The sequence below is a fragment of the Pseudomonas sp. PDM09 genome (assembly GCF_014852305.1).
Classification (GTDB): domain Bacteria; phylum Pseudomonadota; class Gammaproteobacteria; order Pseudomonadales; family Pseudomonadaceae; genus Aquipseudomonas.
The window spans coordinates 1-115,343 of sequence record NZ_JACVBI010000003.1; the positions used below are offsets into that span (position 1 = coordinate 1).

General features: G+C 59.6%; 101 protein-coding genes, 1 tRNA gene and 1 pseudogene (1 of these 103 running past the window's edge). 54 read left to right on the forward strand and 49 right to left on the reverse strand.

The window, feature by feature from the left end:
- Window positions 1-76 precede the first annotated feature (76 nt).
- Window positions 77-820 (reverse strand): phosphatase PAP2 family protein, encoded by a 744-nt coding sequence (locus IB250_RS08750; protein WP_192343816.1) that lies wholly within the window; start codon window positions 818-820, stop codon window positions 77-79.
- Between the two features lie 217 nt (window positions 821-1,037).
- Between IB250_RS08750 and colR the strand changes: the two genes are divergently transcribed.
- The 5 genes from colR (at window position 1,038) to IB250_RS08775 (ending at window position 4,756) form a co-directional block, all read left to right on the forward strand.
- Window positions 1,038-1,721: a two-component system response regulator ColR gene (gene colR, locus IB250_RS08755; RefSeq protein ID WP_008069526.1), complete on the forward strand. Its 684-nt coding sequence runs from the start codon at window positions 1,038-1,040 to the stop codon at window positions 1,719-1,721.
- Window positions 1,711-2,991, forward strand: a complete 1,281-nt coding sequence (locus tag IB250_RS08760; protein ID WP_192343817.1) for a sensor histidine kinase — start codon at window positions 1,711-1,713, stop codon at window positions 2,989-2,991. Before colR ends, IB250_RS08760 begins: the two co-directional genes overlap by 11 nt.
- A gap of 148 nt (window positions 2,992-3,139) precedes the next feature.
- Complete coding sequence (locus IB250_RS08765; protein WP_192344144.1) at window positions 3,140-3,808, forward strand: class I SAM-dependent methyltransferase; 669 nt, start codon at window positions 3,140-3,142, stop codon at window positions 3,806-3,808.
- Between the two features lie 4 nt (window positions 3,809-3,812).
- Window positions 3,813-4,526 carry a lipopolysaccharide kinase InaA family protein gene (locus IB250_RS08770; RefSeq protein ID WP_123500735.1) on the forward strand — a complete coding sequence of 238 codons (714 nt, stop codon included), beginning with the start codon at window positions 3,813-3,815 and terminating at the stop codon, window positions 4,524-4,526.
- Between the two features lie 2 nt (window positions 4,527-4,528).
- Entirely contained in the window at window positions 4,529-4,756 is a 228-nt protein-coding gene (locus IB250_RS08775; protein ID WP_026331876.1) for a hypothetical protein, read from the forward strand.
- A 177-nt stretch (window positions 4,757-4,933) separates the two neighbouring features.
- On the opposite strand, the gene IB250_RS08780 is transcribed toward IB250_RS08775, so the two are convergent.
- The 10 genes from IB250_RS08780 to IB250_RS08825 all read right to left on the reverse strand — a co-directional run bounded on the left by IB250_RS08780 (window position 4,934) and on the right by IB250_RS08825 (window position 19,060).
- Window positions 4,934-7,972, reverse strand: coding sequence for a multidrug efflux RND transporter permease subunit (locus tag IB250_RS08780; protein WP_192343818.1), 3,039 nt, complete (start codon window positions 7,970-7,972; stop codon window positions 4,934-4,936).
- 13 nt (window positions 7,973-7,985) lie between these two features.
- On the reverse strand, window positions 7,986-9,134 hold the full coding sequence (locus tag IB250_RS08785) for an efflux RND transporter periplasmic adaptor subunit (RefSeq protein WP_192343819.1): 1,149 nt from the start codon (window positions 9,132-9,134) through the stop codon (window positions 7,986-7,988).
- A gap of 225 nt (window positions 9,135-9,359) precedes the next feature.
- Complete coding sequence (locus IB250_RS08790) at window positions 9,360-10,460, reverse strand: DUF1513 domain-containing protein (protein WP_192343820.1); 1,101 nt, start codon at window positions 10,458-10,460, stop codon at window positions 9,360-9,362.
- 14 nt (window positions 10,461-10,474) lie between these two features.
- Entirely contained in the window at window positions 10,475-11,539 is a 1,065-nt protein-coding gene (locus IB250_RS08795; protein ID WP_192343821.1) for an imelysin family protein, read from the reverse strand.
- 27 nt (window positions 11,540-11,566) lie between these two features.
- Entirely contained in the window at window positions 11,567-12,994 is a 1,428-nt protein-coding gene (locus tag IB250_RS08800) for a di-heme oxidoredictase family protein (RefSeq protein ID WP_192343822.1), read from the reverse strand.
- A gap of 270 nt (window positions 12,995-13,264) precedes the next feature.
- Window positions 13,265-14,608 (reverse strand): imelysin family protein, encoded by a 1,344-nt coding sequence (locus IB250_RS08805; RefSeq protein ID WP_123500723.1) that lies wholly within the window; start codon window positions 14,606-14,608, stop codon window positions 13,265-13,267.
- A 236-nt stretch (window positions 14,609-14,844) separates the two neighbouring features.
- Window positions 14,845-16,893 carry a putative bifunctional diguanylate cyclase/phosphodiesterase gene (locus IB250_RS08810; RefSeq protein ID WP_008069547.1) on the reverse strand — a complete coding sequence of 683 codons (2,049 nt, stop codon included), beginning with the start codon at window positions 16,891-16,893 and terminating at the stop codon, window positions 14,845-14,847.
- Between the two features lie 383 nt (window positions 16,894-17,276).
- Window positions 17,277-17,873 (reverse strand): superoxide dismutase, encoded by a 597-nt coding sequence (locus tag IB250_RS08815; RefSeq protein WP_007898423.1) that lies wholly within the window; start codon window positions 17,871-17,873, stop codon window positions 17,277-17,279.
- Window positions 17,874-18,049: 176 nt separating this feature from the next.
- Window positions 18,050-18,652, reverse strand: coding sequence for a LysE/ArgO family amino acid transporter (locus tag IB250_RS08820; protein ID WP_192343823.1), 603 nt, complete (start codon window positions 18,650-18,652; stop codon window positions 18,050-18,052).
- A 6-nt stretch (window positions 18,653-18,658) separates the two neighbouring features.
- Window positions 18,659-19,060, reverse strand: a complete 402-nt coding sequence (locus IB250_RS08825; protein ID WP_192343824.1) for an ACT domain-containing protein — start codon at window positions 19,058-19,060, stop codon at window positions 18,659-18,661.
- Between the two features lie 96 nt (window positions 19,061-19,156).
- On the opposite strand from IB250_RS08825, the gene IB250_RS08830 reads away from it, so the two are divergent.
- From IB250_RS08830 to IB250_RS08840, 3 genes are all read left to right on the forward strand, one after another.
- Entirely contained in the window at window positions 19,157-20,050 is an 894-nt protein-coding gene (locus IB250_RS08830) for a LysR family transcriptional regulator ArgP (protein ID WP_192343825.1), read from the forward strand.
- Window positions 20,051-20,153: 103 nt separating this feature from the next.
- Window positions 20,154-21,146 carry an NAD-dependent epimerase/dehydratase family protein gene (locus tag IB250_RS08835; RefSeq protein WP_192343826.1) on the forward strand — a complete coding sequence of 331 codons (993 nt, stop codon included), beginning with the start codon at window positions 20,154-20,156 and terminating at the stop codon, window positions 21,144-21,146.
- Window positions 21,147-21,263: 117 nt separating this feature from the next.
- Window positions 21,264-22,130 (forward strand): ATPase, encoded by an 867-nt coding sequence (locus tag IB250_RS08840; RefSeq protein ID WP_192343827.1) that lies wholly within the window; start codon window positions 21,264-21,266, stop codon window positions 22,128-22,130.
- 214 nt (window positions 22,131-22,344) lie between these two features.
- Here IB250_RS08840 and IB250_RS08845 read toward each other — a convergent pair whose 3' ends face one another.
- Window positions 22,345-23,862 (reverse strand): MDR family MFS transporter, encoded by a 1,518-nt coding sequence (locus IB250_RS08845; protein ID WP_192343828.1) that lies wholly within the window; start codon window positions 23,860-23,862, stop codon window positions 22,345-22,347.
- A gap of 78 nt (window positions 23,863-23,940) precedes the next feature.
- Entirely contained in the window at window positions 23,941-25,125 is a 1,185-nt protein-coding gene (gene pobA, locus IB250_RS08850) for a 4-hydroxybenzoate 3-monooxygenase (protein WP_412548338.1), read from the reverse strand.
- A gap of 188 nt (window positions 25,126-25,313) precedes the next feature.
- Here pobA and IB250_RS08855 point away from each other — a divergent pair, with 188 nt between their 5' ends.
- On the forward strand, window positions 25,314-26,225 hold the full coding sequence (locus tag IB250_RS08855) for a helix-turn-helix domain-containing protein (protein ID WP_008069566.1): 912 nt from the start codon (window positions 25,314-25,316) through the stop codon (window positions 26,223-26,225).
- A 304-nt stretch (window positions 26,226-26,529) separates the two neighbouring features.
- On the opposite strand, the pseudogene IB250_RS28905 reads toward IB250_RS08855, so the two are convergent.
- Together IB250_RS28905 and IB250_RS08860 are read right to left on the reverse strand one after the other, a co-directional pair.
- Window positions 26,530-26,658, reverse strand: a pseudogene (locus IB250_RS28905) (metal ABC transporter ATP-binding protein); the annotation flags it as partial.
- Between the two features lie 8 nt (window positions 26,659-26,666).
- Window positions 26,667-27,572, reverse strand: coding sequence for a LysR family transcriptional regulator (locus tag IB250_RS08860; protein ID WP_225603389.1), 906 nt, complete (start codon window positions 27,570-27,572; stop codon window positions 26,667-26,669).
- Between the two features lie 114 nt (window positions 27,573-27,686).
- Between IB250_RS08860 and IB250_RS08865 the strand changes: the two genes are divergently transcribed.
- Together IB250_RS08865 and IB250_RS08870 are read left to right on the forward strand one after the other, a co-directional pair.
- Entirely contained in the window at window positions 27,687-28,568 is an 882-nt protein-coding gene (locus IB250_RS08865; protein ID WP_063341351.1) for an MBL fold metallo-hydrolase, read from the forward strand.
- A gap of 159 nt (window positions 28,569-28,727) precedes the next feature.
- Window positions 28,728-29,342 (forward strand): NAD(P)-dependent oxidoreductase, encoded by a 615-nt coding sequence (locus IB250_RS08870; RefSeq protein WP_192343830.1) that lies wholly within the window; start codon window positions 28,728-28,730, stop codon window positions 29,340-29,342.
- Window positions 29,343-29,457: 115 nt separating this feature from the next.
- Here the strand turns inward: IB250_RS08870 and IB250_RS08875 are convergent, their stop codons facing one another.
- A complete protein-coding gene (locus IB250_RS08875) occupies window positions 29,458-30,339 on the reverse strand; it encodes a LysR substrate-binding domain-containing protein (protein WP_192343831.1) in 882 nt (293 codons plus the stop codon).
- A gap of 159 nt (window positions 30,340-30,498) precedes the next feature.
- Here IB250_RS08875 and IB250_RS08880 point away from each other — a divergent pair, with 159 nt between their 5' ends.
- From IB250_RS08880 to IB250_RS08905, 6 genes are all read left to right on the forward strand, one after another.
- Window positions 30,499-32,136, forward strand: a complete 1,638-nt coding sequence (locus IB250_RS08880) for a 5-guanidino-2-oxopentanoate decarboxylase (protein WP_192343832.1) — start codon at window positions 30,499-30,501, stop codon at window positions 32,134-32,136.
- Window positions 32,133-33,581: an aldehyde dehydrogenase family protein gene (locus IB250_RS08885; protein WP_192343833.1), complete on the forward strand. Its 1,449-nt coding sequence runs from the start codon at window positions 32,133-32,135 to the stop codon at window positions 33,579-33,581. The genes IB250_RS08880 and IB250_RS08885 overlap by 4 nt, the downstream gene beginning before the upstream one ends.
- Before the next feature lie 218 nt (window positions 33,582-33,799).
- Window positions 33,800-34,903, forward strand: coding sequence for an ABC transporter substrate-binding protein (locus IB250_RS08890; RefSeq protein WP_008010017.1), 1,104 nt, complete (start codon window positions 33,800-33,802; stop codon window positions 34,901-34,903).
- 195 nt (window positions 34,904-35,098) lie between these two features.
- A complete protein-coding gene (locus tag IB250_RS08895; RefSeq protein WP_008069586.1) occupies window positions 35,099-36,007 on the forward strand; it encodes an ABC transporter permease in 909 nt (302 codons plus the stop codon).
- Entirely contained in the window at window positions 36,004-36,852 is an 849-nt protein-coding gene (locus tag IB250_RS08900) for an ABC transporter permease (protein WP_095632222.1), read from the forward strand. Before IB250_RS08895 ends, IB250_RS08900 begins: the two co-directional genes overlap by 4 nt.
- A 15-nt stretch (window positions 36,853-36,867) precedes the next feature.
- Window positions 36,868-37,923, forward strand: coding sequence for an ABC transporter ATP-binding protein (locus IB250_RS08905; protein ID WP_008069588.1), 1,056 nt, complete (start codon window positions 36,868-36,870; stop codon window positions 37,921-37,923).
- A 153-nt stretch (window positions 37,924-38,076) separates the two neighbouring features.
- Here IB250_RS08905 and IB250_RS08910 read toward each other — a convergent pair whose 3' ends face one another.
- A complete protein-coding gene (locus IB250_RS08910) occupies window positions 38,077-39,006 on the reverse strand; it encodes an AraC family transcriptional regulator (RefSeq protein ID WP_192343834.1) in 930 nt (309 codons plus the stop codon).
- Window positions 39,007-39,434: 428 nt separating this feature from the next.
- On the opposite strand from IB250_RS08910, the gene IB250_RS08915 reads away from it, so the two are divergent.
- Entirely contained in the window at window positions 39,435-39,788 is a 354-nt protein-coding gene (locus tag IB250_RS08915; RefSeq protein WP_192343835.1) for an antibiotic biosynthesis monooxygenase family protein, read from the forward strand.
- A 41-nt stretch (window positions 39,789-39,829) separates the two neighbouring features.
- A complete protein-coding gene (locus IB250_RS08920) occupies window positions 39,830-40,060 on the forward strand; it encodes a hypothetical protein (protein WP_008010028.1) in 231 nt (76 codons plus the stop codon).
- Here the strand turns inward: IB250_RS08920 and IB250_RS08925 are convergent, their stop codons facing one another.
- The 7 genes from IB250_RS08925 to IB250_RS08955 form a co-directional block, all read right to left on the reverse strand.
- Window positions 40,061-40,690: a flavin reductase family protein gene (locus IB250_RS08925; protein ID WP_123500694.1), complete on the reverse strand. Its 630-nt coding sequence runs from the start codon at window positions 40,688-40,690 to the stop codon at window positions 40,061-40,063.
- A 260-nt stretch (window positions 40,691-40,950) separates the two neighbouring features.
- Window positions 40,951-42,270, reverse strand: coding sequence for an MFS transporter (locus IB250_RS08930; RefSeq protein WP_192343836.1), 1,320 nt, complete (start codon window positions 42,268-42,270; stop codon window positions 40,951-40,953).
- A gap of 280 nt (window positions 42,271-42,550) precedes the next feature.
- The gene (locus IB250_RS08935; protein WP_192343837.1) at window positions 42,551-43,885 is read right to left on the reverse strand and encodes a sigma-54-dependent transcriptional regulator; all 1,335 of its coding nucleotides are present in this window, start codon (window positions 43,883-43,885) and stop codon (window positions 42,551-42,553) included.
- A complete protein-coding gene (locus tag IB250_RS08940) occupies window positions 43,885-45,645 on the reverse strand; it encodes a sensor histidine kinase (RefSeq protein ID WP_192343838.1) in 1,761 nt (586 codons plus the stop codon). The genes IB250_RS08935 and IB250_RS08940 overlap by 1 nt, the downstream gene beginning before the upstream one ends.
- A gap of 85 nt (window positions 45,646-45,730) precedes the next feature.
- Window positions 45,731-48,571: an RHS repeat domain-containing protein gene (locus IB250_RS08945; protein ID WP_192343839.1), complete on the reverse strand. Its 2,841-nt coding sequence runs from the start codon at window positions 48,569-48,571 to the stop codon at window positions 45,731-45,733.
- Window positions 48,568-53,100, reverse strand: a complete 4,533-nt coding sequence (locus IB250_RS08950; RefSeq protein WP_192343840.1) for a SpvB/TcaC N-terminal domain-containing protein — start codon at window positions 53,098-53,100, stop codon at window positions 48,568-48,570. Before IB250_RS08950 ends, IB250_RS08945 begins: the two co-directional genes overlap by 4 nt.
- A gap of 295 nt (window positions 53,101-53,395) precedes the next feature.
- Window positions 53,396-54,919, reverse strand: a complete 1,524-nt coding sequence (locus tag IB250_RS08955; RefSeq protein WP_095632211.1) for a fumarate hydratase — start codon at window positions 54,917-54,919, stop codon at window positions 53,396-53,398.
- Window positions 54,920-55,476: 557 nt separating this feature from the next.
- On the opposite strand from IB250_RS08955, the gene IB250_RS08960 reads away from it, so the two are divergent.
- From IB250_RS08960 to IB250_RS08970, 3 genes are all read left to right on the forward strand, one after another.
- The gene (locus IB250_RS08960; RefSeq protein ID WP_192343841.1) at window positions 55,477-56,583 is read left to right on the forward strand and encodes a sensor domain-containing diguanylate cyclase; all 1,107 of its coding nucleotides are present in this window, start codon (window positions 55,477-55,479) and stop codon (window positions 56,581-56,583) included.
- Window positions 56,576-57,511 carry an iron-sulfur-binding ferredoxin reductase gene (locus IB250_RS08965; protein WP_192343842.1) on the forward strand — a complete coding sequence of 312 codons (936 nt, stop codon included), beginning with the start codon at window positions 56,576-56,578 and terminating at the stop codon, window positions 57,509-57,511. Before IB250_RS08960 ends, IB250_RS08965 begins: the two co-directional genes overlap by 8 nt.
- A 134-nt stretch (window positions 57,512-57,645) precedes the next feature.
- On the forward strand, window positions 57,646-58,395 hold the full coding sequence (locus tag IB250_RS08970) for an enoyl-CoA hydratase-related protein (protein ID WP_192343843.1): 750 nt from the start codon (window positions 57,646-57,648) through the stop codon (window positions 58,393-58,395).
- A gap of 206 nt (window positions 58,396-58,601) precedes the next feature.
- On the opposite strand, the gene pyk is transcribed toward IB250_RS08970, so the two are convergent.
- Window positions 58,602-60,053 carry a pyruvate kinase gene (gene pyk / locus IB250_RS08975; RefSeq protein WP_123501356.1) on the reverse strand — a complete coding sequence of 484 codons (1,452 nt, stop codon included), beginning with the start codon at window positions 60,051-60,053 and terminating at the stop codon, window positions 58,602-58,604.
- 188 nt (window positions 60,054-60,241) lie between these two features.
- Here pyk and IB250_RS08980 point away from each other — a divergent pair, with 188 nt between their 5' ends.
- Both IB250_RS08980 and IB250_RS08985 read left to right on the forward strand, forming a co-directional pair.
- Window positions 60,242-60,625 carry a tetratricopeptide repeat protein gene (locus IB250_RS08980; protein WP_192343844.1) on the forward strand — a complete coding sequence of 128 codons (384 nt, stop codon included), beginning with the start codon at window positions 60,242-60,244 and terminating at the stop codon, window positions 60,623-60,625.
- A gap of 222 nt (window positions 60,626-60,847) precedes the next feature.
- Window positions 60,848-61,207: a PilZ domain-containing protein gene (locus IB250_RS08985; protein WP_192343845.1), complete on the forward strand. Its 360-nt coding sequence runs from the start codon at window positions 60,848-60,850 to the stop codon at window positions 61,205-61,207.
- A 146-nt stretch (window positions 61,208-61,353) separates the two neighbouring features.
- Here the strand turns inward: IB250_RS08985 and IB250_RS08990 are convergent, their stop codons facing one another.
- The 8 genes from IB250_RS08990 to IB250_RS09025 all read right to left on the reverse strand — a co-directional run bounded on the left by IB250_RS08990 (window position 61,354) and on the right by IB250_RS09025 (window position 69,316).
- Window positions 61,354-61,740: a DUF6124 family protein gene (locus tag IB250_RS08990; protein ID WP_123501359.1), complete on the reverse strand. Its 387-nt coding sequence runs from the start codon at window positions 61,738-61,740 to the stop codon at window positions 61,354-61,356.
- A gap of 300 nt (window positions 61,741-62,040) precedes the next feature.
- Window positions 62,041-62,289 (reverse strand): hypothetical protein, encoded by a 249-nt coding sequence (locus IB250_RS08995; RefSeq protein WP_192343846.1) that lies wholly within the window; start codon window positions 62,287-62,289, stop codon window positions 62,041-62,043.
- 137 nt (window positions 62,290-62,426) lie between these two features.
- Window positions 62,427-63,758 (reverse strand): DUF58 domain-containing protein, encoded by a 1,332-nt coding sequence (locus tag IB250_RS09000; protein ID WP_192343847.1) that lies wholly within the window; start codon window positions 63,756-63,758, stop codon window positions 62,427-62,429.
- Window positions 63,759-63,927: 169 nt separating this feature from the next.
- The gene (locus IB250_RS09005; protein WP_192343848.1) at window positions 63,928-64,929 is read right to left on the reverse strand and encodes an AAA family ATPase; all 1,002 of its coding nucleotides are present in this window, start codon (window positions 64,927-64,929) and stop codon (window positions 63,928-63,930) included.
- Window positions 64,926-66,089, reverse strand: a complete 1,164-nt coding sequence (locus IB250_RS09010; RefSeq protein WP_192343849.1) for a DUF4350 domain-containing protein — start codon at window positions 66,087-66,089, stop codon at window positions 64,926-64,928. The genes IB250_RS09005 and IB250_RS09010 overlap by 4 nt, the downstream gene beginning before the upstream one ends.
- On the reverse strand, window positions 66,086-67,630 hold the full coding sequence (locus IB250_RS09015) for a DUF4129 domain-containing protein (RefSeq protein WP_192343850.1): 1,545 nt from the start codon (window positions 67,628-67,630) through the stop codon (window positions 66,086-66,088). The genes IB250_RS09010 and IB250_RS09015 overlap by 4 nt, the downstream gene beginning before the upstream one ends.
- Window positions 67,617-68,594 (reverse strand): stage II sporulation protein M, encoded by a 978-nt coding sequence (locus tag IB250_RS09020; RefSeq protein ID WP_192343851.1) that lies wholly within the window; start codon window positions 68,592-68,594, stop codon window positions 67,617-67,619. The genes IB250_RS09015 and IB250_RS09020 overlap by 14 nt, the downstream gene beginning before the upstream one ends.
- Complete coding sequence (locus tag IB250_RS09025) at window positions 68,591-69,316, reverse strand: RDD family protein (protein ID WP_192343852.1); 726 nt, start codon at window positions 69,314-69,316, stop codon at window positions 68,591-68,593. The genes IB250_RS09020 and IB250_RS09025 overlap by 4 nt, the downstream gene beginning before the upstream one ends.
- A 169-nt stretch (window positions 69,317-69,485) precedes the next feature.
- On the opposite strand from IB250_RS09025, the gene sbcB reads away from it, so the two are divergent.
- Window positions 69,486-70,913 (forward strand): exodeoxyribonuclease I, encoded by a 1,428-nt coding sequence (gene sbcB / locus IB250_RS09030; protein ID WP_192343853.1) that lies wholly within the window; start codon window positions 69,486-69,488, stop codon window positions 70,911-70,913.
- 98 nt (window positions 70,914-71,011) lie between these two features.
- Here the strand turns inward: sbcB and mvaT are convergent, their stop codons facing one another.
- Entirely contained in the window at window positions 71,012-71,389 is a 378-nt protein-coding gene (mvaT, locus tag IB250_RS09035) for a histone-like nucleoid-structuring protein MvaT (protein ID WP_007933316.1), read from the reverse strand.
- Window positions 71,390-71,716: 327 nt separating this feature from the next.
- Here mvaT and purU point away from each other — a divergent pair, with 327 nt between their 5' ends.
- Entirely contained in the window at window positions 71,717-72,565 is an 849-nt protein-coding gene (gene purU / locus IB250_RS09040; RefSeq protein ID WP_008072448.1) for a formyltetrahydrofolate deformylase, read from the forward strand.
- An 82-nt stretch (window positions 72,566-72,647) separates the two neighbouring features.
- Entirely contained in the window at window positions 72,648-72,824 is a 177-nt protein-coding gene (locus tag IB250_RS09045; protein ID WP_192343854.1) for a hypothetical protein, read from the forward strand.
- A 74-nt stretch (window positions 72,825-72,898) separates the two neighbouring features.
- Here the strand turns inward: IB250_RS09045 and IB250_RS09050 are convergent, their stop codons facing one another.
- From IB250_RS09050 to IB250_RS09065, 4 genes are all read right to left on the reverse strand, one after another.
- Window positions 72,899-73,894, reverse strand: a complete 996-nt coding sequence (locus IB250_RS09050; protein ID WP_123501371.1) for a lysylphosphatidylglycerol synthase transmembrane domain-containing protein — start codon at window positions 73,892-73,894, stop codon at window positions 72,899-72,901.
- On the reverse strand, window positions 73,891-74,667 hold the full coding sequence (locus IB250_RS09055; protein ID WP_192343855.1) for a DUF2334 domain-containing protein: 777 nt from the start codon (window positions 74,665-74,667) through the stop codon (window positions 73,891-73,893). The genes IB250_RS09050 and IB250_RS09055 overlap by 4 nt, the downstream gene beginning before the upstream one ends.
- Complete coding sequence (locus IB250_RS09060) at window positions 74,660-75,781, reverse strand: glycosyltransferase family 4 protein (RefSeq protein WP_192343856.1); 1,122 nt, start codon at window positions 75,779-75,781, stop codon at window positions 74,660-74,662. Before IB250_RS09060 ends, IB250_RS09055 begins: the two co-directional genes overlap by 8 nt.
- Before the next feature lie 196 nt (window positions 75,782-75,977).
- On the reverse strand, window positions 75,978-77,867 hold the full coding sequence (locus IB250_RS09065) for a methyl-accepting chemotaxis protein (RefSeq protein WP_192343857.1): 1,890 nt from the start codon (window positions 77,865-77,867) through the stop codon (window positions 75,978-75,980).
- Between the two features lie 184 nt (window positions 77,868-78,051).
- Between IB250_RS09065 and IB250_RS09070 the strand changes: the two genes are divergently transcribed.
- The gene (locus IB250_RS09070) at window positions 78,052-79,539 is read left to right on the forward strand and encodes a helicase HerA-like domain-containing protein (protein ID WP_192343858.1); all 1,488 of its coding nucleotides are present in this window, start codon (window positions 78,052-78,054) and stop codon (window positions 79,537-79,539) included.
- 93 nt (window positions 79,540-79,632) lie between these two features.
- Here IB250_RS09070 and IB250_RS09075 read toward each other — a convergent pair whose 3' ends face one another.
- Window positions 79,633-80,088, reverse strand: a complete 456-nt coding sequence (locus IB250_RS09075; RefSeq protein ID WP_123357942.1) for a DUF721 domain-containing protein — start codon at window positions 80,086-80,088, stop codon at window positions 79,633-79,635.
- A 307-nt stretch (window positions 80,089-80,395) separates the two neighbouring features.
- Here IB250_RS09075 and secA point away from each other — a divergent pair, with 307 nt between their 5' ends.
- The 4 genes from secA (at window position 80,396) to IB250_RS09095 (ending at window position 86,208) form a co-directional block, all read left to right on the forward strand.
- A complete protein-coding gene (secA, locus tag IB250_RS09080) occupies window positions 80,396-83,131 on the forward strand; it encodes a preprotein translocase subunit SecA (RefSeq protein WP_192343859.1) in 2,736 nt (911 codons plus the stop codon).
- A 120-nt stretch (window positions 83,132-83,251) separates the two neighbouring features.
- Window positions 83,252-84,469 (forward strand): bifunctional glutamate N-acetyltransferase/amino-acid acetyltransferase ArgJ, encoded by a 1,218-nt coding sequence (gene argJ / locus IB250_RS09085; protein WP_192343860.1) that lies wholly within the window; start codon window positions 83,252-83,254, stop codon window positions 84,467-84,469.
- A gap of 165 nt (window positions 84,470-84,634) precedes the next feature.
- Complete coding sequence (locus tag IB250_RS09090) at window positions 84,635-85,267, forward strand: glutathione S-transferase family protein (protein WP_192343861.1); 633 nt, start codon at window positions 84,635-84,637, stop codon at window positions 85,265-85,267.
- The gene (locus IB250_RS09095) at window positions 85,264-86,208 is read left to right on the forward strand and encodes a Nudix family hydrolase (RefSeq protein ID WP_192343862.1); all 945 of its coding nucleotides are present in this window, start codon (window positions 85,264-85,266) and stop codon (window positions 86,206-86,208) included. Before IB250_RS09090 ends, IB250_RS09095 begins: the two co-directional genes overlap by 4 nt.
- Before the next feature lie 121 nt (window positions 86,209-86,329).
- Here the strand turns inward: IB250_RS09095 and IB250_RS09100 are convergent, their stop codons facing one another.
- Genes IB250_RS09100 through IB250_RS09110 form a run of 3 tightly spaced genes read right to left on the reverse strand, consistent with a single transcriptional unit; the run spans window position 86,330 to window position 89,913 of the window.
- Window positions 86,330-86,911, reverse strand: coding sequence for a cob(I)yrinic acid a,c-diamide adenosyltransferase (locus IB250_RS09100; RefSeq protein WP_192343863.1), 582 nt, complete (start codon window positions 86,909-86,911; stop codon window positions 86,330-86,332).
- 2 nt (window positions 86,912-86,913) lie between these two features.
- Window positions 86,914-88,950 carry an ATP-binding protein gene (locus IB250_RS09105; protein WP_192343864.1) on the reverse strand — a complete coding sequence of 679 codons (2,037 nt, stop codon included), beginning with the start codon at window positions 88,948-88,950 and terminating at the stop codon, window positions 86,914-86,916.
- A gap of 45 nt (window positions 88,951-88,995) precedes the next feature.
- Window positions 88,996-89,913: a putative 2-dehydropantoate 2-reductase gene (locus IB250_RS09110; RefSeq protein WP_192343865.1), complete on the reverse strand. Its 918-nt coding sequence runs from the start codon at window positions 89,911-89,913 to the stop codon at window positions 88,996-88,998.
- A gap of 140 nt (window positions 89,914-90,053) precedes the next feature.
- On the opposite strand from IB250_RS09110, the gene IB250_RS09115 reads away from it, so the two are divergent.
- Both IB250_RS09115 and IB250_RS09120 read left to right on the forward strand, forming a co-directional pair.
- Window positions 90,054-90,539 carry a YajQ family cyclic di-GMP-binding protein gene (locus IB250_RS09115; RefSeq protein WP_007906601.1) on the forward strand — a complete coding sequence of 162 codons (486 nt, stop codon included), beginning with the start codon at window positions 90,054-90,056 and terminating at the stop codon, window positions 90,537-90,539.
- A 137-nt stretch (window positions 90,540-90,676) separates the two neighbouring features.
- Window positions 90,677-91,519 (forward strand): mechanosensitive ion channel family protein, encoded by an 843-nt coding sequence (locus IB250_RS09120; protein ID WP_192343866.1) that lies wholly within the window; start codon window positions 90,677-90,679, stop codon window positions 91,517-91,519.
- Window positions 91,520-91,663: 144 nt separating this feature from the next.
- Here IB250_RS09120 and IB250_RS09125 read toward each other — a convergent pair whose 3' ends face one another.
- Window positions 91,664-93,016, reverse strand: coding sequence for an OprD family porin (locus tag IB250_RS09125; RefSeq protein ID WP_192343867.1), 1,353 nt, complete (start codon window positions 93,014-93,016; stop codon window positions 91,664-91,666).
- 897 nt (window positions 93,017-93,913) lie between these two features.
- On the opposite strand from IB250_RS09125, the gene IB250_RS09130 reads away from it, so the two are divergent.
- Both IB250_RS09130 and IB250_RS09135 read left to right on the forward strand, forming a co-directional pair.
- Complete coding sequence (locus IB250_RS09130) at window positions 93,914-94,339, forward strand: HIT family protein (protein WP_192343868.1); 426 nt, start codon at window positions 93,914-93,916, stop codon at window positions 94,337-94,339.
- A gap of 3 nt (window positions 94,340-94,342) precedes the next feature.
- Complete coding sequence (locus tag IB250_RS09135) at window positions 94,343-94,549, forward strand: SlyX family protein (protein ID WP_050683199.1); 207 nt, start codon at window positions 94,343-94,345, stop codon at window positions 94,547-94,549.
- A 76-nt stretch (window positions 94,550-94,625) separates the two neighbouring features.
- Here IB250_RS09135 and IB250_RS28915 read toward each other — a convergent pair whose 3' ends face one another.
- Window positions 94,626-95,228 (reverse strand): cold-shock protein, encoded by a 603-nt coding sequence (locus IB250_RS28915; protein WP_007897045.1) that lies wholly within the window; start codon window positions 95,226-95,228, stop codon window positions 94,626-94,628.
- A 464-nt stretch (window positions 95,229-95,692) separates the two neighbouring features.
- On the opposite strand from IB250_RS28915, the gene IB250_RS09145 reads away from it, so the two are divergent.
- The 18 genes from IB250_RS09145 (at window position 95,693) to nadA (ending at window position 110,120) form a co-directional block, all read left to right on the forward strand.
- Window positions 95,693-96,031 (forward strand): ribbon-helix-helix domain-containing protein, encoded by a 339-nt coding sequence (locus IB250_RS09145; protein WP_192343869.1) that lies wholly within the window; start codon window positions 95,693-95,695, stop codon window positions 96,029-96,031.
- A gap of 136 nt (window positions 96,032-96,167) precedes the next feature.
- The gene (locus tag IB250_RS09150; RefSeq protein ID WP_010457489.1) at window positions 96,168-96,389 is read left to right on the forward strand and encodes an FmdB family zinc ribbon protein; all 222 of its coding nucleotides are present in this window, start codon (window positions 96,168-96,170) and stop codon (window positions 96,387-96,389) included.
- 122 nt (window positions 96,390-96,511) lie between these two features.
- Window positions 96,512-98,287, forward strand: coding sequence for an aspartate--tRNA ligase (gene aspS, locus IB250_RS09155; protein WP_008072428.1), 1,776 nt, complete (start codon window positions 96,512-96,514; stop codon window positions 98,285-98,287).
- A gap of 123 nt (window positions 98,288-98,410) precedes the next feature.
- The gene (locus IB250_RS09160) at window positions 98,411-99,157 is read left to right on the forward strand and encodes a YebC/PmpR family DNA-binding transcriptional regulator (protein WP_149657889.1); all 747 of its coding nucleotides are present in this window, start codon (window positions 98,411-98,413) and stop codon (window positions 99,155-99,157) included.
- A 155-nt stretch (window positions 99,158-99,312) separates the two neighbouring features.
- Window positions 99,313-99,837 (forward strand): crossover junction endodeoxyribonuclease RuvC, encoded by a 525-nt coding sequence (ruvC, locus tag IB250_RS09165; RefSeq protein ID WP_007897036.1) that lies wholly within the window; start codon window positions 99,313-99,315, stop codon window positions 99,835-99,837.
- 114 nt (window positions 99,838-99,951) lie between these two features.
- A complete protein-coding gene (gene ruvA / locus IB250_RS09170) occupies window positions 99,952-100,560 on the forward strand; it encodes a Holliday junction branch migration protein RuvA (RefSeq protein ID WP_192343870.1) in 609 nt (202 codons plus the stop codon).
- Complete coding sequence (gene ruvB / locus IB250_RS09175; RefSeq protein ID WP_008006678.1) at window positions 100,561-101,622, forward strand: Holliday junction branch migration DNA helicase RuvB; 1,062 nt, start codon at window positions 100,561-100,563, stop codon at window positions 101,620-101,622.
- Window positions 101,623-101,749: 127 nt separating this feature from the next.
- Window positions 101,750-102,217 carry a tol-pal system-associated acyl-CoA thioesterase gene (gene ybgC / locus IB250_RS09180; RefSeq protein WP_007933231.1) on the forward strand — a complete coding sequence of 156 codons (468 nt, stop codon included), beginning with the start codon at window positions 101,750-101,752 and terminating at the stop codon, window positions 102,215-102,217.
- The gene (tolQ, locus tag IB250_RS09185) at window positions 102,207-102,902 is read left to right on the forward strand and encodes a protein TolQ (protein ID WP_007897030.1); all 696 of its coding nucleotides are present in this window, start codon (window positions 102,207-102,209) and stop codon (window positions 102,900-102,902) included. The genes ybgC and tolQ overlap by 11 nt, the downstream gene beginning before the upstream one ends.
- Before the next feature lie 23 nt (window positions 102,903-102,925).
- Complete coding sequence (tolR, locus tag IB250_RS09190) at window positions 102,926-103,378, forward strand: protein TolR (protein ID WP_162556275.1); 453 nt, start codon at window positions 102,926-102,928, stop codon at window positions 103,376-103,378.
- Window positions 103,378-104,457 carry a cell envelope integrity protein TolA gene (tolA, locus tag IB250_RS09195; protein WP_192343871.1) on the forward strand — a complete coding sequence of 360 codons (1,080 nt, stop codon included), beginning with the start codon at window positions 103,378-103,380 and terminating at the stop codon, window positions 104,455-104,457. The genes tolR and tolA overlap by 1 nt, the downstream gene beginning before the upstream one ends.
- 17 nt (window positions 104,458-104,474) lie before the next feature.
- Complete coding sequence (gene tolB, locus IB250_RS09200; protein ID WP_185022094.1) at window positions 104,475-105,755, forward strand: Tol-Pal system beta propeller repeat protein TolB; 1,281 nt, start codon at window positions 104,475-104,477, stop codon at window positions 105,753-105,755.
- A 52-nt stretch (window positions 105,756-105,807) separates the two neighbouring features.
- Window positions 105,808-106,305: a peptidoglycan-associated lipoprotein Pal gene (pal, locus tag IB250_RS09205; protein ID WP_003178634.1), complete on the forward strand. Its 498-nt coding sequence runs from the start codon at window positions 105,808-105,810 to the stop codon at window positions 106,303-106,305.
- A gap of 6 nt (window positions 106,306-106,311) precedes the next feature.
- The gene (gene ybgF, locus IB250_RS09210; RefSeq protein WP_192343872.1) at window positions 106,312-107,163 is read left to right on the forward strand and encodes a tol-pal system protein YbgF; all 852 of its coding nucleotides are present in this window, start codon (window positions 106,312-106,314) and stop codon (window positions 107,161-107,163) included.
- A gap of 166 nt (window positions 107,164-107,329) precedes the next feature.
- A complete protein-coding gene (gene queE, locus IB250_RS09215; protein ID WP_008072914.1) occupies window positions 107,330-107,977 on the forward strand; it encodes a 7-carboxy-7-deazaguanine synthase QueE in 648 nt (215 codons plus the stop codon).
- A gap of 1 nt (window position 107,978) precedes the next feature.
- Entirely contained in the window at window positions 107,979-108,671 is a 693-nt protein-coding gene (queC, locus tag IB250_RS09220; RefSeq protein WP_123495496.1) for a 7-cyano-7-deazaguanine synthase QueC, read from the forward strand.
- A gap of 63 nt (window positions 108,672-108,734) precedes the next feature.
- Window positions 108,735-108,810 (forward strand) — tRNA-Lys (locus IB250_RS09225).
- Window positions 108,811-109,061: 251 nt separating this feature from the next.
- Entirely contained in the window at window positions 109,062-110,120 is a 1,059-nt protein-coding gene (gene nadA, locus IB250_RS09230; RefSeq protein ID WP_048395651.1) for a quinolinate synthase NadA, read from the forward strand.
- Window positions 110,121-110,255: 135 nt separating this feature from the next.
- On the opposite strand, the gene IB250_RS09235 is transcribed toward nadA, so the two are convergent.
- The 5 genes from IB250_RS09235 to gcvP all read right to left on the reverse strand — a co-directional run.
- Complete coding sequence (locus IB250_RS09235) at window positions 110,256-110,744, reverse strand: RDD family protein (protein WP_192343873.1); 489 nt, start codon at window positions 110,742-110,744, stop codon at window positions 110,256-110,258.
- Window positions 110,745-110,839: 95 nt separating this feature from the next.
- On the reverse strand, window positions 110,840-111,052 hold the full coding sequence (locus tag IB250_RS09240) for a cold-shock protein (protein WP_003175786.1): 213 nt from the start codon (window positions 111,050-111,052) through the stop codon (window positions 110,840-110,842).
- Window positions 111,053-111,431: 379 nt separating this feature from the next.
- The gene (gcvT, locus tag IB250_RS09245) at window positions 111,432-112,556 is read right to left on the reverse strand and encodes a glycine cleavage system aminomethyltransferase GcvT (protein ID WP_192343874.1); all 1,125 of its coding nucleotides are present in this window, start codon (window positions 112,554-112,556) and stop codon (window positions 111,432-111,434) included.
- A 33-nt stretch (window positions 112,557-112,589) separates the two neighbouring features.
- Window positions 112,590-113,966: an L-serine ammonia-lyase gene (locus tag IB250_RS09250; protein ID WP_192343875.1), complete on the reverse strand. Its 1,377-nt coding sequence runs from the start codon at window positions 113,964-113,966 to the stop codon at window positions 112,590-112,592.
- 206 nt (window positions 113,967-114,172) lie between these two features.
- On the reverse strand, window positions 114,173-115,343 hold the end of the coding sequence (gcvP, locus tag IB250_RS09255; RefSeq protein ID WP_192343876.1) for an aminomethyl-transferring glycine dehydrogenase. The gene runs 1,697 nt beyond the window's last position; the window shows 1,171 of its 2,868 coding nt (coding positions 1,698-2,868); its start codon lies beyond the right edge, outside the window; the stop codon is at window positions 114,173-114,175.

Below are 115,343 nucleotides of genomic sequence, written 5' to 3' on the forward strand. Positions count from 1 at the left end.
GTGTGTCAGTCACCATCAATACTGACTGACACACCGCCTTCGCGAGCAAGCCCGCTCCCACATTTAGATCTGTGTATCAGGCGCTGACGGGTTGTGCCTTGGTGACTAGCTCAGCTTTGGAAGCTGGTTGATAAAGAATGTAGTAATACGCCCCCAAACAAATCAACCAGCAGAAAATCGCCGTCCACACGTTGTGCGAAAAGAAGTGCGCCCCCTGCATCATCCGGCTGATGGAAAACACCGAACCCAACGTGAAGGCAAAGACGAATGCCTTGCGCGCCAGCCTCGGACGACGGTCGCGCAATACAAAGAACAGCGCAAACAATGTGAAGCCAGTCGCCGCATGACCACCCGGCCAGCAGCGGCCCGGCTTGTCGGTGTGTGGACGAGGGCTGAGCAGTTCGCTGTAGGTTTCGTGCCCGCCGAATTGCTCCAGGCTCCATGGGCATTGCACCGCCGTCACCGCTTTGACCGGGGTGACAAACGAGGTTGCCAGTGCCAGAGACAACACCAGGCAACCCAGCTCACGTTTGAATGGTTTGAGCCTGTCCATGAAAAAGGAACCGATGAAGCCCAGAATGGCGAACACCGAAAAGGCGATGACCACTTGCTTGGCCCGGTCATGCAGGATGTTTTCCAGGAAGTAACTGTGCCGCCCGATGAACTCGCCGGCGACCGGGTCATAAAACAGCCGGGCAAGGTCCATGTCCAGGGAGGTCAGTTCGAGCAACAGCAGGGTGATCGCCGCAATGGCGGGCACTCCCAGGCATAGCCAGGCATTCAGTGGCCTGGAAGCGGGGCGGGCAGCGGTCGAAGCCATGGCAATTCCTTGGTGAGTGAAATGTTCTGAAGAGCGCAACCGCGGGAGTCTGAACACGCCTCTGTCGTCAGCCTGTGAATCGATGGTGAAAAACTTGTTAAGGCCGTTTCAGGTTTTTTTTGTCGGATTTACCCCTGCACGCCACCCTATCCCTGAGCCACACTTGGCCTTAAGCTGCGCGCCAAGACAGCCGTTACTGTGTACGGAGGAGGTGCCGATGCGAATTCTATTGGTTGAAGACAACCGCGATATCCTGGCCAATCTGGCCGATTATCTGGGGCTCAAGGGTTACACCGTGGATTGCGCGCAGGACGGTTTGTCGGGCCTGCACCTGGCGGCCACCGAGCATTACGATTTGATCGTGCTCGACATCATGCTGCCCGGCATCGACGGCTACACCCTGTGCAAACGTCTGCGCGAGGACGCCCGCCGCGACACGCCAGTGATCATGCTCACTGCCCGCGATCAACTGGATGACCGTTTGCAAGGCTTCAAATCCGGTGCAGACGACTATTTGATCAAACCCTTTGCCCTGTCCGAACTCGCCGCACGGATCGAGGCGGTCATGCGCCGTGCCCAAGGGGGCGGTCGCCGTGCCTTGCAGGTAGGCGATCTGAGCTACGACCTCGATACCCTGGAAGTGACGCGCGAAGGCCGCCTGTTGAAACTCAACCCGGTGGGCCTGAAGCTGCTGGCTGTGTTGATGCAGAAAAGCCCCCATGTGTTACGCCGCGAGGTCCTCGAAGAAGCCCTGTGGGGCGATGACTGCCCGGACAGCGACAGCCTGCGCAGCCACGTCCATCAACTGCGTCAGGTGATCGACAAGCCGTTCGACAAGCCCTTGCTGCACACGGTGCATGGCGTCGGTTATCGCTTGGCCGAGGGCCGTGATGGAGTTTAAACAGAGCCTTGCGCAACGGATCATCATCGCCTTTGCGTTGATGAGCGCGCTGGTGGCGGGAGCCTTCGCCATGGGCATTGTGGCGACCGTGCACCTGGTGGAAGAGAAACTGATTTCGGCAGGTCTGGGCGGCGATTTGCAACGCCTGCTGCTGATGGACAGCGTGTCGGACTGGAGCCACCGTCCCGAGCCGGACCAGCTGTTCTATTTCAGCGGCGGCCCGGGCGACTTCGAATTACCCAAGGATTTGCGGCACCTGGACTCAGGCTTTCATGAAGTCTTTCGCGAGCAGCTGTCATATCACGCGATGGTCGAAATCGTTGACGGTCGGCGTTACGTGCTGATGCAGGACCAGAGCGATTTCGAAGAGCGTGAGCGGGTGCTGTTTGCCGTGGTGCTGGTGGGTTTCGTACTGAGCCTGGCATTGGCGGTATTTCTGGGCTGGGTGCTGGCACGCAAGGTCATGGCGCCAGTGGTGCGTCTGGCCCGTCAGGTGCGTCATCGCGATCAACTGCTAGGGCTGGCGCCGCCACTGGCGCCGGACTATGCCGCCGATGAAGTGGGCGAGCTGGCCGTGGCCTTCGACGCCACCCTTGGGCGCTTGCGTCAAGCATTGACCCGTGAGCGATTGTTCACCAGTGACGTCAGCCACGAGCTGCGCACGCCGTTGATGGTGTTGGCCAGTTCCTGTGAACTGTTGCTGGAAAACCCTGGCATCGATCAGCGCGGCCGTGCTCAGGTGGAGCGAATTGCCCGTGCGTGTGCCGAGATGCGCGAGCTGGTGCAAACCTTCCTCATGCTGGCTCGCGCTCAACATGAAGACGCCAGCATGGCTCCCCAGCAGACCCTGAGCCAAGTGGCCGACGGGCTACTTTCTCAATGGCGCGATCCGATCGAAGCCAAGGGCCTGACGCTGAACTTTGAGCCGGGCAATCCGCCGGACACCCGCTATAACGCGACCCTTTTGCATGCGGTGATGGGCAACCTGTTGCGTAATGCGCTGCATTACACCGAGCACGGTTACATTCGCCTCGCCCTGACGGATACAGGGTTCGTGGTCGAGGACAGTGGAGTCGGCATTCCCGAGGAAAAACGCGAGGCGATGTTCGAGCCTTTCGTACGCGGCAACGAGAAACGCGGCGAGGGCCTGGGGTTAGGGCTATCGCTGGTGCAACGGATTTGCGAGAACCAGGGCTGGAACGTCAGCCTGACCAACATGGAACCCAATGGTTGCCGCTTTCAGGTGGATTTGAGTCCGTCTTTGATCTGAAGGAAAAACGAAAAGATCCTGAATTGGCCCTGTAAAACCCTGAAATAATTCCGGGTTTTACATGACAATTTTTTCACAAAGGCACGACCTGACACTGACACGACGCTACCTAAGGTGGTGGTCATCAGAAGTTCAGGAGACTGCAGTGATGGCTGGTCCGATCAAACTCGATTTTTCCGAAAAGTACGACGATCAACACGCCCAGAAATATTTGCGCAAGCATCAGGAGGAGCTCGGCCGCCGACTGTCCCACTGGCGTGACGAACAATTGGCGCGAAAAGCGCTGACGCTGGCCGGTGAGCCAGGATTGGTTCTCGATTTACCGTGCGGCGCGGGGCGTTTCTGGCCGCTGCTGGCGGAAAAACACAACCGCGTCATCATCGGGGCCGACAACTCGGAGTCCATGTTGAAGACTGCCATGCAGGCGCAACCCGCCGACGTGGTGAAACGGGTACAACCCTTGCACACTTCTGCATTCGACATTGCCTTGCCCGATAACGCCGTCGACAGCATTTTCTGCATGCGCTTGCTTCATCACATCGGTGAAGCTGAGCATCGACTGGCCATCCTGCGCGAATTCGAGCGCGTCACCCGCGACAGCGTGATTGTTTCGTTGTGGGTAGACGGCAATTTCAAGGCCTGGAAACGCAAGCGCGCGGAGAAACGACGTAGTCAGGAGGGTTACCAGAATCGATTTGTGTTACCGGCCGCCACGGTTGAAAAGGAATTCGAGCAGGCGGGTTTTCGGATCCAGGAACATTTGGATTTTTTACCGCTCTACGCCATGTGGCGGGTATACGTATTACGCAAGAGGTAACAAGATGGCAATGCAATGGGCAGCACAAACAGAAGTGGCTTCTCAGGACCGCTTCGACTACTTCTGGAACCTGCGCGGTGAATGGGTAGAAGAACCCAACGTCCGTCGCGGTGGCGAAAGTGGCGTGCAGCGCGTTAGGGGCAGTGATGGACAGTTGCTCTACACCAAGCGTCAAACCGGGCATATCTATCGCAGTGCGTTACACCCGTTCGGCCGACCGACGGTGTTGCGCGAACGCGATGCGCTCATTGGCCTGCGTCTGCTCAACGTTCGTGTTCCGGAAATCGTTTTTTGCGGGGCGCAGCGCGATCCCATGCACAAATGGCGCGCACTGCTGGTTACCAAGGCCCTGGATGGCTTCGGGGAAATCCAACACTGGTACGCGGGTGGCGGTCGCGAGCGTTACGGTGAGGCGGTGCACGATCGCGTGTTGAAGGATCTGGCCGACAACCTGGCCCGCATGCACAAGGGCCGTTGGCAACACAGCTGTATCTACATCAAGCATGTATTCGTGAGGGTCACCGGCGAAGGCGAGTCAGCCAAGGTCGAGGTGGCGTTGATCGATCTGGAAAAATGTCGGCAGCGCTTGACCCCCCATCAAGCGGCGGCCCATGACCTGAAGCAACTGCGTCGCCACTCGTCGTTCAGCGATACGGACTGGAAAAAACTCGTCTATTTTTATGAGACGGCGTTTGGCAGCGCTATCAAAGGCTTATAACAATGAAACTCGAAATTGCACGAGGTTTGTTTTTAGCCGGAGCCTTGGCAGTTGCTTCATTGGCGGTGGCGGCCTGGGAGCAACCCCGCACGCAAGTCCTCAGCTCCGTGCACGGTGACGCGCATTGTCCGTTGCCCCGGGTTGCCAAGGCACCCGTGGCCACTCAACCCGATCATGACTTGTTACTGTTCATGTTCGGACTTTCTCAGGGACTGAGGCCACAGAGTTGAACAGATTGAAGCCCAAATAAAAGGCCTCGCAGTTGCGAGGCCTTTTTTGTATCCGATCGTTCAATGTGGGAGCGGGCTTGCTCGCGAATACGGTCTGACATTCACTAGTGATGACGACTGACACACCGCCTTCGCGAGCAAGCCCGCTCCCACTTTGGTTCTGCATCGCCCACAGGGTTATGGGTGTTTTTCAGGTTTATCGGGCTTGGCCAGCAACGTGTAGATGCACGGCAACACAAACAACGTGAACAGCGTCCCGATCGACATCCCCGTCGCGATCACCGTGCCGATGTCGAACCGGCTGACCGCACCCGCGCCCGTGGCGATGATCAACGGCACCATGCCGAACACCATCGCCGCCGTGGTCATCAATACCGGACGCAGACGAATGGCCGCCGCTTCCTCCACCGCTTCGCGAGGCGACAGGCCCTTCTCCTTGCGTAGCTGGTTGGCGAACTCGACGATCAGGATTCCGTGCTTGCTGATCAGCCCGATCAACGTCACCAATCCCACCTGGGTATAGATGTTCATGCTCGACCAGCCAAGGAACAGCGGGATCAACGCGCCACAGATCGACAGCGGCACGGTGACCAGAATCACCAGTGGGTCGCGGAAGCTTTCGAACTGGGCTGCCAGCACCAGGAAGATGATCGCCAGCGCCAGGGCGAAGGTGACCCACAGCGCGCTGCCTTCCTGAACGTATTGCCGTGATGCGCCGGCATAGTCGACGGCGTAACCCGCCGGAGCTTCTTCTCGAGCGATCTGGCGCACGGTATCGATGGCTTCACCCATGCTGACCAGCGGGACCCCGGAAAGAATTGCCGAGTTGAGTTGCTGGAACTGGTTCAACTGACGCGGTCGCGCCCGGTCGGTCACGGTGATCAGGGTCGACAGGGGCAGCAATTCGCCCTTGGTGTTCTTGACGTAATAATGGTTCAGCCAGTCGGGGTTATCCCGGAAGGGCCGTTCCACCTGCGCAATGACTTTATAGCTGCGACCTTCGATGGTGAAACGGTTGATCTCCGCTTCACCCAGCAACGTTGCGAGGGTGCCGCCCAGGTCCTGCATCGACACACCCATTTGTGCAGCCTTGGCGCGATCGATATCCACCACGACTTCGGGTTTGTCGAAGGCCAGGTCGACGTCGACGAAGGCGAATTTGCCGGACTCCATCGCCCTTTTTTTCACCCGGTCCGTCACTTCCAGCAATGACTCGTAGGTGTTGGCCGAGTTGATCACGAATTGAAACGGCAAGCCTTCGCCGGTACCCGGCAGGGAAGGCAGGTTGAAGCCGAAGATTTGTAACCCGGGGATGCTCTCCAGCTTGCTTTGGACCTCGGGGAGGATCTGCATCTGGGTCCGGTCGCGTTCGTTCCAGGGTTTGAGCAGGAAGCCGCCGATCCCCGATTGCACGCCGTTGAAGCCGTTGATCTGGAACGAGGAGTAGTACTCGGGGAACTCCTTGAAAATCGCGAGGAACTCGTCGGTGTAGGTGTTCAAGTAGTCGAGGTTGGCCGGCTGCGGGGCACTGGCCATCATGAAGATGACGCCCTGGTCCTCGTCCGGCGCCAGTTCCGATTGGGTGAATTTGAGCAGGACCGGAATCAGGCAGAGCACGATCACCGCGAACACCAGCACCACCGGCCGGGTATTGAGGGTGCCATGAAGCACACTCTGGTAGCGGCGCTTGAGGCCTTCGAAGATCACGTCCAGGCGATGGGCCAGGCCGGTAGGGTTTTCATCGTGGCGCAGCAGCAGGGCGCACATCATCGGCGACAGCGTCAGGGCAACGACGCCGGAGATCACCACCGCCCCGGCCAGGGTCAGGGCGAACTCCTTGAACAGCGCTCCCGTCAGGCCGGTCAGGAAGCCGATCGGCGCATAGACCGCCGCCAGGGTAATGGTCATCGACACCACCGGCATGGCGATTTCCGCAGCGCCTTCAAGCGCGGCATCCAGCGGTGTCTTGCCTTCTTCAATGTGCCGATGGATGTTCTCCACCACCACGATGGCATCGTCCACCACCAGCCCGATGGCCAATACCATCGCCAGCAAGGTCAGCAGGTTGATCGAGTAGCCCATCATCTGCATGAAGAACATCACGCCGATCATCGACAGCGGAATGGTGACCACCGGGATCACCACCGAGCGCAGGGCGCCGAGGAACAGGAACACCACCACGATCACGATCAGCACCGCTTCGAACAGGGTTTTCACCACTTCGTCGATAGACGCTTGAATGAACAGCGTGGCGTCGTAGGCGATTTCACCTTTCAGGTTCGGCGGCAACTGGGCTTCCAGCTCCGGCATGATCTTGCGCACTTCCCTGATCACATCCAGCGGGTTGGCGCCTGGCGTAGCCTTGATACCGATGTACACCGAGGGCGTGCCGCCAAAAGAGCTGATGGTGTTGTAGTTCTCCGCGCCCATCTCGACCCGCGCCACGTCCCGTAACAGCACGCGGCTGTCGCCATCGACCTTGAGCGGAATCGCGCCGAAAGCTTCGGCGGATTTGAGTTCGGTGTTGGCGTTGATGCTGGTGACCACATACTCGCCTTTCACTTCGCCGGCGGCGGAGAGGAAGTTGTACTGGCGCACGGCGTTGGTCACATCGCTGGCGCTCAGGCCGTAACCGGCGAGTTTCACCGGGTCCAGCCAGAGGCGCATGGCGAATACCTGGTTGCCAAGAATCTCGGCTTCGGCCATGCCCGGCAGGGTCGCCAGTTTCGGCTGGATGACCCGTGACAGGTAATCGGTGATCTGCGGATTGCTCAGTTCGTCGCTGAAGAAGCTGATGTACATCAACGCCGAAGCGTCGGCGGCTTCCTTGCTCAGCACCGGGTCTTCGGCGTCCTGGGGCAGCTGGTTCTTCACCTCGTTGGCCTTGGCCAGCAGTTCGGTGAACAAGCGGTCGCTATTGGAACCGATGCGCGCGTAGATCGAGATCACCGAGAAGTTCTGGCGACTGACCGAGGTCATGTAGTCGATGCCTTCGGCGCTGGCCAGGCTCTGCTGCATCGGTTGGGTGATGTAACCCTGGATGGTTTCGGCGTTTGCCCCGGGGTAAGCGGTGGTCACCGTGATCAGGGCGTTTTCCATTTGCGGGTATTGGCGCAGTGGTAACTTGCTCCAGGCCTGGAAGCCCAGCAGCACAATCAACAGGCTGACCACGGTGGCGAGCACCGGGCGGCGGATGAACGGGTCGGTAAAAGCCATGGGGATTCCTTGATCAGTCAGCGTGCGGCTGACTGCTCTTCTCGGCTAGGGTCTTGTCGTCGCTGATGGCAATGTGTGCGCCGTGGTCCAGTTTGATCTGGCCCCCCGTGACCACTTTTTCGCCGTTCTGCACGCCTTTGGTGATCATGACCATCCCGTCGCGGCGCTCGCCGGTTTCGATGAAGCGCCGCTCGGCGATCAAAATCGGCTCGCCCTTGTCGTCTTTTTCGAGGCTGCCGTCTTCGGCCTTTTTCTGCGCGACGACGTACAGCGAGTTGCCATAAAGGGTGTAGGTGATTGCGCTTTCCGGCACGACGATGCGTGGTTGCGGATCGGGCAACATCACCTGCAGGCTGGCGAACATCCCCGGTAGCAGTTTGTCATCGGGGTTGGCCAGGGTTGCGCGCACCAGCACGTTGCGGGTACTGCTCTCGACCTTCGGGTTGATCGCGCTGATAGTGCCGGGGAAACTCTCTGTCGGGTAGGCTGAGACAATGACTTGTACCGGTTGGCCGAGGGCTATTTTCGGCACCGATTGTTCGGGCACAAAGAAATCGACGTAGAGGCTGCTGATGTCTTGCAGGGTGGCGATCATCGTGCCGCTGGCCACGTAGTCGCCGACGTCTACCTGACGAATGCCGATGGTGCCGCTGAACGGGGCGAGGATGCGTTTTCTCTCCAGTGCCGCCTTGAGCTGATTGACGGTGGCACGGCTCTTTTGCAACACCGCCGAGAGTCGGTCGAACTCGCCTTTGGAAATGGCCTGGCTGCCCACCAATTGGCTACCGCGACCGTAATCCAGTTGCGCCAGTCCCAGGTCGGCTTGAGCGGTTGCCAGCAAGGCCGTTTCAACGGCAGTGTCGAGTTGCAGGATCGGCTGACCGGCCTTGACCTTCTGCCCCGACTCGAACTGCACCTCCTTGACGGTGCCGGCGATCTCCAGGCTCAGGTCGACCCCTTGCAGCGCCGTGAGGGTGCCGACCGTTGGCAAACGGCTTTGCCACGGACGTTCGGTGGCGGTGGCCACGGCGACACTTATCGGCGGTTTCGGCGCGGAGAAGCCTTGCATCATCGTGTAGATGGAGAAGGCTTTGTAACCGGCCAGGGCCAGCACGATTAGCAGGACAACACCCAACATGATCAGCATGCGGCGACGCAGCATATTTCCATTTCCTTGGAGAAAATCAGGTGAGACAGGCGGGAACATTACTCCCACTGCGAAGGGGATTCCAACTGTAGCAGCTGCCGAAGGCTGCGTTCGGCTGCGAAGCAGACGCAAATTCTGACGCCTTGGTGTTCCTGACACACCGCGGTGCTGATTTCACGACTGCTTCGCAGCCGAACGCAGCCTTCGGCAGCTGCTACAAGGCTGCGATCTTTCAGGTGTTTACGCCATCAGATGCAGATGGTTGTCCCAGAGCCCCGCAGGTAACTCCAGAGGTTTTGCGACAAGGGTTGTCTGGCGGCAATCGTAGTACCGGCAGCGTCCTTGACCAGAGGTCACGACAAAACCATCAGCCACGGCCCCGACACCGGCGCAGTCGGGAAGTGGCGCATCCAGGCGCACTTCACCACTGTCCAGGTCCCAGATAAAAAAGCGGTTGCCCCGCGGCGCGGTCAGGGCGACCAGACGCAGTTCGCTGTGTACGGCGACGCTGGCGGTGTAATGCCCCATGGCCTGCAACTGATGCTCGGGGACCGGGAACGCCACGAACGGTTGGCCGGGCCGCTTGATCGCCAGCAGCTCCGATGACTCGTGGGCATCGCCCATGAACTGCTGGCCGGCGACGATGGTGCCGTCACTGGCGACGCCCAAGTGCCGCACGCTGTTCATCTGCTGGGCCAGTGTTTCCTTGCTCAACAAAGTGCCATCGCGCTGCATCAACACCAGGCTCGGCTCCATCGCGTTGAGGTTCATCTCGACCCGGCTTTCGGCCTCGGTGCGAATGCCGCCGTTGGCCACAATCAGCGTCTCGCCATCGGGCATCCACGACACCTGATGCGGGCCCACGCCATGGGTGGAAAGCTCGCCACTGTGCACCAGCCGCTCACCTTCGAATTTATACACACCGAGCAGGCCTCGGCCCGGATCGGAGGTGTCGTTCTCGGTGGCGTACAGCCAGTCGCCGCTCTGGTGAATCACTGCGTGACCGTAAAAGTGCCGGTTTGGCTGCGAGACCACGGTTTGCAGCAGCGTGCCGTCGCGCAGGTCGATCAGGTAACTCTCGGTGCCCGGACGCCGAGCGACGAACAGCGCTATCGGCCGCGTCGGGTGGTTGATGATGTCGTGGCAACGCTGGCCGACCTGGGTGGCAAACACCCGGGTGCCATCCAGCCGATAACCGACGGCGTAATGCTTGCCGTCAACGTCGTCCCGCGCCGAGAGCAACAGCGGGCTTTTGTCCTTTTGCTTGAACAGCGTCCAGCCGCCCAGTGTCACCGCACCCAGCAGCAAACTCCCTAACGTCAGAGCCTGGCGTCGCAGCATGGCACTTGCCCTCATCAGTCACCGTCGTTGGCGTTGAAGCCCAGTTGGATGCCCAGCGCCTTGGCCAGTTCGCCTTCGTGCAGGCGATGGACAACGTTGAGGCTGTCGTAGATGGCGTTGAGCTGCTGGCGCCCGGCATCGTCGGTGAGCATGTCGGTGAGCGAGCGTTGGTTGCTGGCGAACAGTTTCAGGGACGTTGCATAGGCTGCGTCGATCTTGTCGGCCAAGGGTTTCTGCTCGCTCGGCAACAGACCGCGCAGGCCTTTGTTGTCGACACCGACCCAAACGTTTTGCGCCGCGCTCAGGCTTGCTTGCAGGCCTTGCAGCGACGATTGGCTACGCCAGGCATCGGCCTGGAACGGCTGTGGCGTGCCCTTGCTCTGGCGACCCATCGGCGTGCCGAGTTTTTTCTTCAGGGTGTCCAGCGCGGTGACCTGCACGCGCAGCAGATCGGCGATCGCTTCGTGGGAGTCGGCGTAGCGCTGGTTCGGGAATTTGCTCATCTGCGCGAGCATGCCGTCGTTGGTGTTCCAGCGCGACAGGATCTCTTCGGCCAGTTGCTTCTGACGTTCGCCAATGGCGGTCAACAGCGGGCAGTATCTGGCTTTCTGAGCGCTGTCGGCCATGTCGATCTTGCTGTCGAACAGAATGTATTCATAGGCCGAGAGCCCCTGAACCACAACGCTGGACTTGGTCAGGGCGGCGGCATCGATCTGTGGCTGCGCGGTGACCAGTTGCTCGACCTGACGGCCCACGAGGTTCTTTTTGTCCGGCCAGAACTGCACCTGCCACGAACGGTTGCCCTCGGCCAACGGCCCGATCAGCAGCGGTTGCAACTCGGCCCAGGCTTTCTGCGCGTGCAGGAAGTCGGCGCGGGCGGTTTCGAGGTTTTCCTTGCCTTGGCAGAACGCCAGGGCGCTGACCGCCAATTGACGGTCGGCTTCGACCCAGCGGCTGTAGGTTGGCAGGATCACTTGCTTGGCGATGGCCGCTGACGTGACCGCTTGCGGGTCCTGAGGCGAACAGGCGCCCAAGGCGAGGGCGGCAAGGCTGGTGAACAACAATTTGGGACGGAACATGTCGGGCTCCCGCTGAAGGAAAACGTATTAAAGGGAATTCAAAAACGCCAGCAATGCAGCGCGCTGCTCGGCATTGAAAGACAAAACCTGTTGCTGCGCCGCCTGTGCCTCGCCGCCATGCCAGAGCACGGCTTCGAGCAGGTTGCGGGCGCGACCGTCATGCAAAAATTGGCTGTGGCCGCTGACCGCTTGTGTCAGGCCTATGCCCCACAACGGCGGGGTGCGCCAGTCGCGGCCGCTGGCCTGGAACTCGGTGCGGTTGTCGGCCAGGCCGTCGCCCATGTCATGCAGCAGCAGGTCGCTGTAAGGGCGAATCACTTGATTGGCCAATTCAGGTTCCGCGGCGTTGGCGGCGGTGGTGTATTTCGGGGTGTGGCAGGACTGGCATCCCGCCTGGAAAAACAGATTCTTGCCGGCCAGCACTTGCGGCGCGCCGACATCGCGACGGGCCGGTACCGCGAGGTTACGGCTGTAGAACAGCACCAGACGCAGGATGTTATCGCTGACTTCCGGCTCGCCATCCGGGCCATTGCCGTTGGGCGCCTGCTTGCAAGCGGTTTGCGGGTCGGTGCAGTCATCAACGGATCTCAGGCTAGTCGTGAGGCCCATATCACCAGAGAACGCGTGAACGTTTTGTTGATTGAGGTTCGGTTGCCCGGCCTTCCAGCCAAATCGCCCGAGGACGGTTTTCTGCTGCGCGTCGTCCCAGACCCGGTTCGGTCGTCCGGCGATGCCGTTCTTCTCCCGAGCCTGGGCCTCGGCGTTAGCCAGGATGGCCTCGTCGGGAATCGCCTCAAGCAAGCCCAGGCCAATCATCGGCGGTGCGATGCGCGCCGAGAAACGCGTGTCGGGGTGCATCGGGCCGTAGCCGAGTTGCGTGATCTGCAGGGTCGGCTTACGCAACTCGATTTCGCTGCCGTCCTTGAACCGCACCGGGACCGCTATGTAATCGACGCGCACCTTGCCTTCCGGGACGACGCCGGGCACCGACATGTCCTGGAACTGCCCGCCGTAGACCGGCTCCGGAACCACACCCAGTTGTTCGATGACTTTGGCATAAGCCGGCGCATCAGGGATCGACAGACGCACCAGCATCGACACCGCATTCGGTGCATCGGGCGCGGGCGGGTGACCGCGCCCGTCCTTGATGTGGCAGTTCTGGCAGGCGTTGGTATTGAACAACGGGCCAAGGCCATCGCGGGCGGTGGTGGTCGACGGCGCGATCACCCAAGGGCTGCGAAAGAAACTGTTACCGACGCTGAAATCGACGCGCCGTGACGGCGGCAGATTGGCGGACGGCAGGGAGAATGCGTTCTGATCGGTCTTGCGCACCGTTGCGCTGCCGCCGGAGCGGGCTTCACCGGGTTCGGCCTGGGTGAAACGCGGGGCGTCATCGCAGGCACTCAGGCCCAGGGCCAGCAACAGAGCGGACAAGCGAAGAGGCAGCGAGGGCATCGGACATCCTGCAAGACGAGCAAAACAAGGGCGCAAAGTCTAACAGGGCAGGGGAGTTTGAATAAGAGGAATTATCGTTTGGTTGATGTGGGGCAATAACTCTCAGCGCAATCCAATGTGGGAGCGGGCTTGCTCGCGAAGGCGGTGTGTCAGGCAACATTGACGTCGACTGATACTCCCTCTTCGCGAGCAAGCCCGCTCCCACATTTTGATCTGCGTCTGGGCTAACAAAAAAGGCGACCCGAAGGTCGCCTTTGTAGCCAGCGTTGATCAGAACTCGTGATCAGCGTTGTCCGGGTTCAGGTCGCTGATGCCCAGTTTGCCGGCGGCCGCTTCGATCGAACCGGTCTGCTTGACCAGCGAGGCGATGGCGTCACGCACGATCTGGTTGCCAGCAGTGTTACCGGCAGCGATCAGTTGGTCGTAGTGCTCACCCTTGTTGGCGTGATCGACCATGACCTGAAGCTTGGCTTCGGTGGTAGCCAGGTCGGCTTTCAGGGCGGTGTCGGCTGCCGGGTCGGCTTTGGCGACCAGCGACGACAGGCTGGCGCCGGTCATTTTGCTGCCATCGACGCGGGTGTATTCGCCCAGGTACACGTTACGCACGCCTTTGGCGTCGTAGAAGTGCGAGTTGTGGGTGTTGTCGCTGAAGCAATCTTGTTCGTCTTCCGGGGAGTTGGCTTCCAGGGAAACCTTCATGCGCTCGCCCGCCAGTTCGCCCAAGGACAGGCTGCCCATGCCGAACAGCATTTTGCGCAGGCCGGTTTCAGCCGGTTCCGCTTCCAGGGTGGCGCGGTAGTTGTCGGCCACGTTCGGCTTCCAGTTACCGACCATTTCTTGCAGGTCGTTGACCAGCAGTTGGGTCACGGACTTCAGGTAAGCGCGACGACGATCGTTGTGACCGCCGGTAGCGCCTTTGCCTTCCAGGTAGTCGGTAGCCGGACGGTTGCCGGCGCCAGGGCCGGTGCCGTTCAGGTCCTGACCCCAGAGCAGGAATTCGATGGCGTGGTAGCCGGTGGCGACGTTGGCCTCGGAACCGCCCAGCTCGTTCAGGCTGGCGAGTTTTTCCGGGGTGATGTCTTTCACGTCGACCTTGTCTTCGCCGACCTGAACTTTAGTGTTGGCGATGATGTTGGCGGTGGCGCCCGGGTTACCCAGTGCGTGTTCGTAGGATTTGTCGACGTAGTCGATCAGGCCTTCGTCCAGTGGCCAGGCGTTCACCTGACCTTCCCAGTCGTCGATGATGGTGTTGCCGAAGCGGAACACTTCGCTCTGCAGGTAAGGCACGCGGGCCGCGACCCAGGCAGCCTTGGCGGCTTTCAGGGTGTCGGCGTTCGGTTTGGCGAGGAATGCGTCGACGGCGGTTTGCAGGGTTTTCGCAGTGGATTCGGCATCGCTGTAAACGGCGAAGACGATGTCGGCGTAGTGCGCAACCACAGCCTTGGCGGCGGCTTCATCGACTTTACCGGTAGCAGCAGGCGCAGCCGGGGCAGCGGTGCTGGCGGCCGGGGTCGGCGCTTGTGGAGCGGCAGCCTTGTCTTTGCCTTCGCCGCAACCGGCGAGGGAAATAGCGATGGCCAGCAGACTGGCGGTGGCCAGAGGCATACGAATCATGGCGAACATCCTGCTTCGGTGATTGATGGACGCGCGAGGGGCGCGCAAAACTGCGACATAATGCAAATCTTTCGCATTCTGTGTAAAGGGTTGTTCCTGTAAATATTTCTTATTCACGCAAAGATGTGGGGCGCATTAAAAGATCGCAGCCTCGTTTCACTCGACAGCTCCTACAGAGGAACGCGGTCCACGTAGGAGCTGCCGAAGACTGCGATCTTTTCGCTATAAAGAAGAACTTACAAGATAGCCGCGTTACTGCGTTGGGCTTGCTTGAGGTAGGCGCTCAATTCCCGTGCCGGCAGCGGTTTGCTGTAGTGATAACCCTGACCTTCGTGGCAGCCTTCGGAGATGATGTAGGCCTCTTGCTCGGCGGTTTCCACGCCTTCGGCAATCACCTGCATGCCCAGGCTCTTGCCCAGCTGGATGATGGCCCGAACGATGGTCGCATCGTCGTCGTCATCGAGCAGGTCCTGAACGAAGCTCTTGTCGATCTTGATCTTGTCCAGCGGCAGGCTTTTCAGATAACTCAGTGATGAATAACCGGTGCCGAAGTCGTCGATGGCGATCAGTGCGCCGGAGCGACGCAGGCTCAACAAGTGCTGGGCGGCGGTGCTGATGTCTTCCATCAGGCCGGTTTCGGTGACTTCCAGTTCCAGGCTGCGCGGTGGCAGGCGGTACATCTGCAGCAGGTTATTGACCACCCGCGGCAACTCGGCGTGGTGCAATTGCACGGTGGACAGGTTCACCGCCATGCGCAGGTCGAACCCCTGATCGTGCCATTCGCGCAATTGTTTGCAGGCCTGATCCAGCACCCATTCGCCGATAGCGATGATGGTGCCGTTCTGCTCGGCCAGCGGAATGAACAGGTCCGGCGGCACCAGCCCGTGTTCGGGATGTTGCCAGCGAATCAACGCCTCGACGCCCACCACGCGATGATCGCGGTAGCTGATCTGCGGTTGATAAACCAGGTAGAACTGGTCGCGGATCAAGGCATCGCGCAAGTCTTTTTCCAGCTCGCGACGCCGCCGCATTTCCGTGTCGACGCTGGCGATATAGAACTGATAGCGGTTGCGCGAGCGAGTCTTGGCCAGGGTCATGGTCTGCTCGGCTTTTTGCAGCAACTTCTCGGTGCTGTCACCGTCCTCGGGGAACAGGGTGATGCCAATGGTGGCGCGCAGACGAATTTGCTGATGATCGAGGGCGAATGCCGCTTCCAGATCGTCAAGAATGCTTTGGGCCAGTTCGGCGGCTTCGTAGGGTTGTTCGATGTCGGCCTGGACCAGTGCGAACTGGTCGCCCCCCAAACGGGCGAGGGCGCCGAGGCGGCCGCTGTGGGCTCGCAGGCGATCGGCCAGGGCCAGCAGCAATTGGTCGCCGGCCTGATAGCTGAACTGTTCGTTGATGCCTTTGAAATCATCGAGCCCGACACACAGCACCGCGACCCGACGCTGCAATTTACCGGCGTCGACGAGGATCTTGTCCAGTTGTTGCTGCAATTGCTGGCGGTTCGGCAAACCGGTGAGGAAGTCGTACTGGGCCATGCGCAGCAGGCTGTTTTCCGCTTCGTGGCGCAGGTGGGTGTTGCGCTCGATGGATTCGAGCAACTGGTTGGCGGTGTTGATCCACACGCCCAACTCGTTCTTTTCATGACCCTTGAGCTGGGGAATCTTGTGGGCGCTGGGCCGGTCCGGGTTGATTTCGGTCAGGTGTTCGATAATCCGCGACAGCGGTTTGGTCAGCAGCCAGTGATAGACCAGATACAGCACCAGGGCCATGGCCATGGCGCGCAATACGCCAGAGATGAAGATGATCACGGAACTGACAATGAAGCCCTTGCCGTAGGTGGCGGTGTCGAGGGTAATGCTCAGGTCGCCGTAATACTCGCTGTAGGGCCCGCGGCCCACCAGTTGGGTGGTGAAGGTGCGTTCCTGGCCGAGGATCAGATCGGTAAGCCAGCGGCTGTTGGAGTGCTGCAATTCACGGGTTTTTTGCGCGAGCATGGCTTCGTGAGGGTGGCCGATGGAGGCCATGCGCACGGCGTCGTCCTGAAACAGGCCCTCGATCACCTGCATGCCCATTTCCCGGTCCAGACTGTAGACGGCCTGGGTCGAAGGGTCACGGAACATATCGAGGATGCGCTGGGCATCGCTGGCTACGGCCTGACGTGTTTTGTAGGCATCGAAAACGATCTGCGCGCAGCTCAAGACCACGCCGACGATCAATGCCGACAGGAGCACGACCCGGAGCAACTTCACCGACAAGCTGTTCTTGAGTTCCAGCTTCAAAGGGGTATTCCTTGTTCCGTGCGGGTAGCGTCAAGTTGCCATGAGTATTGGCAATCCCGTGAGGTCAGTCAAAGGGACAATCCAACCCAGGGGATTTTGCCGGTAGCTTGGCCGATAGGCTGTTGTTTGGAGTATTTGCCCTATTAGCACTGTGTCGGTTGTTGAGGCCCTCAACTTGAGGGGAGCGGGACAATTTTTCCTTGTGGTTGATGTTAGACGGCTGTGATGTGAGGGCAAGAGGGCGAATGCCACTCGTGTTGTGGGAATGTTCCCTCCAACTGTGGGAGCGAGGCTTGCCCGCGAAGGCGGCTGGAGGAATGTACCCATTTCCCCAGCCCATAAAAAAACCCGGCAGCAGCCGGGTTTTTTGACTGGCGCGAAGCTTAAGCGGTGAAGGTTTTGCCTTCGAACTGCTCAGCCACGAACTTCCAGTTGACCAGGTTCCAGAACGCTTCGACGTACTTCGGACGAAGGTTGCGGTAGTCGATGTAGTAAGCGTGTTCCCAGACGTCGCAGGTCAGCAGCGGGGTGTCGCCGCTGGTCAGCGGGTTGCCGGCGCCGATGGTGCTGGCCAGGGCCAGGGAACCGTCAGCCTTTTTCACCAGCCAGCCCCAACCGGAACCGAAGGTGCCGATGGAGGTTTTGCTGAACTCTTCCTTGAACTTGTCGAACGAACCGAACGCAGCGTTGATGGCATCAGCCAGCGCGCCGGTTGGTTGACCGCCGGCGTTTGGCGCCAGGCAGTTCCAGTAGAACGTGTGGTTCCAGACCTGAGCGGCGTTGTTGAAGATACCGCCCGAGGAAGTCTTGACGATTTCTTCCAGGGTCTTGCCTTCGAACTCGGTGCCTGGCACCAGGTTGTTCAGGTTCACGACATAGGTGTTGTGGTGCTTGTCGTGGTGGTACTGCAGAGTTTCCTCTGAGATGTGCGGCTGCAGGGCATCGTGTGCGTAAGGCAGCGGCGGCAATTCGAAAGCCATGATGATTCTCCTAATCAGGTCAGTTGCGGTGAGCGCAAGGCCGATCACGGGCGGCCAGACATGCGCCGGGGAGTTTGTACTCTTTGCGGCGCAGGGATCGGATCATAGCACCGGGGGTGCGGCATAACCACGCAACAACTGTGTGGAATAGAGGTTCCAGAGCCTTTTGGAATAAATCATGAAGCGATGATTAACTGGAACGCTACGGTGAACATCATGACGGCGACCAGCAGGTCGAGGATTCGCCAGGTGCTTGGCCTTGCCAGCCACGGCGCCAGCCATGCCGCGCCAAGGGCTAAAGTGAAAAACCACAGCAATGACGCACTGGCCGCGCCCACCACATAAGCACCCGGCTCGGTTTGTTGAGCGCCGAGGGAGCCGATCAGCAACACGGTGTCCAGATAAACGTGCGGGTTGAGCAACGTCACCGCCAACGCACTGAGCAGCACCGCCCGCAGTGAGCGTACCGCCTGATTTTCACCCTGTTGCAGGCTTTGTTTCGAGCAGGCCCGACGCAATGCCAGGCTGCCGTACCACAGCAAAAACGCCGCGCCTCCCCAGCGGGAGATGGCCAGCAGGGTCGGGTTTTGCGCCAGCACCGTCGCCAGGCCGAACACCCCGGCGGCCACCAGCAACGCATCGCAGGTCACGCAAAGTGCCGCCACCGGCAGGTGATGTTCACGACGAAGGCTCTGCGCCAGCACAAACGCATTCTGGGTGCCGATCGCCATGATCAGCCCCGCGGCCACCAACAGGCCGTTCACATAGCTTTGCCACATACGTTTTTACTCCGCGTTGGACGCCAGATCCCGCAGTACCTGCAGGGCGCGTTCGGCATCGGCCTGGCCGACGAACAAATGGTCGTGGTAATACCCGGCGATCACGTTGCAACTGATGCCGGCCTTGCCCAGTGCCGTGGCGAACGCGGCGGTCAGGCCGACGGCTTCTAGGGCCGAGTGCACGTTCAAGGTGATCCACGCGACGATGTAGTCGAAACTGAAACCGGCCTTCTCGGCGTGGGAACGTTCCAGAATCACCGTCAGGCCTTCCCGTTCTCGAAAGCTGCCGACAATCTCAAGGCCGGCGGGCAACTTGCCGTCGCGCAACGTGCAGAACACGTATTCGCCATCGTTGAGTTGCGGGCTCATGCTGCGCAGCAGGGTTGCCAATGACGTTTCGCCAGCCATGTCGGTGATCCTTTCTCAAGAGTTCTTGCTGGCCATTCTCCGGTTGAAGGCTGTATAAGAAAAACCAATAGTCCTGATCGCCCATTAGGAAAACTGATGTTCGACTACAAATTACTTTCCGCGCTCGCCGCCGTCATCGAGCAGGCCGGATTCGAACGCGCCGCGCAGGTATTGGGTTTGTCCCAATCGGCGATCTCCCAGCGGATCAAACTGCTGGAGGCACGGGTTGGCCAACCGGTGCTGGTGCGGGTCACACCCCCGGCGCCGACGGAGATTGGCCGGCGCTTGCTCAACCATGTGCAGCAAGTGCGATTGCTTGAGCGGGATCTACAAATGTTGGTCCCGGCGCTGGACGAAGAAGGCCTGCCGGAACGCCTGCGTATCGCGCTGAATGCCGACAGCCTTGCGACTTGGTGGGCCGAGGCGGTGGGCGACTTTTGTGCGGAACAACATTTGCTGCTCGATTTGGTGGTAGAAGACCAGACCGTCGGCCTTAAACGCATGCGCGCAGGCGAAGTGGCGGGGTGTGTCTGTGCCAGTGAGCGGCCGGTGGCCGGTGCGCGCAGCGTTCTATTGGGGGCTATGCGTTACCGTGCGATGGCGAGCCCGGCGTTCATTGCCCGGCATTTTCCCGAGGGTGTGCGCGCCGAGCAGTTGGCCAAAACCCCGGCCCTGGTGTTTGGCCCGGATGATTTCCTACAGCATCGCTACCTCGCCTCCCTCGGTGTGGACGGCGGTTTCGAACACCATCTATGCCCGTCGTCCGAAGGCTTTCTTCGTCTTACGGAAGCGGGGCTTGGCTGGGGCCTGGTGCCTGAATTGCAGGTGCGCGAGCAACTGGAACGCGGCCAATTGCAGGAGCTTTTACCAGATAAGCCGATCGATGTGCCGCTGTACTGGCATCATTGGCGCAATGGCGGTCAGCTTTTGGGGTTACTCACCGATCAATTGGTGCGCTCGTCGAAGCAATGGCTGGTGCCGTGGGACTGACGGGCAGCGTCAAGACCTCACACCCTACGCCCTACGCCCTACGCAATATGCAAAGCGCAAAACGTAAAACGTAAAACGTAAAACGAAATATTCGGAGCAATTCATGAAAATTCTGGTCACCGGCGCAAGCGGCTTCATTGGCGGGCGCTTTGCGCGTTTCGCCCTGGAGCAGGGCCTGGACGTGCGGGTCAACGGTCGCCGGGCCGAGAGTGTCGAGCATCTGGTGCGCCGTGGCGCCGAGTTCATTCAGGGCGACTTGAGCGACCCGCAACTGGCGCGCGACCTGTGTTCAGACGTCGAAGCCGTGGTCCATTGCGCCGGCGCGGTGGGTTTGTGGGGGCGCTATCAGGACTTTCATCAAGGCAACGTCGAAGTCACCGAAAACGTGGTCGAAGCCTGTCTGAAACAGCGGGTTCGGCGCCTGGTGCACTTGTCGTCACCGTCGATCTATTTCGATGGCCGTGATCATCTGGGGTTGACCGAAGAGCAGGTGCCCAAGCGCTTCAAGCATCCCTACGCCGCGACCAAATACCTGGCCGAGCAAAAAGTCTTCGGCGCGCAGGAATTCGGCCTCGAAACCCTGGCCCTGCGCCCGCGCTTCGTGACGGGCGCCGGCGACATGAGCATTTTCCCGAGATTGCTGAAAATGCAGCGCAAAGGGCGGTTGGCGATTATCGGCAACGGCCTGAACAAGGTCGATTTCACCAGCGTGCAGAACCTTAATGAAGCGTTGCTCAGCAGCTTGCTGGCCAGCGGTTCGGCCCTGGGCAAGGCCTACAACATCAGCAACGGAGCGCCGGTTCCGTTGTGGGATGTGGTCAATTACGTGATGCGCCAAATGGATGTTCCACAGGTGACCCGCTACCGTTCCTACGGTTTGGCCTACAGCCTTGCCGCGCTCAACGAGGGCGTGTGCAAGCTGTGGCCAGGTCGTCCCGAGCCGACGCTATCGCGGCTGGGCATGCAGGTCATGAACAAAAACTTCACCTTGGACATCAGCCGCGCACGGCATTATCTGGACTACGATCCGAAAGTCAGCCTCTGGACCGCCCTCGATGAGTTCTGCAGTTGGTGGAAGGCTCAGGACATTCGCTGACACACAAGGGCAGCCCCTGACTGAACCGAGTTCGGGGTTCAGGGTCAACCGGTGCGGCAGCGGGGGTTATACTTCGCCGCATCAAGCCATCACCGCGTTCCACAAAGGTTGACCCTAATGCCCATGCGTAACGATGCCAACGACGACTTCGACGATGTCCCGAGCCTGCGCGCCAGCAGCCTCGATGACGATGATTTTCCGACCACCGCTCGCACTTCCGTGCATTCGCGCACCACACCGGTGGTCAAGGTCAAAGGCCCGAGCACCGGCCCTCTGTGGGCATTGGTCGGCGCGTTGTTCTTTGCCTTCGCCGGCCTTGCCTGGTGGAGTTTTCAGCAGATCTCTCTGATGGAACAGCAACTGGTGGCGACCCAGGAAAGTTTCGCGCGCATCAGTGAGGAAGCGGCGGGGCGCTTGCAGGACATTTCCGGCAAGGTCGTGGCCAGCCAGTCCAACGTCAACACCGGCAGTGAAGCGTTGAAGCTGCAAATCAAACAGCTCGAAGGCAAACTCCAGGACCAGAGCAAACAGCTGGAAAGCAAGCTTCAGGACCAGAGCAAACAGCAGCAAGGCGTACTCGGCCAGACCTCCGAACTGGACAAGCGCCTGGCGCAAATGACCGCGCAAGCCACCGAACAACAAACCGCCAATGCTCAGTTGCAGGCCCAGGTCAAAACCTTGAGCGGCGAACTGGCCGCGTTGAAGAACGCGTCGGCCGATACCAGCCAAATCGATGCCCAGCTCAAAAGCCTGGGTGCCGACATTACCGCGCTGAAGAGGCAAGGTAACCCAAGCGCCGCCATCGAGCGCCTGGAGCAAGACATGATCGTGCTCAAAAGCCAACAGGACAACCGCCCGGCCGCCGCACAAGGTGGCACCAACACCGCCGAATTCGACGCCTTCCGCGGCCAGGTCACTCGCAACATCAACACCCTGCAGGCGCAGATTCAGAATCTGCAACAGCAGCTGCGCACCCGGCCTTGATTGACTGATGCCGTGATGAGGAATGGGGCTTTTGTGGCGAGGGGGCTTGCCCCCGTTGGGTGGCGCAGCCGCCTTACAGCCCTTGAAGGGTAGACATTGATCGTTCCCACGCTCTGCGTGGGAATGCCTCAAGGGACGCTCCGCGTTCCAATGGGACGCAGAGCGTCCCGGGCTGCATTCCCACGCAGAGCGTGGGAACGATCGGTCGGAGGGGTTAGCGAACTTTGTCCTCCCGCCCCCGCAACACTCTATTGGGCATGGCAATCGCCGCTGCAAGCCCCAGCAATGACACCGCCGCGCTGACTATCAGCAAATGCCGGAAGGTCAGCAGCAGCTCTGCGCGCAAGGCGTCCTGCGCATCCCCCGGCGCGGCGTTCAAACCGTCCAGCAAGACATTCCCCGAACTCCCCTCGGCCATCAGCGACGAGCCGGCCAGGTGCGCAAAATTCGAATCCTGTAACAACGCCAGCAGCAGCGCCGACATTAACGCCACACCCATTGCGCCGCCCAGAGAGCGGAACAGATTGGTGGTGCTGGTGGCGACGCCGATGTCCCGTTGTTCCACCGAGTTTTGCGTGCCCACCAACGATGTGGGGAACTGCATGCCGCTGGCGATACCACTGAGCAACATGAACAGACTGCTCAGCACAAACGCCTGAGGCGCACTGAACGCCATGCCGAGAATCGAGAACGGCATCAGCAGGGCGCCAGTCAGGATCATCGGTTTATAGCGACCGCTCACCGAGGTCTGGCGTCCGGCAAAGTACGCGCCTATCGGCAAACCCATGGCCAGCGGCAACAAGTGCAGCGCGGCGCTGTCAGCCCCGGCGCCGGTGACGCTCTGAAAGCGCAGCGGCGTCAGCACGATCAAGGAAATCGCCTGGAAACTGGTGAAGAAAATCGTGCACCAGCAAAAAATCGCACTGCGGTTGGCAAACAAGTGCATCGGCAGCAACGGTTCCCGCGCCCGCCGTTCATGCCAGACGAACAGCGCCAGCACCACCACCGCACAACCGAGCAAGGCCGATACTTCGGCGCTGCGCCACGAATGGCCTTGGCCGACCTGAGTAATGCCCAGCAACAACGCCGTCAGGCCGATGATCATCAGCAATGTGCCGAAGTAATCGATGATCGGCTTGCGCTGCGGCACGGGCAAACCCACCAGCGTACGGTGGGCCACCCACAAGGCACCCAGGCCCAATGGAAGGTTGATCAGAAATACCCAGCGCCAGGACAGGTATTCGGTCATGTAGCCACCGAGAACCGGGCCGGCCACGCTAGCCACCGCGTACATGCTGCTGAAGTAACCCTGATAGCGACCGCGTTCGCGCGGTGGAACGATGTCGCCGATGATTGCCTGGCTCACCGAAATCATCCCGCCGGCGCCGATGCCCTGAAGAATCCGCGCCAGCACCAGTTGCTCCATGCTCTGCGCCATGCCGCAGAACAACGACGCCAGGGTGAACACCCCCATGCCGAACAGCATCAACTTGCGGCGCCCATACAGGTCGCCGAGTTTGCCGTAGATCGGCACCGCCACGGTCATCGCCACCATGTACCCGGAAATCACCCAGGCCAGCAGGCTGACATCCTTGAACTGCGCGGAGATGGCCGGCATCGATACAGCGACGATGGTCTGGTCCAGCGCGCCCAGAAAAATCGCCAGCATCAGGGCGATCAGCACGCTGCGAATGGCCGGTTTGGGCGTTTCAGGCTGGTTGAGATTGGTCACGGGTAAAACCTGCGGGCAGTAATAGGCCCGCAGCAGGCAAGGCGAGCGGGATGCTCGCCAGTGTAAGTCGGTAGCAGGCTATTCGATAGCCTCGTATGGAAGGCCAACGTAATTTTCGGCGATGGTTTTTCGGCCCGCCTCGGAGTCCACGAAATAGGCCAGCTCCGATTCGCTGATGCGCTGACTGAACGCGTCGTGCTCGTCGAAGCAATGCAACATCGAGGTCATCCACCAGGAAAACCGCTCGGCTTTCCACACCCGCCGCAAGCAAACCTCGGAATACTTCTCCAGCAAATCCACACGGCCTTCGCGGTAAACCTTCAGCAGAATATTGAACAGCGTACTGACATCGCTGGCCGCCAGGTTCAGGCCCTTGGCGCCGGTGGGCGGGACGATGTGGGCGGCGTCACCGACCAGGAACATCCGCCCGTACTGCATCGGTTCGACCACGAAACTGCGCAGCGGCGCGATGCTCTTTTCGATCGACGGACCGGTCACCAGCGTGTCGGCGAGGGCGGCTGGCAGACGGGATTTGAGCTCATCCCAGAAGCGTTGGTCAGACCAATCCTCGACTTTGTCCGGGGCCGGTACCTGGAGGTAGTAACGGGTACGTGTCGGCGAACGCATGCTGCACAACGCAAAACCCCGTTCATGCCGCGCGTAGACCAACTCTTCGTGCACCGGCGGCGTGTCGGCGAGAATCCCCAGCCAGCCGAACGGATAAACCCGCTCGAACACCTTCAGGCTGTCGGCAGGGATCGACTGCCGCGCCACGCCATGAAAACCGTCGCAACCGGCGATGTAGTCACAATCGAGTCGATACGTTTCGCCGTCCTTGTCGAAGGTGACAAAGGGTTCAGCGGTTTTCATGCCGTGGGGGACGACATTGCTGGCTTCGTAGATCGTCTGTGCACCGGCGTCCCGACGAGCGGCCATCAGGTCGCGGGTGACCTCGGTCTGGCCATAGATCGTTACGGTTTTGCCGCCCGTCAGCGCCTGCAAATCGATATGTACCCGGCGCCCGTCGAGGGCCAGTTCGAAGCCTGTATGGACCAGCCCTTCGGCATCCATGCGCTGACCCACTCCGGCCTGACGCAACAGCTCTACCATGCCTTGTTCGAGGACACCGGCGCGGATGCGTCCGAGCACGTAGTCCGGGGTCTGGCGTTCGAGGATCAAGGTGTCGATGCCGGCGTTATGCAGCAATTGGCCGAGTAGCAAGCCAGAGGGGCCGGCACCGATGATCGCGACTTGGGTTTTCAGTGTTTTCATTGTTTTTATGACTCGCAAGCTCCACACGACCAAGGCCGGCGAATGATTTTTATGGATCGAGTACTTGCATTTTTCACTTGCGAGTCTGTCAATTGAAGGGGAAAACTGAGCCGATACCTGTACATTCTGCCAATCGGTGCGATTATCGCCCCGTTACCCTCGAGGCCTGGATTGAAGTGATGAACAAGCCTGACCTGCCATCGATTCCGGTGTTCAAACTCTATGGTGAAAGCCTGGACTGGCCGACCCCTGACTTGTTGCACTGTGAAACCATTTCCAAACGCAGCCGCGAACATCAATGGGAAATCAAACCCCACCGCCATGCCGATTTGTGTCAGTTACTGTTCGTTTTCAAAGGTCAGGCAGAGCTTGAGATCGAAGGCAAACGCTCACAATTGACTGAGCCGGCCATCCTGATTCTGCCGCCGTTATCGGTGCATGGTTATCGGTTTTCCGAGGACGTCGAAGGTTTCGTCGTCACGCTGGCCGCGCCGCTGATCGCCCACCTGCAAGCACAACTGGGCAATTCGGTGAACGCTCTGGCACAGGCCGAAAGCTACCCGGCGGGCAAGGACAGCGAGTACCTCAACAGCCTGTTTTCAGCGCTGCAAAGCGAGTACACCGGCCATCAACCGGCGCGGGAAATGCTCATGCATTCGCTGGTCAGCGTGATTATGGTGTGGATCAGCCGCCAGGTGATTCAGCGCCAAACCGCCACCCAGCGTCCGCAGCGGGCTCGGGAATACCTCAACGGCTTTATTCAGCTGGTGGAAGAAACCTATCGCCAGCACGTCAAGGTCGAGGACCTGGCTCATCGGCTGGGGATTTCCGTGTCCCACCTCAACGGCACGTGCCGTGAACTGGCGGGGCAACCGGCGTTGCAGATCATGCATGAGCGTCAATTGCTGGAAGCCAAGCGCTTGCTGACCTACACCAGCATGACCATTTATGAAATGTCCGACGTGTTGGGGTTTTCCGATCCGACCAACTTCACACGCCTGTTCAGGCGTCGCGTGGGGATTTCGCCCAAAGCCTTTCGCGACCGCTTGAAGGCCGATCAGGACCATGCCGATCAGGACAACGAGGCCTGAAACCCCTTCCTTACCGGAGGGCGTTGAGGGTCGCGTTGTGGGGAATGCAGCGCTCGAAGTTGCAGCTCGCAAAGTCACGGGGCTGTTGTCGCAACTGCTCGACACGCCAGGCGGCTGTGCCATACAGCGCCAGTGTCGCCGCGCAAGTGATGAAAATGGCGAGGTATCTTCTTGTTTTTATGTTCATGGCGTTGACCTCTGAACGAATACCTTTCGGTACTGCTTTGAGCATAGGTCAGCGCGGGTGAGTTGCCAGCAAAGCGGCCCTCGCGTTTAACGCGATATTCAGAACATTGATGCCCCCTTGTGGGAGCGGGCTTGCTCGCGAATGCGGTGTGACATTCAACAATGATGTCGACTGATCCACCGCTTTCGCGAGCAAGCCCGCTCCCACAGGGGGTCTGTGTGTTGAAGGGGAAAGCAATCCCTCCATTGATCCGGTTACAGGCCTAGATCCCATTCAGGTTCTTCGGGAAATCTGAGCACCAAAAAATCCAGCATGCTGCGCAACGCCGCCGGCATGTGTTTGCGTGAGGCATACACCGCATAGATATTCAGCTGCCGGGGCTCGGCCTGGGGCAACAGGCGGATCAGTTCGCCGCTGTGGATATGCACGCCGGCCAGGTAACTGGGCAGCATCACCACGCCAGCTCCGGCCATCGTCGCGCGCAACAGCGTGCTGGCTTCGTTGGCGCTGATGTTGCCCTGTACCGGCACCGAGACGGGCTCGCCGTCCTGTTCGAAATGCCAGAGGCTTTTGCCGAAGTAGGAGTGGGTCAGGCAGTTGTGCAGGCTCAGGTCCTCGACCCGTTGCGGCGTCGGGTGTTCGCGCAGGTAAGCGGGGGAGGCGCAGATCACCGAGCGGCAGACCGTCAGGCGTCGGGCGATCAGGTTCGGGTCCAGGTCGTTGCTGGTGCGAATGGCCAGGTCGATGCGTTCATCCACCAGGTTCACCGTGCGGTCGAGCATTTGCATATCGATGCTGACGCCGGGGTAACGTTTGACGTAAGCCGCCATGGCGTCCGCCAGTTGGGCCTGGCCGAACGAGGTGCTGACGCTGATGCGCAGCGAGCCGCGTGGTGCGTCGTCCGGCTCGCTGACGGCGGCTTGCATGTCGGTGGACAACTCGAGCATCTGCCGGCAGCGCGGCAGGATCTCGCTGCCGGCGGTGGTCAGGCTCAATTTGCGCGTGGTGCGGTGCATCAGGCGCGCGCCGACCCAATCTTCCAGCTCCGCCAGATACCGGGAAACCACCGGCCGTGACAGGTCCAGGTGATCCGCGGCGGCCGATTGGCTGCCCAGGTCCACCACCGTGACGAACACCCGCATTGCTTGTAGACGATCCATGATTTGCCCGCTTTCAGAAACAAACTATGTTCAAGCATCGCATTTTTTGTATCGAACCAGGCAACTAAGCTCTGTCCCATCGCCAAGCACGGCATTCGGACAACGGAGCAACAGATGATCGGCTTCACTTCAATCAAACGCATTCTTCTGGCAACCGCCACGCTCGGCTTCGCGGCCCATGCCGCGGCGGCGTCCACCCTGACGCTGGACGTTTACAACCCAGGCACCAACGCGATCTTCCCGGTGACCTCGGTACTGGTCAGCGGTGAGAAGGAAGCGATTCTGGTGGACGCGCAATTCGGCAAAGCCCAGGCCGAACAAGTGGTGGAAAAAATCCGCGCCAGCGGCAAACAACTGACCACCATCTACATCAGCCACGGTGACCCGGATTACTACTTCGGCCTCGATACCGTGACCCAGGCGTTCCCGAAAGCCAAAGTGCTGGCATCGCAACCGACTGTTGATCACATCAAAAAAACCGTCGACGGCAAACTGGCGTTCTGGGGCCCGAAAATGGGCGCTGACGTGCCGAACAAAACCATCGTGCCGCAGGTGCTCAAGGGCGACAGCCTGATGCTGGAAGGGCAGAAATTGCAGGTGATCGGCCTGGACGGCAAGCAACCGGATCGCAGCTTTGTGTGGATTCCGTCGATCAAGGCTGTGGTGGGTGGCGTGGTCGTCGCCGAAAACATTCACGTGTGGATGGCTGACACCCAGACCCCGCAATCCCATGCCGATTGGCTGACGACGCTGCAGGCGATTGAAGCGCTGAAGCCAAACACCATCGTGCCAGGTCACTACCTCGGTGAGAGCGCTCGCTCTCTGGCGGCGGTGCAGTTCACCGCCGATTACATCAAGGCTTTCGACGAAGAAACCGCCAAGGCAAAAGACGCTGCCGAACTGATCGCCGCGATGAAAAAACGCTACCCGACCCTGGGCGAAGAAAGCTCACTCGAGCTGAGCGCCAAAGTCGCCAAGGGCGAGATGAAGTGGTAATCCGCTGAGATGATCGTTCCCACGCTCTGCGTGGGAATGCAGCCCGGGACGCTCCGCGTCCCACCAAAAGCCGAACGCGGAGCGTCCGTTGAGGCGTTCCCACGCAGAGCGTGGGAACGATCAAAGTACCTGTTCACCCACGCCAACTGGAGAAACGTCATGAGCAACATCGCAATCATCGGTGCCACCGGTCGTGCCGGTAGCCAACTGTTGGAAGAAGCCCTGCGTCGCGGTCACAGCGTCACCGCCATCGCCCGCGACACCTCGAAAATCGCCCCGCGAGCCGGTGTCGTGAGCAAAAATGTCGACGTACTCGACGCTGCTGCATTGCAAGCCGCCGTCACCGGACATGATGCGGTGATCAGCGCTGCGCATTTCTCCACCATTCCCGCCAGCGCTGTCATCGAGCCGGTGAAAAAAGCCGGGGTCAAGCGTTTGCTGGTGGTGGGCGGTGCCGGTTCGCTGTTGCTGCCGGGTGGCACCCGGGTGATCGACAGCGAAGGCTTTCCGCCGGAGTACAAGGCCGAGGCCAGCGCCGGTGCCGAGTTCCTGAATACCCTGCGTAAGGAGCAGGGCCTGGATTGGACCTTCCTGTCGCCGTCGGCAGAGTTTGTCGAAGGTGAGCGCACGGGTACGTTTCGAATCGGCAAGGATGACTTGCTGGTGAGTGCAGAGGGCCGCAGCTGGATTACCTTTGCAGACTTCGCCATTGCGCTGCTCGATGAAGTGCAAACGCTGAAGTATTCCCGCCAGCGGTTTACTGTCGGGTATTGAGTGCCTGATCATTCCCACGCTCTGCGTGGGAATGCCTCAACGGACGCTCTGCGTTCGGCTTTGGAAGGGACGCGGAGCGTCCCGGGCTGCGTTCCCACGCGGAGCGTGGGAACGATCATCGTGCAGATGCCTGCTCCACCAACCACCCCATCAATTCGCGCAACTTCGGCGAAGGCGCCGGTTTCTCGGGGAACACCAGGTAATACGCCAACCCGGTTTTCACCTTCAAGTCAAAGGGCATGACCAGCCGTCCGGCACTCAGGTCATCGCCGATCAACGACCAATCGCCAATCGCCACCCCCGTCCCCTGAGACGCCATCGACATCGCCAGGTCCAGGGTTTCGAAATGCTGCCCCTTGCCGACATTGCTCAGCCGAATATCCGCGGCTTTCAGCCAGGCGTTCCAATCCCGTTCATCGCGGGTGGGGTGCAGCAACAAGTGCTGTTGCAGATCGGCCGGTGTCTGCAAGGCCATCGGCCCTTCAAGCATCGGTCGGGAACACACGGGCGTCAGTTGCTCATCGAACAGATGCTGGGAGGCCAGGGAGTTGTCCGGCGGCGGGCCATACATCACCGCCGCATCGAACTGCTCGCGATGAAAATCCACGCCGTGTTTCACCGTGGTGGTCAATTCCACCGGTACATCCGGGCGCTCCTTTTGCCACTGCAACAGGCGTGGCAACAGCCAGCGCATCACGCAGGTCGGGGCTTTCAGTTGCAGGGTTTCGCGCCTCTCGCCGATCTGCTCCACCGCCTCGTCGATCAGGCCGAAAATCTGCTGCACCCGTGGCAGCCATTCCCGTCCTTCGGCGGTCAGGCTCAAGCCCCGCGCCTGGCGAATGAACAGCTCATAACCCAGATGATCTTCCAGCCCGGCGATCTGCCGGCTCACCGCACCTTGGGTGATGTGCAGTTGTTCGGCGGCCCGGGTGAAGTTGCAGCACTGCGCGGTGATCAGAAAAGTGTGCAGCGCCGGCAGGGGAGGCAATCGTTTCATTGGGATCCAAGGTATGACGTGAGGACATGGCTAGTATGACTTTTTATCCATTGTTGCGGCTACGTGTCGCCCGTTCCAATGAGGCCATCCCTGGACCTGCCAACCCATCATAAACACTGCGCAGGCCCGGCGTCTCAAACGAACAAAAAGGGCAAAGACATGGCGACGTGCGGCGAAGTATTGGTCAAGTTACTCGAAGATTACGGGGTCGAGCAGGTGTTCGGCATTCCCGGGGTTCACACCGTGGAGCTGTATCGCGGGCTGGCCCGTTCGAGCATCAACCACGTCACTCCGCGTCACGAACAGGGCGCCGGCTTCATGGCCGACGGTTATGCGCGCACCAGCGGCAAACCGGGCGTGTGCTTCATTATCACCGGCCCTGGCATGACCAACATCACCACCGCCATGGGCCAGGCTTACGCCGACTCGATCCCGATGCTGGTGATTTCCAGCGTGCAATCGCGCAGCCAATTGGGCGGCGGTCGCGGCAAGCTGCATGAGCTGCCGAACCAAAGCGCACTGGTCGGCGGCGTGGCAGCGTTCTCCCACACCTTGATGTCGGCGGCTGAATTGCCGGGCGTATTGGCCCGCGCCTTCGCGCTGTTCCAGGCTGGCCGTCCGCGCCCGGTACACATCGAAATCCCGTTGGACGTATTGGTCGAAGAGGCCGATGACTTGCTCGCCAGCGTGCCGGTGAACATCGACCGCGCCGGCGCTTCACCCAGCGCGATCAGCCGCATGACCGACTTGCTGGCCGGTGCCAAGCGCCCGTTGATTCTCGCCGGTGGCGGCGCCATCGATGCCGCGGCCGAATTGACCGAACTGGCCGAACTGCTGGACGCGCCAGTGGCCCTGACCATCAATGCCAAGGGCATGCTCGAATCCCGCCACCCGCTGCTGATCGGTTCGACCCAAAGCCTGGTAGCCACTCGCGCGCTGGTCGCTGAGGCCGACGTGGTGCTGGCCATCGGCACCGAACTGGCCGAAACCGATTACGACATCACCTTCGCCGGCGGCTTCGAAATTCCTGGCGTGCTGCTGCGCGTGGACATCGACCCCGACCAGACTGTGCGTAATTACCCGCCGAAAGTCGCGTTGGTGGCCGACTCGCGCAATGCCGCTCAGGCCTTGCTGAGTGCGCTGTCCCACAAGTCACTGGCCGAGCGTCGCAACGATTGGGGCCAGGTGCGTGCCGCGCGTTTGCGCGATGAATTGGCCGCATCCTGGGACGCCCCGACGCTGGCCCAGACTCGCTTCCTGGAAACTGTTTTGCATGAATTGCCGAACGCGGTATTCGTCGGCGATTCGACCCAACCGGTGTACACCGGCAACCTGACCTTCAACCCGGAGCGCCCGCGTCGCTGGTTCAACTCGTCCACCGGTTACGGCACCCTCGGTTACGCCTTGCCAGCAGCGATTGGTGCCTGGCTTGGTGGCCGCGTCGAAGGCGGCGCACGCCCTCCGGTGGTGTGCCTGATCGGCGACGGTGGCCTGCAATTCACCCTGCCGGAATTGGCCAGCGCGGTGGAAGCACGCACCCCGGTGATCGTCCTGCTATGGAATAACCAAGGCTACGAAGAGATCAAGAAATACATGGTCAATCGCGCCATCGAACCGGTGGGCGTGGACATCTACACCCCGGATTTCATTGGAGTGGCCAAGGCCCTGGGCTGTGCGGCCGAGGCGGTCAGCAGTGTTGATGGATTGCGTGATGCGTTGCGCCTTGCCACCGATCGCCAGGGCCCGACCCTGATTGAAATTGATCAGACCCAGTGGATGAAGGCGGTGTCGCAATGAGTTTTCCAACTACTTTGGATGGCCTGTACATCAACGGCCAATGGGCCGCCGGCCACGAACACTTGCGTGTGATCAACCCGGCGACCGAAGCCCTGTTGACCACCGTTAATGGTGGCGATGCACAGGCTGTCGATCAAGCGGTCACAGCCGCGACCCATGCGTTCAAAACATGGTCGAAAACCACCGGCGCCGAGCGCGGGGCGATCCTGCGCAGAATCGCCACGGGCGTGCAGGCCGGTCGCGAGCAGTTGATGAAATTGCAGTCGAGCAACAACGGCAAACCGTTGTTCGAATCGGCCATCGATGTCGACGACGTGATTGCCACCTTCGAGTATTACGCCGAGCTGGCCGAAGGCCTGGACGCGAAGCAAGACAGCGCCGTGGCGTTGCCGAGCGATGATTTCAGCGCCCGTTTGCGCCGCGAACCGTGCGGTGTGGTGGGGCTGATCGTGCCGTGGAATTTCCCCATGGTCACCACCGCCTGGAAACTTGCCCCGGCCCTGGCCGCCGGTTGCTGCGTGGTGCTTAAACCGTCGGAAGTGACGCCGCTGCCGGAGCTGGAACTGGCGACGATCATTGCCGAAGCCGGTCTGCCAAACGGTGTGTTCAATCTGGTCTGCGGCACCGGCCTGGCCGTCGGCGCGCCGCTGTCGGCTGATCCGCGCATCGCCAAGATTTCCTTCACCGGCAGTAACGCGGTGGGCGTGCAAGTGATGCAGCGAGCGGCAGAAACGGTGAAAGGCGTGAGCCTGGAATTGGGCGGCAAATCTTCGCTGCTGGTACTCGCCGATGCCGACATCGAACTGGCCGTGGAAGTGGCCTGTGGCGGTGGTTTCTTCAACGCCGGGCAGATGTGTTCCGCCACCAGCCGCGTGCTGGTTGCCGATGAGCTGGCGGAAGAATTTGTAGCGCGATTGAAGGCGCGCGCCGAAGCCATTCGCGTGGCCGACCCGTTCGACCCGAATGTGGAAATGGGCGCACTGGTCAATCAGGCGCAATACCAACGCGTGCTGGGCCACATCGACCGTGGTTTGAGTGCCGGGGCAAAGCTGATCTGCGGCGGTAATCGCCCGGCGGACCTGCCTCGCGGCTATTTTTTGCAGCCGACCCTTTTCATCGACGTGCCCCTCGACAGTGCGCTGTGGTGCGAAGAGATTTTCGGCCCGGTGATTTGCGTGCGCAGTTTCAACTCTGAAGCCGAGGCCATTGCCCTGGCCAACGACAGCCAGTTTGGCCTGGTGGCCAGCGTGGTCACGCGCGACGCCGAAGCGGCCGATCGGGTCGCCAACGCTTTGCAGGCGGGGCTTGTGTGGATCAACGCGCCGCAAGTGATCTTCCCGCAGACCGCCTGGGGTGGCTACAAACAGAGCAGCATCGGCCGCGAATTGGGGCCGTGGGGTTTGCAGGCTTTCCAGGAAATCAAACACGTGATTCGGGCCGTCTGAAGGCACAAAAAAAGGCCGTGCATGCCTCATCACGAGGCATGCGCCAGCGTCATGGCTTCAATGAGTTTTTATCGATAGTCAGGTGTTTTGCACGACCTCAGGATGAACCCGCAGGTCAAGCTCAAGTCCTTTGAAACCGGGGACTGCAAGCTGATCTGGCCGCGCGGATGCAACGGTTGCGACCAACCTCATACTTAAAAAAACAAAGGGAGTCCTTTATGGGCGAGCACGATCTGAACAGACGTCAATTCATCAAAACCGTGGGCGTGGCGTCCGTGGCTGCGGCGGCCATGAGCATGCCGTTCATCAAGGCCAATGCCAGCGACACACGCTTCCAGGGCAAGACCCTGCGCTTGCTGACCTGGTCCGATGACACCGGCCTTGCGGCACTGCGCAATATCGCCGCGACCTTCGAAGCCAAATACGGCTGCAAGGTCATCGCAGACCGCACCGGCAGCACCTCGGAAATGGTCGCCAAACTCAAGGCCGGCGGTGATCGTCCGCAGTACGACATCATCACGCTGGCCGGTGTTGGCGCCGAAGGTCTGGCCGCCGCCAACCTACTGGAAAAACCCGATCTCAACCGCATCCCCAACCTGATCGACGTGCCGGAGCAATACCGCACCGGCGCCAACGGTCACGGCATCGGCTACCTGCTGTGGTGCAACAGCCTGGTCTACAGCACCCGCACCATCAAAGAAGCGCCGGACAGCTACGCCGCCCTGTGGGACGCGGAGCTGTCACCGAACATCTTCCTGCCGCCGCCGAACTGGACCGAGGCCATGGACCTGATCATCATCGCCGCCAAACTGGCCGGTGGTGACGAACACAACATCGAGCCAGGCTTCAAGAAACTCGCCGAGCTGAAAGACCGCGTCGTGACCCTGGGCGAAAACCCGAACCAGATCGCCGAGCTGTTCCGCACCGGTTCCCTGGACATGGGCGGCCTGTACGCGCCGGCGTTCTTCCCGAAACAGATTCGCGATCCGGCCTACGGTCTGGGCGCCACGTTCGGCATGAAGGAAGGCTTCTACACCGACCTGATGCTGTCGGTGATGCCGAAGAATCGTCCGGGCGATACCGACCTGGCCTACGCCTTCATCAACCACTCTCTGGACCCGCTGGTGCAGGGCAAGATGGCCGAAGACATCTACAACGGCCCGGTCAACGCCAAGGCGATCATCTCCGCCGAAGCGCGCAAGAGCCCGTACATCCTCACGCCGGAGCAGATTGCCGAGAAGGCGATCATGCACGACAACGCCTTCCTGGCCACCGTGCATGACCAATGGATTCGTCGTTACACGGAAATCTTTTCTTCCTGATCGAGTGGCTTACGCAAGCCTTCTGGGACACCACAAATCCAATGTGGGAGCGGGCTTGCTCGCGAATGCGGTGTGACATTCAACATTGATGTCGACTGACACGGCCTCTTCGCGAGCAAGCCCGCTCCCACAGGGTTCAACGTGGTTTCAAGTCTTGTGTTCGCTCAGCTGCTTTCCATTGACGAGACCCTTGCTATGGAACACCAACCTCTGACCCATCCGGTAAGCGCCGCACCCGTGCGCGTCAACCGGGGTGTCTCACCGACGGCGCGCGCCTGGCTTTTTCTCTCGCCGTCGATGCTGTTTCTCGGCGTGCTGATTGCCGCCAGCCTCTTGGTACTGCGCATGAGCGTCGGCACCAAAGGCGCGGAGTGGTCCGGCTTCAGCCTGGCCAGTTACGCCCAATTGCTGGAACCCTATTACCTCAAGTCGTTGCTGCTGACGTTGCGCCTGGCGCTGATCAGCGCGGTGATTGCGGTGCTGCTGGCGATCCCGGTGGCCTACACCATGTCGCGGCTGACCTCACCGTTTGTGCGGCGGATCTTCCTCGCGGCGGTGCTGCTGCCATTGCTGGTCAACCTGCTGCTGCAAAGCTACGGCTGGCTGGTGATTCTCGGCCCCGGCGGCATGCTCAATCAGGCGCTGATGGGCCTGGGCCTGATCAAGCGGCCGATCATGCTGCTGTACAACCAGAACGGCGTGTTGATGGGCCTGGTGCAAACTGCGTTCCCGTTGGCCGTGCTGCCGATTGCCAGCGCCATGCGCGGTGTCGCCCGCACTTACGAAGAAGCTGCCGCCACCCTCGGCGCCAGTCGCTTGCAGGTGTTTCGCCAGGTGGTGTTGCCGATGAGTTTGCCGGGGATCATCACCGGCGCGACGCTGGTGTTTGCCTACAACGCCAGCAGCTTCGTGGTGCCGTTGCTGCTTGGTGGTCGGCGCGTGCCGATGCTGGCGGTGATGGTGCATGACCAGATCGCCCCGCTGATGAACTGGCCCGCCGCCTCTGCCGCCGGTGTGGTGCTGATCGTTACCACCCTGGCGATCATGACCTTGTCCGAATACATCACTGGCCGTCGTCGGCGCATGCTGGAGGCTTCCCAATGAGCACCCTGATCAAGAAGCGCCATTCGCTGCTGCCAGGTGATACCGGCAAGTTTGCCGGCATCCTGTCGGGCTTCATTTTGCTGCTGGCGGTGCTGCCGATTTTGACCATGATCGTCATGTCGTTCAGCGGTGCATCGAACCTCGATTTCCCGCCCAGCAGCTACAGCCTGCAATGGTACAAAGCCGCCTGGAACACCTTCGTGTCGCCGGACGCCAGCGATGTGCTGAGCCTCGGCAAAGCCATGACCACCAGCCTGATGGTGGCCTGCCTGACCATGGTTTTCGCCACGATTATCGCGGTGCCGGCAGCCTATGCCCTGACCCGTTGCGAGTTCCGCGGCAAGGCCGTGGCGCTGCAATTGATGTCGCTGCCACTGGTGTTCCCGATGGTGGTGTTGGGCCTGGCCTTGCTGCTGGTGTTCGACAGCCTGCCGTTCCACATCACCACCTCGCGGCTGGTGATTGCCCACGTGATTCTGGCGCTGCCGTTCGTGGTGAAAAACTGCACCGCGGCGATGCTTTCCATCGGCAGCGAAGTCGAAGAGGCCGCGCAAATGCTCGGCGCTTCACCGACTCGGGCGATTGTCGATGTGGTGGTGCCGCTGATGAAGTCGGGGATTCTGGCGGGCATGTTGCTGGCGTTCATCGTCTCGTTCAACGAATTCACCGTGACCTATTTTCTCTACACCATCGACGTCATGACCGTGCCGATCTGGATGTACAGCCGCACCGTGTCTTCGCTCGACCCTACCGTTTTCTCGTTTGCCGTGCTGATCGTGCTGATCGACTTTGTGCTCATTTGGGCGCTGGAAAAGTTGGTTGGCGAAGGCGGCGTTTCGTTCTGATTCTTGAGGTGCAACATGACTGGTCTGATTCTGGAAAACGTCGAGAAACATTACGGCTCGGCCTGCGCGGTAAAGGATGTGAACCTGCATTTGCCCGAGGGCAAACTGGTGTGTTTCCTCGGCCCTTCGGGCTGCGGCAAAACCACCTTGCTGCGGATGATCGCCGGGCTGGAAACCCTGACCGGTGGCGAGATTCGCCTGGACGGCGAAGACATCGGCCATACGCCGGCGCATCAGCGTAATTTCGGCATGGTGTTTCAATCGCTGGCGCTGTTTCCGCACATGACGGTGGGGGAGAACATCGCCTATCCGTTGAAACTGCGCGGGGTCAGCAAGGCTGATCAACAGGCGCGGGTGGTGGAGTTGCTGGAGCTGATCCAGCTGCAGGAAATGATTGATCGCCCGGTGGCGAAACTCTCTGGCGGTCAGCGTCAGCGCGTGGCGATTGCCCGGGCGATTGCTTCGCGGCCAAAAATCCTCCTGCTCGATGAACCGCTGTCGGCGCTGGACGCCAAGCTGCGCGAATCGATGCAGGTGGAAATCCGTCAGCTGCAACAACGTTTGAACATCACCACCATCATGGTCACCCACGACCAGCGCGAAGCCATGACCATGGCCGACATCGTGGTGGTGCTGGGGGAACATCGGGTGCAGCAGGTGGGCTCGCCGATTGAAATCTACCGGCATCCAGCCAATGAATTCGTCGCGGATTTTATTGGTTCGGGAAACATTTTCCCGGCCACGGCGCTGGGCAACGGCAAGGTCAGCTTGCCCGGTGGCGATGCGCTGCAAGTGCCAATCTGCAGCAGCATTGTGGTGGGGGAGAAGGTGAAGATGCTGATTCGCCCGGAAGACCTGCAACTGTCGCAACCTCAGGCCACGGCGGGTAATCGCTTGCTCGGAAAGGTGACGTTTGTACGGGATATCGGGGCGACGATTGAAACCACCGTCGAGTGTTCCGGGGTGTCGTTTACCGCATTGAGTACGCCGTGTCAGGGGGTTGGGTTGAGCATTGGCAATCCGGTGTCGGTGACCTTGCCGGCTGAGGCTTGCCGCGTGTTGAGCGCCTGACTTTAGAGGTGGGTCGCCTTTGCCGGCCCCTTCGCGAGCAAGCCCGCTCCCACATTGGATTTGTGGTGGACACAAAATAAGTGAACACCGCAGATCCCTTGTGGGAGCGGGCTTGCTCGCGAAGGGGCCATCAGCCACACCGAAAACGTCAGATCAAACCGACAACCGCAACCGCGCCAAATCCCGGAGCGGCGGCGCCCCGAACAATCGGCTGTATTCCCGGCTGAACTGCGAAGGGCTTTCATAGCCCACCCGATAACCCGCCGCCGAAGCCTCCAGCCCTTCGGCCAGCATCAACCGCCGCGCCTCTTGCAGGCGCAACTGCTTCTGATATTGCAGGGGACTCATCGCCGTCATCGCCTTGAACCGGTGATGCAATGTCGACACGCTCAGGTTCACTTCCCGCGCCAGATCATCGATGCGCAGCGGTTGCTCATAATTGCCGTTGAGCCATTTGATCGCCTGGCTGATGCGATGGCTCTGGCTGTTGGCGATGGCAATCTCGTACAGCCGATGCCCCTGCGGGCTGCGCAACAGCCGATACAGAATCTCTCGACGAATCAGCGGCGCCAGCATGGCGATGTCTTTGGGTGTGTCCAGCAAACGTGCCAGACGCAACACGGCATCGAGCATTGCCGTGTCGATCTGCTCGACATACAGGCCGCGACCAGTAGGCCGTGTGGGGACGCCGATGGGGCCGGCGTCGGCAATCAGCGCGGTGATTTCCGCGGGGTCGATGTCCAGCCGCACGGCGAGGATCGGTTCCTCTGGCGAGACATTCACCACCCGCCCGCTCAACGGCATCGAGACCGAGACCACCAGGTAATTCAGCGGGTCGTAATTGAAGTATTCATCCGCCAGCCGCACTTCCTTGCGCCCCTGGGCCATGATGCACAGGGCCGGTTGCGCCAGCACCGGGGCGAAGTCATGGTTTTGACTGTGGCGCGACATGAACAGCGAACCGACGGCGGTGGCATACGTGCCATCCTCCATCGTGTTACGACGGATGAGGGCGGCCAGTTCCGCGCGCTGTTTTTCCATGTCGGCATCCAGCGGGGCTTGAAAGTGATCGAGCGACGACATGCTGGGCATCCTCGGTGACGCGTTGGTAATGGGCTGAGCTTAAATTTGTGCAAGGGACAGCGGTAGACACATCCTGCCAAAAGCTTGCCTGATTCTGCACGGGGCTTCGTGTGCCGCCCCGTCATGACGTGACGCAGATGGGCAACGGCTGACGCAAACCTTCCCCTGTAGGCGCTGCCGAAGGCTGCGATCTCTAGATCTTGAAAACAGAAGTCAAAAGATCGCCGCCTTCGGCAGCGCCTACACAAAGCTCGTGTGACAGTGGTGTGACGGGTTTTACCGGTTGTTACAGGTGTTGAGCCAGGTCTCGCAGGATTGTGCAATGCGTCGGCAGGAATCGACTAACGACAGCTGCGACGCGCCGCCTAATCTTGGATCCTGTCGCAGCCCGTTCCCGGCTGCCACTGGATGACCTGGGAGGGTTGAACATGTCTACGCAAATCCCCGTCAGTCATATGGCCTTCATTCGCGCCCGCGCCGGGCGTTCGGCAGAACTCGGTGCGCGCCTGAGCGCCCTGATCGAGCCATCGCGCAACGCGCCGGGTTGCCTGAGCTTTGCCCTGCAGCACTCGCAATGCGATCCGGAGCTGTGGCTGGTGTCCGGTTTCTGGATCAACCAACAGGCCATGACCGCTTACTTCGGCAGCCCGGCGATGCAGATTTTTGCCGAGCTGGTGCAGGAACTGGTGGTCAATAGCCTGGATTTTCATACCTTCAAGGATGTCTCGGCGGCCCAGGCCCTTGGCCAGTCCGAGGCAGCGGTACACAAACTCGCCGGTTGAGGGTTTAATGGCGCAATTCTCCATTAGCCAGGATCCGCGACATGGCACGCAAAGCCTTTGAACACTTCGAAGCCGTTTCAGCAGTAGTACCGGGCGAGGGCGGTTACCACGCCGCAATTGCCGTCAAAGCCCTCGGCGGTTCCGGTGCCCCGACTTTTCACAAAGTGCTGGAAGGCCAGACCTTCAAGACCGCTCATGAAGCCGACGAGGCCGCAGCCAAAGAGCTGACCCGCCTCAAAGACGTTAAAGAAGACGCCGACCTGCTCTGGTAATTACTTGACCGCCCCCGGGCGGAACATCTTGAACAATGCCTCTGGCCCCAGCTGAAAGTAATCCGCCGGCCCGCCGCCGCGCAGAATCGGTTCTGCCGCGGCGGTGTCGTACACCCCATCCTTCAACAGCCATTTGGCGATGTGCACGGCGACCACTTCGCCGAGAATCAGCCAGCTCGGCACCACTTCCTTGTTGGCGCGCTGCAACTGAATGATCTGCGTGACTTTGCATTCAAAGGACACCGGGCTTTCGGCAACCCGTGGCACCTGAATGATTTTCGACGCCGCAGTGGTCAGCCCGGACAGTTCGAATTCATCGACCTGCGGCCCGACCATGGCGCAGCTCTGGTTCATCTGCTCGGCCAGCGGCCGGGTCGCCAGGTTCCAGGCGAATTCGCCGGTCTGCTCGATGTTGTTCAGGCTGTCTTTACGCCCGACGCTGGAAAACCCAATGATCGGCGGGATGTAGTTGAAGGCGTTGAAAAAGCTGTAGGGCGCCAGATTCAAGCAGCCGTTGGCGTCCTGGGAAGAAATCCAGCCGATAGGGCGCGGGCCGACGATGGCATTGAACGGGTCATGTGGCAGGCCGTGGCCGTTGGCGGGTTCGTAGAAATGGATATCGTCGGGCATGAACGGGTTCCTGAGGCGTTGATTCGGAATCGATCATAGTGCAAGGACGAGCGGGTTATTTCCAGCGATGAGATCTAATGTGGGAGCGGGCTTGCTCGCGAAAGCGGTGTATCGGTCAGCATCCTTGTTGAATGTTAAACCGCTTTCGCGAGCAAGCCCGCTCCCACAGGTTGACCGAGTTCTTTCAGAAGAAAATGCGGTCGAATGTGGGAGCGGGCTTGCCCGCGAAGAGGCCATAACAGCCTCCATCAATGTAATGGTCAGTCCGTCTCGATCCGCGAATGTTTGCGGGTGTCTTTCATGGTGATGTACACCAGCAACGACACCGCGATGCACGCCGTGACATACCAGTAGTAACCGGTTTCCATGCCGATGCTCTTGAACCACAGCGCGATGTATTCAGCAGTACCGCCGAAGATCGACACGGTCAGCGCGTACGGCAAACCGACGCCCAGTGCGCGGATCTCGGTGGGAAACAGTTCGGCTTTGACCACCGCGTTGATCGAGGTGTAGCCGCTGACGATGATCAGCGCCGCCATGATCAGGAAGAATGCGCCCCACCAGGTCTGGACCGTGTGCAGGGTGGTCAGGATCGGCACGGTGAACAGCGTCCCGAGGATACCGAAGGCGATCAGGATCGGCCGGCGACCGACTTTATCCGACAGCCCGCCAACGATCGGTTGCAGGCACATGAACAGAAACAGCGTGGCTGCCGAGATGCTGGTGGAGTCGGTGATGCTCATGCCGACGGTGTTCACCAGGTATTTCTGCATGTAGGTGGTGTAGGTGTAGAACGCCAGGGTGCCGCCCATGGTCAGGCCGACCACGGTCATCAGTTCCTTCGGATGGCGCAGCAAGGTGCGCATCGCGCTTTCCTTGGCTTTTTCTTTCTTGGTGAACGACTCGGTTTCTTCCATGCCACGACGCAGGTACAGCGCGACCACGGCACACAGCGCACCGATGGCGAACGGGATGCGCCAGCCCCAGGCGTAGAGTTGCTCGGTGGTCAGGGTCTGTTGCAGCACAATCAGCACCGCCAGGGCGATGAGTTGGCCGGAGATCAGGGTCACGTACTGGAAGCTGGAATAGAAGCCGCGACGCTCCTTGGTCGCCATCTCGCTGAGATACGTCGCCGAGGTGCCGTACTCACCCCCAACCGACAAGCCCTGCAGCAGGCGAGCGAACACCAGCAGGATCGGCGCACCGATACCGATGGTTTCATAATTGGGGCTCAAGGCGATCAGCAGCGAGCCGAAACACATCAGATACACCGAGGCCATCAACGCACGTTTACGACCGGCGCGGTCCGCGTAGAGGCCCATCAGCCAGCCACCGATCGGACGCATCAGGAAGCCCACGGCGAAGATCGCAGCGGTGTTCATCAGCTGTGCGGTGGAGGAACCGGCGGGGAAGAAGGTTTTGGCGAAGTACAGGGAGAAGGCGGCGTAGACGTACCAGTCGTACCACTCGACCATGTTGCCGACAGAACCGCTGAAGATCGATTTGATCCGGCTGGCGGTGGTTCTTTCTTTAGCCGGCGCGGCAGCCGACCCAAGGGGCAGGGCGTTGGAGTTATCCATTGAAGGATCCTCGTTTAATTGTTTTTGTGGAGCGCGTTAAAACGCAGCCTGCTGGAGCTATAGCAGGAGCTGTGCCAAGGGGAGGAGGGCCGGTTTAGAGGGGGGTAGGCGGTTTTGTTGAGCGGATAGTCGCTCAAGATATGTGTGAGTATGAGCGGATTTCCGCCGATTGATCGTTCCCACGCTCCGCGTGGGAATGCCTCAACGGACGCTCCGCGTTGGGCTTTTGGGACGCAGAGCGTCCCGGCTGCATTCCCACGCGGAGCGTGGGAACGATCAGTCAGCTGTCCTGCAAAAACATCTCGCGCGTCAACCCATGCCGCTGCATCTTTTCATTAAAGGTACGGCGCGGCAGTTGCAGCTCTTCCAGCACCGCTTTCACATCACCTTTATGCCGGGTCAGTGCCGCGCGCAGGCAATGGGCTTCGAAGGCTTCTTGCTGCGCCGCCAGTGACTGGCCGGGGTCGATCCCCGCCGGTTCCGGCTCGCCGAGGCCCAGCACTTGTCGCTCGGCGACGTTCGCCAGTTCACGCACATTGCCCGGCCAGTCGTGGCTCAGCAGATGGCTCAGTTGCGGCCCGCTCAAGGGCGTAAAGGTGCGACCCAAACGCTCGGCGGCACTCTGGGCGAAGAACTCGAACAGCAGGGGAATGTCTTCACGCCGATCGCGCAATGGTGGCAGACGCAACTCGGCGACGTTCAATCGATAGGCCAGATCCTCGCGAAAGCGTCCGGCCCGGGCTTCATCCAGCAAATCGGGTTTGGTCGCGGCGATGATCCGCAAGTCCACGTGGATGCTCTGGTTGGAACCCAGGCGCTCAAGCTTCTGCTCCTGCAATACCCGTAGCAGTTTCACTTGCTGGGCCAGCGGCATGCTTTCGATTTCATCGAGAAACAACGTGCCCCCGTCGGCGTACTCGAGCTTGCCGATGCGTTTGCCCTGGGCGCCCGTGAACGCGCCGCTCTCATGGCCGAACAATTCGGCCTCGAACAACTGCTCGGGAATCGCTGCGCAGTTGAGCGCCACGAAGGCTTTGTCGGCGCGCGGACCGAAGTCGTGCAGGCAACGGGCAACCAATTCCTTGCCGCTGCCGGTTTCGCCACGGATCAGTACATTGACCGGCAGCATTGCCAAATCCAGCACTTGGCGGCGCAGGGTCTGCAAACCACGGGACACCCCCAGCAGCGTGGCATCGAGTTTGGCGCGATTGTCCGCCTGCTCATGCAGCGCGCGGTTTTCCAGCACCAGTCGACGCTTGTCCAGCGCCCGGCGCAGACTGCTCATCAGGGCTTCCGGGCTGAAGGGTTTCTCAAGGAAATCGTAGGCACCATCGCGCATGGCTTCGACGGCCATCGGCACATCACCGTGACCGGTCAGCAGGATCACCGGCAAATCGGCATCGCGGCGCTGGACTTCAGCCAACAGCTCCAGCCCCGTCATGCCGGGCATGCGCACATCGCTGAGAATCACTCCGGGGAAATGCCTGGGCAGTTGCGCCAGGCATTCGTCGGCGCGGCTGAACAGCTGCACCTCGAACCCCGACAGGCTCAGCCATTGTTCGACAGCGCTGCGGATGCTGCTTTCGTCATCGACCACCATCACCGAATTGAGCATCAGGCAGGGACCTCCAGATCAATAGGCAGCGTCAAGGTGAATACCGCGCCGTTTTCGCCATTGTCAGCACTCAAGCGTCCGCCCGCTTCGTGAACGATCGCGAAGGATACGGCCAGCCCCAGACCCAGGCCATCGCCCACCGGTTTAGTGGTGAAGAACGGATCGAAGACTTGTGCCAGATGCTCTTCGGCAATGCCGCCACCGTTATCGGCGACGGTCAGGCGCCACAATTGTTCATCGGCTTCGAGGCGGATTTCCAGACGTTTGCAGGGTTTGTCGTGCATCGCATCCAGGGCATTGCGCAGCAGGTTGATCAGCACCTGTTCCAGGCGAATCGCATCGCCACGCACCCAGGCCGGGCGCGTCAGGTGCAGCACGAGACTGACGTTTTCGTCCCGCAAGCGCGTATCCAGCAACTGCAAGGATTGATCGACCACCGTCGCCAGGTCCAGCCGTTCACGCAGGCCGCTGGGGCTTTTGCGGGCGAAGGTTTTCAGGTGGCCGGTGAGCGCGGCCATGCGCGTGAGCATATCGTCCACCGGTTTCAGCGCCTTGTAAGCGTCTTCAACCCGACCATGATCGAGCAGCAGGCGCAAGGTCGCCAGTTGCATGCGCTGGGCGGTCAGTGGCTGGTTGATTTCATGGGCCAGCGCCGCCGACATTTGCCCTAGTGCCGCGAGTTTGGCCGATTGCACCAAGCCGTCCTGGGCGGTGCGCAAATCGCGGGTGCGTTCTTCTACCAGTCGTTCGAGTTCTTCGCGGCTGCGCTGGCGCAATTTCGCCAGCCGCCAACGCTGATTGAGGAACAGCAACAGAAACACCACGGCCAGCCACACCCCGGCGGCCGCGAGCCCGGCGTTGCGCAGGTCTTCGAAGGCTACCTGCGGGCGGCGCAGCAAGTGCAGCGTCCAGCCTTCGGTGGCCAGCGGCAGGGATTCCCAGAGGTAATCCGCCGTCCCCTCGGGGCCATTGACCCGGGTCAAATCACTGTTGTCGTCGAAGCGCCGCACCGAACGATACTCAAGTGGGGTCAGCGGTTGTTTGTCGTATTGGCGGGTGGTCTTGAGCTCAGTGTGATCGCTGGCGCTCAGCGGCCGCAGCAGGCGATAACGCCAGCCCGGCTGGTTGGCGATGAAGATGATCCCGCGCGCATCGCTGACCAGCAACGTGTCGCTGCCCTGGCGCCATTCGCGCTCCAGTTCCGGGAATTCGAGTTTGACCACCATGGCGCCGAGGAACTCGCCACTGTCGCTGGTCACCGCGCTGGACAGGAAGTAACCGGGAATGCCGCTGGTCACGCCCACCGCATAAAAACGCCCGGTGCCCTGAGTGCGGGTCTGGCTGAAGTAGGGGCGAAAACCGTAATTGTGGCCGACGTAACTGCTGGGCAGGCGCCAGTTGCTGGCGGCCACGGCGAGGCCGGTACGGTCGAGCAGTTCCAGGGTCGAGGACTGCGCGGCGCCGTTGATTTTCTCCAGTTTGCGATTCAATGCAAGCTGCTCTTCGGGGCTCACTTCACCGTTTAGCGCGGCGCGTAGTTGCGGGTCCAGCGCCAAGACGGCAGGCAGGGCGCGGTAGCGTTCGATCAGCGTGTGCAGGGAGTTGGCGTACAACGCCAATTGCTGACTGGCGCGGGCGGCGTCTTCTTCCAGCGCCTGGCGCTCGGCGTGGCGGATGGCAAAGGTGGCAGCCAGAACCGCACCGGCGACGATCAGCAGGGTATACAGCGTCAGGCGTAACGTTCGGGAAGTCGCAAGCATGGCGTTGAAAACAGTCAGCAATACGGGCGCGCACCATAACATGTTGCCGGGCGTGGCCCGTGTGCCCCGGGTAAAACTTGTCGATTCAGGCGGCCTTACGACTGTTCCTGTAGTCCCGCACGGAGCCCAGGAGATTGTTGAGAATACCGGTGATTTTTCCCGTCTCCTGATCCAGCGCTTGAATATCGATCCCGCCTATTTTGTCTATGGATAGCGCGTCGGCAAATTCGTGAATGCCTCGCATGCTTGAGTCAATCGCGCCTATGAGATGGAGAATGCCGCTTTCGAATTCGGCCATTTTTTCGTCTGATTTTCCCCGACTGGCCCCTATTGCTTCATCAACTATCTCCGGTAGCCCCAGCAAGATGTTTATGCCACTGCTGGTTGCGCTCACGGCTTCCGAGGGCAGTCCGGTGAGTGTTGCCTTCAATAGTTCGCTGGAAGCCTGAGCAGTAGCTTCTCTGCCCAGCTTTAACTGCGACTTCTGAGAGCTGAAATTCATGTTCTGATATTTGGCTTTTATGTATTCAACGGGATCCATTTGTTTGTATTCGGCTTTTCTTATAATTTTATCGGCCGTCAGCTTTGTGGTTTTCAAGTTGACCGAAGCGCTCAAACCTGTTCTTTCGGCCACATAATCCACGAGACCGCTGACGGCAAATTTGGCGGCGAACCCCAGCCCCGCGCCTACCACGTTACCGATCCCCGGCGCCGCGGCGCCCAAGAGCTGGCCGCCAAGACCGACGAGAAACCCGATGCCATAGCTGATGGCCTTTCCTACCACCAGCACCGACGTTCTTCGCGCCGTCGCAAGTGCAACTTTCGAGTCTGAGCCCATATTGCTGAGTTGCTCGCCGGCATCGCGCACGCGGCCTTTAGTGATCCCCAGTATTTCGATATGACGCGTCACTTGCTTGTTCATTTGATCTTTCATACGGCGTGTTGCATTGGCTTGCCTATTCTTCGCATAGCTGGCGTTTTCCGAGGCAATGATCCTGGCGATACCCGCGTGGAAATCGGCCATGGTTGGCATTTTGACTTCGCCATTGATGTCGACGTAACCGATCGGATTGTTGCCTACGAATGCATACAGATTCAGCCCATCCACATCCCCCGCCGGATCAGCACTGATCCAGCGTTGCAACCACGGCACGTAATAACGGGCACCGTAGTAATACAACCCGCTGGCATCCATTTCCTTGCCCGAATAGCGAATGGTCTTGTAACTGGCTTCCAGCGCCGAGCGGGTCGCCCACCACGCCGTGCCACCGAAGGCGTAGTAGAACTCCTGACTGATCACGCCAGCACGACGGTCGAGTTCCAGCGCGCACGAGCCCAGGTGGTCGTCGAGGCTGTAGCGCAGTTGATCGGCTTCGATGCCGGCCGGCTGGCCGCTGACCCAGTGCAGGCAACGGGCGCCCGGCAGGACGATGACGTGCAACTGCTGGCCGTCGCGGTCATGAATTTCCAGTCCGGGCAAATAGCGCACTTCGCGCAGATGAGGACCGTTTGAAGTGTAGGTCAACCAGCTTTTGTAGACGCGCTCGCCCTGGCTATAGCGGTAGGTTTCTTCGTCATCGGGCAGACCGTTGCTGTGCTTGAGCAACGTCACTTTAGCCAGTTGATCGCGGTTGTTCCATTCAAGCGGCAGGGTGCCGGGTTGCCGATTCAGCTGATTGCCGTGCGGGTCGAAGTGATCGCCGAAAACCGGTTCGGCGTCGCCTGGTTTCCAGCGCACGCCACGGTTGCTGTGTGGGTCGATGCGCATCTCTTGCGTGAACATGTTGCCTTTGCGCATGTGCCGCAACTCGACCAGATTGTTGCCGGCGTCGTACTGATAATGCTCGGTGTAGTTGAAGCGACGCCCGGGGTCGATCGGCTGGATTGGCGAGGGCAGGCCCGGTTGCAGGTGGGGGATATCGCCCTCGAAGCCGCTGCTTTCGGTCAGGCGGTACAGCGAGTCATAGGTGAGAGTGCGATGACCCTCAACCCGTTGGTTGGCGAAATACACGGTGGTGAGGGTGGGGTCGTCGATGCGCAACACGTTACCCATCGGGTCGTAACTGTAGCGCATATCCTGCAGGGGATCTTCCTGGTCCTTCTGTGCCAGCAAACGAAGCAGACGACCGTCGGCCGGGTCGTAGAACCAGCGGCTGCGTACACCGTTGCCAGCGAGCTGATCGCTCAGCTGACCGGCGGCGTTGTAGTGGGCTTCGCGCAAAACCGGTTCCGACGAAGTGGCACCGGCCAGCTGTAACGACACCTGGTTGAGCTGCCCTGCGAGGTCATAGTGCGACAGTTGTTGGTGGCCGCCGGCATCGGTGTGGCCGAGCGGGCTGCCGAGCGGGCTGAAGAGGTGATGGCTGGTGAAGGTGTCGCTGTTGCCGGCAAAGGTGCGTGTTTCAGTCAATGGCTGGCCGAGCAGGCCATAGCTGTTGAAACCCAGGGTGCCCGACGGATCCACCTGTTCGAGCAACTGGCCGCGCAGGTTGTGATCGGCATCCGCGCCACTGTCGGCATAGCTGAAGCGTTCGACGTCCGGCTGCGCATCTTCTTCGATGGCGACCGGCCGTAACTGGTCGTCGTAGCGGGTCTGCCAGTGATGGCCGCGCTGATCCCAACGCTGTAGCACTTCGCCCGCCAACCCCGGCAGGCTCAGGCGCCAGCCGGCATCCACACTGTCGACGCTGAGCGACTCGCCCGCAAGACCGTAGACGGTGGCAAGGTTGGGTTTGGGCGCCGTGCCAAACAGTCGCGGATCCCATTGCGCCACCAGGCGGCCGGCCGCATCGTAATGCTGGCGGGTCACCAGGGCAGTTGCCGTGTCACTGGCAACCGTACGCAGATAGGCGACCTGGCGGACCAGCAGGCCACGGCCATCACTCACCGTGAGCGCGGGCGTGCGCCAATGGACACTGGTCGTCATGACGATGCGCCCGGCGGTGGCGTTGACAGCGTCTCATCGGTGTCGTTGAAGTCTTCGCTGACGTGGTACCAGGGATGATAGGTCTCGCGGGAAAAATAGCCTTTGGCGTTGATCAGCTTGATCGGCCGGCCCGGTACGTCATAGAACAGTTGATCGAAATAGCCGAGCTCGCGCAGGGACTGGTCGTTGACGTAGTGATGGGTGTTGGCAAAAAACGGCCGATACTGCCGCACGGCCTGACCTTTGTTGTTGTAGTCCACCCGTTCGCTGATGCGCCAGCGCGGGTCGGCGAATTCCTCGCGCAACTCGCCACGGTCGACAATCAATGAACCGTCGGCAGCCACCGCATACGCCAGGCCGGGCTCGACCCGTTGTTGGGTTTGCAGCGCCCGGCCAAAACCGTCCACGCAGGCTTTAACGATTTGAATCTGTGCAGGTTCACTGTCGTTGGGATAACGGTCGGCGCTGAGGATGACGCTGTGCACCGGCTCGCGGTGAACCGTGTCGATGAGTCGGCTCAATGCCTGTTCCGCCGTCGTCAGCGGGCTGCGTTGCCGCAACCGCTGGCGCGCGCTGGCGCGGATGTGCCCGCTGGGCAGAACATAACCGTCTGCGATCCAGGCGTCGCGCCATTGGACGGTCTCGCTGGCGAAAGGAGGAGGCTGTCCCATCCAGCTGAACAAATCCTTACGCAACGTACTGGCAGCTTCTTGTATGGCATCCACCGGGTTCTCGATGGCCGGGTCCGGCCGATGATCCTCTGGTCGATCGTAATCGCTCAGCGGCCCGAAGCCGGCGGTACTGCCATTTTCGGTGCCGTAAAAACTGATGGCCAGCGGCTGTCCGGAAGGTTCGTAAATGGCTTCCTGAACATTGTCGTTGGCATCGATGATGCGCAGGGGTTGCAGCGCGTGATAGTCGTATTCGATCCGGGTCGTACAGCCGTCCGGCAGCTCGACGCTTTTAATCGTCAGGCTATAGTCGTCGTACTCGGCCTTCGTCTCGCCGTGGCTGAGGGTTTCGCGGTATTTGCGCACGCTGTAAAAACCGGCGAGCTCGTCGTAGCTGGCGAAACCGTAGTGGGCGGACCACAGGTTCTCTTCGTTGTCTGCCGGGAGCGACGGCTCGAACAGAAGCGGCATGGGGGCATAACCGATGTTGGCCAGTTCGTCGCGGATGTCGAAGGGCGGCGGCAGGTCGCCATAAGCATCGAGCGCCGTTTTATCCAGTTGCGCCACTTCCAGAGGGCCGGCCAGGGCTTCGAACTCCGCCCGGCCATCGGGCAGCGGCGACTGATCGGCCGTCTTGAGATACCGCTGCACCGACTGTCGGGTCAGCACACGCAAGGCATTCCATTGCGGCGAAGCCTGATGCCGGGTCAGTTCCTCATACGACACTTGAGCCGGTTCCAGGCCGCTGGGGAGCGGGCCTTTGGGCAACACTAGCGCATTGCCGCGTTGCTCCCAGGGTAACCAGAGCCGCCAGTGCTGGGGGGCCTCGTCCAGGTCGATGAACCGGGCGCGGGTTTCGTCCACGTACCAGTTCTGCTGAGCGTCGTCATGAGCGTCCCGCCACCACTGCTGTTCATCGGGATCGGTAAAGGGCGGCGCGTCCGCCGCGGTCCGGCGCCGCGCATAGCTGATGGTCAGCGCGTGGGTGGGCAGGCCGTAGGCGTTCCACCGCAGGGTCACGTCATGACGGCACAGCGGGTCGTCGACACAGCGTTCGTACTGGTAGCTGATCGTCTCCAGCGCCAGGGGCAGCAGCACCGCCGCGGTATACAGTTCACCGCGGGGCCGTACTTCTCGAACCAGGTAGCGGTGCTCTTGCACCGAGTAAGGCTGTGCTGTGGCCGGGTCATCCTGAGCAGCATAGGTTTCGATTCTGGCGACCGAGCCAACCAGCGCCCGGGCGATTTCGTAGCGGGTGGTATCGTCGGGCGGTGTCACGGGCTCATCACATTCATCATTGGCGTGATAACGGCTGAACAGCGTGTCTCCCAAGGGGAAGGCCTCGGTGTCACGATCGAAATAACCCTCGCGTGGCCTGTCCATGGACTGCCCGGTATGGAACCAGGTGCACACCCGTACCGGCGCCGTGAAGCCAATATCGTCGTCGCCCGTGGCGGTCTCGCTGTCGGTTTGTTGCAGTTGGCCGAAGCCGCGGAACTCGCGCTCCTTGCCGTCGTAAACACCCTGGCGATAGGCAAACGATTGGGTCAGGCAATTGCCCGTGACTTCATCCAACTGGCGCTGTTGATGCACGACCTGGACGGGGAAGGGTAAAAAGCACGCCGGGACCTCTGTCGGGTTGGCCACGAGCCGTTCTTGCTTTTCGTCCAGCCATTCCTGCGCGCAGCTGCGATAGACCGCCCAGGCGCTGCAGCCCATGTTGTTGTTGCTGGCTGTCAGCAGGTACGGTTTGGCGGCGACAAAGTCGTAGCGCCAATGCTGCGGTTTCATGTGCGCCACCGTCAGGATCAGGCTGGCACAGCCCAGGCCTTGCAGGTCGGCGAAGGTGACCTGGCACAGAGGGTCGTAACGCACGTCCTGCGGCCAGGGCACAACGATCGGCGTCTGCTCCAGCCCGTTGCCGCCACGGTTCAGGTAGATCTCGAATGCAGCGGATTTCAGATAGATCAGTGCCGGTGCGCCGGACCCGTCGAGATCGGCGATTCGCACCCGCGCGGAATCGAATTCGCCGTACTCGAACGGCAAGGCGCTGATCACCCGTCCCTGGCCGAATTTGCCGTGCCCCAGATTTGGCCAGCATTCGATTTGGTCATGCCGAATGCGGCACAGCTCGGTCATGTCGCTGCCCAGCAGGTTGCCCAGCAGCACCAGCTCACTGGAGGAATTGCTGAACAGCGGGAGCCGGTCATCCCGTGGCGCATGCGGCGTTTCTTCGGCTGGGGCAAACCCTTGCTCGCGACGATTGGCGTACAGGCGCACGCATTGCGGACCGATCAGGCCCAGGGAATTGAGCCCGTCTCCCGAAAAATCACCCAAGTGGGAAAGGGTGTTGAAAAACTCCAGCGGAAACGCATTAAAGGCAATGGATTCTGCCCAGTTACGATCGGCCTTCAGCGTGCGGAAAACGCTCATGCCCGGTTGGGCGCTGATCCAGTCGAGACGGCCATCACCAGTCAGGTCGGTGAGTACCTGATGCACGGGTTGGTTGCGGTTCGCGACGGGGATTTTGTCCAGCGCTGTCCAGGGCCCGTAGCAGATGTTATCGGCCCCCGACGGGGCGCGCAGCGGTTCTCGGTAGTACCAGCCCTGGTCATAGCGGCAGAGAACGCCTGGCACGCCTTCACCGTACAGGTCGACACTCTGGTAGTACTGGCCATCCTCAATGCCTGGCATGTTGTCCGCTTCAAGCCATCGTGTGGGCGTTTGATTGATCTCGAATGGCGAGTAGTCGAACTCCACCGGTGGGCTGTTTTCCACGGTACCGCTGGCGTCGTAGGCCTGATAGTGGGCCGCGGTTACCTGGCTGAAGGTCCATGCCTGTGTGTTTTTTGAGTACTCCAGCAACATACGCCGCACCAGCACTGGCTCGACGCCTAGTTCGGTAGGGAAGTAGTGAAACATCAACACTTGCCGGCAGAGTCGGCGCGTGCCCGTTTCAAAGCCCTGCCCATAAGTCGAGAAGGCGTCCGCGCGCGTCAGCCAGGGTTGCAGTGTGCCGCCGTCATATACGGGTTTTTCGGTCAGCGACGTGCTGCGCTCGCCGTAGTCGAACAGCAAATGAAAATGCCAGTCCAGATCAGCCGGGTTTTCCATTGTCCAGGCATACAAATCCTTGCTGGCCGTGAAGTTGCCGTAGAACACCCGATGCAGGTAACGCTGGGCGCGGTAGTCATGGACGGGGTCGGCGTCTTGATCATCGGCTTTGTAATCGAAGCAAATATGTTCGCCGTGGGCGTTCATGCTTTCGCACAGCAGCCAGGTGCCCACGCGTAGCGGATCGTCGGGATCGGCCCGGCGCGAAGACGTGGTTTTGCCGTACACGTGCAGTGAGCCATCGGCACCGTGCACCAGCCAGAATGTTGGTGGATTCGCCTCTCTTGACCGGCTCACCCGTTGCCAGCGTTCTCGCAGGGCAAAGCCGCTTTCAACCCCTGGCCAGTAACGCACCACGCTGTGCGGGCCGACGTCGACGCCGTTGTAGCTACTTTCGGGGCGGGACTTGAGTGTCCTGTCTTCGTTGAGCTCGGGCATCCAGACTTCGCCGTCGTCACCAATGATCTCGTCATGGTCGGTGTAGCGCGGCACTCCTTTGTGGGTGCGGCGGCTGATCTGGCCGACCCCCAGGCTCCAGCCGATGCCGAACGGCCCGTTACCCGCCTGGCTGCTGTAAGTCAGGGACAGTTGCGGATCCCAGCCCCGCCCGGGGGAAGCCGGTATCGGCAGTTCGAAGGCTGCCGCCCCGGTCGGGCCCACGGCGACCCAACTTTTGCCGATGGTGGCGATCGATGCGCTTTTTGCGATGGACGGCGTTGTGATGCTCAGGTCTTGATCTGCCATGGTTTCATCCCGTGCGCACGCGGTGGCGTGGGTGAAGTCAACGCTATCAAGGCAGAGGTGCGGCGTAACCTGTCAGATCTGACAGGTGAAGGTGGTTTTTTTAGAATGATTGGGTTGCAAGGCGTGGCTTTTTATCGCGATTGCAGCCATTAAAGCCTATGAGAGCGATGTTGAATGTGATGGCCTCATCGCGAGCAGGCTCGCTCCCACAGGGTTTTGTGGTGTTGGGTCGATCGACAAAAAAATGGCCGGGTCATCTGGGGGATGACCCGGCCGTGTCTGGAGAGGGTTGCGCTTACTGCACTTCCACCGCCAGGCTTTCACTGATCTTTTTCTGCCAGATGGCAGGACCGGTGATGTGTACCGACTCGCCCTTGCTGTCGACCGCAACGGTCACAGGCATGTCTTTGACGTCGAACTCGTAGATCGCTTCCATGCCCAGTTCGGCGAAAGCCACCACGCGGGATTTCTTGATGGCTTGCGCCACCAGGTAAGCCGCGCCGCCGACTGCCATGAGGTAAACGGCTTTGTGGTCCTTGATCGCTTCGATCGCGGTCGGGCCGCGCTCGGATTTGCCGATCATGCCCAACAGGCCGGTTTGCTCGAGGATCTGACGGGTGAACTTGTCCATCCGCGTCGCGGTGGTCGGGCCGGCAGGGCCAACCACTTCTTCGCGTACCGGATCAACCGGGCCAACGTAGTAGATGAAGCGACCTTTGAGGTCCACCGGCAGGGTTTCACCCTTGTTCAGCATCTCGACCATGCGCTTGTGCGCCGCGTCGCGACCGGTGAGCATTTTGCCGTTGAGCAGGACGGTTTCGCCCGGCTTCCAGCTCTGCACTTCTTCCGGCGTCAGGGTATCGAGGTTGACGCGACGGGCCGATGGGCCGGCTTCCCAGACGATTTCCGGGTAGGCGTCCAGCGGTGGCGCTTCCAGCGAGGCCGGGCCGGAACCGTCGAGCACGAAGTGCGCGTGACGGGTGGCGGCGCAGTTGGGGATCATGCACACCGGCAGGGACGCAGCGTGGGTCGGGTAATCCATGATCTTCACGTCAAGCACGGTGGTCAGGCCACCCAGGCCCTGGGCGCCGATGCCCAGTTGGTTGACCTTCTCGAACAGCTCCAGGCGCATCTCTTCGATACGGTTCTGCGGGCCGCGTGCTTTAAGCTCGTGAATGTCGATGGATTCCATCAACACTTCCTTGGCCATGACGGCGGCTTTCTCGGCGGTGCCGCCGATGCCGATGCCGAGCATGCCCGGTGGGCACCAGCCGGCGCCCATTTCCGGAACGGTTTTCAGCACCCAGTCAACGATCGAGTCGGACGGGTTGAGCATGGCCATTTTCGACTTGTTCTCGGAACCGCCGCCCTTGGCTGCCACGTCCACTTCCACGGTGTTACCCGGAACGATGGAGTAGTGGATAACGGCCGGGGTGTTGTCCTTGGTGTTTTTGCGAGCGCCCGCCGGGTCGGCGAGGATCGAAGCACGCAGGACGTTTTCCGGCAGGTTGTAAGCCCGGCGTACGCCTTCGTTGATCATGTCGTCCAGGCCCATGGTGGCGCCATCCCAACGCACGTCCATGCCCACGCGCACGAACACGGTAACGATACCGGTGTCCTGGCAGATCGGGCGGTGGCCGGTGGCGCACATGCGCGAGTTGATCAGAATCTGCGCCATGGAATCGCGAGCTGCCGGCGATTCTTCACGCAGGTAGGCCTCGTGCATCGCCTGGATGAAATCCACGGGGTGGTAGTAGGAAATGAATTGCAGGGCGTCGGCAACGCTCTGAATCAGGTCGTCTTGCTTGATCACGGTCATGAGTCGCGCTCCTCTAAAAGACGGGAACATTCAATAAGGTGCTTGCAGCTTGGGTGCATCGGTCGGTTGCAAGCACCTTTCAAGGCACGCCGGGCATGCTGGCGCGACGCTAAAAAGGCGCGGCAGTATACCGCGCCTCGATGGCGGGCACATCCGTTGACAGTCAAACGTTGGTCGCATAACGCCCACAGATGAGTATTGGGGGGCTGGGCCGTTGTGGTGAGGGAATTGCCTGTGGAGGCTTGCCACAGGATTACCCCGCCCACCTATGAATATGGGCGAAGGGCTTTTGTGGCGAGGGAGCTTGCTCCCGTTCGGCTGCGAAGCAGTCGTAATAGACTCATCCCAGTTCAACTGAAAGGGGCAGAGGGCCGCTTCGCAGCCCAGCGGGAGCAAGCTCCCTCGCCACAGGATTATCCCGAGTTCGGGTCATGGCTTTGACGCCAGTTTTCTGCCCCGAAAATTGAATGGTCATTTATCAGACTCGCCACTAAAGTGGCATCCGGCCTGTAGAGTAGGACACTCGATCAGCCTCCTTTCCCACGGTGAATCAGCGATTGACCCATAACGCCATTCAGCGGCTTTTGCTTAAACGCTTTGCCCTCGCAGCTGGCACCTACGCCCTGGCTTTGCTGCTGCTGTGGCTGGCGTTTTTCACCGGTCACTACCAGGAATCCGTCACCGGCATGGCGATCGGCAGCGCGTTGGTGGTGCTCAGCCAGGCGGTGTTGTTCGCGTTGTTCTCCAGCGGTCGCAACCTGCGTTTTTCCGATCCGAGCCTGACCGAAGTGCAAATACTGCTGGGGCTGGGTTGGCAAACCTGGCTGATCGCCCATCTGGACGAGGCGCGCGGCGCGTTTCTGGTGTTTTACCTGCTGATTCTGTTGTTCGGGCTGTTTCATCTTTCGCGCACGGCTTTCGCCCGTTGCGCGTTTCTGGTGTTTTTCAGTTTCAGCGCCATCACCTTGTGGGAGGGCTATCACTTTCAGCTGCCCGACCCGACGCTGGCCCTGTTGCAGGTGTGCGTGCTGTTGGTGGTACTCGCGTGGCTGGTGCTTTACGCCCGTTACGTCCAGATGTCGCGCCAGCGTATGCGTCAGCGGCGGTTTGCCTTGCAGGCGCATCAAGACACCCTGCGCGGGATGATGCGCCAGCTCGAAGGTTTGGTGGCGACCGATGAACTCACCGGGCTGTTCAACCGCCGGCATTTCCTGCGCCTGGCCTCCCGGGAGTTGAACGCCATGGAAGCCGATGTGGTGCATGGCCTGGCGTTGATCGACCTCGATCACTTCAAACGCATCAACGATGTTCACGGCCATGCCGCCGGCGATCAGGTGCTGCAAGCGTTTGCCGGAGTGGCCACCGCCTGCCTGCGCGATGGCGATGTTCTGGCCCGCTATGGCGGTGAAGAGTTCGTGGTGTTGTTGCCCGATTGCGATGCCGAGCGCCTGACGGCGTGTTGTGAGCGGTTGCGCATTGCGTTCATGGATGTCGAATTGGTCGGCCTGGATGTGCGCAACCTCAGCCTGTCGGTGGGCATGACTTTGCTGGCGCTCGGCGACGATCTGGATGACGCCTTGCACCGCGCGGATCAGGCGCTATATCGCGCCAAGCGTGATGGCCGTAACCGTTGCGCGGCGGCCTGGGAGAATGTCGATGCCTGAGTTACGGGTCGGCGAACGCCAATGGACGGTGGCGGCGGGGAGTAACCTGCTCGATGCCTTGAATCAGAACGGCGTGTCGGTGCCCTATAGCTGCCGCGCCGGCAGTTGCCATGCGTGCCTGATTAAATGTGTCGAGGGTTTGCCCAGCGACAGCCGTCCCGATGCCTTGAGCCATGAGCAGCGTCAGCAGGGTTGGCGGTTGGCCTGTCAGTGCCAGGTGGTCGATGATCTGCAAGTCGAAACCTTTGACCCGTTGCGTGATGGGCTTGGCGCTCAAGTGGCCGCCAGCGATTGGCTGAGCCCCAGCGTTTTGCGTTTACGCCTGACGAGTGAGCGACCGTTGCGCTATCAGGCGGGGCAGCATCTGGTGTTGTGGGCGGGCCAGATTGCGCGGCCGTATTCCCTGGCCAGTCTGCCGCAAGAAGACCGCTTTCTGGAGTTTCACCTCGATTGCCGTCAGCCGGGGGAGTTCAGTGATTCGGCACGCCAGTTGAAAATCGGCGATCCGATCCGCCTCGGCGAGTTGCGCGGCGGGGCGTTGCATTACGACCCGGACTGGCACACCCGACCGCTGTGGCTATTGGCGGCCGGCACCGGTCTGGGGCCGTTGTTCGGTATTTTGCGCGAAGCATTGCGTCAGGATCACCAGGGCGCCATCCGTGTCATTCATCTGGCCCATGATGCGGGTGAGCATTATCTGGCCAAACCCCTGCAAGCCATGGCCGCCAGCCGTGAAAACCTTAGCGTCGAGCTGTGGACGGCGGCCGAGTTGCCCGCGGCTTTGGCACAACTGCGCCTTGTTTCGCGGCAAACCCTGGCCTTAGTCTGCGGGGCCCCCGACAGCGTCGACGCCTTTGCCCGGCGCCTGTACCTGGCGGGTTTGCCGCGCAATCAACTGCTGGCGGATGTCTTTCTACCCCGTGGTTGAGCGCTGATTTCTCTGTGGCGAGCGAGCTTGCTCGCGCTGGGCTGCGCAGCGGCCCCAAAAGTTTGTGAGCGCTGCGCACTCAAGCGCGAGCAAGCTCGCTCGCCACAGTTGATCCTCTCAGATCAGGACTCACCATGCCCGATACCATCCAGTTTGAACGCGAGCGCGGCCTGCTGACCCTGCGCATCAATCGCCCCGAAAAGAAAAACGCCCTGACTCGCGCCATGTACAGCCAACTGGCGGAAGGTTTGCGGCTTACCGACAGCGACCCTGAAATCAATGCGGTGCTGATCACCGGCAGCGCGGAATGTTTCACCGCCGGCAATGACATCTTTGATTTCCTTCAGCAACCCCCGAGCAACCTCGACAGCCCCGTGTTCCACTTCATGCTCAATTTGCTCGAGTGCCGCAAACCGGTCATCGCCGCCGTGGCCGGCGCGGCGGTGGGGATCGGTACGACGATGCTGCTGCATTGCGATCTGGTTTACGTCAGCACCGACGCCCGGTTGCGCATGCCGTTCGTCAACCTCGGGTTATGCCCTGAGTTCGGCTCCAGCCTAATCCTGCCGCGAATGCTCGGGCACGCCAAAGCGGCGGAGCTGTTGTTGCTGGGCGAGGGGTTCAGTGGTGAACAGGCAGCCGCGTGGGGGATCGCGACTGAAGCCTTGGACAGTGGCGAAGCAGTGTTGGCCAAGGCACGGGAGATGGCGTTGCGATTTGAATCGTTGCCGGTGGAGGCGGTACGCATCAGCAAGCAATTGATGAAAGCGCCGGATCGGGAACAGATACGCAAGGTGATAGAAGAAGAGGGCGCGTTGTTCACCCAGCGGCTGCGTTCGCCGGAAGCGATGATGGCGTTGACCGGGTTTATCAAACGGCATTGAATTTTTCGCTGACTGTACTGGCCTCATCGCGGGCAAGCCCGCTCCCACAAGGATTGCAGGTGTCCACAAATCGAATTTCAACACAAATCCTGTGGGAGCGGGCTTGCCCGCGATGAGGCCCGCCCAGGCAACACAACTTTCGGCTCAGAAACCAAAAAGCCCCGCCATTCACATGGCGGGGCTTTTGTTTTTCAGCGCTCGATCACTCAGACCATCTTGTCGCCAACGTGCAGGATTTTCATCCCGTTGGTGCCGCCGGTGGTGTGGTAGCTGTCGCCCTTGGTCAGGATGACCCAGTCGCCTTTCTCGACCACACCCAACTTGAGCAACTCGTCGATCGCGGCCTGGCTGACTTGCTCAGGCGGCAAGGACGCCGGGTCGAACGGTACGGTGTAGACGCCACGGAACATGGCCGCGCGGGCCTGGGTTTCGCGGTGCGGGGAGAACGCGTAGATCGGCACCGAGGAGCGGATGCGCGACATGATCAACGGCGTGTAGCCACTTTCGGTCAACGCGATGATCGCCTTCACGCCCGGGAAGTGGTTGGCGGTGTACATGGCCGCCAGCGCGATGCTCTGGTCGCAGCTTTCGAAGACCTTGCCGATGCGGTGGCTGGAGGTCTTGCTGGTCGGGTGCTTTTCAGCGCCGATGCAGATGCGCGCCATGGCTTGCACGGCTTCCAGCGGGTACAAACCGGCAGCACTTTCGGCCGAGAGCATCACGGCGTCGGTGTAGTCGAGCACGGCGTTGGCTACGTCGGAGACTTCGGCGCGGGTCGGCATCGGGTTCTGGATCATCGACTCCATCATCTGGGTCGCAACGATCACCGCTTTGTTGTGGCGGCGTGCGTGCAGAATGATTTTCTTCTGGATGCCCACCAGTTCGGCGTCGCCGATTTCCACACCCAGGTCACCACGGGCAACCATCACCGCGTCGGAGGCTTTGATCAGGCCGTCGAGGGTTTCGTCGTCGGCCACGGCTTCGGCGCGTTCGATCTTCGCCACCAGCCAGGCAGTACCGCCGGCTTCGTCGCGCAGTTGACGGGCGTATTCCATGTCGGCGGCGTCACGCGGGAAGGACACCGCGAGGTAGTCGACTTCCATTTCGGCTGCGAGCTTGATGTCGGCCTTGTCTTTCTCGGTCAGGGCCGGTGCGGTCAGGCCGCCGCCGCGACGGTTGATGCCTTTGTGGTCCGACAGCGGGCCGCCGATGGTCACGGTGCAATGCAGTTCGGTGGCGGTGGCGGTGTCGACGCGCATCACCACGCGACCGTCGTCGAGCAGCAACTCGTCACCCACGCCGCAGTCTTTCACCAGGTCCGGGTAGTCGATGCCGACCACTTGTTGGTTGCCTTCGGTCAACGGATGGCTGGTAGAGAAGGTGAATTGATCACCGATCTTCAGCTCGATCTTCTTGTTGGCGAATTTGGCGATACGAATTTTCGGGCCTTGCAGGTCACCCAGCAGGGCGACGAAGCGGCCGTGCTTGGCAGCGAGGTCACGCACCAGCTTCGCGCGAGCCTTGTGCTCGTCGGGGGTGCCGTGGGAGAAGTTCAGACGGGCGACGTCCAGGCCAGCCAGAATCAGCTGTTCGAGAACTTCCGGCGAGTTACTGGCCGGGCCAAGGGTAGCGACGATTTTGGTGCGACGGACGGACATGCATAGACTCCTGAGTTCAAGCGCTAGCAGAGGCTACTATGGTCCGTAGGTGTAGTCATTGTTCGTTTGCACTACTTTTTTTGAAGAACTTGGTTATTAGTTTCTTTATTGAACGCGACAATCGGCACAAACCGTCCTGAAGATTTCCGCCCAAGGGTCGATACAGAGCTCAAGACAGGAGATCCCCCATGCGATTCGTGCTCATTGCCGCCCTTGCCATTAGTGCCCTCAGTGTCACGGGCTGCACCCGTTGGTCGATGAACCATCATTTGAATAATGCCTACAGCGCCTATGAGCGCGGCAATTGCGAGCAAGTGATGCTCGAACTGTCCAAGGTCGAGCGTGCCAGCCGCGCGCGGCCTTATGTGTGGCCGGAAGTGTCGATGATGCGCGGCCAGTGTCTGGAACGGCAGAAGCTGTTTATCGATGCGGCGCAGACTTACCAGTTCATCATGGCCTCTTACCCGCAAAGCGAATACGCCTACCGCGCCCGTGCCCGCCTGGAAACCTTGCAGAGCCTGGGCCATTACCCGACCCGCAGCGCGGCGGCGGTGCGTCCAACCCGCTTCTGATTGTCATGCGACAGCGGTGAGCTATAGTCCAATGGATCGGTTTAGAGTCTTGCCTCTAATTCGAGGTAACACCTGTGATCGGCAGCAGTAAGCGACAGCGGTTGGAAGGACTGTCGCACCAGGATCGGGGAGAGCGCGGCTGATGCCTATAAAACAATAGAGCAGGCCCGTTCCGAAGTATTGGTGCGGCCCTGCTTAAGGGCCTTGCGTAGCGAAATCAGCATGTTCACTGACCGCCGGATCGAGCGGCATCAACTGCCGTATTTTCTCAAAGTGTTCAACAGCGTCACCGACAAGCCCATCGGCTTTCTGGGTAATCTGTCCGAGGACGGGCTGATGTTGATCAGCCAGTTGCCGATGATGGTGGGCGCCGATTTTAATCTGCGCCTGAAAATCCCCATGGATGGCCATTGTCAGCAGGTGATCGACCTCAATGCCTGCTGCCTGTGGTGCCACGAGGACGCAACCCCCCACCACTATGACGCCGGCTTCAGCCTGCAACGGGCACCACCGGAATATGGGCAACTGGTCGAGGCGTTGAAGCAGTACTTCAGTTTTCAGCCGTTGCCTGCCTCTGCTTGAAGGCTGCGGCGCTTTCACTATTGCCATCGCGGGCAAGCCCGCTCCCACAGTTTCGGCGGTGTTCACCTATTGTGTGTTCACCGAAGATCCCTGTGGGAGCGGGCTTGCCCGCGATGGTGTCAGGCTAGACGGCCAATACTTAAAGGCTAGGCCGGCTTAATCGCCCGCTCGATATCCAGCGACCGCTCCGCCAGCATCAACCCCATCTCGCTCATCTGATAAATCGCCATCGCCAGATGCCGCTGTTTGTCTTCCAGGCTGTCCGCCAGATCCAGCAGCAGAAGGCTCACCGAAGAAAAGGTTTCATAGGTCTGGATGATGAGGGCTTCGGGGTTTGCATCGGGTACGACGGTGAACATCTTCATGGATCGTTCCTCGGTGGTGCGTTCTTCGGCAAAGCACGGTTTAGTGTTTTCCCGTTTGAGATAGTGATCGAGGGCCCTGTCGGCAGCTTCGTGGAGTTTTCTCGAGTCGAGGATGCTGTAGGGCGAACTGGAGGTGGTTTTGAGTGGGTTGGGTCGGGGCGTTATCACGGTTAACTCCTTGTTGGGGCTGCCACCGATTCGGAAATAACGAAAGGGCGGCGACAGGAGAACCTTATGTCGGGACGGACACCACCCACAATCAGACGGGTCGCTGATATTTGTAGGCAGAGGCGCTTCATTCTGTAGTCATTAGCGCAGTTATTCGCGAAGCCTGATGGGAGATGACAACAAGCAGATTACCGGCCATTAACGTCAGTTTTTACATGGCAGAGCTTATTGCCCCCTCGTTACTACACGATCAGGAATATCGGGTAATGCCTAGGAGAAACTACAAATATTGAAGGTTAGCTAGTCATTAAGATCAGGCTTTTTGGGAATCTGTGAATTTTTAAAATCGGTGGAGATAGAAATAAGTGCCAAAGAGATAAAATCTTGGTTTGTATCTAGCGTTTGTAAGGCGCATCGGATGTTATCCGCTGTTTCGGCAGCCCCTTGCTGCGCCACCCAATTCGATAGCTCCTCTACAGCGGCACGCAATGCCAGTTGGTTCTCATTGATCTGCGTTAGCACTGAAGCGAATAGTTTTGCCTCGTCCATGATTGATTCCTTGTGATAGAGCTATCAGATTGTTGGGTGGGATTGCTTCTCGTAATTACTCTGGGGTGGGAGCTAGTCATACGTGCTCGCACATTATATTCATATCGTGACATGACTATTTTGTATGGGATTGGCCATTACATCGTTCCAGCTTTTTTCCATCCCATATACCGCGTCACCATCTCGGCCCCCAGTTCTGAGGGCCGAGCATCCAGCACGGGAACACCATGAGCACTCAACTGCTCATGGAGCTCTGCCCGTACATTCATATAATCCACTATCCCGCAATAGGCCAGCGCCTCGGGCAATGTTTGTACCGGCGCGTGCCGCAGACTGTCGAGCACCTCTTCGCGCAGGCTGCCCACCAACACCCGATGCTGATGGCTCAGCCGTTTGACGGCGGCAAGCAATTCTTCGTCTTCTTCATCCCTCAGGTTGGTCACCAGTACCACCAGTGCCCGGCGTTTTTGTCTGGCCAATAACTGGTTGGCGGCGACCAGATAGTCGGCGGGGCATTGTGTGCTGTCGAGATCGTAAACGCTGTTGAGTAACACGTTGAGTTGACCAGTGCCTTTGACCGGGGCGAGGTAGCGCGGCTGATGGCTGGCGAAGGTGCTCAGGCCCACCGCATCGCCCTGGCGTAGCGCGACGTAGCTGAGCAACAGGCAGGCATTGAGCGCGTGATCGAAATGCGAAAGTTCGCCGTCCTGGCTGCGCATGCGCCGCCCACAATCAAGCATGAAAATGATCTGCTGATCACGCTCGTCCTCATACTCACGGGCAATCGGTGTGCGCTGGCGTGCCGTAGCTTTCCAGTCGATCTGACGCAGGCTGTCGCCTTCGCGGAATTCGCGCAGTTGATGAAACTCCAGACCCAGACCGCGTCTCTGGCGTTGGCGCACGCCGAGCTGGCTGAGCCAGTTATCCACCGCCTGCAGTTGGCCGCCGTAGAGGCGGGCAAAGTCGGGGTAGACACGGGTGTTGTCGACTACGTTCAGTAAACGTTTGCCTGACCATAGGCCCATAGGACTCGGCAGGCTGATTTCGCAGTGGTCGACGGTGAAGTGGCCGCGCTTGAGTGGGCGTAGGCGATAGCCGATCTGGCTCTGTTGGCCGGGTTGCAGTTCGACGGACAATGGAAGGTGTTCGAAGTCCAGGCCGTGCGGCACGTGGTCGAAGAGCTGAATGCTCAAGGGCTGGGCAAGATCATGCTCGACCTCCAGCCGTACTTCGCCCCATCGACCGAGCGCCAGGCTGCCGGGCATATGCCGTTGCACACGAGGCGAGGGCAGTCGTTTGAGGCGGATGGCGTCGAGTATCGCCAGGGCCAGCAGCGCCAGGAGCAATCCCCAGTTGATCGATAACAGGCTGGATGGAATGGCGATGTCCAAGGCTCGCAACGTGCCTAGCACGATGCCGATGGCTAGCAGGGCCGCGAGCCAGATCAGGAGAAGGCGAGAAGGCTTCATCAGCGCACACCTTTTGTGGCGAGGGAGCTTGCTCCCGCTCGGCTGCGAAGCAGTCGTAGAACGGGTTGACGCGTTCTAGCTGACAGTACGCGTTGACTGCTTTTGGGGCTGCTTCGCAACCCAGCGGGAGCAAGCTCCCTCGCTACAAGGAGGCGTCGCATGACAGTGGTCACAGGCGCGGTGCCGGCACTTGGTCGAGCAACTGCCGGAGTACCTGATCCACTTCCAGCCCTTCGATGTCCAGTTCCGGGGCAATCCGCACACGGTGGCGCAACACCGACAGCGCGCAACCCTTGATGTCATCGGGAATCACAAATTCGCCGCCGCGCAACAAGGCCCGGGCGCGGGCGCAACGTACCAGCGCGATTGAAGCGCGTGGCCCGGCGCCGAGGGTCAACCCCGGCCAGGTTCGGGTGGTGCGGGCCAGGCGCACGGCGTAATCGAGTACCTGATCGTCCATGGACAGATCACTGGCAATGCGTTGCAAGGCCAGCACGTCCTTGGCTTGCAACACGGTGCGCAACGGTTGCACGTCGAGCATGTCGGCGCGGGTCGAGCGGCTGACCTGGCGCACCATGTTCAATTCCTGCTCGGCATCGGGGTAGTCCATGCGCACCTTGAGCATGAAGCGGTCGAGCTCGGCTTCCGGCAACGGATAAGTGCCTTCCTGTTCGATGGGGTTTTGCGTGGCGAGCACCATGAACGGTTGCGCGATCGGCAGGGCGCGGCCTTCGAGGGTGACCTGGCGTTCCTGCATGGCTTCGAGCAGCGCCGCCTGGGTTTTCGCCGGGGCGCGGTTGATCTCGTCGGCCAGCAGCAGGTTGGTAAACAGCGGGCCTTTGCGCAGTTTGAATTGCTCGGTTTGCAAGTCGTACACCGCGTGCCCGGTAACATCACTGGGCATCAGGTCCGGGGTGAACTGGATGCGCGCGAACTCACCGCCGAAGCAGCGGGCGAGGGCGCGCACCAGTAACGTCTTGCCCAACCCCGGCACGCCTTCGAGCAGCACATGGCCGCCAGCGATCAGGGCAGTGAGCACGTCGTCGATCACGCTGTTCTGGCCGATCACGGCTTTTTGCAATTCCGTTCTTATCGCTTGGGCCAACTGACTGGCGCGCTGGCGCTGCTGGGCGGCGTGGGTCTGTGTGCCGGGCTCGATCTGTTCACTCATAAGGCATTCCTCAAGGTTTGCAGCTGGGCGACCTGACGGCAGAATTCAGCGCTGGGCAGCCGCTGCTTCGCTCGCGGGCTCATGGCCTGGCTGATGACGCGTGTGGGTTGGCCAGTCAGGCGTGCGAGCACCAGCCATTGTTCGGCAACGCCGAGTTGTTCAAAACCGGGATGACGGTGACGGACACGACGCAGGATGTCTTGTTGCAAGCCTTGCAACAAGCTGTGCTGGCCGTTGCGACGCAGCATGAAATCGGCGCTGGCACGCAGGTGTTCCTGAAGTTGACGACGTGCCCTCGGGGCAGGTTCGAGCAATGGGCCGTTGCGCACGCCGACGTGCCAGAACCCCAAGGCGATCAAGGCAATCAGGGCCACCAGTGCTTGTGGAAAGTTGCGCCACAGCAAGGTCGGCAGACTGTCGTGATCAGTATTGAATAGCAGGGTCACGCCTGTGTCGGCCGTCAGGTACCACAGCAGCCAGGCGTTATCGTACTGGTCGATGGCCGGGGTTTTCCAGAGGTCGGCGTCGGTGACCACGGTGATCGAACCCAGCCCGTGAGTCAGCTGCATCATGTGCGTGGCCTTGCCGCTGTTGGCCCAGGCCTGGGCGAGGTTTTTCGGGTCGTCGAGATGGAACGCGGTATCGAAGCTGACGTAGGCCGGCGCCTCTTCGTTTTCCAGGTACAGCTTGGTCAGTTTCGGGTAGGGGTCGTCTTCAGGATCGGGCGGCGGTTCCTTGAGGTCTTTGCTCAGGGACTGGTGCACCTGCACCCGATCGAGCAGCAGGTCATTGCTCTGACCGGTCTTCTCATCCCACAGGGCTTCGGCGACGAACAAAAGACGTCCACCGGCCCGGGTCCAGTTCAACACCTGATCCACCTGTCGCGGCGACATGTTCGACCGATCGCCGAGCAACAACAAACTGTGCTGGTGAGGCTCGAGCGTCGGCAAGATGTCGAGGCTGTTGGCGTGGCTGACAGTCAGGCCCTGTTTACGCAGAAAATGCTCGGCCGCCAGATAGGGGTTGGCCTGGGCTTCGGGGGAGGGGCCGTGATCGATTTCTGCCTGATAGGGCATGGCCTTGAAATACAGGTAAACACTCAGCGCACACACGAGCAGGGCGATGAACGCACCGGCCGAAAGCCACAAACGCCGGTTCAACGGGCCGCTCCGGGGCCGAATAACGCGCGCCAGCCGTCACAGAGTTCCTGCTGCAAATGCGCCGGTGGCAGGCGATGCCCGTAGGCCATGTTCTGCCAGTGCCGGGTAAGGTTTTTACTGAAGGCCAGCAAGGCAGGTTGTTGCAGTTGTTCGACCCGTAGAAGAACTTCGCCTTCGGTGTCGGCGGGTTTGAGTGCCATGTTGAAGTCGTGCAGCAAGTGGCTGAGCAGGGCGCGATAGAGCAACCCGAGGGCTTCACGGGGATGGGTCTGCCAGAGGCTTTCGGCGCTGGCTGCGATGTCGGCAGGCAGGGTTTCGCGATTGAGGTCCAGGCCGAACGCCTGCTGCGGTAATGGCCGCGGGACTTTACGATTTGACGTGGGTCGACGGCTGACAAAGGCCTGCAGCCAGTCGCGGTAACGCCAGATCAATAGCCCAATGGCGCCGATCACTGTGCCCCACAGCAACACTTCGATCAGGTTGGCCAATACGCCAAAGCGTTGGCTGTCCAGCAAGCTGAACAGCGCCTTCAGCCAGGCGGGTGTTTGACCTTCGTCCGCGTTGTTGGCGGCGGGTTTGTCTTCGCCAAAACGATAGCGCGTGACCGTTTCCTTGTTCTTGAAGGGGGGCTGATCAAGGATGGCCTTGATGCTGTCCCGAGACGCCTGACTGGTCAGTGGTTGCTCCAACAGGCGGGCAGATTCCGGTGAAGTATTCGGTTCGGCGGCCCAGCCATTCTGCGCCGTCGGCACCAGCAGCATCGCGGCCAGCAGCAGCGTGACGACCGTGCTGGTCAAGCGCTGGCGCAACCGACGGAACACCAGCTCGATATCCCAGGCTTCCAGCCGCGTGCGCCGGTTCAGATAAAGGCTGAAACCGCAGGCCACATAGATCGGTTCCCAGACAATCAGCACCAGAACGTAAAAGGTATTGGTCAGGTGTTCCAGCCAGCGCCAGTCTTGGGTGGCGGCGGTAATCAAGGTCTGCCAGCCCCAGTCGAGTTCGACCTGTTGCGGCAAGAGCATGTAGAACAGCACCATCAAGCCGATCCACAGCGCGGTTTCCAGATGCACGCCAATGATCGTCAGCCATTGGGCGGCACCCGCGTTGCGCTGCAGCAGCACGCGCAAACGTTGTTGGCGTGCTTCCCCCGCCAGACCTTCGAGTTGCACCACCGGCATCAGAAAACTGCGGCTCAGGCTCAGGCGGCGCCAGGTCAGGCTGGCCAGCAATTGCGGTTTGAGCAGACGCGGCCATTGGCGCAGAGCCTGCTTCAGTGTGGGCGTTTCGCCGAACATGGCTTTGGACAGGATGTACAGCGGCAGCCGATCGAACGCCGGTTTGAGCCACCAGAACAGAAACACGGCGAGGGAGGGTGAATCCCACAAGAGCAAGGTGAGTAGAGCGAAGATCGGCAAGGTCACGATGGCCCAACTGGTCATCAACAAGCGTCGATGGCGCTGACTCAGCAGCACTCCCAGGTCCATGGCTTCCCAGGTCGTGCGCGGGCGGATCACCACACTGGCATCACTCAGGCGCATGACGAGTCCGTCCGGCAAACAGCAGATAAGTCGCCACCAACAACCAGAGCGCCGCGCCGACCAGGTATTTGGTCAGCGGCGCGAGCCCGGTCCGCGCCGACCAGTAGGCTTCGATAAACGCCGCAATCAGTAGAAACAGCATGACCCCGCAAATCAGCAACACGCTCTTGCGCGCCGCCAGTTGCAGGGCTTCGGTGCGAGGCAAACGCCCCGGCGCGATCAAGGCCCAGCCCAGTTGCAAGCCTGCGGCGCCGGCCAGGGCTATGGCGCTCAGTTCGAAGGCGCCATGGCCGATCACGAACGACCAGAAGGTTTGGCCATAGCCGATGTGCGTCAGGTGCCCGGCCACCGCACCGATCATCAACCCGTTGAAGAACAGGAAAAACGCGCTGCCCAGGCCAAACAGCAAACCGCTGGCGAAGGTCTGAAAAGCGATGCCGATGTTGTGCATGATGTAGTAACCGAACATCACCCAGTTTTCACTGGCCGCCCGTTCGGCCGAACGTCCCAAATGGCCGGCGACGGGGTCATACATGCTTTGCATCTCACTGACTTGCTCGGCCGGGATCAGGTTGTAGATCAGGTCGGGGAACAGATACACCAGCAACGCGAAGCCGATCAGGCTGCCAAAAAACATCAGGCTGGCGGCAAGCACGAAACGCCACTGCTCACGCACCAGTCGCGGAAAATCGGCGAGGATGAAACTCAACACGTTTACACCCAGTCGACTGCGATGCCGATAAAGCTGTTGATGCCCGCGCAGGACCTGCTGCTGCAATGAATCGATCAGGAAACTGCTATAGCCGCGCTCCTGAGCCAGGGCCAGGTGTTGGCAGAGCCGTCGGTAATCACTGGGGAAACTGGCGACTCCAGAGGCGTCCTTGCCGCGTTCCAGCCGTTCAAGCATGAGTGCAAACTGCTCCCATTCGGCACTGTGGCGACTTTCGAAAAGGCTTTGCTTCATGTGGGTCCCAACAGTCCGCGGGCGATGCCGTTGAGTTCGGCCACCGCCTGCGGCTTCGATACCTGCAACGGTTGCGCGAGTATCGAGGCGAGCTCGTTGGCCCGTGCTTCGGAGAGTTCACCCTGGCGCTCGGCAAACCCGAGGATGGCGCGCTGCTCGGTCAGCGTCAGGGTGAAGGCTGCGCGCCGTGGCGGGACATCGGGCAGTTGCGGGCGGGTGAGCGGTTGTTCGCGGTAGATCACCAGCGTACCGGCGGCCAGGTCGCCGAGGCGTTTGAAGGTGGGATGTTGCAGGCAGCTGATTGCTCCGAGAAAGTAGCCGAATGGCAACATGTCGACAAATCGCAGCAGGTTGCGCAGCAAGGACGCGGACCAGCCGATCGGCGTGCCATCGTCATGCACCACGCGCAATCCCATCCATTGCTTGCCCGGCGAGCGGCCCTGATTGAGCACCTCGAACAGCACCATGTACCACCAGCTCACCACGAACAGCAGAATCGAACCCAGCCCGGCGCCGAGTTTTCCGAGAAACGCCAACACAATGAACAGCAGGCCCAGCATCATCCCGCGCAGGCCCAGGTCGATGGCGAACGCCAGCGCACGTACCATCAACCCGGCCGGGCGCAGCGGCAAGTCGATGCCTTCGGGCGTTTCGACGTGATACCGCGTGTCCAGTGGCCGGGACAGCGTCGCTTTCCCTGGCAGTGCTGTGGTGTCGAGCATGGGCAACCTTGATGTGGCCTGGTCCGTCGGATGCTAGCAGCCTCTCGGGGGAAAACGACATAACTATGTATTGCACGGTGCGTGGCCAGAGATGTTTGAATAACAGATTGCTGGTCGGGGCGCCGTGTGTGCGCCTAGACTTTGCCGGTCTTCAGTTCAGGAACAGCCCGTGACCTCGATCTTCTGGTACGACTATGAAACCACTGGCATCAACCCCCGTTGCGACCGTCCGCTGCAAGTGGCGGGGATTCGCACCGACTTCGATCTCAATGAAATAGACGAACCGGTCAACCTTTATTGCCAGCCCAGTGACGACATCCTGCCGCATCCGGCGGCGTGTGCGATCACCGGTATTACGCCCACGCGTCTGGCCGAACAAGGTTTGAGCGAAGCCGATTTCATGACTCGGGTTCATGCCCAGCTCGCGGCGCCCGGCACCTGTGGGGCCGGATACAACACGCTGCGTTTTGACGACGAGATGACCCGTTACAGCCTGTATCGAAATTTTTTCGATCCTTATGCACGGGAGTGGCAGGGCGGCAACAGCCGCTGGGACTTGATCGATGTGGTGCGCGCGGCTTATGCCTTGCGTCCCGATGGCCTCGTCTGGCCCAGGGACGACGAGGGGCGGGTCACGCTCAAACTCGAACGTCTGACTGCCGCCAATGGTATCGATCATGGGCATGCGCACGAGGCGCTGTCGGATGTGCGCGCCACTATCGCTTTGGCGCGCCTGATTCGGGAAAAACAGCCGAAGTTATATGACTGGCTGTTTCAACTGCGCAGTAAACAAAAGGTCATGGATCAAATTCGGCTGTTGCAGCCGATGGTGCATATTTCCGGGCGCTTTTCGGCGGCCCGCAACTATGTGGGTGTGGTACTGCCATTGGCCTGGCATCCACGTAATCGCAACGCGCTGATTGTCTGTGACCTGCACCTGGACCCTCAGGGGCTGCTTGATCTGGATGCCGAAACCTTGCGTCAGCGGCTTTATACCCGCCGTGATGACTTGGCCGAAGGCGAACTGCCGGTGCCGCTCAAGCTCATACACATAAACAAGTGCCCGGTAGTGGCGCCGTTATCGGTACTCCGTCCTGTAGATCAGCAGCGTCTGGGGCTGGATATGGCGCTTTATCAGGAGCGGGCGCTGCGGCTAAGTGACGCACAACAAGTTTGGCGAGATAAAGTGGCAGACATTTACGCCAGCGACGATTTCTCTCCGAGCCAAGACCCCGAGCAACAGTTATACGACGGTTTTATCGGTGATCGGGACCGGCGTCTATGTGAGCAAGTCAGAGCTGCCGACCCTGCGCAATTAGCACAAGAGCAGTGGCCTTTCGATGATGAACGTTTGCCTGAATTATTGTTTCGTTATCGCGCACGCAACTTTCCCGATACGTTGAGCCTGGAAGAGCAAGAACGCTGGCGAATATTCTGTCAGAAACGTTTGTGTGCACCTGAGTGGGGCGCGCCAAATACGCTGGATAGTTTTCTGGAGGCGGCTCAATTGACGACTAGTGCTACATCGTTTCAGCGAGAGGTTCTGGATGAATGGAAAAATCATGTCCAGGTATTACGCAAACGTTTGAATCTTTGAAAACGAAAATAATCGGCGCTTGAATTTCAGGCATAAAAAAACGCCAGCATTTGCTGGCGTTCTTTTGGTCGCGGATCAGTCTGCGACACGCTTGCGGCTTAGCCCAGCAGGGTAGCCCAACCTTCAACCACATCACCGCCCCACTTGGCTTTCCACTCTTTCAGAGTCTTGTGGTTGCCACCTTTGGTTTCGATGACTTCGCCATTGTGCGGGTTTTTGTATTGTTTAACTTTGCGAGCACGCTTGGTGCCAGTAGTTTTTACTGCGCCGCCACGTGGAGCCTTGGTTTTGGACTCTGGATCCAACAGCGCGATGATGTCGCGCAGGGATTTGGAGTATTCGCCCATCAGGGTGCGCAGTTTGCCTTCGAATTCCAGCTCGGTTTGCAGTTTGTCGTCTTGGGACAGATTCTTCAAACGGGCTTGCAGCTCTTTGATAGCTTCTTCGGTGGCGCGATATTCGTTGATCAAGGACATGAGGACTACCTTATGTTGGGGCGCTGGGATGGCAGGTGACAGTGCGACAATAATAGTCAGGGTGTTTCATCAAGTAAACATTTAACCGGAGTTTTATTTAAATTAGTTGCGGAACAGGACACACATTGGAGTGACAGTTAAATAGAGTCACAAATATTCTCAGTTGACCTCTTGAAGATTGCCCGCAAGAACACCATCGCGTGGGGCCGCGTGTGCTTGCAGCACCTGTACCGGACCTGCGGGCAAGGCCATACGTCATCAATACTGCAGTTTTGCTGCGCAATCGCTAGAATGGCGGCCTTTGCGAAGTTCTGGAGTTTCCCCCTCATGCGCACTTTTCGGCTGGTGATTGCTTGCCCGGACCGCGTCGGCATCGTTGCTAAAGTCAGTAACTTTCTGGCGTCACATAATGGCTGGATCACTGAAGCGAGCCATCACTCGGATAATCTCAGTGGCTGGTTCTTCATGCGTCACGAAATTCGTGCCGATTCGCTACCTTTCGGTATCGAAGCCTTTCGTGAAGCGTTTGCACCGATTGCCGAAGAGTTCTCGATGGATTGGCGCATCACCGACACCGAGCAGAAGAAACGCGTGGTGTTGATGGCCAGCCGTGAATCTCACTGTCTGGCCGACTTGCTGCACCGCTGGCACAGTGACGAACTGGACTGTGAAATCACCTGCGTGATTTCCAACCATGATGATTTGCGCAGCATGGTCGAGTGGCACGGTATTCCTTACTACCATGTTCCGGTCAACCCACAGAACAAGGAGCCGGCCTTCGCCGAAGTCTCGCGCCTGGTCAAACAGCACGAAGCGGAAGTGGTGGTACTTGCCCGTTACATGCAGATTCTGCCGCCCGAGTTGTGCAGCGAATATGCTCATAAAGTCATCAATATTCACCACAGCTTCTTGCCGTCGTTCGTCGGTGCCAAGCCGTATCACCAGGCTTCGATGCGCGGTGTGAAGTTGATCGGCGCCACTTGCCACTATGTCACCGAAGAGCTGGACGCCGGTCCGATCATCGAGCAAGACGTCGTACGCGTGAGTCACAGCGACAGTATTGAAGACATGGTGCGCTTCGGTCGTGACGTCGAGAAAATGGTGCTGGCCCGTGGTCTGCGTTATCACCTGGAAGACCGGGTGCTGGTGCATGGCAACAAAACCGTGGTGTTCTGATAGCCATACGGTTGAAATTCGAAGGGCCTGGGCGTTCAATCGCTTCAGGCCCTTCGCCGTTTTTTGCACTGAGAACATGACCATGGCCGATCCATTGGACAAAGCCACTTCCAAAGCACCCGCCACATTGGGTGAGGGCTGTTTGAGTCGCTATGACCCGGATGATCTGAGCGCCGATGACGGCACGGAGTTTCCCGGTGCCGCCGAGTTGTGGGAGCAGTTGCAGGACGATTGCGACGATGCAGTCGGGGGCGCCTGAAAAAGATCGCAGCCTTCGGCAGCTCACAAAAGCGCGGTGTATACCCTGTAGGAGCTGCCGAAGGCTGCGATCTTTTAAGCCCGTTTGAACTTCATCAGCTTCCTGAGCAATGGCCGCCCGAGCATCAGTAAAAACACCGGACCACCGACCACCAGGTAGAAGTAATAAGTCACTGTCCGCCAGATCAGAATCGCCGCCGCCGCGGTGGACTTCCCGACCATAGGCGCCAGCAGCGCCGCCGATGTCAATTCCGCCGCCCCGGCCCCGCCCGGCAACAGGCTGAACTGCCCTGCACTCAGCGACAGCATCTGGATCAGAAAACACCAGGCCCACTGCAAGTCCGTGCCCAGCCCACGCAACGCCAGATACAACACGCTATAACGCAAAAGCCAATGCAGGCAGGTCAGTGCAAATACCGTGATCAATGTCTGAAAGGGCAACTTCAGTGTGTCAGTGAACGCCGCCAGGAAGTGCAGGAGCTTTCGTGCCCAGCGCATCCGGGTGGTGCCTTTGACATTGAGATGAGCGAGCAACCGACCACTCAGACGAATCAGCGAGCGGTGGTAGCGAGCCGCCAATACGCAGCTGAACAGTCCGCCGAACATCGAGATGGCGCTGACGGTCAGCAGCCATTCCATGCGCTGACTGAGGTGCTGGAACAGTGCATAAATCAGAATCCCGCTCAGTGCGCAGAGAAAAAACAGCAGATCGCTCAACTGATCCATGGCGAACACGGCGCTGCCCCTGGCCGGTCGTACGCCGTGGCGTGCCAGCAGGGCCATGATGGTCAGCGGTCCGCCACTGCCACCGGGGGTGGCGCAGTAAGCGAATTCGGCGGACATCACCACCCCAAGGCTTTTGACGTGACTGATCTTGCCGCGCTGATCTCCCAGCAATAGGCGCAAGCGCAGGGTGTTGAGCATCCAGCACAGCAGGATCATGCCGAACATGACCAGCAACCATTTCAGCGGAAAGCTTTGCAGCCGCGACCATGTCTCGCCGCCGCCCAGTAACGACGGGATGAGCACCGCAGCGAGCAGGGCGACGACCAGCAGAATCCCGCGGCTCATGCGGCGTGACCGACGACGTCGCGTTGTTGTGCCAGCCAGTTGGCCTTGGTCATCGGCACACGTCCCTCGTCGAGCAAGCGCTTGAGGGTTTGCAGCCAGTAGTGACGCGAAAACTCATGGCGCATGTCCACGGGGTGCAGGCCGAGACGAATCACCGGCGCCTGGCGCCAACGTTGCTCGCGCTGATCGCTGACGATTTTCGACAGACCGCGGCGCCAGGCGCTGCGTGCGCTCCAGACCAGACCGGGGGCATCGATTGCGGTGAAATCCGGCAAACGATACAGATGCTGCGAGTCGCTGGTGTAGCGCAGCGGTACCTGGCGCAAGGCCTGGCGGGTGCCTTCGCTCATCAGCCAGGCCGGGGCGACGAAACCTTCCAGTGGCCAGTTATAACGGTGAAACACCTCGATTCCGGCACGCAGGCGGGAGAGGGCGGCTTCCAGAGGCAGGTCGTAGAACTCGCCTTCATGGGTGTAGATTCGGCGCATGAACCAGTCTCGGGGCGTGATGGGGATTGGCCCTTCATCGCAATGGAAATAACCGTGCAGTGCCAGTTCGTCGCCGCGAGCGACGCGGCGGGTCAGCAAACGTCGAAACGCCGGATACGCGGCCAGGTCGTTATGTTTGTGGAAATTTGGCACCACCAGCCAGGTGATCGGCACCTTACCCAATGCGTCGACGGCTTCGACAAAGGCTTGGTAATCGGGCCAGGTTTGCGGCGCAACGTCGTGCAATACCAGTATCAGGCTGGGCGCGTTCATGGGCTCAACCATTGGCGATCAGTGGCCATTGAGTGCCGAGTACCGCGTGATAGTGCCCCAGCAGGCTGTCGACCACGATATCCCAAGAGTAATGCTGCTCGACATGGCTACGGGCTTGTTTGCCCAGCGCGGCGCTGCCCTGACTGAACAGTTCGCGCACCGCGTTGGCCATCGCTGCTGGATTGTTCGGCGCGCAAAGCAGGCCGCATTGATCGGTGACAATTTCCTGAAAAGCCCCAGCCGCCACGGCCACCACCGGAATGCCACTGGCCATGGCTTCAAGGACCACCAGGCCAAAAGTTTCCTGATCACCGGCATGCACCAGCGCATCGGCACTGGCCATCAAGCGCGCGACTTGCGCCGCCGGGTAGAACTCATCGAGGACGGTGACATTGCGCGGTACCAGGGTCGGCATTGATGAGCCCACCAGTAATAGATGGTAACGACGACCCAGGCGTTTCATGCATTTGAGCAGCACCGGCAGGTTTTTTTCCTTGGACCCACGGCCGGCGAAGATCAGCAGGTGTGTATTTTCATCGATGCCCAATTCGGCCCGCAAATCTGGATCCCGTGCATTGGGGGTGAACGTTTGCAGGTCGACGCCCAGCGGTTGTACGAAAACGTTTTTTACGCCCAACCCGATCAGTTTATCGGCCATGATTTGACTCGGTGCCAGAACCCGGTCGAAGTTGCTATAAAGCTTGCTGACATAAGCTTCGACATTGGGTGTAACCCAATTGCCCATGCGATTGCTGACCAGCAGTGGCAGGTCCGAGTGATAAAAACCGATCACCGGCACATCGAGCTGCCGCTTGGCGTCCAAAGCGGCCCAGGCAGTCAGGTAAGGGTCGCCGGCTTCTATCAGGTCAGGCTGCAAATCCTGCAGGACATTGCGCCACGGCGCGAGACGGAGGGGGAAGCGATAACCCTTGCCAAAGGGCAGGGCAGGGGCCGGAACCGTGTAAATACCATCCTGTTCACTCAAATGAGCCCCAGGAATCAGCAGACTGTGACGAATGCCTGGCTTGCTGCCCAGGCGACGGTGTTTGGCATCCAGATAAGTGCGCACGCCACCGCTGGCAGGGGCGTAGAACATGGTTATGTCAGCGATATGCACGATGAACATCCCTCCGGTCCGTTTGTTCTCCCTTGGGTTGACCTATATGAAGGATAGATGTTCGTTTGGGGTTTTGCGGCGGAGGGTGTCAGCGAGGTTTTGCGGGGATTAGCAGACCGTCTTCGCGGGCAAGCCTCGCTCCTACAGGGCCAGTGATGATCCCGTAGGAGCGAGGCTTGCCCGCGAAGGGGCCCTCAAGAGCGACTTAAATCCGGAAACTACCCACCAACTGCTTCAATCGCGAAGCCTGCTGTTCAAGGTCCGAGCATGCCCGCAACGTCGATTGCAGGTTTTCCACGCCCTCCTGGTTCAGCGTATTGATCTCGGTGATGTCCACGTTGATCGATTCAACCACCGCCGTCTGTTCCTCGGTCGCCGTGGCCACGGACTGGTTCATGCCGTCGATTTCGCCGATGCGCAGCGTCACGCTGTTCAAGCGTTCGCCGGCCAGGTTGGCGATTTCCACGCTGTCCTGGCTGTGGCGCTGGCTGTCGCTCATGGTGCTGACCGATTCCCGGGCGCCGACTTGCAGCTCCTCGATCATGGTTTGCACCTGTTGCGCCGACTCTTGTGTGCGGTGCGCCAGGTTGCGCACTTCGTCGGCCACCACGGCAAAACCGCGCCCGGCTTCACCGGCCCGTGCCGCTTCAATGGCGGCGTTCAGCGCCAGCAGGTTGGTTTGCTGGGAGATGCTGGTGATCACTTCGAGAATTTGCCCGATGTTCACGGTTTTGCTGTTCAGCGATTCGATGTTGGTGCTCGAGGCACTTAGCATGGTCGACAGCTGATTCATCGCGGCAATGCTGCGATCCACCACCTGCTGGCCATCTTCGGCCAGGCTGCGCGCGTCGCTGGCCTGACTTGACGCTTGTGCGGCGTTGCGGGCGATTTCCTGGGCCGCGGCGCCGAGTTGGTTGATTGCCGCGGCAACGCTGCTGGTGCGCGAGGCTTGCTGGTCGGAATTGAACATCGACGAGTTCGAGGCGGCCACCACACGCAGGGCTACTTCGTTGACTTGGCCGGTGGCCGAGGACACTTCGCGGATCGAGGTATGAACCCGTTCCACGAAACGGTTGAACGCCGTGCCGAGGATGCCGAATTCGTCCTGATTCTGGATGGTCAGGCGCTTGGTCAGGTCGCCTTCACCGTCGGCGATGTCTTCCATGGCGCGGGTCATGACGTGCAGCGGCTGGATCAGCAGGCGGATCAGCATGCCGAGCAAGGCGATGATGATCGCCACGGCAATTATGGTCGCGATGACTGCCGAGGTCCGGAACTCGCTGAGCATCGAGAAGGCTTTGTCTTTATCCACCGACAGGCCGATGTACCAATTGACCGAGGACAGGCCTTTGATCGGAGTGAACGTGACGATGCGGGTCTTGCCGTCGACGTCGATTTCACTGAGTTCGCTGCCGATGCGCGGGGTGTTTTTCGGGTACGCCTCGCTCAGGGACTTCATCGCCAGGGATTTGTCCGGGTGAACCAGGATCTTGCCATCGGCGCTGATCAGGAAGGCGTAACCCATGCCGTCGAAGTCCAGCGCGTTGAGGCTGTCGGCGATCACCTGCAAGCTCAGGTCGCCACCGACCACGCCGATGCTTTGACCGTCCTTGAGCACATTGTTGACGATGGAAATGACCAGCTGGCCGGACGCCAGATCGATATACGGTTCGGTCAGTGCCGAGCCGCCGGTGCTTTGGGCACTCTTGTACCAGGGCCGGACGCGAGGGTCATAGCCGTCGGGCATCTTGCTGTCAGGGCGGATGATGAAGGTGCCATCCTTGTTGCCTAGATAAGCGCCCATGAAGGTCGAGGTCACGGCCTTCTGTTCGAGCAGTTTGGAGACGTTGTCGGTGTCGGCGTTCAGTGCGACGTTTTGTGACATGTTCTCGATCAGCAGGCTGCGTCCGGCCAGCCAGGTCTGGATATTGTTGGCTGTTACGCTGCCCATTTCTTGCAGGTAGTTGTCCAGGTCGTTGCGTATCGCATTACGCTGCAGATAGTCGTTATACAGTGTGAACGAGGCGAAGGCAGCAATAACGATGAGGGCGGCGGCAAGCAGTATTTTATGGCTGAAGCGCAGATTTTTATTCATGGCTTGGGGGTCCGCTAAAGTCTTAATGTCCAGGGCGTGCTTTTATAAAGGCGCGCAAAATGGGCAGTGTTGAAAGTAAGCTGATATTTCCACCTCTCCTTAGGGAATTACCGACGCTATTTTCAGTCTGGTCTCTCGCTTGTTATCGGCCATGAAGGATCAAAGATTAACCATGGGTGACAAAATGCCTGATTCATCGCAACTCCTTATCGGCGCCGACCTCGCGGGCCAGTCCATCGCCCAGGCCATGCGCCTGGCCAACCGTCACGGGTTGATAGCGGGGGCTACCGGGACCGGTAAAACCGTCACTTTGCAGCGCCTGGCCGAAGCCTTCAGCGACGCCGGCGTGGCGGTGTTCGCGGCGGACATCAAAGGCGACCTGTGCGGCCTGGGCGCTGCCGGCAACCCTCAAGGCAAAGTCGCCGAGCGGATCGCCGGCATGCCTTGGCTGAACCATAAGCCTCAGGCCTATCCAGTGACCCTGTGGGACATTAACGGTCAGTCCGGTCATCCACTGCGCACAACCTTGAGCGAAATGGGCCCGTTGCTGCTCGGCAGCCTGCTGGAACTGACCGACAGCCAGCAGTCGGCACTCTATGCCGCGTTCAAAGTGGCCGACCGTGAAGGGTTGCTGCTGCTGGACTTGAAGGACTTGAAGGCGCTGCTCAATCACCTGCGCGACAGCCCCGAACTGCTGGGGGATGACGCGGCGCTGATGACCACCGGTTCCAGCCAGGCGCTGTTGCGCCGTTTGGCAACGCTGGAACAGCAAGGCGCTGAAGCGTTGTTCGGCGAACCGGCGCTGCAACTGGAAGACATGTTGCAACCGGCCGTGGATGGTCGCGGGCGCATTCACTTGCTCGATGCCAGCCGTCTGGTGCATGAAGCACCGAAGGTCTATGCGACGTTCCTGCTGTGGTTGCTGGCCGAACTGTTCGAGCAACTGCCGGAGCGCGGCGATGCCGAGAAACCGCTGCTGGCGCTGTTTTTCGACGAAGCGCACTTGTTGTTCGCCGGTACGCCCAAGGCGTTGCAGGAGCGTCTGGAACAAGTGGTGCGACTGATTCGCTCGAAAGGCGTGGGCGTGTATTTCGTCACCCAATCGCCGGGCGACTTGCCCGATGATGTACTGGCTCAACTGGGCCTGCGCATTCAGCATGGTTTGCGTGCGTTTACTGCCAAAGAGCAGAAATCCCTGCGCGCGGTGGCCGACGGTTTCCGGCCGAACCCGGCATTTGACGCCTTGTCGGTCTTGACCGAGTTGGGGATCGGCGAGGCGCTGGTCGGCACCTTGCAGGACAAGGGCACACCCGGGATGGTCCAGCGTGTATTGGTTGCACCGCCACAATCGCGGATCGGGCCGTTGACCGAGACCGAACGCACCGTGCTGATTGCCGGTTCGCCGTTCAAGGGGCGTTACGACAAACCGGTCGATCGCGAATCGGCTTATGAAGTGCTGATGGGGCGCAAAGGCCTGGCGCCGGAGCCCGAAGCCGTGCCGGGTAAACCTGCACCTGAAGAGCCGAGTTTCACCGAGCAGGCCGGGGAATTCCTCGGCACAGCGGCAGGCCAGGCATTGAAATCAGCGATGCGACAGGCGGCGAATCAATTGGGCCGACAATTGGTACGCGGGTTGATGGGCTCATTGCTCGGTGGCAGCAAACGCCGCTGAAAATCAAAAGATCGCAGCCTTCGGCAGTTCCTACGTTGGGATGGCGTACACCTTGTAGGAGCTGCCGAAGGCTGCGATCTTTTGATCCTGCTTTTAAACCTTGGGTTTGGCGTGAGCCGCCAGCCGTTCGAGGGCCGCCCGCAGGTTCGGGTCGGTAATCCCGTCAGCCGTCGCCTGAATGGTTGCCGCCGCATCGGTCGACAAATTTATCGTATGCCCCGCAGCTCCTTGCTGAACGGTAGGCGGTTGAACCTTGAACAGAATCCGCGTCAGGCTGGCGAACTCGTCGAACAGCTGTAACTGCCGTTGCAGACGCTTTTGTTGATAACGCAGGCGGGTGGCCCAATGGCCGTCGGTGACAATCAGCAATAAACTGCCTTCGCGCCACGACGCCACATGGCAATGCTCGCGGGCAGCTGGCTGCAACTGACTTTCCACCAGACGTTGTAAATGACCCAGGCGTTGAGCGTGGCCAAAAATGGCTTTCAGCGGTTTGGCTTCGCGAAGCAGAACGGCGGGTGCTCTGGCCGTGAGAGGGCGAAATGCCATGATCAGACACCTGAAGTAACAGAGCGGCCATGGTAACAGAAAGCACCCGCTGCCCCCGACCCATTGCTTTGCGAGCGCTTTACCCATTAAATCAACAAGTAACTTGTACCCTTGATGGGTTGAAGTTCAGCAAAATGCCCTTATTTTAAGTGAGCCCCGTCATAGCGCAGTGCATGCATCGTGGAATAACGCCACTTTCCTCACCATCGTTTCCGGGTAGAATACTCGTTCGCATGCGGCCATGAGGGCTGCACGGGCGACTCACGGGGCCGCCCTCCATCCCTTTAGTGTGGAAGATCCTGCCGATATGTTTGCGCCTTTGTTAAAGAAACTTTTTGGAAGCAAGAACGAGCGTGAAGTCAAGCGCATGCTCAAGACGGTGCAGCTCGTCAATGCCTTCGAAGAGCAAATGGTGGCCCTTTCGGACGATCAATTGCGTGCCAAGACAGACGAGTTCAAGGCCCGCCTCGCCAAAGGGGAAACCCTCGACAAGCTGCTGCCAGAAGCCTTTGCGGTCGCCCGCGAAGCCGGTAAGCGCGTCATGGGTATGCGCCACTTCGATGTCCAGCTGATCGGCGGCATGACCTTGCACGAAGGCATGATCGCGGAAATGCGTACCGGTGAAGGCAAGACCCTGGTGGCGACACTGGGCGTTTACCTCAACGCACTGTCCGGCAAGGGCGTGCACGTTGTGACGGTGAACGACTACCTGGCCCGCCGTGACGCCAACTGGATGCGTCCGCTCTACGAATTCCTCGGCATGACGGTCGGCGTGGTGACCCCATTCCAGCCGCCGGAAGAGAAGCGTGCCGCCTACGCCGCCGACATCACCTACGGCACCAACAACGAATTCGGTTTCGATTACCTGCGCGACAACATGGCGTTCAGCATGGAAGAAAAATTCCAGCGCGAACTCAATTTTGCCGTGATCGACGAAGTCGACTCCATCCTCATCGACGAAGCCCGTACCCCGCTGATCATCTCCGGTCAGGCCGAGGACAGCTCCAAGCTGTACATCGAGATCAACAAACTGATCCCGCAGCTGGAATTGCACGTCGAAGAAGTCGAAGGCGAAGTCACCAAGGCTGGCCACTACACCGTGGACGAGAAGACCCGTCAGGTCGAACTCAACGAAGCCGGTCACCAGTTCATCGAAGACATGCTCACCCGCGTCGGCCTGCTGGCTGAAGGCGAGAGCCTGTATTCGGCGCATAACCTCGGTCTGCTGACCCACGTTTATGCTGGCCTGCGTGCGCACAAACTGTTCAACCGCAACGTCGAATACATCGTGCAGGACGGTCAGGTCGTACTGGTCGACGAACACACCGGCCGTACCATGCCGGGTCGCCGTTTGTCCGAAGGCCTGCACCAGGCCATCGAGGCCAAGGAACACCTGAACATCCAGGCCGAGAGCCAGACCCTGGCGTCGACCACGTTCCAGAACTACTTCCGTCTGTACAACAAGCTGTCCGGCATGACCGGTACCGCAGACACCGAAGCGTTCGAATTCCACCAGATCTATGGCCTGCAGGTCATGGTGATTCCGCCAAACAAACCGTTGGCGCGTAAAGACTACAACGACCTGGTGTTCCTGACCGCCGAAGAGAAATACGCGGCGATCATCAACGACATCAAGGAGTGCATGACTCAGGGCCGTCCGGTGTTGGTGGGTACTGCCACCATCGAAACGTCCGAGCACATGTCCAGCCTGCTCGTGAAGGAAGGCATCGAACACAAGGTTCTGAACGCCAAGTTCCACGAAAAAGAAGCCGAAATCATTGCTCAGGCCGGTCGTCCGGGCGCACTGACCATCGCCACCAACATGGCCGGTCGTGGTACCGACATCCTGTTGGGCGGTAACTGGGAAGTGGAAGTCGCTTCGCTGGAAGACCCGACCCCTGAGCAGATTGCCCAGATCAAGGCCGACTGGCAGAAACGTCACCAGCAAGTGCTGGAGTCGGGCGGTTTGCAGGTGATCGCTTCCGAGCGTCACGAATCGCGCCGTATCGACAACCAGTTGCGCGGTCGTGCCGGTCGTCAGGGCGACGCCGGTTCCAGCCGTTTCTACCTGTCGCTGGAAGACAGCCTGATGCGCATCTTCGCCTCTGACCGGGTGAAGAACTTCATGAAGGCGCTGGGCATGCAGTCCGGTGAAGCGATCGAGCACCGCATGGTGACCAACGCCATCGAGAAGGCTCAGCGCAAGGTTGAAGGCCGCAACTTCGACATCCGTAAGCAACTGCTCGAGTTCGACGACGTCAACAACGAACAACGTAAAGTGATCTATCACATGCGTAACAGTTTGTTGGCCGCCGACAACATCGGCGAAACCATCGCCGATTTCCGTCAGGACGTGCTCAACGCAACCGTCAGCGCGCACATTCCACCGCAATCGCTGCCAGAGCAGTGGGACGTGGCCGGTCTGGAAGCGGCGTTGCAGAGCGACTTCGGTGTGGCATTGCCAATCCAGCAGTGGCTCGACGAAGACGATCATCTCTACGAAGAGACCCTGCGCGAAAAGCTGATGAACGAGCTGATCGCCGCGTACAACGAGAAAGAAGACCAGGCCGGTGCCGAAGCACTGCGCACCTTCGAGAAGCAAATCGTTCTGCGCGTACTGGACGACCTGTGGAAAGACCACCTGTCGACCATGGATCACCTGCGTCACGGCATCCACTTGCGTGGTTATGCGCAGAAGAACCCGAAGCAGGAATACAAGCGCGAGTCCTTCACCTTGTTCTCCGAGTTGCTGGATTCGATCAAGCGCGACTCGATCCGAGTGCTGTCGCACGTTCAGGTCCGCCGCGAAGATCCGATCGAAGAAGAAGCTCGCCTGCGTCAGGAGGCCGAAGCACTGGCTGCGCGCATGCAGTTCCAGCACGACGAAGCACCTGGCCTGGAGCAACCGGAAGTGTTGGGTGAAGAGGTCGATGTAGCCCTCGCCACCGCGCCGGTGCGCAACGAGCAGAAGCTGGGCCGTAACGAGCTGTGCTACTGCGGTTCGGGCAAGAAGTTCAAGCATTGCCACGGGCAGATCCAGTAAACCCGTTTCATACGCTGAAATACCCGCGCCGCGACCGGCTTATGCCGTCGCGGCGTTTTGCCATTTAAACCACCGACGCCCCGACGGCGGTGCAGACATCATTTATTAAGGAGCGCATTCATGGCTGTTGGTCTTGGTCCTTTGCCAACGTTGCACCCGGTTGCCGGTTTTGAACTCGGTATCGCCTCGGCCGGCATCAAGCGCCCGGGGCGCAAGGATGTCGTGGTCATGCGCTGTGCCGAAGGTTCCACAGTGGCGGGCGTGTTCACCCTGAACGCCTTTTGCGCCGCTCCCGTGATCCTGGCCAAACAACGCGTGCAAGGCCCGGTACGTTACCTGCTGACCAACACCGGCAATGCCAACGCCGGCACCGGCGAACCTGGCCTGGCAGCCGCCGAGCGCACGTGCGCCAAACTGGCTGAGCTGACCGGTGTCGATGCAAGCCTGGTGCTGCCGTACTCCACCGGTGTGATCGGCGAGCCGCTGCCGGTCGAAAAAATCGAAGGCGCGCTGCAAGCCGCCCTCGACGACCTGTCGGTGAATAACTGGGAAGCCGCCGCTACCGGCATCATGACCACCGACACCCTGCCAAAGGGTGCCAGCCGCCAGTTCCAGCATGACGGCGTGACCATCACCGTCACCGGCATCAGCAAGGGCGCGGGCATGATCCGCCCGAACATGGCGACCATGCTCGGCTACATCGCCACCGACGCCAAAGTCTCCCGCGATGTGCTGCAAAACCTGCTGCTGGACGGCGCCAACAAGTCGTTCAACCGCATCACCATCGACGGCGACACCTCGACCAACGACTGCTGCATGCTGATCGCCACCGGTCAGGCAGCACTGCCGGAAATCACCGAAGCGAGCGGTCCGCTGTTCGCTTTGCTGAAGCAAGCGGTGTTCGAAGTCTGCATGGACGTGGCCCAGGCCATCGTGCGCGACGGCGAAGGCGCGACCAAGTTCGTCACAGTGGAAGTCAACGGCGGCGGCAATCACCAGGAGTGCCTGGACGTCGGTTACACCGTGGCCCATTCGCCGCTGATCAAGACCGCGTTGTTCGCCTCCGACCCGAACTGGGGCCGCATTCTGGCCGCCGTGGGCCGTGCCGGCGTACCGAACCTGGACGTGAGCAAGATCGACGTGTTCCTCGGTGACATGTGCATCGCCAGCCGTGGCGCTCGCTCTGCCACCTACACCGAAGCCCAGGGCGCGGCGGTGATGCAGCAGGAAGAAATCACCATCCGCATCGAACTGGGGCGCGGTGATTGCAGCGAAACCATCTGGACCACTGACCTGTCCCACGAATACGTGAAGATCAACGCCGAGTACCGTACGTAAATCAGGTCCGGACCGAGTCGCGCCCTTCGCGAGCAAGCCCGCTCCCACATTCGATTGCATTTCTTGCGGAAGAACTCGATCAACTGTGGGAGCGGGCTTGCTCGCGAAGGCGGCCGACCAGACACCAAAGATTCTGGTCCATCCCCCTATCAAAAGGTCCCGAACATGAGCCTCCACCTGATCATCGGCGACAAACTGCATTCCTCCTGGTCCCTGCGCGCCGCACTGGCCCTTGACCTGACCGGCGCGTCCTACACCGAAGAACTGATCAAGCTGAACCAGCCGGATACTCGCGAGCGTGTGCTCAAGCATTCGCCGACCGGGAAAGTCCCGCTGCTGAAAACAGCACACGGCACCATCGCCGATTCCCTGGCCATTGCCGAATACCTGGCCGAACAATTCCCCGATGCCGGGCTCTGGCCCCAAGACACTGCCGCCCGTGCCCAGGCGCGTTCGGCGTGTGCGCAGATGCACAGCGGTTTTTTCGCCATGCGCGGCAACATGCCGTTCGACCTGAGCCACGATGCGCCACTGTCGCCGACCCCGCCTGAAGTTCAGGCTGAAATCGAGCGCATGCAGGCGTTGTGGGCTGAATGTCGCGCCGTCGCGACTGAAACCGGCCCGTTCCTGTTTGGCGGCGCGACCCTGGCCGATGCGTTTTTCGCACCGATCGCCGTACGCCTGCGCACCTATCAGGTAAAACTGCCCGAGGCCGACGCGGCCTATGTCGAAACCATCTACCAATGGCCAGCCTTCAAGGCTTGGCGGAAGGCGGGTCTGGAGGAAATAGAGCGGTGAAACGAGTCCATGTAGCAGCCGCGGTTATCCGCGATAGCAGCGGCAAGATCCTCATTGCCCGCCGTGCCGACACCCAGCATCAGGGCGGTTTGTGGGAGTTCCCCGGTGGCAAGGTCGAGGATGACGAATCCGTCGAGATGGCCCTGGCTCGTGAGCTTCACGAAGAGTTGGGCATTGTGGTCAACACCGCGCGGCCGATGATCAAAGTCCGCCACGACTACCCGGACAAGCAGGTGTTGCTGGATGTCTGGGAAGTCTCGGCGTTTACCGGCGAACCCCATGGCGCCGAAGGCCAGCCTTTGGCCTGGGTGACCGCACGGGAACTGGTGGATTACGAATTTCCGGCCGCCAACCAGCCGATCGTCGCCGCTGCACGCTTGCCCGGCGACTACCTGATTACCCCGGAGGGCCTGGAAACCCCAACCTTGCTGCGCGGTATCCAGAAAGCCATCGCTGGCGGCATCAAGCTGATTCAGTTGCGTGCACCCAACGGCTATGACCCCAAGTACCGCGATCTGGCGGTGGACGCGGCGGGGTTGTGTGCCGGCAAGGCACAGTTGATGATCAAGGGGCCGTTTGAATGGCTGGGGGACTTCCCGTCCGCCGGTTGGCACATCACATCGCAGCAGTTGCGCAAATACGCGGCGGCCGGGCGTCCGCTACCGGCGTCACGCTGGTTGGCAGCGTCTTGCCACAACGCTGAAGAACTGGCGTTGGCCGAGCAAATGGGCGTGGACTTCGTGACCTTGTCGCCGGTGCAGCCGACGCAGACTCATCCGGATGCTCTGCCATTGGGTTGGGAGCAGGCTTCGACTTTGATCGAGGGCTTCAGCAAGCCGGTGTTTTTGCTGGGAGGGGTTGGCCCGGCAGAGCGGCAGAAAGCCTGGGAGGCGGGCGCGCAGGGTGTGGCGGGGATTCGGGCGTTTTGGCCTGAGGCGTAGCACCCGATCATTCCCACGCTCTGCGTGGGAATGCCTCAACGGACGCTCCGCGTTCGGCTCTTGATGGGACGCAGAGCGTCCCGGGCTGCATTCCCACGCAGAGCGTGGGAACGATCAGTTACTAAACCCCGGGTTTGGCCGCAGGCTGCCACAAAATCTCGGCAATCCCCTGACGCTTGGCAATCAACCGTGCCGCCACAAACAATAAATCCGATAACCGATTGATGTACGCCAGGCCAACCCCGGCCAATGGCTCGATCGCATTCAACTGCTGACAGCGCCGCTCCGCACTGCGCGCCAGGCAGCGGCATACGTGGGCCTGGGCGATCAGCGCGGAACCGCCGGGCAGAATGAAATTCTCCAGCGGCCCCAACTCTTCATTCCACACATCGATCGCCGCTTCCAGGCGCTCGATTTCCGCCGTGTTCAGTGCCTGATAAACCGGCATCGCCAGTTCGCCACCCAGGTCGAACAACCGATGCTGGCAGGGCGCCAACACCTCGATCACTTCGTTCAACCCCGGATACGTATCACTTTGCGCCGCCAACCCGGCCAACAGCACACCCACCTGGCTGTTCAGCGTATCGACTTCGCCAATGGCCTCGATGCGCGGATGGTCCTTGGGCACCCGGCGGCCATCGCCGAGCCCGGTTTCGCCTTTGTCGCCAGTGCGGGTGTAAATCTTCGACAAGCGAAAGCCCATGGTTACCTCGACAGCTGATTGAGTTCTTGAGAGACCACCGGAGTGCCTGACAACGGCAGGCGCAAGGTGAAACAGGTACCTTGGCCCGGCGTCGATTGCACTTCCATCTGGCCCTTGTGGTTGTTGGTGATGATGAAGTACGAGACCGAGAGCCCAAGGCCGGTGCCCTGACCGATTTCCTTGGTGGTGAAGAACGGCTCGAACGTACGTTTGCGCACGTTCTCGCTCATGCCGATGCCGTTGTCTTCGACCTGAATTTCCGCCCATGGCGGGTTCAGTTTTGTACGCAGAATGATCCGCCCCGGTTCGCGGTCGTCCGGGCGCTGGTGAATGGCTTGCGCGGCGTTTTTCAGCAGGTTGAGCAGCACCTGTTCCAGTTCGTTGGCAGTGCCGGGCACCGGGCCCAGTGCCGGATCGAACTGCCGAATGATCGCCTGCCCCTTGAAGTCGAAACCGATCGCCAGGTCGAAGTCGTTGCCGGCGATCTCCACCGCTTGATCGATCAGCGCCGGCAAATCGCAAGGCGCCATCTGCCGGGTGCTGCGGCGGCTGAAGCTGAGCATGTGCGTCACGATTTTCGCTGCCCGGGCGCCGGCCTGTTGAATGCCATCGAGTAATTGCGGCACTTCGCGAGCTTTCAAGTACTGGTTGACCGTTTCCAGCTCAATGCCCAGTTGCTCGGCCTGTTCGAGGTTTTTCGGCAGATCGGGTGACAGACGCCGACGAATGTTCTGCACGTTGTGCAGGATTGCACCCAGTGGATTATTGATTTCGTGGGCCATGCCGGCGGCGAGGCCGCCGACCGAGAGCATTTTTTCCGACTGCACCATCATTTCTTCCAGGGACAGACGCTGGGTGATGTCGTCGATCCGGATCACCACACCGCGCCCGGCACCGCCCATCAACGGATAGAACGTCAGGGCGTAATGCTTGGGTTCATCGTCCTTGAGCCAGGTAACCCGTTCAATCTTCGCCACCGTGTGCTGCTCGACGGTTTGCCTGAGTTGCGGCAGGAACGGTTTGAGCGGTTCGAAGGCGAGGAAGATCGGTTGGTTCAAGGCTTCGTCCAGGCGCGTGCCGGACAGGGCGCTGGCTTCCTGATTCCACTGGGTTACGTAGAGCTGCTCGTCGAGGGCGATCAAGGCCGACGGCATGGAGTCGATGATGCTGTTGAGGTAGTTCTGGAAACCGGTGAGTTTCTTTTCGATCTTGCTGCGCACCTGAACTTCCAGTTCCAGCTTGCGATTGGTGTGGCGGGTTTCTTCGGCCAGCCCCTGAGCCTGGTCGTAAGCGGCCTGGGAATCGTCGCGGGCGCGCTTGAGTTGCTGCTCCCGGGCCTCGATGCGCGAGAGCATGGTGTTGAACGCTTCGGCGAGGCTGCCGATTTCGTCGTGGTTGCCGCGAGAGGCGCGCAGGGCGTAGTTCTCTTCCCGGGTCACTTGCCGGGACAACTCTTCGAGCTGATGGATCGGCCGGGTAATCAGGCGTTTGATCTGCCGGGCAATCACCAGCCATAACAGCACGCTGAAGATCAGAATCCCCAAACTGGCGGTCAGGGTCCCGGTGTAGAACGCCATCGGCAATTCGCTGCTGGCTACCAGCAGCAAGTGCCCCGGCGCGGTACCGGGGCGGGGCAGGGTGATCACTTGATTGCTGCGAAACTCGGTGGCTTGCCAGGCTTCCAGATGCCGGAAATGCTCCGGTAGATGGAGCTCGTCGCCCTGCTGCAGCTGCGCCAGAAGCACACCTTTGCCGTCATAGAGCGCTGCTGCACGCAACGGTGTATAGCTGTTGAGCTCGTTGAGCAGACGCTGGGCGGTTTGCGGTGACTTCAAGGCGTCGGAGATCAGGCTTGGGTTGGACACCAGTCGGCCGATGGTCTGCAAGGCCTGGGGAGCCATGCTTTCCTGGGAGATGTAATAGGCGGCGCTGATAAAGGTCAGGTTGGCGACCAGCAAAACGGTGGTCAACAGCACCAGCAGAGCGGCCAGCAATTTCTGGCCGACTGGAAGGTTTTCAAGGCGCTGGCGCAATGGCATCAGGTTCATCGCTGAAAAGGAACAAGTGGCCAGCGTAGCCGCTGCTCAGTCGCTGGGCAATCCAAGGCTGCGCAGATGAGCAATCAGGCGCTCCTGCAATTGACTGAGGTGGGGCAGGTTCAACTGATGCCGCGACGCGACCTTGCAGGCATGGCCCAACAGGTAGCTGATTTCGGTGCGGCGCTGATTCGCGACGTCCTGGTACATCGAGGAGAAATTGGCCGCTGTGGCCTTGATCACTCGTTCGACTTCCTCCCGGAGGTTCTCCGCCGCTGCCGGCTGGCCGCAGCGCTCCAGCAATTCGGTGAGCTCAGCGCACAGGGTGGCGACTTCGCATTGATGTTGCTGCAAACCACCGTTGCGGCATTCGTGCAGTACGGTCAGCGGGTTGATCGCACAATTGAGCGCCAGTTTTCGCCACAGCCTTGTGAGGATGTCGGTGCTCCACTCGTGGGGAATGCCGGCGGCGCTCAAGTCCTCCAGCCAGATCGGCGCTACCGGATGGCCCGCATCGCCCAACCAGGTGTAGCCGTGACCGGCGAACACCACACGCCAGTCGCCATCGCGAAACGCGCCTTCGGTACTGGAGGCGAAGATGCAGCGCGCCTGAGGCACCTGCGCGGCAACCGCGTCCTGACTGCCGAGGCCGTTCTGCAGCAGGATCAGTTCGGCGTCGGGTGTCAGGCGGTGGGCGAGGCGGGCCACGGCTTTCTCGGCGTCGTAGGCTTTGCAGGCCACCAGCAGGCGACTGATGGGCTTGTCGCTGTCGGGTGTCTCGCCGGGCACCGGATACAGCTGAGCTTCGCCGTGTTCGACCAGCGTCAAACCGCCCACCGTCTGATAGGCCTGTAAGCGTGTCGCGTCCCGCACGATCAACCTGACCGGTACGTCAGCCCGCGCCAGACGTGTGGCCCAAAGGGTGCCGAGGCTGCCGGCGCCGAGAATGTGCCAAGGGGTAGACATCAACTTTCTGCTCGGTTTGACGCTGGCATGTGAGGCTCGCAGTATCGGTTGGAAAAGACCCGTTATAATGAGCCCGATTTTAACCGCAAGCCAAGCGCGCTCCATCCTTATCGAGCGTGCCTTTTTATTGGAGAGATTACATGCCGTCGTTCGACGTGGTATCCGAACTGGACAAACACGAAGTCACCAACGCGGTCGAGAACGCCGTCAAGGAACTCGATCGTCGTTATGACCTGAAAGGCAAAGGCACCTTCGAGTTCAAGGAAAAGGACCTGACCGTCAACCTGACCGCGGAAGCCGATTTCCAGCTCGAAGCGATGATCGAGATCCTCAAGCTGGCTCTGGTCAAGCGCAAGATCGACGTGCAGTGCCTTGAAGTCAAGGATGCCTACGCGTCGGGCAAGTTGATGAAGCAGGAAGCGGTCCTCAAGGAAGGCATCGACAAAGAGCTGGCGAAGAAAATCGTCGCTCACGTCAAAGACGCCAAGCTCAAGGTCCAGGCCGCCATTCAGGGCGAGCAAGTGCGCATTACCGGCAAGAAGCGTGACGATTTGCAGGAAGCGATTGCCGCCCTGCGCGCCAAGACGTTCGACATGCCACTGCAGTTCAACAACTTCCGCGACTGACTTTTCAAGCGGGAACCTCTTGGCGTTTTCGACGTCCGAGGCCCAAGCAACGGCAGAAACGATTGGGCCCTCACGGGTTTGGTCTTTCTGCCGCTCATTTTTTGCGTGCCGGGTAGCCGGAAATCAGGAGAAAAAAGATGGATTTGAATGCTGAAGTGGACAACCTGGTCAAGGCATCCCAAGCCTGGATTCCGATGATCATGGAATACGGCAGTCGCGTGCTGTTGGCGGTGATCACCCTGGCCGTCGGTTGGTGGCTGATCAACAAAGTCACGCAAAAGCTTGGCGGCCTGCTGGCGTTGCGTAACGCCGACCTGGCGCTGCAAGGTTTCATCAGCAGCCTGGCGAACATCATTCTCAAGGTTCTGCTGATCGTCAGCGTAGCGTCGATGATCGGCGTGGAAACCACCTCGTTCGTCGCAGCGATTGGTGCTGCTGGCCTGGCGATCGGTCTGGCGTTGCAGGGCAGCCTGGCGAACTTCGCCGGCGGCGTGCTGATTCTGTTGTTCCGCCCGTTCCGCATCGGCGACTGGATCGAAGCTCAAGGTGTTGCCGGTACGGTCGACAGCATCCAGATCTTTCACACCGTACTGCGCACCGGCGATAACAAAACCATCATCGTGCCTAACGGCAATCTGTCGAACGGCATCATCACCAACACCAACCGTCAACCGACCCGCAAGGTCGTGTTTGATGTCGGTGTGGCTTACGAGGCGGACTTGCAGAAGGCCCGTGAAGTGTTGCTGGATCTGGCCAAGGACCCGCGCGTATTGGCTGATCCGGCGCCGGAAGCGGTGATTTCCATGCTGGGTGATAGTTCGATCACTGTTTCCCTGCGAGTGTGGGTGAAGACCGCTGACTACTGGAATGTGATGTTCATGTTTAACGAACAATCGCGCGATCGCTTGAAGACTGCCGGTATTGATATTCCATTTCCGCAGCGGGTTATTCGAGTGATGCAGGAATCGGCAACGGTGTAATGATTGGTCTTCGAAACATGTTTGACCTTTCGGTCAGACTTGTTCTGCAAGAGCCAGATCCATTAAACACAATGCTGTAACCAATAAAAAAGGCCCATCCGAAGATGGGCCTTTTTTTGATTACCGCGAACTGGCTTTCGGCAATTACAGAACCGAAATCGGGTAGTCGACGATCAGGCGGAACTCGTTGATATCGCCTTCAGCTTGGTCGGTATTGGCGCGGTGCCATGCCTGACGAATGCGGAAGGACAGATCTTTCGCAGGGCCTGCCTGAACTACGTATTTGGCTTCGAGGTTGGTTTCGTGGTGCTTGCCATCTTCGCCGTAGCCGTACAGGCGGTATGGGCTATCGGCATCCATTTTGGTGCCGTCGATATCCCAACCTTTAGCGTAACGGGTCATGAAGCTCAAACCAGGTACGCCGTACTCAGCCATCTTCAGGTCATAACGAACTTGTACAGATTTTTCGTTTGGAGCGTTGAAGTCAGAGTACTGGATGGAGTTGGCGAGGAAGATCGAGTCGCCGCCACGGTTGTTATCGCCCACACCGACGTAGTCGAACGGGGTGTCGCCGTTAACTTTCTGGAAGGCGAGAGTAACGGTGTGAGCCTTCAGGAACGAATAAGCGCCTGCCAGCGAGTACGTGGTGTTGCTGATGTCGCCCGCTTTGGCGCTACCCGAATCGGTGGTGCGGTAGATGTTGCCGTCCAGGTTGAGCGACTGATCGCCACCCATTGGGATGGTGTAGTTCACATTGGCGTAGTACTGGTTCCAGATGTCTTTGAACTTGGAACCGTAGAGCGAAACGCTCAGGTTGTCGTTGATGCCGTATTTGCCACCGGCATAGTCCATGGTCCTGCCGGTTACAGGTTGACCGTCATCAGGAAAGCTCGCGTACTGGGAGTGCAACTCACCGTCGCTGTTCATCTCGTCCTGGCTGGAGGACGAGTAGAAGTGACCGGCTTCCAGGTCCAAGTTGGTGATTTCGCTGCTCTGCAGTTGGAAACCGGTAGCGGTTTGAGGCAGCAGGCGGGAGCCGCCGACGGCGAACACTGGAGAGGTGCTTGGCTGCATCTCACCGAACTTCAGTTCAGTCTTGGAGACACGAAGTTTGACGGCTCCACCGGCTTTACCGAAGTCGTCGTGGTTACGGCCTTGGGAATCGCGGCTCAGGTTGCCCGAACCGGAGTACTTGTCTTCGCCGTCCAGTTTGATACCCAGGTAACCGAACGCGTCAACACCTACGCCGACAGTACCTTGGGTGTAACCAGAGCTGAATACACCGTGGAAACCCTGGGTCCAGTCTTTGTCGTCGACTGCGCCGTCTTTCTTGTCACGGTTGAAGTAATAGTTGCGAAGCAGCAAGTCGAACTTGGCGTCTTCAACAAAACCTTTGGCTTCAGCCTGGTCACTTACGAAAGGTGCGGCCGTAGCCATTTGAGTACTGGCTGCTGCTGCAACTGCCAGTGCGATCATGCTCCACTTCATCACGCGCATCGTGATTTGCTCCTTTGGTTTTTAGAAGAGTACTGCCGTCCCGCCTGTTTTATTATCCGGGCGGCTCTTTCTTTTTGTGTCGGCGCAAACTTATATCACGCCGACCATGTTGGCGATACTTGCGCATCTAACCTTTCAGCTTCTTTACAACCCTGTCGCAAATGGCTGGGTAGATGTCGCAAATTCACAATCCCGACGCAATCGGACTGACAACTTCAACGTTGTTTTCCATGGCTTGAGCGTCGGTAAAAAAGAGTCCCTTGTCCTGCACTTGAATCTCCATCGGGCAACCCTGCCGCTGTTTTTATTGGCCTTAAGGCTTCCACTTCCAGCGGAGCGCTTATAGACGATACGGGTGTGAATGCAACAAGCGTGCACAAATCGGAATTCTGTTGCTGTTTTTTTCCAAAGGCCTGCCTGTTGCTGTAAAAACCTCATAAAACCGGGGGGTTCAAGCTCGTTTTACCTGAGCTTGACGCCATGCTTCGCATCGTGTTTACCACATCGATCCAGTGGGGCGACAACCAAAAACGTTACCGGTTCACCCCGCCAGTGAGTAGTTAGCGGATGCTGACGCACTGAGCGTAGACGCGTTGTGCGGTTTTGGTGCAAAAAATTTCAATTGCTGTACCGAATTCACACAGTGTCGCTTTGTGTTCGAAGCGAGCAGCCCGTTGTTTATTGGTCATTTCGGCATTTTTTGTGCGGTAACTGGTTCTGTCATGGTGCATGCCGGATCAAAATGGCTCATGTCGGGGCGCCCGGAGGACGCTGCAGGCGGCAGTTCGTCGTGAAGCGTGTGGCGTTCGCAGGTATGCTGCCGTCCTGTCGCTTGATGCGCCGTCTTTCGCAATGGGGCGCTAAGCTGAAAAAAGATCACCAGAGGGAGTGTGCGCTGTGTTCGCTTTAGATCCACGACTTCAACAAGACACGTTGCCTATCGGCGATTTCCCGCTCTGTCGGTTGCTGTTGTCCAATGACTCGAACTACCCATGGTTCATCCTCGTGCCACGCCGCGAGGATATCAGTGAGATATTTCAATTAGATGTCGCAGATCAACAGCAGCTGTGGCAGGAAACCACCGCACTGGCGGAAATGCTCAAGGACTCGTTCGACGCGGATAAATTGAACGTCGCGGCCCTGGGTAATGTCGTCAGCCAGTTGCATATGCATGTGATTGTGCGCAAGCGTGAGGACGCCGCCTGGCCAGCTCCGGTCTGGGGCAAGCAGCCGGCCAAACCCTACAGTCCAGAGCAGATCGAGACGATTCGTGAGCGGCTGCGTCTGGTGTTGACCGATGACTTCACGTTTCTGGAGGGCTAAAACATGAGCCTGGAAGAACGCGTTACCGATCTGGAAAGCCAGTTGGCGTTTCAGGATGACACCATCCAGGCATTGAGTGATGTGCTGGCGACGCAGCAACGCGCAGTGGAGCGCCTGCAACTGCAAATGGCCGCATTGCTCAAGCGGCAAGAGGAAATGGCCGGTCAGTTCGAGTCCTTCGAAGAAGAGGCGCCACCGCCGCATTACTGAGCCACATTAGTGAAGAGCAGGCCATAAAAAAACCGCGAACAGCCAGGGCTGTTCGCGGTTTTTTTTAGCCTTGGAGTCAGCGACGCGGCAGGGCGGCGATCACATCTTCAGCTTGCAGGCCTTTATCACGGTTCATCACAGAGAACTCCACGCGTTGACCTTCGACCAGAACACGGTGGCCTTCACCGCGAATTGCCCGGAAGTGCACGAAAATATCATCGCCGGAATCACGGGAAATAAAGCCGAAGCCTTTGGAGGTGTTGAACCATTTAACGGTGCCAGTATCGCGGTTGCTCATGTCATAGCTTGGCGAGGCGGCGGCCGGTGAAGATTTGTAGAAGCTGACGGCCAGGTGCAAAAGAATGGCGATCAGGGCAACGACCAGACTGAACAGAACGGCAGGTTGACCGGCGATAACAGGCATCGGGGCGAACAATGTCAGTGTTTGCAATACCACAGCCAGAACCAGCAAGGCGCTGACCAGGTTTTGCAGTTGATGACGCGGGCCTTTGTTCCAGTAAGGGATAACGGGTGCAAGGGTGAGGTTGAGCAGGCCGAAAAAGGCCAGGTACAGCGCATCGGGTTGTTGCAGGTAAGGTAGCGCTTCGGATCGCAGGCTAGGGATGAAGGACAGCAGCAAGGCTGCTGCGCCCATTAGCAGGTGGACGATTTTCAACATTTTGATTAACTCACGTTAAGACGGATCACAAGGAAGAGCTGATGGAGCACGGTTCGCTTCGGAACAATAAGAGGCGTTGGACACGTTCCCGCTATCAGCCTATGCGCAGCCCCCGGAAAATAGGCGGTAGCGACACACTGCCTATTTAACAGCAAAGCCCGCAGCTACTCAAATCAGGCGGTCCAGCGGTACTCCCGCTGGCCGCTGTGTGCATGACGCTTGCTGAGTATTATTTGCCGGCTGTGTTTCGCGCGGCTTTTTGCCGTTTCGCGGAAAGACATTGCGTCAGTTTTCGTAGGAAATCGTCCGGCCTAGGACGAGCTCCATGATCTCCCCTCAGTTGTTGGCTTATCCTACGTCGATGGTCATAAAGTCATCTAGATATCCCTGTGCGCCTGCGCTTTTATAAGGAAACGGAATATGACTCTTATAAGCAGCAAGGATGGCAAAGGAGTGTCAACGCTATGGTTTATCAAGACAGGCGAAGCGAGGGGAGGGTCAGTCCACTCAAGGACGTGAGGATTGATTCATTTGTCAGCGAATTCGATATGGGCCTGGCCCAGCCATTATCCCGGTCGGTGCGTTTGAATGGCTTTGCGACCTGTTTGCGGCTGGAGCAGGTTTATTGGGATATTTTGGGTGATATGGCCAAGGTCAATTGCTGCTCAGTCAGTGCGCTGCTGTCCCATGTGGATCGCGAAGTGCATCTGCGTCACGGCGGGGTGAAGAACTTCACCGGGCTGGTGCGGGTTGTCTGCGTCGTGCACAGCCTGAAGGAAGGAAGTTGCCCCGTCATGGCTTGACGATGGCGGTTGATCGGGTCGAGTGTCGGTCTGTGCAGTCTTACGGCTGCACAGGCTGCATTTAATGGATATAATCCCGCCCTTTGCCGCAAAGCCCAGCATGCGCGGTAGCAATCTGATCGCCGAGACAACCCCCATGCCGATGTACGACTATCAATGTGCTTCCTGTGGTCATCAGTTGGAAGCCATTCAAAAGATCAGCGCAGCACCGCTGGTCGACTGCCCTGCCTGCCAGGCGCCAGAGCTTAAAAAGATGCTGTCCATGCCGGGCTTCCGCCTCAGCGGCACCGGCTGGTACGAAACCGACTTCAAGACCGGTTCCAAGAAGAATCTGGCCGGTGGCGACAAAGCTGACTAGGGTCTAGCGCCCGGGCTGAATGACACGCGCGAGCTCTTGCATCATCCGGCACCTTACTCAAGTGTGGGGGTGCGGCAAGACCTCCAACCGAATTTCGAATTACGAGAAGTGAAACCACTACCATGATGCGCAGCCATTATTGCGGCCAACTGAACGAAAGCCTGGAAGGCCAGGAAATTACCCTTTGCGGATGGGTTCACCGTCGCCGTGACCACGGTGGGGTGATTTTCCTCGATATCCGTGATCGTGACGGTCTGGCCCAGGTGGTGTTCGACCCGGACCGCGCTGAATCCTTCGCCGCCGCCGATCGCGTGCGCAGCGAATACGTGGTCAAGATCACCGGCAAGGTACGCCTGCGTCCGGCCGGTGCCACCAACGCCAACATGGCGTCGGGCATGATCGAAGTGCTGGGCTACGAGCTTGAAGTATTGAACGAAGCGGAAACCCCGCCGTTCCCGCTGAACGAGTTCTCCGACGTCGGCGAAGAAACCCGCCTGCGTTATCGCTTCCTCGACCTGCGTCGCCCGGAAATGCTCGAGAAGCTGCGTCTGCGTTCGCGCATGACCACCAGCATCCGTCGCTTCCTGGACGAGAACGGCTTCCTCGATGTCGAGACGCCGATCCTGACCCGTGCGACTCCGGAAGGCGCTCGCGACTACCTGGTGCCGAGCCGTACTCACGCCGGTAGCTTCTTCGCCCTGCCGCAATCGCCACAGCTGTTCAAGCAGCTGCTGATGGTCGCCGGCTTCGACCGTTACTACCAGATCGCCAAGTGCTTCCGCGACGAAGATCTGCGCGCCGACCGTCAGCCGGAATTCACCCAGATCGACATCGAGACCAGCTTCCTCGATGAAAAAGAGATCATGGGTATCACCGAACAAATGATCCGCAACCTGTTCAAGGAAGTGCTGGACCTGGAATTCGGCGACTTCCCGCACATGACCTTCGAAGAGGCCATGCGTCGTTACGGTTCCGACAAGCCGGACCTGCGTAACCCGCTGGAACTGGTTGACGTTGCCGATCAACTGAAAGAAGTCGACTTCAAGGTGTTCAGCGGCCCTGCCAACGACCCGAAATGCCGCGTTGCCGCTCTGCGCGTTCCAGGCGCGGCAAGCATGCCGCGCAGCAAGATCGACGACTACACCAAGTTCGTCGGCATCTACGGTGCCAAGGGCCTGGCGTACATCAAGGTCAACGAGCGCGCCAAAGGCGTTGAAGGTCTGCAATCGCCAATCGTCAAGAACATCCCTGAGGCTAACCTGAACGTGATCCTCGATCGCGTCGGTGCAGTTGATGGCGATATCGTGTTCTTCGGCGCTGATAAATCGAAGATCGTCAGCGAAGCCTTGGGCGCGCTGCGGATCAAGGTTGGTCACGATCTGAACCTGCTGACCTGCGAGTGGGCACCGATGTGGGTCGTCGACTTCCCGATGTTCGAAGAGAACGACGACGGCAGCTTCACCGCGTTGCACCACCCGTTCACCGCGCCGAAGTGCACGCCGCAAGAACTGGAAGCCAACCCGGCAACCGCGCTGTCTCGTGCCTACGACATGGTCCTGAACGGCACCGAACTGGGTGGCGGTTCGATCCGTATCCACCGCAAGGAAATGCAACAGTCGGTGTTCCGCCTGCTGGGTATCAGCGAAGCGGAACAGGAAGAGAAGTTCGGCTTCCTGCTCGACGCCCTGAAATACGGCGCGCCGCCGCACGGTGGTCTGGCCTTCGGTCTGGACCGTCTGGTGATGCTGATGACCGGCGCCCAGTCGATCCGTGAAGTAATCGCCTTCCCGAAAACCCAGAGCGCTGCCTGCGTCATGACTCAGGCTCCGGGGCTGGTGGATGCCAAGGCATTGCGCGAACTGCACATTCGTCTGCGCGAAACGCCTAAAGCTGAGTAAGGCTGACCAGAAGGGCGCATCTTCGGATGCGCCCTTTCTATATAGACAGGTCGAGATTTTTTTTTGCTGGCTGGCGCATCATGGCGTGGCGGGCAATGTTTCAAAGATAATTCGGAGCGAGTTATGGCGGGTCATTCCAAGTGGGCGAACATCAAGCACCGCAAAGAACGTCAGGATGCCAAGAAGGGCAAGATTTTCACCAAGTGGATTCGTGAACTGACGGTTGCTGCTCGTCAGGGCGGCGGTGATCCAGGCTCCAACCCGCGCTTGCGTCTGGCGCTGGATAAAGCGCTGGGTGCGAACATGAGTCGCGACATCATCGATCGCGCAGTGGCCCGCGGTGCCGGTGCTGCCGATACCGACGACATGGTCGAACTGACCTATGAAGGTTACGGTCCGGGCGGTGTGGCGGTGATGGTCGAATGCATGACCGACAACCGCAACCGTACTGCAGCGGCTGTTCGCCATGCGTTCAGCAAGTGTGGCGGCAACCTCGGCACCGATGGTTCGGTGGCCTACCTGTTCGAGCGCAAGGGGCAGATTTCCTTCGCGCCAGGCGTGGATGAGGATGCGCTGATGGAAGCGGCCATGGAGGCTGACGCCGATGATGTGGTCGCCCACGAAGACGGTTCAATCGACGTGTTCACCTCGTTCGCCGGCTTCTATTCCGTGCGCAACGCTTTGGAGGCCGCAGGCTTCAAGGGCGATGACGCAGAAATCGTCATGCTGCCGACCACCAGTGCCGAACTGGACCTGGAAGGCGCCGAGAAGGTTCTGAAGCTGATCGACATGCTCGAAGACCTGGATGACGTGCAAAACGTGTATTCCAACGCGGACATTCCAGAGTCGGTCGCCGCGCAGCTCGGTTGATGCATTGATAAAGATCGCAGCCTTCCCTTGGCCCCTGTAGGAGCTGGCGAAGCCTGCGATCTTTTGACTTTAAGATCGAAAATCAAAAGATCGCAGCCTTCGGCAGCTCCTACACAGTTATCCTCAAGCCACCGCGATCTCTTTCTGCAGGCGTTATGACTTTAATTCTTGGTATCGACCCCGGTTCGCGTATTACCGGTTATGGCGTGGTACGTGATACCGGGCGTGGCTGCGTGTACGTGGCGTCGGGCTGCATTCGCACGGGCTCCGGCGAGCTGCATGAGCGCCTGCAAATCGTCTACCGGGGCGTGCGTGAAGTGATCCAGACCTACGGCCCGGTGACCATGGGCATCGAAAAAGTCTTCATGGCCCGCAATGCCGACTCCGCCCTCAAGCTCGGTCAGGCCCGCGGCGCTGCCATCGTGGCCGGCGCCGAGGAAAGCCTGGAAATCGCCGAATACACCGCGACCCAAGTCAAACAGGCGGTGACCGGCACCGGCGGGGCGAATAAAGAGCAGGTGCAGATGATGGTCATGCACATGCTGAAATTGACCAGCAAGCCGCAAATCGATGCTTCGGATGCCCTGGCCATCGCGATTTGCCACGCTCACACCCGTTCCAGCCTGTTGCCTCATGGTCTGGGCACTGCACGCAGTCGTGGCGGGCGCCTGCGTCTCTGATAGCATCAGCAATCATTTTTATGGAATGAGGGTTTTGCGCCTGTGTTGTCGGCGCAAAACCCTTGTTCTGTCAGTCGCCAGCACTGATCTGGCCAAGGCTCAAGGATCTGAAACGTGATTGGACGCTTGCGCGGCACTTTGGCTGAGAAACAGCCGCCGCACCTGATTCTGGATGTAAACGGTCTGGGGTATGAGCTGGAAGTCCCCATGACCACGCTTTATCGCTTGCCGTCGGTCGGTGAACCACTGACCTTGCACACCCATTTGGTCGTACGCGAAGACGCGCAGTTACTCTATGGCTTCTTTGGCAAGCGCGAGCGAGACTTTTTTCGCGAGCTGATCCGTCTCAATGGTGTGGGGCCGAAACTGGCGCTGGCCTTGATGTCGAGCCTGGAGGTCGATGAACTGGTTCGTTGCGTGCAGTCCCAGGACACTTCGGCGCTGACCAAGGTGCCGGGGGTTGGCAAGAAAACGGCCGAGCGTTTGCTGGTGGAACTCAAGGATCGCTTCAAGGCCTGGGAAACCGTGCCGGCTATGTTCGCGTTGGTGCCAAACCAGCCGGGTGGGCCAGCTCCGGTCGCCACCGCCGAAAATGATGCGGTCAGCGCGCTGATTTCCCTGGGCTACAAGCCGCAGGAAGCCAGCAAGGCGATTTCTGCGATCAAGGAGAAAGGTTTGAGCAGTGAAGACATGATTCGTCGTGCCCTTAAGGGAATGATCTAAGTGATTGAAGCTGATCGTCTGATCGCCGCCACGGGAGGTCCCCGTGACCGCGAGGAAGTCCAGGACCGGGCGATTCGTCCCGTCAGCCTGGCCGAATACATTGGCCAGCCGACTGTTCGCGAGCAAATGGAGTTGTTCATCCAGGCTGCGCGCGGGCGCAATGAATCCCTGGACCACACGCTGATTTTCGGCCCGCCGGGACTGGGTAAAACCACCCTGGCCAACATCATTGCCCAGGAAATGGGCGTGTCGATCAAAAGCACCTCGGGGCCGGTTCTTGAGCGTCCGGGTGATTTGGCAGCGTTGCTGACCAACCTTGAACCCCATGACGTGCTGTTCATCGACGAGATCCATCGGTTGTCGCCGATCGTCGAAGAAGTGCTGTACCCGGCGATGGAAGATTTCCAGCTCGACATCATGATCGGCGAAGGGCCGGCCGCGCGCTCGATCAAACTCGATCTGCCGCCGTTCACCCTGGTCGGCGCAACCACCCGGGCCGGCATGCTGACCAACCCGTTGCGCGACCGTTTCGGGATCGTTCAGCGTCTGGAGTTCTACAACACCGCCGACCTGGCAACGATTGTCAGCCGTTCGGCGAACATTCTCGGTTTGCCGCTGGACCCGGAAGGCGCCTTCGAAATCGCCCGCCGTGCCCGTGGCACGCCGCGGATCGCCAACCGCTTGCTGCGCCGAGTGAGGGATTTCGCCGAGGTTCGCGCCAAAGGCCATATCACCAAACCGATCGCCGACCTGGCGCTGAATTTGCTGGATGTCGACGAGCGTGGTTTCGACCATCAGGACCGACGCCTGCTGCTGACCATGATCGAGAAGTTCGACGGTGGGCCGGTGGGGGTGGACAGTCTGGCGGCGGCGATCAGCGAAGAGCGTCACACCATTGAAGACGTGCTGGAGCCGTATTTGATCCAGCAGGGCTATATCATGCGCACTCCGCGGGGGCGGGTGGTCACTCGGCATGCGTACCTGCATTTCGGTTTAAACATCCCGTCACGATTAGGCGAGATGCCTGTGGTAGACGAGTTCCTCGATGCCGTGGACGATTAGTAACCTTTGCGCGCTGATTTATTCGGGGTTTGTGCTGTCCCAGGACCGTACTTTCGCCGCAAAGCCGCGAATCAATGAAAAACAGTTGCCTGGCCGGATTGGCAACCTGAGGAGTAAGCACTAGAGTATGCGCGCGCAAAACGGGCTTGAGCCGTTCGCACATCGTTGTCGAGTTTATTACGAGGACACCGATGCGGGCGGCATCGTGTATTACGTCAATTACCTCAAGTTTATGGAACGGGCTCGAACCGAGCGGCTCCGGGAGCTGGGCTTTGCCCAGTCGGCGCTGGCAGGGGAGGACCTGTTGTTTGTCGTGCATTCCAGCGAAGCGCGTTACCACGCGCCGGCGCGACTGGACGATGAACTGCTGGTAAGCGCTGAAGTAATTGAATTGAACCGGGTCAGCCTGCGCTTCAAACAGCAGGTCAGGCGGGCTACGGATAATGTGCTGCTCTGCGAAGGGCAGTTTCTGGTGGCCTGTGTGCGCACCAACAGTTTGAAACCCCGGGCCATTCCCGAAGCTCTACGTGCGGCCTTTGCCGACGTGAGCGGCGCGGGTACACACTCAAAGCAGGAGATAAAGCGTGGAAGCTAACGTCGTCGACCATTCCTCCATGTGGAGCCTGGTCAGCAATGCCAGTATCGTGGTGCAACTGGTAATGCTGATCCTGGTAGCCGCATCGGTGACCTCATGGATCATGATCTTTCAGCGCAGCAACTTGCTGCGCGCCGGTCGACGTGCCCTGGAGAGCTTTGAAGAGCGCTTCTGGTCCGGTATCGACCTGTCCAAACTCTACCGTCAGGCCGGCAGCAACCCTGATCCGGATTCGGGTGTGGAGCAAATCTTCCGTGCCGGTTTCAAGGAATTCTCCCGTCTGCGTCAGCAGTCGGGCGTTGACCCGGAAGCAGTCATGGAAGGCGTGGCCCGTGCCATGCGCGTGGCCATCTCCCGCGAGGAAGAAAAACTCGAGCAGAGCCTGCCGTTTCTCGCCACCGTCGGTTCCGTCAGCCCGTACATCGGTCTGTTCGGTACGGTCTGGGGCATCATGAACTCCTTCCGTGGTCTGGCAACTGCCCAGCAAGCGACCCTGGCCACTGTGGCCCCAGGTATCGCCGAAGCACTGATCGCTACCGCGATCGGTCTGTTCGCCGCCATCCCGGCCGTTATCGCGTACAACCGTTTTGCTGCTCGCAGCGAAACCCTGCTGGGCCGTTACTACACCTTCGCCGATGAATTCCAGGCGATCCTGCACCGCAAAGTGCACACCAGCGAAGAATAAGCAGGTAATTTCCAATGGCTTTAATCGCTCGAGCTCGCAAAAAGCGCAAGCCGGTTGCCGAGATGAACGTGGTGCCTTACATCGACGTGATGCTGGTACTGCTGGTCATCTTCATGGTGACCGCGCCGATGCTCAATCAGGGCGTGAAAGTTGATCTGCCCAAGGTTTCCAGCGAAGCCTTGCCGCAGGACAACAACACTCAGGTCCTGACCATTTCGATCAAGTCTGACAAGACCTACTACTGGAACCTTGGCAGCGAAGTCGACACCGAAAAGCAGCAGGACAAGGCCATGACCTTGCCGCAAATGACTGACGCGGTGACCAAGATCATTCGCGCCGGTACTGAAGGCGGCAAGCGTACCCAGGTATTCATTCGTGGCGACAAAACCGTCGATTACGGCTCCGTCATGGGCGCGATGGGCGGGTTGCAGAAAGCCGGGGTCGGTAATGTTGGCTTGATTACCGAGGCACCCTGATGCAGCAAATGCGAGAGCCGTCCGCCTCGGAAAGCTACTTCTGGCCTAGTGTCTGGGCGATTGTCTTGCACGTGCTGGTGTTCGGCATGCTGTTCGTCAGTTTCGCCTTCACACCGGAGCTGCCGCCGGCCAAGCCGATCGTCCAGGCGACCCTGTACCAGTTGAAATCGAAAAGTCGGGCGACTACCCAGACCAATCAGAAGATTGCGGGTGAAGCGCAGAAATCTGCTGCGCGCCAGACCGAAGTCGAACAGATGGAACAGAAAAAGATCGAGCAGGAAGCGATTAAGGCCGCGGAACAAAAGAAGGAAGATGCGGCTCAAAAAGCCGAAGAATCCAAGAAGGCCGACGAGACGAAGAAAGCGGAAGAGGCAAAAAAGGCTGATGAAGCCAAGAAAGCCGATGAAGCCAAGAAGACCGCCGAAGCCAAAAAGGCCGAAGAGAAACAATTGGCTGATATAGCCAAGAAGAAATCTGAAGAAGAAGCCAAGAAAGCTGCTGAAGAAGAGGCCAAGAAAGCGGCCGCTGAAGAAGCGAAGAAAAAGATCGTCGAAGACGCGAAGAAGAAAGCCGCCGAAGACGCCAAGAAGAAATCTGAAGCTGAAGAGGCGAAGAAGAAAGTCGCCGAAGACGCGAAGAAGAAAGCTGCTGCCGATGCTGCGAAGAAAAAATCGCAGGAAGCGTCGCGTAAATCCGCCGAAGAGAAAAAGGCTCAGGCCCTGGCAGATTTGCTTTCCGACACGCCGCAGCGTCAGCAGGCCTTGGCCGATGAGCAGGGTGACGAGGTCGCCGGCAGTTACGATGATCTGATTCGTGCTCGTGCAGCGGAAGGTTGGGCTCGTCCACCTTCGGCACGCAAAGGCATGACGGTCGTGTTGCAAATCGGCATGTTGCCCGATGGTACGGTGACTTCGGTTGGCGTGGCCAAGTCCAGCGGCGATGGTCCGTTTGACGCTTCCGCTGTAGCGGCGGTCAAGAACATTGGACGTTTGACAGAAATGCAGGGAATGAAGCCGAGCGATTTCGCTCCGTATCGTTCATTCAAGATGACATTCACACCTGAGGATCTAGCCTTGTGAGAAACCTTCTTCGAGGAATGCTTGTCGTTATCTGCTGCATGGCAGGGATAGCGGCAGCAGATGAAAAAAACATTCTGGTCACCAGCGGCAGTGATCGGGCCACCCCGATCGCAGTCGTTCCGTTTGGCAACCAGGGCGGCAGCGTTCTGCCGGACGACATGGCCGAAATTATCGGTAACGACCTGCGCAACTCGGGTTACTACTCGCCGATTCCAAAACAGAACATGATCAGCCAGCCAAGCCAGGCCAGCGAAATCATCTTCCGTGATTTCAAGGCGCTGGGTGCCCAGTACGTCATGGTCGGCAGCATTGTTCCAGCGGGCGGTCGCCTGCAGGTTCAATACGCACTGTTCAACGTCGCCACCGAGCAGCAAGTGCTGACCGGCAGCGTGTCGGGTAGCGTCGATCAACTGCGCGACATGGCGCATTACATCTCCGACCAGTCGTTCGAGAAACTCACCGGTATCAAAGGTGCGTTCTCGACTCGTCTGCTGTACGTGACGGCCGAGCGGTTCTCCGAGAAGAACACTCGCTACACGTTGCAACGTTCGGACTATGACGGTGCCCGTGCCGTGACACTGCTGCAATCGCGCGAGCCGATCCTGTCGCCGCGTTTTGCACCGGATGGCAAGCGCATTGCCTATGTGTCGTTCGAGCAGAAGCGTCCGCGCATTTTCATGCAGAACATCGACACCGGTCGCCGTGAGCAGATCACCAACTTCGAAGGCCTGAATGGTGCGCCAGCCTGGTCGCCGGATGGTCAGCGTCTGGCATTCGTACTGTCGAAAGACGGTAACCCGGACATCTATGTGATGAACCTGGGTTCGCGTCAGATCAGTCGCGTCACCAACGGTCAGGGCATCAACACCGAACCGTTCTGGGGTAAAGATGGTTCGACCATCTACTTCACCTCCGACCGTGGTGGCAAGCCACAGATCTACAAAACCAGCGCAAGCGGTGGTGGTGCGGAGCGTGTGACCTTCATCGGTAACTACAACGCCAACCCTAAACTGTCGGCCGATGAAAAGACCCTGGTGATGATCCATCGTCAGGAAGGCTTCACCAATTTCAAGGTGGCGGCCCAGGATTTGCAGCGCGGTAGTGTAAAGATCCTCACTGATAGCACTCTGGACGAGTCGCCTACTGTTGCGCCCAACGGCACCATGGTAATCTACGCCACCCGCCAGCAGGGCCGGGGAGTCTTGATGCTCGTGTCCATTAATGGACGCGTGAGGCTCCCGCTTCCTACCGCACAAGGCGAAGTCAGAGAACCGTCCTGGTCCCCTTACCTGAACTGACGCGGCGCTACACGTTGTACTTAACACACTGGGGTTCATTAGGAGTTTCACGATGGAAATGCTGAAGTTTGGTAAATTTGCTGCGCTGGCTCTGGCCATGGCTGTAGCTGTAGGTTGCTCGTCCAAAGGCGGCGACAACGCCGGTGAAGGCGCTGTTGATCCAAACGCTGGTTACGGCGCTAACACTGGTGCTGTTGACGGCTCCCTGAGCGAAGAAGCTGCTCTGCGCGCAATCACCACCTTCTACTTCGAATACGACAGCTCGGACCTGAAGCCAGAAGCCATGCGCGCTCTGGACGTTCACGCCAAAGACCTGAAAGCAAACGGCGCTCGCGTTGTTCTGGAAGGCAACACCGACGAACGTGGTACTCGTGAGTACAACATGGCACTGGGCGAGCGTCGTGCGAAAGCCGTTCAGCGTTACCTGGTACTGCAAGGTGTTTCCCCAGCTCAGCTGGAACTGGTTTCCTACGGCGAAGAGCGTCCAGTTGCTACCGGCAACGACGAGCAGTCCTGGGCTCAAAACCGTCGCGTCGAACTGCGTAAGTAATTCGTCATGCGAACGTGCCGTCGTGCTGTAACTGTTTTGGCTCTCAGCCTCGCACCGCTTGCGGTGTGGGCTGCGGTTCCTGTGGTCGAGGACAACTCCGGCTATAACAATAGCGGGAGTAGTTATCCGCCTGCGGGTTACGGTACGAACGGCGCCTATGCCGGGGGAGGGGTTTCGGCCCCTGTCTCGGCACAGGGCGAGCTGTTCAACCAACTGCAATCGATGCAGGAGCAGATCTCGCGCCAACAGGGTGTGATTGAAGTTCTGCAAAATGATGTAGCGCGCATGAAGCAAGAGAACCTGGAGCGATATCAGGATCTTGATCGGCGCATAGGAACCGGCGTTGCACCAGCCGCGACTCCTGATAATTCTTCCACCGGTGGCAACTTGAATGCCCCCGGTGCAGCAGCCGGCGCAGGTGCGGGAGCGGCAGCCGCTGCCACTTCCACACAAGCGCCTGCCGCGGGTGGCGAACCGGCTGATCCGGCGAAGGAGAAACTGTATTACGATGCAGCCTTCGACCTGATCAAAGCCAAGGATTTCGACAAGGCCAGCCAGGCTTTCGCCGCATTCCTGCGCAAATACCCGAACAGCCAGTACGCGGGCAACGCCCAGTACTGGTTGGGTGAAGTGAACCTGGCCAAAGGCGATCTGCAAGGCGCAGGTCAGGCATTTGCCAAGGTATCGCAGCTGTACCCCAAGCACCCAAAAGTGCCTGACTCGCTGTACAAGCTCGCTGATGTAGAGCGCCGCCTCGGTCATACCGACCGGGTCAAAGGCATTCTGCAGCAGGTCGTGTCCCAATATCCGGGCACTTCCGCCGCTCAGCTGGCGCAGCGGGACTTGCAGCGCATGTAAGCTTGCTTGGACTGTTTTGAAGAAACCCGCGCTTGTCGCGGGTTTTTTCGTTAGAATTCATGCCCTTTTTATGAAACACGCTTTTTGGGATCTGCGCGTTGGCGAGGTTCCTTGAAGTGCCTGACGGAGGCGGACAGCCTGTTTAGCTGTTACGCCCGTGGCGACTATGCAAGACACATTGAGAATCACCGAAGTTTTCTACTCGTTGCAGGGTGAAACGCGGACTGCCGGGCTGCCCACTGTTTTTGTGCGCCTGACCGGTTGCCCATTGCGTTGCCAATACTGCGACAGCGCCTACGCCTTCACGGGCGGCACCATTCGCACGCTCGATGACATCCTCGAGCAAGTGGCCGGTTTTCGCCCGCGTTACGTCTGTGTCACGGGCGGCGAGCCCCTGGCGCAACCTAATGCCATTCCCTTGCTCAAGCAGTTGTGTGATGCCGGCTACGAAGTGTCGCTGGAAACCAGTGGCGCGCTGGATATCTCGGCGGTCGATCCACGGGTCAGTCGCGTCGTCGACCTGAAAACCCCGGGTTCAAAAGAAGCACATCGCAACCGCTACGAGAACATCGAGCTGCTCACGCCTAACGATCAGGTAAAGTTTGTCATCTGCTCGCGGGAAGACTACGACTGGGCCGTGTCCAAGCTGATTCAGTACGGTCTTGACCAGCGTGCCGGCGAAGTCCTGTTCTCGCCGAGCCACCATGACCTGAACGCGCGTGATCTGGCGGACTGGGTGGTGGCGGACAATCTGCCTGTGCGCCTGCAATTGCAGCTGCATAAATATCTTTGGAATGACGAGCCGGGGCGCTGAAATGACTGAACAACTGAACACTGTCGAAAAACGTGCGGTCATCTTGCTGTCCGGTGGCCTCGACTCCGCGACAGTCGTGGCCATGGCGCGTGCTGAAGGCTATAGCTGCTACACCATGAGCTTCGATTACGGTCAGCGGTCTCACGCCGAATTGCACGCCGCCGCACGCGTCGCCCAAGACTTGGGTGTGGTCGAGCACAAGGTGATCGGCCTGAACCTGAACGGTATCGGCGGCTCGGCGTTGACCGACACTAGTATCGATGTGCCGGAAACACCGGGTGAAGGTATCCCGGTGACTTACGTGCCGGCGCGCAACACCGTGTTTCTGTCCTTGGCGCTGGGCTGGGCCGAAGTGCTGGGCGCGCGTGACATCTTTATCGGCGTTAACGCGGTGGATTACTCCGGTTACCCGGATTGCCGTCCCGAGTTCATCGAAGCCTTCGAGCGCATGGCCAACCTGGCGACCAAGGCCGGGGTAGAAGGGCAGGGCTTCCGTATCCAGGCGCCACTGCAGAACCTGAGCAAGGCGCAGATCGTTCAGGCTGGCGTGAAGCTTGGCGTCGATTACGGGCTGACCGTTTCCTGCTATCAGGCAGACGATAATGGCCGCGCCTGCGGTAAATGTGACAGCTGCCGCCTGCGTGCAGAAGGCTTCGCGGCGGCCGGTGTGACCGACCCAACACCTTATTTTTGATTTATTTCAAATTAGGTGTTGAATAGTCCTTAAAAATCAGTATTATACGCGCCACCACACAGCGGGTCGTTAGCTCAGTTGGTAGAGCAGTTGGCTTTTAACCAATTGGTCGTAGGTTCGAATCCCACACGACCCACCATTTTAAAAAATCTGGAAGGCCCACGTAAGTGAGGATTTCCGGGTTTTTTTTTGCCTGCGATTTGAGGTCCACTCAGTCCGGGTGACGCAGGTCAGAATCATCTTTTGCATCCACGGGATATTCTGTAGCCTTGCGCAGCTTCAACGCTATCCACGCCTGATGAATACTCACTCTCCCGGCGGTACCCTTAAGGGTCCGGAGCCGGGTGTATACTCGACTTTCGCGCGAAAGCGCCTGCAGGTCTTGCGAACATGACGCAGATTTCCGAACGCCTTCTGGTTCAAGCCCACCTCGACGCCAAGCAGCCCAAGCCGCTGACCGCCGAGGAAGAGGCTTATTACCGTACTGCCATCGCTGCCGAGCTCAAGGCTCAGGACGCGGTGCTGGTTGCCCACTTCTATTGCGATCCGGTCATTCAGGCCCTGGCCGAAGAAACCGGTGGTTGCGTCTCCGACTCTCTGGAGATGGCCCGCTTCGGCAATGCCCACCCGGCCAAGACCGTGGTGGTCGCCGGCGTGAAGTTCATGGGCGAAACCGCGAAAATCCTCAACCCTGAAAAACGCGTGCTGATGCCGACCCTGGAAGCGACTTGCTCGCTGGACCTGGGTTGCCCGGTGGACGAGTTCTCGGCGTTCTGCGATCAGCATCCGGAACGTACGGTGGTGGTGTATGCCAACACCTCGGCGGCGGTCAAAGCCCGGGCAGACTGGGTAGTGACGTCCAGCTGTGCGCTGGAAATCGTCGAAAGCCTGATGGATAACGGCGAAACCATCATCTGGGCCCCGGACAAGCACCTGGGCACTTACATCCAGCGCAAGACCGGTGCCGACATGCTGCTGTGGGACGGTGCTTGCATCGTCCATGAAGAGTTCAAGGCCAAACAGCTCGAAGACATGAAAGCGCTGTACCCGGATGCGGCCATCCTGGTGCACCCGGAATCGCCGACCGCCGTCATCGATTTGGCCGACGCGGTGGGTTCCACCAGTCAGCTGATCGCTGCGGCGCAAAGTCTGCCGAACAAGACCCTGATCGTCGCCACCGACCGCGGCATCTTCTACAAGATGCAGCAGCTGTGCCCGGACAAGGTCTTCATCGAAGCGCCAACGGCCGGTAACGGCGCAGCCTGCCGCAGTTGCGCACATTGCCCGTGGATGGCGATGAACACCCTTGAGCGCACGCTGAAGAGCTTGCGCGAGGGCACCAACGAGATCTTCGTTGATCCGGCGTTGATTCCGCAGGCGGTGCGGCCGTTGAAGCGGATGCTTGATTTCACGCAGGCGGCGCGGATGAAGTTGGCCGGCAACGCCTGAGGTCTGTCAGTCAAGATGGAAAAACTGTGGGAGCGGGCTTGCTCGCGAAATCGGTGTGTCAGACAACATCAATGTTGAATGATATGCCCTCTTCGCGAGCAAGCCCGCTCCCACAGTGATTTGTGTATAGCTGAATCACTTTGTCTTCTTCGGAATCCGCACGAGCTGGGTGCTGGAGTAGATGTCATGCCAGCTGCGCTTCTGCTTGTCGAACAGCGACCAGAAGAACCCCAGCCCGAGGCATAGCCAGGACGCGATCGACACCACAAAGCGCAACAGAGCCTGCCACAGGCTGATGGATGAGCCGTCGGCGTTTTGCACGCGGATGCCCCACACCTGCATCCCCAGCGTCTGCCCCGACCAGGTCCAGAACTTGGCAAAGAAGCCGAACAGCACGAACAACAGCACCGTCGATAGCAGTGGATCACCGTCCAGTGCACCGGCTTCGGTCAAGGCACGCATTTGGCCTTCGCCGATGATCGCCATCTGGATCATCTTGTAAACGCCGCTGGTGACGATCAGCAGGGCGGTGCATAACAGGAAGTCGTAGAACATCGCTGCCAGGCGACGACCCAGGCCGACGGTGGGGAAGTCGCCCTGTGGGTAGAGCAGGTGTTTCGACATGGCAGCCTCTGAACGGAAAAAGAAGCCATTTTACGGATTTACGCGCACAAAAAAGCCCCTGATATCAGTATCAGGGGCTTTTTCGTTACAGAAGATCAGGCTTCTGCTTGTACTTCGTCAGCCTGCATGCCTTTCTGGCCTTGCACAGCAACGAAAGTCACTTTCTGGCCTTCTTTCAGGCTCTTGAAGCCGTTGCCCTGAATAGCGCGGAAATGTACGAACAGATCCGGACCGCTTTCTGGAGTGATAAAACCAAAACCTTTCTCGTCGTTAAACCACTTGACGGTACCGCTCTGACGTTGGGACATTTCTTATTTCCTTTGACGCAAAAATGAATGACAGTCTCCTTCTGGTGAAAGAGTACTGGGGCTGGTTGCAGGAGAGTAAGAAGACGTCGAACGGGATGTAGCTAACTTGTAGGCTACTGCCCAGGTCACGATTCCAAGCGACCCATGCAAACACAGTGAACAAACTCTACGCCAACTACGGGAGAAAAAACAAGCCCTGCGAAGGCCCGGATTTCCTCGGGTTGGTGGCACTAGCGCCGGCTTATTCGATGGAGTTGTTCAGTTGTTTTCGATCGTTATAAGTAACGTTCATAAACGAAACGTTCGCACTGTTTTATGGCGGCTGCGTTACAGATTAGTGCACTGTTAACGCAACCGCGTTACTTATAGAAACGGTCGATCAACCACGATAGTAGCGTTGTGGAACAAATGGCATTTTGCTTACAAGCAAAGGCACCTTTTTCCCACGAACAATTGCCCAAACCGGCGTATTCAAAGCGATATAAGCGCTGTCGAGGTAACCCATGGCCAAAGGACCGCCGAGGGTCGGACCGAAGCCGCCGCTGCACACGCTGCCGATGATTTCGCCGGCTTCGTTGACGATTTCCGCACCTTCGCGCACCGGCGTACGTTCCTGCGGCAGCAGGCCAACGCGTTTGCGGCTGACACCGGCTTGCTGCTGGGCGAAAACGATTTCAGCGCCGGGGAAGCCACCGGCCCGCGCGCCATCGGCACGACGAGGCTTGGAGATGGCCCACAGCAGGCTGGCTTCGATTGGGGTGGTTTCGGTGTTCATGTCGTGGCCGTAGAGGCACAGGCCGGCTTCCAGGCGCAGGGAGTCGCGAGCGCCGAGGCCGATGGCCGCCACTTCCGGTTCGGCCAGCAAGGCGCGAGCCAGGACTTCGGCATTGGCGGCCGGTACGGAGATTTCGAAACCGTCTTCACCGGTGTAGCCCGAACGGCTGACAAAGCAGTCCACGCCCAACAACTTCACACGGGCGAACTGCATAAAGGTCATCTTCGCCACTTCCGGCGCCAGGCGTGCGAGCACCGTGACGGCGGCCGGACCTTGCAACGCCAGCAGTGCGCGTTCTTCGAACAGCGGCTCGATGGTGCACTGGTCGCCGATGTGCTTGCGCAGGTGCGCCAGGTCCTGATCCTTGCAAGCGGCGTTGACCACCAGGAACAGTTCGTCGTTACCGAGGTTGGCGACCATCAGGTCGTCGAGGATGCCGCCGGTCTCGTTGGTGAACATCGCGTAGCGCTGCATGCCCACCGGCAAATCGATGATGTCCACTGGCACCAGCGTTTCCAGGGCCTTGGCAGCGTTGGCGCCGGTCAGGCGGATCTGGCCCATGTGCGAAACATCGAACAACCCGGCCTGATCACGGGTGTGCTGGTGTTCTTTCATCACGCCCAGCGGGTATTGCACCGGCATGTCGTAGCCGGCGAACGGCACCATGCGGGCGCCGAGTTCGAGGTGCAGTGCGTGCAACGGGGTTTTCAACAGTTGTTCGGTGGACATATCCAGCTCCTGAAAATAGTGCAGATGCGCGCATCAGCACTCGATAATGTTGACCGCCAAACCGCCACGGGCGGTTTCCTTGTATTTGCTTTTCATGTCGGCGCCGGTCTGGCGCATGGTGCGGATGACTTTGTCGAGGGAGACGAAGTGCTGACCGTCGCCTCGCAGGGCCATGCGCACCGCATTGATGGCCTTGACCGAGCCCATGGCATTGCGCTCGATGCAAGGTACTTGCACCAATCCGCCAATCGGGTCGCAGGTCAGGCCGAGGTTGTGTTCCATGCCGATTTCGGCGGCGTTTTCCACCTGCTGCACGGTGCCGCCCAGCACTTCACACAAGGCACCGGCGGCCATGGAACAGGCGACGCCAACCTCGCCCTGACAGCCGACTTCGGCGCCGGAGATCGAGGCGTTTTCCTTGTACAGAATGCCGATCGCGGCGGCCGTCAGCAGAAAGCGCACGACGCCGTCTTCGTTGGCACCGGGGATGAAGCGCATGTAGTAATGCAACACCGCCGGGATGATTCCGGCTGCACCGTTGGTGGGCGCGGTGACCACGCGTCCGCCGTTGGCGTTTTCTTCGTTGACCGCCAGGGCGTACAGGTTGACCCAGTCCAGCACCGACAGCGGATCGCGCAGTGACGATTCCGGGTTGTTGCACAGTTGCCGATGCAGCGCTGCAGCCCGGCGTTTGACCTTCAGTCCACCGGGCAGGATGCCTTCGTTGCGGCAACCGGCGGCGACGCAGTCTTGCATCACTTGCCAGATCTTCAGCAAACCGGCACGGGTTTCCGCCTCCGGACGCCAGGCACTTTCGTTGGTCAGCATCACTTGGCTGATGGACAAGCCATAGGTGGTGCAATGACCGAGCAAGTCCTTGGCGCTTTTGAACGGGAAAGTCAGCGGTGTCGCGTCTTCGACGATGCGGTCGGCGCCGGCAGCGTCTTCATCGACCACGAACCCGCCACCAACCGAGTAGTACTCGCGGCTGCGGATTTGCAGGCCAGCGGCATCGAATGCGCGAAAGATCATGCCATTGGGGTGATAGGCCAACGGTTTGCGAATCATCGCCAGGTGTTCTTTCTCGTTGAACGCAATGCTGTGTTCGCCGAGCAGGTTCAAGCGACCGTTGCCGCGAATTTCTTGCAGGCGAGCGGCGACGGTTTCGGTGTCTACAGTATCCGGGTGTTCGCCTTCCAGGCCCAGCAACACAGCCTTGTCGCTGCCGTGGCCTTTGCCGGTGGCGCCGAGCGAGCCGTAGAGCTCGACTTTGACGCAGGTGGTTGCCGCCAGCTGCCCTTCACGGCGCAGACCTTCGGCGAAACGCGCAGCGGCACGCATCGGGCCGACGGTGTGGGAGCTGGAGGGGCCGATGCCAATCTTGAACAGGTCGAACACGCTTAACGACATGGTTGTTCTCCGGTTTCTTGTTATAGGAATTGGCGGAATAATAATGAGACTTGCATAGATCCCTGTGGGAGCGGGCTTGCTCGCGAAAGCGGTGGGTCAGATAACATTGATGGTTGACTGATCCACCGCTTTCGCGAGCAAGCCCGCTCCCACAAGGGGATATGCGGTGTTCTTGGGAGGGGCGAGTAAACCCGCCCCTCCATAGATCAAGCGTAGCTTTCGATCGACGGGCAGGCGCAGACCAGGTTGCGATCGCCGAAGACGTTGTCGACGCGACCGACCGGTGGCCAGTACTTGCCTTCGATCAGCGACGCTACCGGATACACCGCTTGCTCGCGGCTGTACGGGTGAGTCCACTCACCGACGATTTCCGCGGCGGTGTGTGGCGCGTTTTTCAGCGGGTTGTCGTCCTTGTCCAGCGTGCCGTTTTCCACCGCGCGGATTTCTTCGCGGATGCGGATCATGGCGTCGCAGAAGCGATCCAGTTCCTCCTTGGATTCGCTTTCGGTCGGCTCGATCATCAACGTGCCGGCTACCGGGAACGACATGGTCGGGGCGTGGAAGCCGAAGTCGATCAGGCGCTTGGCGACGTCATCGACGCTGATGCCGCTGCTGTCTTTCAACGGACGCAGGTCGAGGATGCATTCATGCGCCACCAGACCGTTGCTGCCGGTGTACAGCACTGGGTAGTGCTCTTCGAGGCGACGGGAAATGTAGTTGGCGTTCAGGATCGCCAGTTGCGAGGCACGCTTGAGACCCGCGCCACCCATCATTCGAATGTACATCCAGGTGATCGGCAGAATGCTCGCGCTGCCGAACGGTGCCGCGCAGACCGCGCCTTCTTTGCGTTCCATCTGCGCGTGGCCCGGCAGGAACGGCGTCAGGTGCGACTTGACGCCAATCGGGCCGACGCCCGGGCCGCCACCGCCGTGGGGGATGCAGAAGGTTTTGTGCAGGTTCAGGTGGGACACGTCGCCCCCGAACTTGCCCGGTGCGCAGAGGCCGACCATCGCGTTCATGTTGGCGCCGTCGATGTACACCTGGCCGCCGTTGTCGTGAATGATGCCGCAGATTTCGCGGATGCCTTCTTCGAACACGCCGTGGGTGGACGGGTAGGTGATCATCAGCGCAGCGAGGTGTTCGCGGTGCTCGATGGCCTTGGCGCGCAGGTCTTCGATGTCGACGTTGCCGCGGGCATCGCACGCGGTCACGACCACACGCATGCCGGCCATGTTAGCGGTGGCCGGGTTAGTGCCGTGGGCGGACGACGGGATCAGGCAGATGTCGCGACGGTCTTCGCCACGGCTCTGGTGGTAGGCGCGGATCGCCAGCAGGCCAGCGTATTCACCTTGGGAGCCGGCGTTCGGTTGCAGGGAG

Coding starts and splice junctions, on each gene's coding strand:
- IB250_RS08750 (WP_192343816.1), bottom strand. CDS start 820: ATGGCTTCGACCGCTGCCCGCCCCGCTTCCAGGCCACTGAATGCCTGG.
- colR (WP_008069526.1), top strand. CDS start 1,038: ATGCGAATTCTATTGGTTGAAGACAACCGCGATATCCTGGCCAATCTG.
- IB250_RS08760 (WP_192343817.1), top strand. CDS start 1,711: ATGGAGTTTAAACAGAGCCTTGCGCAACGGATCATCATCGCCTTTGCG.
- IB250_RS08765 (WP_192344144.1), top strand. CDS start 3,140: ATGGCTGGTCCGATCAAACTCGATTTTTCCGAAAAGTACGACGATCAA.
- IB250_RS08770 (WP_123500735.1), top strand. CDS start 3,813: ATGGCAATGCAATGGGCAGCACAAACAGAAGTGGCTTCTCAGGACCGC.
- IB250_RS08775 (WP_026331876.1), top strand. CDS start 4,529: ATGAAACTCGAAATTGCACGAGGTTTGTTTTTAGCCGGAGCCTTGGCA.
- IB250_RS08780 (WP_192343818.1), bottom strand. CDS start 7,972: ATGGCTTTTACCGACCCGTTCATCCGCCGCCCGGTGCTCGCCACCGTG.
- IB250_RS08785 (WP_192343819.1), bottom strand. CDS start 9,134: ATGCTGCGTCGCCGCATGCTGATCATGTTGGGTGTTGTCCTGCTAATC.
- IB250_RS08790 (WP_192343820.1), bottom strand. CDS start 10,460: ATGCTGCGACGCCAGGCTCTGACGTTAGGGAGTTTGCTGCTGGGTGCG.
- IB250_RS08795 (WP_192343821.1), bottom strand. CDS start 11,539: ATGTTCCGTCCCAAATTGTTGTTCACCAGCCTTGCCGCCCTCGCCTTG.
- IB250_RS08800 (WP_192343822.1), bottom strand. CDS start 12,994: ATGCCCTCGCTGCCTCTTCGCTTGTCCGCTCTGTTGCTGGCCCTGGGC.
- IB250_RS08805 (WP_123500723.1), bottom strand. CDS start 14,608: ATGATTCGTATGCCTCTGGCCACCGCCAGTCTGCTGGCCATCGCTATT.
- IB250_RS08815 (WP_007898423.1), bottom strand. CDS start 17,873: ATGGCTTTCGAATTGCCGCCGCTGCCTTACGCACACGATGCCCTGCAG.
- IB250_RS08820 (WP_192343823.1), bottom strand. CDS start 18,652: ATGTGGCAAAGCTATGTGAACGGCCTGTTGGTGGCCGCGGGGCTGATC.
- IB250_RS08825 (WP_192343824.1), bottom strand. CDS start 19,060: ATGGCTGGCGAAACGTCATTGGCAACCCTGCTGCGCAGCATGAGCCCG.
- IB250_RS08830 (WP_192343825.1), top strand. CDS start 19,157: ATGTTCGACTACAAATTACTTTCCGCGCTCGCCGCCGTCATCGAGCAG.
- IB250_RS08835 (WP_192343826.1), top strand. CDS start 20,154: ATGAAAATTCTGGTCACCGGCGCAAGCGGCTTCATTGGCGGGCGCTTT.
- IB250_RS08840 (WP_192343827.1), top strand. CDS start 21,264: ATGCCCATGCGTAACGATGCCAACGACGACTTCGACGATGTCCCGAGC.
- IB250_RS08855 (WP_008069566.1), top strand. CDS start 25,314: ATGAACAAGCCTGACCTGCCATCGATTCCGGTGTTCAAACTCTATGGT.
- IB250_RS08860 (WP_225603389.1), bottom strand. CDS start 27,572: ATGGATCGTCTACAAGCAATGCGGGTGTTCGTCACGGTGGTGGACCTG.
- IB250_RS08865 (WP_063341351.1), top strand. CDS start 27,687: ATGATCGGCTTCACTTCAATCAAACGCATTCTTCTGGCAACCGCCACG.
- IB250_RS08870 (WP_192343830.1), top strand. CDS start 28,728: ATGAGCAACATCGCAATCATCGGTGCCACCGGTCGTGCCGGTAGCCAA.
- IB250_RS08875 (WP_192343831.1), bottom strand. CDS start 30,339: ATGAAACGATTGCCTCCCCTGCCGGCGCTGCACACTTTTCTGATCACC.
- IB250_RS08880 (WP_192343832.1), top strand. CDS start 30,499: ATGGCGACGTGCGGCGAAGTATTGGTCAAGTTACTCGAAGATTACGGG.
- IB250_RS08885 (WP_192343833.1), top strand. CDS start 32,133: ATGAGTTTTCCAACTACTTTGGATGGCCTGTACATCAACGGCCAATGG.
- IB250_RS08890 (WP_008010017.1), top strand. CDS start 33,800: ATGGGCGAGCACGATCTGAACAGACGTCAATTCATCAAAACCGTGGGC.
- IB250_RS08895 (WP_008069586.1), top strand. CDS start 35,099: ATGGAACACCAACCTCTGACCCATCCGGTAAGCGCCGCACCCGTGCGC.
- IB250_RS08900 (WP_095632222.1), top strand. CDS start 36,004: ATGAGCACCCTGATCAAGAAGCGCCATTCGCTGCTGCCAGGTGATACC.
- IB250_RS08905 (WP_008069588.1), top strand. CDS start 36,868: ATGACTGGTCTGATTCTGGAAAACGTCGAGAAACATTACGGCTCGGCC.
- IB250_RS08910 (WP_192343834.1), bottom strand. CDS start 39,006: ATGTCGTCGCTCGATCACTTTCAAGCCCCGCTGGATGCCGACATGGAA.
- IB250_RS08915 (WP_192343835.1), top strand. CDS start 39,435: ATGTCTACGCAAATCCCCGTCAGTCATATGGCCTTCATTCGCGCCCGC.
- IB250_RS08920 (WP_008010028.1), top strand. CDS start 39,830: ATGGCACGCAAAGCCTTTGAACACTTCGAAGCCGTTTCAGCAGTAGTA.
- IB250_RS08925 (WP_123500694.1), bottom strand. CDS start 40,690: ATGCCCGACGATATCCATTTCTACGAACCCGCCAACGGCCACGGCCTG.
- IB250_RS08930 (WP_192343836.1), bottom strand. CDS start 42,270: ATGGATAACTCCAACGCCCTGCCCCTTGGGTCGGCTGCCGCGCCGGCT.
- IB250_RS08935 (WP_192343837.1), bottom strand. CDS start 43,885: ATGCTCAATTCGGTGATGGTGGTCGATGACGAAAGCAGCATCCGCAGC.
- IB250_RS08940 (WP_192343838.1), bottom strand. CDS start 45,645: ATGCTTGCGACTTCCCGAACGTTACGCCTGACGCTGTATACCCTGCTG.
- IB250_RS08945 (WP_192343839.1), bottom strand. CDS start 48,571: ATGACGACCAGTGTCCATTGGCGCACGCCCGCGCTCACGGTGAGTGAT.
- IB250_RS08950 (WP_192343840.1), bottom strand. CDS start 53,100: ATGGCAGATCAAGACCTGAGCATCACAACGCCGTCCATCGCAAAAAGC.
- IB250_RS08955 (WP_095632211.1), bottom strand. CDS start 54,919: ATGACCGTGATCAAGCAAGACGACCTGATTCAGAGCGTTGCCGACGCC.
- IB250_RS08965 (WP_192343842.1), top strand. CDS start 56,576: ATGCCTGAGTTACGGGTCGGCGAACGCCAATGGACGGTGGCGGCGGGG.
- IB250_RS08970 (WP_192343843.1), top strand. CDS start 57,646: ATGCCCGATACCATCCAGTTTGAACGCGAGCGCGGCCTGCTGACCCTG.
- pyk (WP_123501356.1), bottom strand. CDS start 60,053: ATGTCCGTCCGTCGCACCAAAATCGTCGCTACCCTTGGCCCGGCCAGT.
- IB250_RS08980 (WP_192343844.1), top strand. CDS start 60,242: ATGCGATTCGTGCTCATTGCCGCCCTTGCCATTAGTGCCCTCAGTGTC.
- IB250_RS08985 (WP_192343845.1), top strand. CDS start 60,848: ATGTTCACTGACCGCCGGATCGAGCGGCATCAACTGCCGTATTTTCTC.
- IB250_RS08995 (WP_192343846.1), bottom strand. CDS start 62,289: ATGGACGAGGCAAAACTATTCGCTTCAGTGCTAACGCAGATCAATGAG.
- IB250_RS09000 (WP_192343847.1), bottom strand. CDS start 63,758: ATGAAGCCTTCTCGCCTTCTCCTGATCTGGCTCGCGGCCCTGCTAGCC.
- IB250_RS09005 (WP_192343848.1), bottom strand. CDS start 64,929: ATGAGTGAACAGATCGAGCCCGGCACACAGACCCACGCCGCCCAGCAG.
- IB250_RS09015 (WP_192343850.1), bottom strand. CDS start 67,630: ATGCGCCTGAGTGATGCCAGTGTGGTGATCCGCCCGCGCACGACCTGG.
- IB250_RS09020 (WP_192343851.1), bottom strand. CDS start 68,594: ATGAAGCAAAGCCTTTTCGAAAGTCGCCACAGTGCCGAATGGGAGCAG.
- IB250_RS09025 (WP_192343852.1), bottom strand. CDS start 69,316: ATGCTCGACACCACAGCACTGCCAGGGAAAGCGACGCTGTCCCGGCCA.
- mvaT (WP_007933316.1), bottom strand. CDS start 71,389: ATGTCCTTGATCAACGAATATCGCGCCACCGAAGAAGCTATCAAAGAG.
- purU (WP_008072448.1), top strand. CDS start 71,717: ATGCGCACTTTTCGGCTGGTGATTGCTTGCCCGGACCGCGTCGGCATC.
- IB250_RS09045 (WP_192343854.1), top strand. CDS start 72,648: ATGGCCGATCCATTGGACAAAGCCACTTCCAAAGCACCCGCCACATTG.
- IB250_RS09050 (WP_123501371.1), bottom strand. CDS start 73,894: ATGAGCCGCGGGATTCTGCTGGTCGTCGCCCTGCTCGCTGCGGTGCTC.
- IB250_RS09055 (WP_192343855.1), bottom strand. CDS start 74,667: ATGGTTGAGCCCATGAACGCGCCCAGCCTGATACTGGTATTGCACGAC.
- IB250_RS09060 (WP_192343856.1), bottom strand. CDS start 75,781: ATGTTCATCGTGCATATCGCTGACATAACCATGTTCTACGCCCCTGCC.
- IB250_RS09065 (WP_192343857.1), bottom strand. CDS start 77,867: ATGAATAAAAATCTGCGCTTCAGCCATAAAATACTGCTTGCCGCCGCC.
- IB250_RS09070 (WP_192343858.1), top strand. CDS start 78,052: ATGCCTGATTCATCGCAACTCCTTATCGGCGCCGACCTCGCGGGCCAG.
- IB250_RS09075 (WP_123357942.1), bottom strand. CDS start 80,088: ATGGCATTTCGCCCTCTCACGGCCAGAGCACCCGCCGTTCTGCTTCGC.
- secA (WP_192343859.1), top strand. CDS start 80,396: ATGTTTGCGCCTTTGTTAAAGAAACTTTTTGGAAGCAAGAACGAGCGT.
- argJ (WP_192343860.1), top strand. CDS start 83,252: ATGGCTGTTGGTCTTGGTCCTTTGCCAACGTTGCACCCGGTTGCCGGT.
- IB250_RS09090 (WP_192343861.1), top strand. CDS start 84,635: ATGAGCCTCCACCTGATCATCGGCGACAAACTGCATTCCTCCTGGTCC.
- IB250_RS09100 (WP_192343863.1), bottom strand. CDS start 86,911: ATGGGCTTTCGCTTGTCGAAGATTTACACCCGCACTGGCGACAAAGGC.
- IB250_RS09105 (WP_192343864.1), bottom strand. CDS start 88,950: ATGCCATTGCGCCAGCGCCTTGAAAACCTTCCAGTCGGCCAGAAATTG.
- IB250_RS09110 (WP_192343865.1), bottom strand. CDS start 89,913: ATGTCTACCCCTTGGCACATTCTCGGCGCCGGCAGCCTCGGCACCCTT.
- IB250_RS09115 (WP_007906601.1), top strand. CDS start 90,054: ATGCCGTCGTTCGACGTGGTATCCGAACTGGACAAACACGAAGTCACC.
- IB250_RS09120 (WP_192343866.1), top strand. CDS start 90,677: ATGGATTTGAATGCTGAAGTGGACAACCTGGTCAAGGCATCCCAAGCC.
- IB250_RS09125 (WP_192343867.1), bottom strand. CDS start 93,016: ATGCGCGTGATGAAGTGGAGCATGATCGCACTGGCAGTTGCAGCAGCA.
- IB250_RS09135 (WP_050683199.1), top strand. CDS start 94,343: ATGAGCCTGGAAGAACGCGTTACCGATCTGGAAAGCCAGTTGGCGTTT.
- IB250_RS28915 (WP_007897045.1), bottom strand. CDS start 95,228: ATGTTGAAAATCGTCCACCTGCTAATGGGCGCAGCAGCCTTGCTGCTG.
- IB250_RS09145 (WP_192343869.1), top strand. CDS start 95,693: ATGGTTTATCAAGACAGGCGAAGCGAGGGGAGGGTCAGTCCACTCAAG.
- IB250_RS09150 (WP_010457489.1), top strand. CDS start 96,168: ATGCCGATGTACGACTATCAATGTGCTTCCTGTGGTCATCAGTTGGAA.
- aspS (WP_008072428.1), top strand. CDS start 96,512: ATGATGCGCAGCCATTATTGCGGCCAACTGAACGAAAGCCTGGAAGGC.
- IB250_RS09160 (WP_149657889.1), top strand. CDS start 98,411: ATGGCGGGTCATTCCAAGTGGGCGAACATCAAGCACCGCAAAGAACGT.
- ruvC (WP_007897036.1), top strand. CDS start 99,313: ATGACTTTAATTCTTGGTATCGACCCCGGTTCGCGTATTACCGGTTAT.
- ybgC (WP_007933231.1), top strand. CDS start 101,750: ATGCGCGCGCAAAACGGGCTTGAGCCGTTCGCACATCGTTGTCGAGTT.
- tolA (WP_192343871.1), top strand. CDS start 103,378: ATGCAGCAAATGCGAGAGCCGTCCGCCTCGGAAAGCTACTTCTGGCCT.
- tolB (WP_185022094.1), top strand. CDS start 104,475: ATGCTTGTCGTTATCTGCTGCATGGCAGGGATAGCGGCAGCAGATGAA.
- pal (WP_003178634.1), top strand. CDS start 105,808: ATGGAAATGCTGAAGTTTGGTAAATTTGCTGCGCTGGCTCTGGCCATG.
- ybgF (WP_192343872.1), top strand. CDS start 106,312: ATGCGAACGTGCCGTCGTGCTGTAACTGTTTTGGCTCTCAGCCTCGCA.
- queE (WP_008072914.1), top strand. CDS start 107,330: ATGCAAGACACATTGAGAATCACCGAAGTTTTCTACTCGTTGCAGGGT.
- queC (WP_123495496.1), top strand. CDS start 107,979: ATGACTGAACAACTGAACACTGTCGAAAAACGTGCGGTCATCTTGCTG.
- nadA (WP_048395651.1), top strand. CDS start 109,062: ATGACGCAGATTTCCGAACGCCTTCTGGTTCAAGCCCACCTCGACGCC.
- IB250_RS09235 (WP_192343873.1), bottom strand. CDS start 110,744: ATGTCGAAACACCTGCTCTACCCACAGGGCGACTTCCCCACCGTCGGC.
- IB250_RS09240 (WP_003175786.1), bottom strand. CDS start 111,052: ATGTCCCAACGTCAGAGCGGTACCGTCAAGTGGTTTAACGACGAGAAA.
- gcvT (WP_192343874.1), bottom strand. CDS start 112,556: ATGTCCACCGAACAACTGTTGAAAACCCCGTTGCACGCACTGCACCTC.
- IB250_RS09250 (WP_192343875.1), bottom strand. CDS start 113,966: ATGTCGTTAAGCGTGTTCGACCTGTTCAAGATTGGCATCGGCCCCTCC.